Annotated in this window: 101 protein-coding genes (2 of these 101 cut by a window edge); 34 read left to right on the plus strand and 67 right to left on the minus strand. The window is 59.1% G+C overall.

What is annotated here, in order from left to right:
* The 6 genes from DFR37_RS04445 to DFR37_RS04470 all read right to left on the minus strand — a co-directional run.
* Positions 1–1,433, minus strand: the 5' portion of a protein-coding gene (locus DFR37_RS04445; protein WP_113932035.1) for an ABC transporter permease. 487 nt of this gene lie to the left of the window's left edge; 1,433 of the gene's 1,920 nt are visible here — the first part of the coding sequence; its start codon is at positions 1,431–1,433; its stop codon lies off the left edge, out of view.
* Positions 1,434–1,597: 164 nt separating this feature from the next.
* Complete coding sequence (locus DFR37_RS04450; RefSeq protein WP_113932036.1) at positions 1,598–2,812, minus strand: ABC transporter substrate-binding protein; 1,215 nt, start codon at positions 2,810–2,812, stop codon at positions 1,598–1,600.
* Positions 2,813–3,139: 327 nt separating this feature from the next.
* Complete coding sequence (locus DFR37_RS04455) at positions 3,140–4,198, minus strand: XdhC family protein (protein WP_113932037.1); 1,059 nt, start codon at positions 4,196–4,198, stop codon at positions 3,140–3,142.
* Positions 4,199–4,215: 17 nt separating this feature from the next.
* Positions 4,216–5,022, minus strand: coding sequence for a class I SAM-dependent methyltransferase (locus DFR37_RS04460; RefSeq protein WP_113932038.1), 807 nt, complete (start codon positions 5,020–5,022; stop codon positions 4,216–4,218).
* Between the two features lie 41 nt (positions 5,023–5,063).
* The gene (cphA, locus tag DFR37_RS04465; RefSeq protein ID WP_113932409.1) at positions 5,064–7,637 is read right to left on the minus strand and encodes a cyanophycin synthetase; all 2,574 of its coding nucleotides are present in this window, start codon (positions 7,635–7,637) and stop codon (positions 5,064–5,066) included.
* 71 nt (positions 7,638–7,708) lie between these two features.
* A complete protein-coding gene (locus tag DFR37_RS04470) occupies positions 7,709–9,922 on the minus strand; it encodes a cyanophycin synthetase (RefSeq protein ID WP_113932039.1) in 2,214 nt (737 codons plus the stop codon).
* Positions 9,923–10,173: 251 nt separating this feature from the next.
* Between DFR37_RS04470 and DFR37_RS04475 the strand changes: the two genes are divergently transcribed.
* A complete protein-coding gene (locus DFR37_RS04475; protein ID WP_113932040.1) occupies positions 10,174–12,447 on the plus strand; it encodes a cyanophycin metabolism-associated ABC transporter in 2,274 nt (757 codons plus the stop codon).
* Positions 12,444–12,911 (plus strand): cyanophycin metabolism-associated DUF1854 family protein, encoded by a 468-nt coding sequence (locus DFR37_RS04480; protein WP_113932041.1) that lies wholly within the window; start codon positions 12,444–12,446, stop codon positions 12,909–12,911. Before DFR37_RS04475 ends, DFR37_RS04480 begins: the two co-directional genes overlap by 4 nt.
* 32 nt (positions 12,912–12,943) lie before the next feature.
* On the opposite strand, the gene DFR37_RS04485 is transcribed toward DFR37_RS04480, so the two are convergent.
* Entirely contained in the window at positions 12,944–13,981 is a 1,038-nt protein-coding gene (locus DFR37_RS04485; RefSeq protein ID WP_113932042.1) for an aromatic ring-hydroxylating dioxygenase subunit alpha, read from the minus strand.
* Positions 13,982–14,182: 201 nt separating this feature from the next.
* On the opposite strand from DFR37_RS04485, the gene DFR37_RS04490 reads away from it, so the two are divergent.
* Positions 14,183–15,103, plus strand: coding sequence for a LysR family transcriptional regulator (locus tag DFR37_RS04490; RefSeq protein WP_113932043.1), 921 nt, complete (start codon positions 14,183–14,185; stop codon positions 15,101–15,103).
* A 41-nt stretch (positions 15,104–15,144) separates the two neighbouring features.
* Here the strand turns inward: DFR37_RS04490 and DFR37_RS04495 are convergent, their stop codons facing one another.
* The 3 genes from DFR37_RS04495 to DFR37_RS04505 all read right to left on the minus strand — a co-directional run bounded on the left by DFR37_RS04495 (position 15,145) and on the right by DFR37_RS04505 (position 18,908).
* Positions 15,145–16,323 (minus strand): ABC transporter substrate-binding protein, encoded by a 1,179-nt coding sequence (locus tag DFR37_RS04495; protein ID WP_113932044.1) that lies wholly within the window; start codon positions 16,321–16,323, stop codon positions 15,145–15,147.
* Positions 16,324–16,573: 250 nt separating this feature from the next.
* A complete protein-coding gene (locus tag DFR37_RS04500) occupies positions 16,574–17,752 on the minus strand; it encodes an ABC transporter substrate-binding protein (protein ID WP_113932045.1) in 1,179 nt (392 codons plus the stop codon).
* 196 nt (positions 17,753–17,948) lie between these two features.
* Positions 17,949–18,908 (minus strand): LysR family transcriptional regulator, encoded by a 960-nt coding sequence (locus DFR37_RS04505; protein WP_113932046.1) that lies wholly within the window; start codon positions 18,906–18,908, stop codon positions 17,949–17,951.
* Positions 18,909–19,014: 106 nt separating this feature from the next.
* On the opposite strand from DFR37_RS04505, the gene DFR37_RS04510 reads away from it, so the two are divergent.
* The 3 genes from DFR37_RS04510 to DFR37_RS04520 all read left to right on the plus strand — a co-directional run bounded on the left by DFR37_RS04510 (position 19,015) and on the right by DFR37_RS04520 (position 22,976).
* Positions 19,015–20,274: a flavin-dependent oxidoreductase gene (locus DFR37_RS04510; protein ID WP_113932047.1), complete on the plus strand. Its 1,260-nt coding sequence runs from the start codon at positions 19,015–19,017 to the stop codon at positions 20,272–20,274.
* 78 nt (positions 20,275–20,352) lie between these two features.
* Positions 20,353–21,816 (plus strand): aldehyde dehydrogenase family protein, encoded by a 1,464-nt coding sequence (locus DFR37_RS04515; protein ID WP_218951384.1) that lies wholly within the window; start codon positions 20,353–20,355, stop codon positions 21,814–21,816.
* Positions 21,817–21,872: 56 nt separating this feature from the next.
* Positions 21,873–22,976 (plus strand): NAD(P)-dependent alcohol dehydrogenase, encoded by a 1,104-nt coding sequence (locus DFR37_RS04520; RefSeq protein ID WP_113932048.1) that lies wholly within the window; start codon positions 21,873–21,875, stop codon positions 22,974–22,976.
* Here DFR37_RS04520 and DFR37_RS04525 read toward each other — a convergent pair.
* Both DFR37_RS04525 and DFR37_RS04530 read right to left on the minus strand, forming a co-directional pair.
* Complete coding sequence (locus tag DFR37_RS04525) at positions 22,971–23,807, minus strand: IclR family transcriptional regulator domain-containing protein (protein ID WP_113932049.1); 837 nt, start codon at positions 23,805–23,807, stop codon at positions 22,971–22,973. The genes DFR37_RS04520 and DFR37_RS04525 overlap by 6 nt on opposite strands.
* 86 nt (positions 23,808–23,893) lie before the next feature.
* Complete coding sequence (locus DFR37_RS04530) at positions 23,894–25,066, minus strand: ABC transporter substrate-binding protein (protein WP_113932050.1); 1,173 nt, start codon at positions 25,064–25,066, stop codon at positions 23,894–23,896.
* A 297-nt stretch (positions 25,067–25,363) separates the two neighbouring features.
* Here DFR37_RS04530 and DFR37_RS04535 point away from each other — a divergent pair, with 297 nt between their 5' ends.
* The 3 genes from DFR37_RS04535 to DFR37_RS04545 are packed head-to-tail and all read left to right on the plus strand — an operon-like array spanning position 25,364 to position 28,073.
* Positions 25,364–26,620 (plus strand): aromatic ring-hydroxylating dioxygenase subunit alpha, encoded by a 1,257-nt coding sequence (locus tag DFR37_RS04535; protein WP_113932051.1) that lies wholly within the window; start codon positions 25,364–25,366, stop codon positions 26,618–26,620.
* A 1-nt stretch (position 26,621) separates the two neighbouring features.
* The gene (locus DFR37_RS04540; protein WP_113932052.1) at positions 26,622–27,092 is read left to right on the plus strand and encodes an aromatic-ring-hydroxylating dioxygenase subunit beta; all 471 of its coding nucleotides are present in this window, start codon (positions 26,622–26,624) and stop codon (positions 27,090–27,092) included.
* A gap of 9 nt (positions 27,093–27,101) precedes the next feature.
* A complete protein-coding gene (locus DFR37_RS04545; RefSeq protein WP_346724847.1) occupies positions 27,102–28,073 on the plus strand; it encodes a PdxA family dehydrogenase in 972 nt (323 codons plus the stop codon).
* Here DFR37_RS04545 and DFR37_RS04550 read toward each other — a convergent pair.
* Positions 28,070–29,224, minus strand: coding sequence for a hypothetical protein (locus DFR37_RS04550; RefSeq protein ID WP_113932054.1), 1,155 nt, complete (start codon positions 29,222–29,224; stop codon positions 28,070–28,072). The two genes, DFR37_RS04545 and DFR37_RS04550, sit on opposite strands and share 4 nt — an antisense overlap.
* Before the next feature lie 460 nt (positions 29,225–29,684).
* The gene (locus tag DFR37_RS04555) at positions 29,685–30,266 is read right to left on the minus strand and encodes an amino acid synthesis family protein (RefSeq protein ID WP_113932055.1); all 582 of its coding nucleotides are present in this window, start codon (positions 30,264–30,266) and stop codon (positions 29,685–29,687) included.
* 261 nt (positions 30,267–30,527) lie between these two features.
* Here DFR37_RS04555 and DFR37_RS04560 point away from each other — a divergent pair, with 261 nt between their 5' ends.
* The 3 genes from DFR37_RS04560 (at position 30,528) to DFR37_RS04570 (ending at position 33,637) form a co-directional block, all read left to right on the plus strand.
* Positions 30,528–31,376: a fumarylacetoacetate hydrolase family protein gene (locus DFR37_RS04560; RefSeq protein ID WP_113932056.1), complete on the plus strand. Its 849-nt coding sequence runs from the start codon at positions 30,528–30,530 to the stop codon at positions 31,374–31,376.
* Between the two features lie 92 nt (positions 31,377–31,468).
* Positions 31,469–33,058: a bifunctional 3-(3-hydroxy-phenyl)propionate/3-hydroxycinnamic acid hydroxylase gene (locus DFR37_RS04565; protein WP_113932057.1), complete on the plus strand. Its 1,590-nt coding sequence runs from the start codon at positions 31,469–31,471 to the stop codon at positions 33,056–33,058.
* An 18-nt stretch (positions 33,059–33,076) separates the two neighbouring features.
* Positions 33,077–33,637, plus strand: coding sequence for a cupin domain-containing protein (locus DFR37_RS04570; RefSeq protein ID WP_113932058.1), 561 nt, complete (start codon positions 33,077–33,079; stop codon positions 33,635–33,637).
* Positions 33,638–33,700: 63 nt separating this feature from the next.
* Here DFR37_RS04570 and DFR37_RS04575 read toward each other — a convergent pair whose 3' ends face one another.
* From DFR37_RS04575 to DFR37_RS04610, 8 genes are all read right to left on the minus strand, one after another.
* On the minus strand, positions 33,701–34,408 hold the full coding sequence (locus tag DFR37_RS04575) for an ABC transporter ATP-binding protein (protein WP_113932059.1): 708 nt from the start codon (positions 34,406–34,408) through the stop codon (positions 33,701–33,703).
* Positions 34,401–35,132, minus strand: coding sequence for an ABC transporter ATP-binding protein (locus DFR37_RS04580; RefSeq protein WP_113932060.1), 732 nt, complete (start codon positions 35,130–35,132; stop codon positions 34,401–34,403). Before DFR37_RS04580 ends, DFR37_RS04575 begins: the two co-directional genes overlap by 8 nt.
* Positions 35,125–36,042 (minus strand): branched-chain amino acid ABC transporter permease, encoded by a 918-nt coding sequence (locus DFR37_RS04585; RefSeq protein ID WP_211317211.1) that lies wholly within the window; start codon positions 36,040–36,042, stop codon positions 35,125–35,127. Before DFR37_RS04585 ends, DFR37_RS04580 begins: the two co-directional genes overlap by 8 nt.
* Positions 36,039–36,914 (minus strand): branched-chain amino acid ABC transporter permease, encoded by an 876-nt coding sequence (locus DFR37_RS04590; protein WP_113932061.1) that lies wholly within the window; start codon positions 36,912–36,914, stop codon positions 36,039–36,041. The genes DFR37_RS04585 and DFR37_RS04590 overlap by 4 nt, the downstream gene beginning before the upstream one ends.
* A 12-nt stretch (positions 36,915–36,926) precedes the next feature.
* Positions 36,927–38,147: an amino acid ABC transporter substrate-binding protein gene (locus DFR37_RS04595; protein ID WP_113932062.1), complete on the minus strand. Its 1,221-nt coding sequence runs from the start codon at positions 38,145–38,147 to the stop codon at positions 36,927–36,929.
* Positions 38,148–38,168: 21 nt separating this feature from the next.
* Positions 38,169–39,287, minus strand: coding sequence for an alcohol dehydrogenase catalytic domain-containing protein (locus tag DFR37_RS04600; protein ID WP_113932063.1), 1,119 nt, complete (start codon positions 39,285–39,287; stop codon positions 38,169–38,171).
* Between the two features lie 88 nt (positions 39,288–39,375).
* Complete coding sequence (locus DFR37_RS04605) at positions 39,376–39,915, minus strand: VOC family protein (RefSeq protein ID WP_346724848.1); 540 nt, start codon at positions 39,913–39,915, stop codon at positions 39,376–39,378.
* Positions 39,916–39,923: 8 nt separating this feature from the next.
* Complete coding sequence (locus DFR37_RS04610) at positions 39,924–40,784, minus strand: fumarylacetoacetate hydrolase family protein (protein WP_113932065.1); 861 nt, start codon at positions 40,782–40,784, stop codon at positions 39,924–39,926.
* Between the two features lie 213 nt (positions 40,785–40,997).
* Between DFR37_RS04610 and DFR37_RS04615 the strand changes: the two genes are divergently transcribed.
* Both DFR37_RS04615 and DFR37_RS04620 read left to right on the plus strand, forming a co-directional pair.
* Positions 40,998–41,711, plus strand: a complete 714-nt coding sequence (locus DFR37_RS04615) for a GntR family transcriptional regulator (RefSeq protein ID WP_113932066.1) — start codon at positions 40,998–41,000, stop codon at positions 41,709–41,711.
* A 142-nt stretch (positions 41,712–41,853) separates the two neighbouring features.
* Entirely contained in the window at positions 41,854–42,900 is a 1,047-nt protein-coding gene (locus DFR37_RS04620; RefSeq protein ID WP_242341708.1) for an aromatic ring-hydroxylating oxygenase subunit alpha, read from the plus strand.
* A 96-nt stretch (positions 42,901–42,996) separates the two neighbouring features.
* Here DFR37_RS04620 and DFR37_RS04625 read toward each other — a convergent pair whose 3' ends face one another.
* Positions 42,997–43,305 carry a high-potential iron-sulfur protein gene (locus DFR37_RS04625; protein WP_113932068.1) on the minus strand — a complete coding sequence of 103 codons (309 nt, stop codon included), beginning with the start codon at positions 43,303–43,305 and terminating at the stop codon, positions 42,997–42,999.
* Positions 43,306–43,731: 426 nt separating this feature from the next.
* Between DFR37_RS04625 and DFR37_RS04630 the strand changes: the two genes are divergently transcribed.
* Positions 43,732–44,436: a GntR family transcriptional regulator gene (locus DFR37_RS04630; RefSeq protein ID WP_170139829.1), complete on the plus strand. Its 705-nt coding sequence runs from the start codon at positions 43,732–43,734 to the stop codon at positions 44,434–44,436.
* A gap of 79 nt (positions 44,437–44,515) precedes the next feature.
* Here DFR37_RS04630 and DFR37_RS04635 read toward each other — a convergent pair whose 3' ends face one another.
* The 9 genes from DFR37_RS04635 to DFR37_RS04675 all read right to left on the minus strand — a co-directional run bounded on the left by DFR37_RS04635 (position 44,516) and on the right by DFR37_RS04675 (position 54,663).
* Entirely contained in the window at positions 44,516–46,354 is a 1,839-nt protein-coding gene (locus tag DFR37_RS04635; RefSeq protein ID WP_113932070.1) for a dipeptide ABC transporter ATP-binding protein, read from the minus strand.
* A gap of 17 nt (positions 46,355–46,371) precedes the next feature.
* Entirely contained in the window at positions 46,372–47,274 is a 903-nt protein-coding gene (locus DFR37_RS04640; protein ID WP_113932071.1) for an ABC transporter permease, read from the minus strand.
* Positions 47,274–48,290, minus strand: a complete 1,017-nt coding sequence (locus DFR37_RS04645) for an ABC transporter permease (protein WP_242341709.1) — start codon at positions 48,288–48,290, stop codon at positions 47,274–47,276. The genes DFR37_RS04640 and DFR37_RS04645 overlap by 1 nt, the downstream gene beginning before the upstream one ends.
* 46 nt (positions 48,291–48,336) lie before the next feature.
* Positions 48,337–49,893, minus strand: a complete 1,557-nt coding sequence (locus DFR37_RS04650; protein ID WP_113932072.1) for an ABC transporter substrate-binding protein — start codon at positions 49,891–49,893, stop codon at positions 48,337–48,339.
* A 64-nt stretch (positions 49,894–49,957) separates the two neighbouring features.
* Positions 49,958–51,052, minus strand: coding sequence for an LLM class flavin-dependent oxidoreductase (locus DFR37_RS04655; RefSeq protein WP_113932073.1), 1,095 nt, complete (start codon positions 51,050–51,052; stop codon positions 49,958–49,960).
* 78 nt (positions 51,053–51,130) lie between these two features.
* On the minus strand, positions 51,131–51,838 hold the full coding sequence (locus tag DFR37_RS04660; protein ID WP_113932074.1) for an ethyl tert-butyl ether degradation protein EthD: 708 nt from the start codon (positions 51,836–51,838) through the stop codon (positions 51,131–51,133).
* A 137-nt stretch (positions 51,839–51,975) separates the two neighbouring features.
* Complete coding sequence (locus DFR37_RS04665) at positions 51,976–53,376, minus strand: FAD-binding oxidoreductase (protein ID WP_113932075.1); 1,401 nt, start codon at positions 53,374–53,376, stop codon at positions 51,976–51,978.
* Between the two features lie 35 nt (positions 53,377–53,411).
* Positions 53,412–54,152, minus strand: coding sequence for an HpcH/HpaI aldolase family protein (locus DFR37_RS04670; RefSeq protein ID WP_113932076.1), 741 nt, complete (start codon positions 54,150–54,152; stop codon positions 53,412–53,414).
* Positions 54,153–54,225: 73 nt separating this feature from the next.
* Positions 54,226–54,663, minus strand: coding sequence for a hypothetical protein (locus DFR37_RS04675; RefSeq protein ID WP_113932077.1), 438 nt, complete (start codon positions 54,661–54,663; stop codon positions 54,226–54,228).
* Positions 54,664–54,916: 253 nt separating this feature from the next.
* Between DFR37_RS04675 and DFR37_RS04680 the strand changes: the two genes are divergently transcribed.
* The 3 genes from DFR37_RS04680 to DFR37_RS04690 all read left to right on the plus strand — a co-directional run bounded on the left by DFR37_RS04680 (position 54,917) and on the right by DFR37_RS04690 (position 57,891).
* Positions 54,917–55,912, plus strand: coding sequence for an MDR family NADP-dependent oxidoreductase (locus DFR37_RS04680; RefSeq protein ID WP_147251586.1), 996 nt, complete (start codon positions 54,917–54,919; stop codon positions 55,910–55,912).
* Between the two features lie 132 nt (positions 55,913–56,044).
* Complete coding sequence (locus tag DFR37_RS04685; RefSeq protein ID WP_113932079.1) at positions 56,045–57,103, plus strand: ketopantoate reductase family protein; 1,059 nt, start codon at positions 56,045–56,047, stop codon at positions 57,101–57,103.
* Complete coding sequence (locus DFR37_RS04690; RefSeq protein WP_242341710.1) at positions 57,100–57,891, plus strand: class II aldolase/adducin family protein; 792 nt, start codon at positions 57,100–57,102, stop codon at positions 57,889–57,891. Before DFR37_RS04685 ends, DFR37_RS04690 begins: the two co-directional genes overlap by 4 nt.
* Here DFR37_RS04690 and DFR37_RS04695 read toward each other — a convergent pair.
* The 4 genes from DFR37_RS04695 to DFR37_RS04710 are packed head-to-tail and all read right to left on the minus strand — an operon-like array spanning position 57,881 to position 62,510.
* Positions 57,881–58,621 (minus strand): ABC transporter ATP-binding protein, encoded by a 741-nt coding sequence (locus DFR37_RS04695; protein ID WP_113932080.1) that lies wholly within the window; start codon positions 58,619–58,621, stop codon positions 57,881–57,883. The two genes, DFR37_RS04690 and DFR37_RS04695, sit on opposite strands and share 11 nt — an antisense overlap.
* The gene (locus DFR37_RS04700) at positions 58,614–60,428 is read right to left on the minus strand and encodes a branched-chain amino acid ABC transporter ATP-binding protein/permease (RefSeq protein ID WP_113932081.1); all 1,815 of its coding nucleotides are present in this window, start codon (positions 60,426–60,428) and stop codon (positions 58,614–58,616) included. Before DFR37_RS04700 ends, DFR37_RS04695 begins: the two co-directional genes overlap by 8 nt.
* On the minus strand, positions 60,425–61,288 hold the full coding sequence (locus tag DFR37_RS04705; protein ID WP_113932082.1) for a branched-chain amino acid ABC transporter permease: 864 nt from the start codon (positions 61,286–61,288) through the stop codon (positions 60,425–60,427). Before DFR37_RS04705 ends, DFR37_RS04700 begins: the two co-directional genes overlap by 4 nt.
* Positions 61,289–61,301: 13 nt before the next feature.
* Entirely contained in the window at positions 61,302–62,510 is a 1,209-nt protein-coding gene (locus DFR37_RS04710) for an amino acid ABC transporter substrate-binding protein (RefSeq protein ID WP_113932083.1), read from the minus strand.
* A 312-nt stretch (positions 62,511–62,822) separates the two neighbouring features.
* Between DFR37_RS04710 and DFR37_RS04715 the strand changes: the two genes are divergently transcribed.
* Positions 62,823–63,410, plus strand: coding sequence for a P-loop nucleotide/nucleoside kinase family protein (locus DFR37_RS04715; RefSeq protein WP_113932084.1), 588 nt, complete (start codon positions 62,823–62,825; stop codon positions 63,408–63,410).
* 23 nt (positions 63,411–63,433) lie between these two features.
* Here the strand turns inward: DFR37_RS04715 and DFR37_RS04720 are convergent, their stop codons facing one another.
* Together DFR37_RS04720 and DFR37_RS04725 are read right to left on the minus strand one after the other, a co-directional pair.
* Positions 63,434–64,435, minus strand: coding sequence for an aldo/keto reductase (locus DFR37_RS04720; RefSeq protein ID WP_113932414.1), 1,002 nt, complete (start codon positions 64,433–64,435; stop codon positions 63,434–63,436).
* A gap of 90 nt (positions 64,436–64,525) precedes the next feature.
* Entirely contained in the window at positions 64,526–65,401 is an 876-nt protein-coding gene (locus DFR37_RS04725; RefSeq protein WP_113932085.1) for an alpha/beta hydrolase, read from the minus strand.
* A 109-nt stretch (positions 65,402–65,510) separates the two neighbouring features.
* On the opposite strand from DFR37_RS04725, the gene DFR37_RS04730 reads away from it, so the two are divergent.
* Together DFR37_RS04730 and DFR37_RS04735 are read left to right on the plus strand one after the other, a co-directional pair.
* Positions 65,511–66,029: an NADPH-dependent FMN reductase gene (locus DFR37_RS04730; RefSeq protein WP_113932415.1), complete on the plus strand. Its 519-nt coding sequence runs from the start codon at positions 65,511–65,513 to the stop codon at positions 66,027–66,029.
* A 180-nt stretch (positions 66,030–66,209) separates the two neighbouring features.
* Positions 66,210–67,385 carry an ABC transporter substrate-binding protein gene (locus DFR37_RS04735; protein ID WP_113932086.1) on the plus strand — a complete coding sequence of 392 codons (1,176 nt, stop codon included), beginning with the start codon at positions 66,210–66,212 and terminating at the stop codon, positions 67,383–67,385.
* 83 nt (positions 67,386–67,468) lie between these two features.
* Here the strand turns inward: DFR37_RS04735 and DFR37_RS04740 are convergent, their stop codons facing one another.
* Genes DFR37_RS04740 through DFR37_RS04750 form a run of 3 tightly spaced genes read right to left on the minus strand, consistent with a single transcriptional unit; the run spans position 67,469 to position 73,357 of the window.
* Positions 67,469–68,944: an efflux transporter outer membrane subunit gene (locus tag DFR37_RS04740; protein ID WP_113932087.1), complete on the minus strand. Its 1,476-nt coding sequence runs from the start codon at positions 68,942–68,944 to the stop codon at positions 67,469–67,471.
* A complete protein-coding gene (locus tag DFR37_RS04745) occupies positions 68,941–72,123 on the minus strand; it encodes an efflux RND transporter permease subunit (RefSeq protein ID WP_113932416.1) in 3,183 nt (1,060 codons plus the stop codon). The genes DFR37_RS04740 and DFR37_RS04745 overlap by 4 nt, the downstream gene beginning before the upstream one ends.
* A 19-nt stretch (positions 72,124–72,142) precedes the next feature.
* Positions 72,143–73,357 carry an efflux RND transporter periplasmic adaptor subunit gene (locus tag DFR37_RS04750; RefSeq protein WP_113932088.1) on the minus strand — a complete coding sequence of 405 codons (1,215 nt, stop codon included), beginning with the start codon at positions 73,355–73,357 and terminating at the stop codon, positions 72,143–72,145.
* Positions 73,358–73,590: 233 nt separating this feature from the next.
* On the opposite strand from DFR37_RS04750, the gene DFR37_RS04755 reads away from it, so the two are divergent.
* Positions 73,591–74,610, plus strand: a complete 1,020-nt coding sequence (locus tag DFR37_RS04755) for a LysR family transcriptional regulator (RefSeq protein WP_113932089.1) — start codon at positions 73,591–73,593, stop codon at positions 74,608–74,610.
* A gap of 78 nt (positions 74,611–74,688) precedes the next feature.
* On the opposite strand, the gene DFR37_RS04760 is transcribed toward DFR37_RS04755, so the two are convergent.
* Entirely contained in the window at positions 74,689–75,462 is a 774-nt protein-coding gene (locus tag DFR37_RS04760; RefSeq protein WP_113932090.1) for an AraC family transcriptional regulator, read from the minus strand.
* A 127-nt stretch (positions 75,463–75,589) separates the two neighbouring features.
* Between DFR37_RS04760 and DFR37_RS04765 the strand changes: the two genes are divergently transcribed.
* A complete protein-coding gene (locus DFR37_RS04765) occupies positions 75,590–76,819 on the plus strand; it encodes an MFS transporter (RefSeq protein WP_113932091.1) in 1,230 nt (409 codons plus the stop codon).
* Positions 76,820–76,922: 103 nt separating this feature from the next.
* The gene (locus DFR37_RS04770) at positions 76,923–78,242 is read left to right on the plus strand and encodes a malonyl-CoA decarboxylase domain-containing protein (RefSeq protein WP_113932092.1); all 1,320 of its coding nucleotides are present in this window, start codon (positions 76,923–76,925) and stop codon (positions 78,240–78,242) included.
* Between the two features lie 100 nt (positions 78,243–78,342).
* Here DFR37_RS04770 and hmpA read toward each other — a convergent pair whose 3' ends face one another.
* The 3 genes from hmpA to DFR37_RS04785 all read right to left on the minus strand — a co-directional run bounded on the left by hmpA (position 78,343) and on the right by DFR37_RS04785 (position 81,725).
* A complete protein-coding gene (hmpA, locus tag DFR37_RS04775) occupies positions 78,343–79,548 on the minus strand; it encodes an NO-inducible flavohemoprotein (RefSeq protein WP_113932093.1) in 1,206 nt (401 codons plus the stop codon).
* A 368-nt stretch (positions 79,549–79,916) separates the two neighbouring features.
* Entirely contained in the window at positions 79,917–80,405 is a 489-nt protein-coding gene (gene ssb / locus DFR37_RS04780) for a single-stranded DNA-binding protein (protein ID WP_113932094.1), read from the minus strand.
* 81 nt (positions 80,406–80,486) lie between these two features.
* The gene (locus DFR37_RS04785) at positions 80,487–81,725 is read right to left on the minus strand and encodes an MFS transporter (protein WP_113932095.1); all 1,239 of its coding nucleotides are present in this window, start codon (positions 81,723–81,725) and stop codon (positions 80,487–80,489) included.
* 101 nt (positions 81,726–81,826) lie between these two features.
* Here DFR37_RS04785 and uvrA point away from each other — a divergent pair, with 101 nt between their 5' ends.
* Positions 81,827–84,673, plus strand: coding sequence for an excinuclease ABC subunit UvrA (gene uvrA / locus DFR37_RS04790; protein WP_113932096.1), 2,847 nt, complete (start codon positions 81,827–81,829; stop codon positions 84,671–84,673).
* Between the two features lie 79 nt (positions 84,674–84,752).
* Here the strand turns inward: uvrA and DFR37_RS04795 are convergent, their stop codons facing one another.
* Complete coding sequence (locus DFR37_RS04795) at positions 84,753–85,940, minus strand: ABC transporter substrate-binding protein (RefSeq protein WP_113932097.1); 1,188 nt, start codon at positions 85,938–85,940, stop codon at positions 84,753–84,755.
* Positions 85,941–86,259: 319 nt separating this feature from the next.
* Here DFR37_RS04795 and DFR37_RS04800 point away from each other — a divergent pair, with 319 nt between their 5' ends.
* Positions 86,260–87,138, plus strand: a complete 879-nt coding sequence (locus DFR37_RS04800; RefSeq protein WP_170139830.1) for an MBL fold metallo-hydrolase — start codon at positions 86,260–86,262, stop codon at positions 87,136–87,138.
* 62 nt (positions 87,139–87,200) lie between these two features.
* Positions 87,201–88,232 (plus strand): aromatic ring-hydroxylating dioxygenase subunit alpha, encoded by a 1,032-nt coding sequence (locus DFR37_RS04805; protein ID WP_170139831.1) that lies wholly within the window; start codon positions 87,201–87,203, stop codon positions 88,230–88,232.
* Between the two features lie 53 nt (positions 88,233–88,285).
* Here DFR37_RS04805 and DFR37_RS04810 read toward each other — a convergent pair whose 3' ends face one another.
* Positions 88,286–88,915, minus strand: a complete 630-nt coding sequence (locus DFR37_RS04810) for a cysteine hydrolase family protein (RefSeq protein WP_170139832.1) — start codon at positions 88,913–88,915, stop codon at positions 88,286–88,288.
* Positions 88,912–89,457, minus strand: a complete 546-nt coding sequence (locus tag DFR37_RS04815) for a 3-hydroxyanthranilate 3,4-dioxygenase (RefSeq protein WP_113932101.1) — start codon at positions 89,455–89,457, stop codon at positions 88,912–88,914. The genes DFR37_RS04810 and DFR37_RS04815 overlap by 4 nt, the downstream gene beginning before the upstream one ends.
* A 124-nt stretch (positions 89,458–89,581) precedes the next feature.
* On the opposite strand from DFR37_RS04815, the gene DFR37_RS04820 reads away from it, so the two are divergent.
* Positions 89,582–90,829, plus strand: a complete 1,248-nt coding sequence (locus tag DFR37_RS04820) for a LysR family transcriptional regulator (protein ID WP_242341712.1) — start codon at positions 89,582–89,584, stop codon at positions 90,827–90,829.
* On the opposite strand, the gene DFR37_RS04825 is transcribed toward DFR37_RS04820, so the two are convergent.
* The 3 genes from DFR37_RS04825 to DFR37_RS04835 are packed head-to-tail and all read right to left on the minus strand — an operon-like array spanning position 90,816 to position 93,646.
* Positions 90,816–91,943: a deoxyguanosinetriphosphate triphosphohydrolase gene (locus tag DFR37_RS04825; RefSeq protein ID WP_113932102.1), complete on the minus strand. Its 1,128-nt coding sequence runs from the start codon at positions 91,941–91,943 to the stop codon at positions 90,816–90,818. The two genes, DFR37_RS04820 and DFR37_RS04825, sit on opposite strands and share 14 nt — an antisense overlap.
* A gap of 9 nt (positions 91,944–91,952) precedes the next feature.
* Positions 91,953–93,038 carry a 3-dehydroquinate synthase gene (aroB, locus tag DFR37_RS04830; RefSeq protein WP_113932103.1) on the minus strand — a complete coding sequence of 362 codons (1,086 nt, stop codon included), beginning with the start codon at positions 93,036–93,038 and terminating at the stop codon, positions 91,953–91,955.
* Positions 93,035–93,646 (minus strand): shikimate kinase, encoded by a 612-nt coding sequence (locus DFR37_RS04835; RefSeq protein WP_170139833.1) that lies wholly within the window; start codon positions 93,644–93,646, stop codon positions 93,035–93,037. Before DFR37_RS04835 ends, aroB begins: the two co-directional genes overlap by 4 nt.
* A gap of 115 nt (positions 93,647–93,761) precedes the next feature.
* Here DFR37_RS04835 and DFR37_RS04840 point away from each other — a divergent pair, with 115 nt between their 5' ends.
* Positions 93,762–96,200, plus strand: a complete 2,439-nt coding sequence (locus DFR37_RS04840) for a penicillin-binding protein 1A (RefSeq protein WP_113932104.1) — start codon at positions 93,762–93,764, stop codon at positions 96,198–96,200.
* A gap of 104 nt (positions 96,201–96,304) precedes the next feature.
* Here the strand turns inward: DFR37_RS04840 and cyaY are convergent, their stop codons facing one another.
* A complete protein-coding gene (gene cyaY / locus DFR37_RS04845; protein ID WP_113932105.1) occupies positions 96,305–96,634 on the minus strand; it encodes an iron donor protein CyaY in 330 nt (109 codons plus the stop codon).
* A 68-nt stretch (positions 96,635–96,702) separates the two neighbouring features.
* Between cyaY and lptM the strand changes: the two genes are divergently transcribed.
* From lptM to DFR37_RS04860, 3 genes are all read left to right on the plus strand, one after another.
* Positions 96,703–96,888, plus strand: a complete 186-nt coding sequence (gene lptM, locus DFR37_RS23525) for an LPS translocon maturation chaperone LptM (RefSeq protein WP_211317212.1) — start codon at positions 96,703–96,705, stop codon at positions 96,886–96,888.
* An 86-nt stretch (positions 96,889–96,974) separates the two neighbouring features.
* Positions 96,975–98,240 carry a diaminopimelate decarboxylase gene (gene lysA, locus DFR37_RS04855; protein WP_113932107.1) on the plus strand — a complete coding sequence of 422 codons (1,266 nt, stop codon included), beginning with the start codon at positions 96,975–96,977 and terminating at the stop codon, positions 98,238–98,240.
* 316 nt (positions 98,241–98,556) lie between these two features.
* Positions 98,557–100,740, plus strand: coding sequence for a GGDEF domain-containing phosphodiesterase (locus DFR37_RS04860; RefSeq protein WP_113932108.1), 2,184 nt, complete (start codon positions 98,557–98,559; stop codon positions 100,738–100,740).
* Between the two features lie 299 nt (positions 100,741–101,039).
* On the opposite strand, the gene ccsB is transcribed toward DFR37_RS04860, so the two are convergent.
* The 3 genes from ccsB to DFR37_RS04875 all read right to left on the minus strand — a co-directional run bounded on the left by ccsB (position 101,040) and on the right by DFR37_RS04875 (position 105,231).
* Positions 101,040–102,392 carry a c-type cytochrome biogenesis protein CcsB gene (ccsB, locus tag DFR37_RS04865; RefSeq protein WP_113932109.1) on the minus strand — a complete coding sequence of 451 codons (1,353 nt, stop codon included), beginning with the start codon at positions 102,390–102,392 and terminating at the stop codon, positions 101,040–101,042.
* A gap of 11 nt (positions 102,393–102,403) precedes the next feature.
* Complete coding sequence (locus DFR37_RS04870) at positions 102,404–104,374, minus strand: cytochrome c biogenesis protein ResB (RefSeq protein WP_113932419.1); 1,971 nt, start codon at positions 104,372–104,374, stop codon at positions 102,404–102,406.
* 155 nt (positions 104,375–104,529) lie between these two features.
* Positions 104,530–105,231, minus strand: a complete 702-nt coding sequence (locus tag DFR37_RS04875) for a c-type cytochrome (RefSeq protein ID WP_170139834.1) — start codon at positions 105,229–105,231, stop codon at positions 104,530–104,532.
* A gap of 235 nt (positions 105,232–105,466) precedes the next feature.
* Between DFR37_RS04875 and yihA the strand changes: the two genes are divergently transcribed.
* Positions 105,467–106,090, plus strand: coding sequence for a ribosome biogenesis GTP-binding protein YihA/YsxC (gene yihA / locus DFR37_RS04880; RefSeq protein ID WP_113932110.1), 624 nt, complete (start codon positions 105,467–105,469; stop codon positions 106,088–106,090).
* Positions 106,087–107,103, plus strand: coding sequence for a porphobilinogen synthase (gene hemB / locus DFR37_RS04885; protein ID WP_113932111.1), 1,017 nt, complete (start codon positions 106,087–106,089; stop codon positions 107,101–107,103). Before yihA ends, hemB begins: the two co-directional genes overlap by 4 nt.
* A 72-nt stretch (positions 107,104–107,175) precedes the next feature.
* Here hemB and dsbD read toward each other — a convergent pair whose 3' ends face one another.
* The 12 genes from dsbD to rpmD all read right to left on the minus strand — a co-directional run.
* A complete protein-coding gene (gene dsbD / locus DFR37_RS04890) occupies positions 107,176–109,104 on the minus strand; it encodes a protein-disulfide reductase DsbD (protein ID WP_113932421.1) in 1,929 nt (642 codons plus the stop codon).
* 92 nt (positions 109,105–109,196) lie between these two features.
* Positions 109,197–109,523 (minus strand): divalent-cation tolerance protein CutA, encoded by a 327-nt coding sequence (gene cutA, locus DFR37_RS04895; protein WP_113932112.1) that lies wholly within the window; start codon positions 109,521–109,523, stop codon positions 109,197–109,199.
* Positions 109,524–109,961: 438 nt separating this feature from the next.
* Positions 109,962–110,348 carry a 50S ribosomal protein L17 gene (gene rplQ / locus DFR37_RS04900; protein WP_113932113.1) on the minus strand — a complete coding sequence of 129 codons (387 nt, stop codon included), beginning with the start codon at positions 110,346–110,348 and terminating at the stop codon, positions 109,962–109,964.
* 141 nt (positions 110,349–110,489) lie between these two features.
* Positions 110,490–111,482, minus strand: coding sequence for a DNA-directed RNA polymerase subunit alpha (locus DFR37_RS04905; protein WP_113932114.1), 993 nt, complete (start codon positions 111,480–111,482; stop codon positions 110,490–110,492).
* Positions 111,483–111,638: 156 nt separating this feature from the next.
* The gene (rpsD, locus tag DFR37_RS04910) at positions 111,639–112,262 is read right to left on the minus strand and encodes a 30S ribosomal protein S4 (protein ID WP_113932115.1); all 624 of its coding nucleotides are present in this window, start codon (positions 112,260–112,262) and stop codon (positions 111,639–111,641) included.
* A gap of 12 nt (positions 112,263–112,274) precedes the next feature.
* Positions 112,275–112,676, minus strand: coding sequence for a 30S ribosomal protein S11 (rpsK, locus tag DFR37_RS04915; RefSeq protein ID WP_113932116.1), 402 nt, complete (start codon positions 112,674–112,676; stop codon positions 112,275–112,277).
* A 14-nt stretch (positions 112,677–112,690) separates the two neighbouring features.
* Positions 112,691–113,056: a 30S ribosomal protein S13 gene (rpsM, locus tag DFR37_RS04920; RefSeq protein ID WP_113932117.1), complete on the minus strand. Its 366-nt coding sequence runs from the start codon at positions 113,054–113,056 to the stop codon at positions 112,691–112,693.
* A gap of 36 nt (positions 113,057–113,092) precedes the next feature.
* A complete protein-coding gene (gene rpmJ, locus DFR37_RS04925; protein ID WP_003805360.1) occupies positions 113,093–113,206 on the minus strand; it encodes a 50S ribosomal protein L36 in 114 nt (37 codons plus the stop codon).
* 32 nt (positions 113,207–113,238) lie between these two features.
* The gene (infA, locus tag DFR37_RS04930) at positions 113,239–113,457 is read right to left on the minus strand and encodes a translation initiation factor IF-1 (RefSeq protein WP_009523889.1); all 219 of its coding nucleotides are present in this window, start codon (positions 113,455–113,457) and stop codon (positions 113,239–113,241) included.
* Positions 113,458–113,468: 11 nt separating this feature from the next.
* Positions 113,469–114,794, minus strand: coding sequence for a preprotein translocase subunit SecY (gene secY, locus DFR37_RS04935; protein WP_113932118.1), 1,326 nt, complete (start codon positions 114,792–114,794; stop codon positions 113,469–113,471).
* 12 nt (positions 114,795–114,806) lie between these two features.
* Positions 114,807–115,247, minus strand: coding sequence for a 50S ribosomal protein L15 (rplO, locus tag DFR37_RS04940; RefSeq protein WP_113932119.1), 441 nt, complete (start codon positions 115,245–115,247; stop codon positions 114,807–114,809).
* 11 nt (positions 115,248–115,258) lie between these two features.
* A protein-coding gene (gene rpmD / locus DFR37_RS04945) for a 50S ribosomal protein L30 (RefSeq protein ID WP_113932120.1) crosses the window boundary here: on the minus strand, positions 115,259–115,343 show its 3' end. Its footprint extends 104 nt past the window's final position; only the last 85 of its 189 coding nucleotides appear in the window; the start codon falls outside the window, past its right edge; it ends in the stop codon at positions 115,259–115,261.

Here is a 115,343-nt window from a genome sequence, read left to right on the forward strand (position 1 = left end):
GCAAGCGTCAAATAGTAGTAGGTGGTTTTATCGGACAACCAGGCCGACGGCCAGACGCCGGTGAGGCCGTTGCTGCCGCCCGTGAAGTCGTCCCATTGGTAGACAATGGCCCAGGTGATCTGCGCCACCGCCAAAGTAAGCATGGCCAGATACACGCCCGAAAGCCGCACACAGAACCAGCCGTAGACCAAGGCCCCCACGCCGGCAATAAGCGGCGCCGCGATAAGCGTGAGCTCCATCGGCATGCCCATGGTTTTTACCAGCAATGCCGCGGCGTAGGCGCCCAGGCCGAAGTACGCGGCATGGCCGAACGAGTGCATGCCGCCGGGCCCCATGATGAAATGCAGGCTGACGGCAAACAGCACGGCCACCAGCAAGTCAATAAGCAGGACGGTGACATACGGCGCCTGCACGGTAAACGAAGGCACGGCAATCAAGGCCAGCACCAACGCCGCTGCGCCCAGCTTGAACAGCTTGCTGGACGGCCGCAAGGGCTCTTCGCCATCGCCCGCCGAATGCCCGGGCGCCTGCGGCCGCCCGAACAAGCCCCAGGGGCGCACAATAAGCACGACAGCCATGACCAGGAACTCGACCACCAGCGTCAGCTTGGTGAACGAAATATCAAAGCCGAAGATATCAACGACGCCCAGCCACACGCACACCGCCTTGAGCTCGGCGATAAGCAAAGCCGCCACGTACGCCCCGGTAATGGAACCCATGCCGCCCACCACCACAATGACGAATGCGGCGCCAATGATATGGATGTCCATTTCCAGATTGGCCGGTTCGCGCGGCAATTGCAGCGCACCGCCCAATGCGGCCAAGAATGCGCCCAAGACGAAGACAGCGGTAAACAGCCAGGCCTGATTGATGCCCAGCGCGCTGACCATGCCGCGGTCTTGCGTTGCGGCGCGCACCAGCGTGCCCCAGTGCGTTTTAGTCAACAAGAGCCACAGCAAAGCCAGCACGATCGGACCGATGATAATAAGGAAAATATCGTAGGTGGGGAATTGCCGGCCCAGGATTTCGATGGCGCCCTCAAGGCCCGGCGCCCTGGGGCCAAGCAGCTCTTCGGGGCCCCAGTACCACAGCACAGCGTCGCGAAGCACCAGCGCCACCGCAAAGGTGGCCAGAAGCTGGAATAATTCAGGCGCATGGTAAATGCGCCGCAAAAGGAATATTTCGATCAGGGCGCCAAGAATGCCCACCGCTACCGCCGCCAGGCCAATGGCCGGCCAGAATCCAAGGCTGTTCTCCAGCACCAGGACCAGCGAGTAGGCAACGTAAATGCCCACCATATAGAACGAACCGTGGGCGAAGTTGACGATGCGCGTCACCCCGAAGATCAGCGACAGGCCGGCCGCCACCAGAAACAGCGATGATGCGCCGGCCAAGCCGTTAAGAAGCTGAACAATAAAACCTGATAAATCCATAGCACCCGCCGCTGTTTAATCCAACAAGGGCCTGCAATACAGGCCCTTTATATGCTCTGCTGTTATTTCCATATCAACCGCGCACTTTGCCGGCACAGCTGCCGCACAAAGATAATGTGAAGAACTCCGGCCAAAGGCCGGAGGTCCTTGATCTGGAAATGGAATCAATCCACTTTACGTAGTTTCTTGATCTCTTCATCGCTGGGTTGCAGCTTGGTCCCATCGATGTACTCGCCTTCAGGCATGGCGCCCTTGCCGTCCTTGACGGCAAGCCGGCCTACATGGATGCCCCATGTGGACTGGTTGTCCTGTTCGCGGAAATGCATCTTGCCGAACGGGGTTTCGAAGTCCAGGCCCTTGAATGCCGCGATCATGGCTTCTGTGTCGGTCGAACCCGCTTTGGCAATGCCGGCCGCCAGGGCCTTGACTGTGGCATAGCCAATGACCGAGTTCAGGCGTGGGTAGTCGTTGTATTTTTTCTCGTAGGCTTCGATAAAAGCTTTATGCTCGGGGATGTCGATGCTGCGGTATGGGTAGCCAGTAACGAACCAGCCTTCGGGCGCATCGCCGCGCAGCGGGTCAAGGTATTCCGGCTCGCCGGTCAGAAGACTGACGACTTCGCGGTTCTTGAACAGGCCGCGGGTTTTTCCTTCGCGGGCGAACTTGGTCAGGTCGGGCCCGAACAGCACGTTGAAAATGGCATCGGGCTTGGCGTCTTCAAGCGACTGCACGACCGGGCCGGCATCCAGCTTGCCGAAAGGCGTTGCCTGTTCGGCCACAAATTCCACGTCGGGTTGCAGCTTGGTCAGTTCGGCTTTGAACGCAGCCACAGCGGCCTGGCCGTATTCGTAGTTGGGGTAAATAAGCGCCCAGCGCTTTTTATTCATTTTTGCGGCGGCCGGCGCAACCGACGCGGCCAGTGCATGCGTGCCGGCGCGCAGACGGTAGGTATAGCGGTTGCCGTTCTGCCAGACTACTTTGTCGCTAAGCGGGCCGGAGGCCAGGAAGAAAACCTTGCGCTGCTTGGCGAAGTCGGTAACGGCCAGGCCCACGTGCGAAAGTGTCACGCCGGTAAGCACGTCGATTTTCTCGCGCGAAATGAGCTCTTCGGCAATACGCACGGCATCGCCCGCGTTGGCGTTATCGTCGCGGAAAATGGTTTCAAGCTTTTTGCCCAGCACACCGCCCGCGGCATTGATTTGCTCTTGTGCCAGTTCCCAGCCCTTTTTGTAGGGCCCCAGATTGGCGGGCAATGCCTTATAGCTATTGATTTCGCCAATAAGGATGGTGTCTTTTTTTTGTGCCAATGCTGTATTGGCGCAAAGCCCCATTCCCGCGACCATCGCTGCCGCAATAGTCATATTCTTTAAAAATTTCATGCATTGACTCCTGGCTTTATGATTGGTCTACGTCCCTGGACGCCGGCCTTTCAGATAAGTGCCGGCCTTTATACCGCACTTGGTAAAATGTAGCCAGCACTACAATAACGTGTAGTAAGCACTAAACTCAAAAAAATATTAAGGGAAAATACATCTATGCGCAATGTGGGTTCTCCCCACTTTCGCGAGTTTCGGGCCCGCCAAGATGTAACGCCTTGAGACATAAAATGGCGGCAAACAGCGCCACATCGGCTTTTTCGCTGTTACAGCCACAGCAAAAAAAGAAAACTCAGTACTTACCCTGACTGAAAGCTGAATGACAACGGATCAAATCGCGCAAAACTGATCCGCCCCGGATGATGGGATACCGGTCTTGTTTTTGGCTTGCGCCACTTCCATGTCGCGCGGCAGGACCACACCGTTTTTAACCGCCAATACCTCGGCCATGATGCTTACCGCAATTTCGGGCGGCGTCTTGCTGCCTATATAATAAATGCCGATAGGCCCGCGCAAACGGGCCAATGATTCTTCGGTCTGGTCGAAATATTCGATAAGGCGCTCGCGGCGCAGGGCGTTATTGCTGCGCGAGCCGATGGCGCCCACGTAGAACGCCTCGGTTTCCAGGGCTTCGAGCAACGCCAGGTCGTCCAGCTTGGGGTCGTGGGTCAAGGTAACGATGCATGTGCGCCGGTCGGCCCGGAAGCCGCGCACCACGTCGTCGGGCATCTCGGAAACCAGCTCGACGCCCGGAACCGACCAGCTGCCGCGGTATTCTTCGCGCGGATCGCACACCGTAACCAAAAAGCCGTTGAACATGGCCATGGTGGACAGGTATTCGGCCAATTGGCCCGCGCCGATAAGCAGCATGCGGTACTCCGGCCCAAAGGTATTGACCAGCTCTGTTTCGGAAACGTGCAGGTCCGAGGGCTGTTCCGCCGGCTGCAGCCGGGCTTTACCATCGGACAGGCGCACGATGCGCTGCATCAGCTTGCCCGCCTCGAGCGCGGTCACCAATTGCGCAAGGTCGTGGCCGTCCGGATCGTATTCAAGCAGCAATTCCAGGGTGCCGCCGCAAGGCAGCCCGAATTGATGGGCTTCGTCTGCCTTGATGCCGTATTTCAAGAAGCCCGGCGCGCCCATCGGCATGTCGGGATGGTTGCCGCCTTCATCGGCATAGGCTTGCGAATAGCGATAGATAAGGTCGTCTTCGATGCAGCCGCCCGAAATCGAACCCACTACAGTGCCGTCTTCGCGTAGCGCCATGATGGAACCGATGGGCCGGGGCGATGAGCCCCAGGTGCGCACGACGGTGGCCAGCAGAGCCCGCTTGCCGGCCAGGCGCCAATCGCGCAAAGCCCGCAACACGACAAGATCCAGATTTTCCATGATGGTCTACCAAAAACTCAGGGTTTCACAAACTTCAGGGTCATGCGGTCGCTTTCGCCGATGGCCTGGTACTTGGCGCGGTCCTGATCTTTATTGCGATAGGTGGGCGGCAATGCCCACACGCCGTTGGGGTGGTCCGCCGTATCTTTGGGATTGGCGTTGATTTCCGACTTGGCCGCCAATTTGAACCCCGCCTTTTCAGCCAGCCCGATGACGTAGCTTTCGTGCATATAGCCTGTGCTGGCACTTGCATCCTGCGGCTTGTCGGCCGGCAGGCGGTGTTCGACCACGCCCAGCACGCCGCCTTTTTTCAGGCTGTCGTAGGCGCTTTTGAAAAGCTTGTTCATATTGGCTTCGCCGTCCGGAATCCAGTTATGGATATTGCGGAAGGTCAGAACCATATCGACGCTGGCCGGCTTTGCATAGCTTAAATGCTGGGGCGGCTCGAAGACGGCGACTTCGACCTTGTCGAACAACGGGGGGTTGGCCGCCAGCTTGGCGCGAAAATTATTGGCATAGCGGCGCAGGTTGTCCTTGGGGGAGTCGGGCGAATACGAGCCCGCTATGTACTTGCCGTGATCGCGCAAATAAGGCGCCAGGATTTCCGTATACCAGCCGCCCCCCGGGGAAAGCTCCACCACGGTCATGGTGGGCTGGATTCCAAAGAATGACAGGGTTTCGTAGGGGTGGCGCGCCGCGTCGCGCTGGACATTGGCCGGGGTACGCTGGCTGCTGGCAATGGCCGCTTTAAGCGCGTCGTCGGCATGGGCCGGGCCGCCAATCAAGCCAAGGGCCACGACCGCGGCCAGCATAAGGTGTTTCATTCTTGTCTCCTGGGTGCACAGCGCACCCGTTTAACAAGATTCTAGCCCTGTGCCACTTTCTTGGCGATATGTTCCAGCGCCGCCTCGACCTGGTCGATAAGAACCAGGCACAAATCGCCTTCGTTCAAGCGCTCGAGCGCGGTATCGATAGCCCGGAATTCGCCACGGATTTCCTGGATATGGGTGGTGCGGCCGGCATTGACCAGGCCTTGCTGCAGCAAGGCCAGTACTTCGCCGTCGGCCCGGCCGCGCTGGCACATGTCTTCGTACAGAATCACGTCGTCGAAGGCTTCGCCCAGGATTTCCGTCTGGCGGCGAATATCAATGTCGCGCCGGTCTCCGGCGCCGCTGATCACGACGCTGCGCCGCTTGGACGGCATGCCGTCCACGGCCCCCACCAGGGCCAGGATGGCATCTGGATTATGGCCATAGTCGGCGATAAGGGTGGCGCCCCGGTACGAAAACATATTGAAGCGGCCCGGAGCCGTGCTGGCATCGCTGACGAATGAAGTCAGGCCGGCCCGCAATACAGCGGTATCCACGCCCAGCGCCCAGCCCGCCGCAACCGCCGCCATGGCGTTTTCGACCTGGAAGGCGATGGTGCCGCCGTTGGTCAGCGGAATGTCCTTCAGTGCAAAACGCTGCTCGTTGCCGCCTTCGGCCAGCACAATGAATCCGTCTTCCACGAAAACCACGCGCCGCCCCTGGGCGCGATGCGTCGCCAGTATGGGATGGCTGCGATCGCTGGCAAAGAATGTTACCGCGCCGGGACAGTTCTCGGCCATGGCCGCCACGAATGGGTCGGCCGCATTAAGCACCGCCGTGCCGTCGGGCGCAACGTTTTCGACGATGACCCGCTTGACGATGGCCAGGTCCTCGACCGTACTGATGTAGTTAAGCCCCAGGTGGTCGCCCATGCCGACGTTGGTGACCACCGCCACGTTGCAGCGGTCGAACCCCAGGCCCTCGCGCAAAATACCGCCGCGGGCGGTCTCGAACACACCGGCGTCCACATCCGGATGCATAAGCACATTGCGCGCGCTGCGCGGGCCGCTGCAATCGCCGGTATCGATACAGCGGCCATTCACGTAGACGCCGTCGGAATTGGTCATGCCTACGCGCAGGCCGGAGCCGGCCAGGATATGGGCGATCAACCGTGTCGTGGTGGTCTTGCCGTTGGTGCCGGCGATGGCCACGACAGGTATGCGGCCGTTTTCGCCTTCAGGGAACATATTGGCGATAATCGCTTCGCCGACGGCCCGGCCCTTGCCGAACGAAGGACTCAAGTGCATGCGCAAGCCCGGCGCGGCATTGACTTCGACAATGCAGCCGCCTTGCTGGTCCAGCGGCTGGAAAACGCTTTCGCTGACCAGGTCGATACCGCAAATATCCAGCCCCACCATTTGCGCCGCGGCTACCGCCACAGCCGCCAGTTCGGGATGCACGTGATCGGTAATGTCGGTGGCGGTGCCGCCGGTGCTTAAGTTGGCATTGTTGCGCAGCGCCACCAGCACGCCCTTTGCGGGGATGGAGCTGGCGTCGTAGCCTTGCTTGGCCATCGTCGCCACGGCAATGTCGTCGTGGATCCGTATTTTGGTCAGCGACGTGCCATGCCCCTCGCCGCGGGCGGGGTCGGCATTGATGGCCTGCACCAGTTCGGCAATGCTAAGTTGCCCGTCGCCGATGACCTGTGGCGGATCGCGCCGCGCGGCGGCCACAAGCTTGTCGCCAACCACCAGAAGACGAAAGTCATGGCCGGGGAAATAGCGCTCGACGATGACTTCGGAACAAATAGTGCTTGCCACTTCGAAAGCGGCCACTACTTGGTCGCGTCCTTGCAAATTGACGGCCACACCCTTGCCCTGGTTGCCGTCACGCGGCTTGACGACGACCGCTCCGCCAATTTCCTGGGCCACTTCCCAGGCTTCTTCGGCGGTGGTTACGCTGCGCCCGTCCGGCACAGGAACGCCCGCCGCGTTCAGCAGCATTTTGGTCAGGTCTTTATCTTGTGCGATGGACTCGGCAATGGCGCTGGTGCAATCGGTTTCGGCAGCTTGTATGCGCCGCTGCCGGCTGCCCCAGCCAAACTGCACCAGGCTGCCGTGCGTAAGCCGGCGATACGGGATGGCACGGCTGACCGCGGCCTGCACGATGGCCCCGGTACTGGGCCCAAGGCGCACATCTTCGTTCAGTTCGCGCAGGCGCGCCAAGGCCCCGGCCAGGTCGAACGGCGTATCGTCGATGGCGGCGCGGCACAGGTCCTGCGCCAGATCGAACGCCAGGCGGCCCACGTCTTCTTCGCTGTATTCAACAATGACCTGGTACACGCCTTCTTCGACCGTAAGCGAGCTGCGACTGAACGAGACCGCGCAGCCCGCCTGGGACTGCAGGCTCAGCGCCGCGCAACTCAGCGCGTGCGCCAGCGAATAGCTCTGTTCATTGTTCATCGGCCGCAACAGGTCCAGCTCGGGGAAACGGGCGCGCAGCCTGGTTTCGAACCCTTCCATCGCGTCGATGGCACGCTCCACCCCAGTGCACGACACAATGGCTTCAATTGAAGTCCGCCGACTCCAGAGATTGGGGCCGCGTAAAGCCCTTACACGTGATACTTCCATGAACTGCGCTTCCTTATTGCCTGTGTAGCCCGGCCATGCCAACCGCATTGCCGGAGACTGCCAATGATGTTCTATACCGAAATTTCAAGTGCCGGAGCGCTGTTGTCGGGCATGGCTTCGACACCGACCGTGCTCAGGCCGAAAGTTTCTATGCCGGTACACATGCGTTCGGGGTCGATGCCCAGGGCCCAGCCGGCGGCAACCGCCGCCAGCACATTTTGTATTTGCTCGGGCCGCTGCGCGCCCTGGGTCAGCGGCACGGCAGCCAGGGTGGTAAGTATTTGCTCGCTGCTGCCGTGCGCCAGCACGATGGCGCCGGCACGCGCAAACACCGCACGCTGTCCGGCCGACCGGTGCGCCGCAATGACGGCCGAGTCGCCGTTCATGCCGAAAAACACCACGCTGCCGTCGCACAACGGCGCCATGGCGGCAACGCGCTCGTCGTCGGCATTGAGCACGGCAGTGCCTTCGCGCAAGACAACGTCGACCTGTGTACGGAACACCGTGGCCAGCCGGTCGGCGTCGTCAATATAGTATTCGGGCAGGATATCGGCCGGATCCAGGTTGGTGACGATGCCCACCAGGCAGCGGTCGTACGCCAGGCCTTCGGTAAGAATGACGCGGCTGCTGTTTTCAATGACGCCGGCCTGAACCGCGCGGTTCAGCAGCACGCGCTGCCCTTGCTCCCAATTGGCGCAATCTTTTTTCTCTACATGGCGCCGGGCAAAGAAAAGCCCGTCGCTGCATGCCAGGCCGGTGTACAGGCCGTTGATCTGCAGCAGTCGCGTGACAATGTTCGCCACGGTCGTCTTGCCGCGGCTGCCGGTCACGCCCACCAAGGGAATACGGCCGTTCTGACCCGGAGGAAACAGGTGCTCGACTATGGCTTGCCCTACGGGGCGCGGCTTGCCCTGGGCGGGCTTGATATGCATAAGCAGCCCAGGCCCGGCATTGACTTCAACGATGGCGCCGCCCTGTTCTTGCAGGGGGCGGGAAATATCGGTAGCCACCAGATCCACGCCCGCTATGTCCAGGCCCACGACGCGCGCGGCCAATGTGACGTCGGCGGCGACATCGGGATGGACCAGGTCGGTGACGTCCAGCGACACATTGCCACTGCGCTGGATGATGACGGTCTTGCCCTGCGGCGGAATCGAATCCGCGCCAAACCCCTGGCGGCTGATTTCCAGGCGGGCCGCCGAGTCCAGGCGTATGAAGTTAAGCGGATGATCCTCGTCGCGCCCCCGGCGCGGGTCGGAATTGATCTGGCTTTCGATGAGTTCTTCGATAGTGGACGTCCCGTCGCCCACCACAGAGGCTATTTCGCCGCGCGCAGCCGCCACCAGGCGATTGCCAACGACCAGCAGACGGTGCTCGTCGCCCTGGATAAAGCGTTCGACCACCACGCCGCTGCCTTCGTCCACGGCAACGCCGAAAGCGGTCTCGATCTCGGCCTGGGTCGTCAGGTTGGTAAAGACGCCGCGTCCGTGATTGCCGTCCATGGGCTTGATTACCACCGGCAAGCCGATGGATTGCGCCGCCTCCCAGGCCTGTTCCGCCGTTTCCACCAATTCGCCTTCAGGAACTGGAACGCCGCAGGCTTGCAGCAGGGTTTTCGTCAAATCCTTGTCGCGCGATACGCCTTCGGCGATAGCGCTGGTACGGTCGGTTTCAGCGGTCCAGATGCGGCGCTGCGCGGCGCCGTAGCCGAACTGGACCAGATTGGCTTCGCTTAGGCGTATGGTGGCAATATCACGGTCGTCGGCGGCATCGACAATGCAGTCCGTACTGGGTCCAAGGCGCAACGACTCGGTCAGGTCGCGCAATTCGTCCACGGTTGCCTGCACGTCGTAGGGCCGGTCTTCCATGGCCGCCATGACGAGGTCGCGGGCCGCATACAAGGCGGCGCGGGTCACGGGCTCGTACCAGGCGCGCACTATGACCTTGTAGACTCCGCGATCACGCGTCTCGCGCGCGCGCCCAAGGCCGCCCGGCAATCCGGCCAGGCCCTGCAATTCAAGGGTTACATGTTCCAGAATGTGGGCGGGCCAAGTTCCGTCGCGTAAACGTTGTAAAAAACCACCACGTTCGCCCACGCTGCACCGATGCTCCACCAAACCGGGCAGCCAGGCCGCAAGCCGTTCGCCGAAGCCGGGAATCAGGTTGGACGGAAAATCCTCCAGGTCCCCGATATCGACCCAGGCCTCGATAATTGGCCGGTAAGCCCAGATGCTTGGCCCGCGCAGGGACAACATCTTGATAAATTCAATGTGTTTTTTGCTCATCTTCAGATGAAAGGATTTAGCGGGGAATAGGGGGGGAGCACGGCTCAGTTGAACAGTGTCAGCAAGAAAGGGAAGCGGAAATCGACAGATGCATTTGCCAGGCGCTACCAAAGAGAAGAGAATTGCGAAGCTAGCCGCAAAAAAATCAAATTAAACTCCTAGCTTGTCGACAAAGCAAGAACTATTCGTATGACCCTTTATCCTGACAAGCTCCTGACTGTTTCTGTACCGCAAAACGCCGCCTTCCACCCATGAACACCGAAGTTAATAAGGCGGACCCCGCCTTGGGCGAGATCCCAGCTGACTGGCTTTTAGCGCTAAAACAACATTTGGCCGAAGAAGAGCGCGTCCTTGCCTGGCTTGAACTCGACCTGGATAGCCAATTGCGCTATTCCCGGGGCTTGCTGGTGGTTACCGACAGCCGCCTGCTGGCCAAGGCATCGGCCGACTCGGACTGGGAAGAATGGGCCTACAGCCCCGGACTGGCGCTGAACCAGTACGATCATGCCGGCGTGGGCACCCTGGAACTGCAAAACGCGCAAGAACGCCTGATGCGCTGGCGCCATACCCTGGGCCGCAACCCCGCCGCGCTGCGGCTGATAGCCCAGTTCGAGCGCCAATGCGCCATAGCACTGGGCGGGCAAGCCCACGCCGAGGCCAGCCCGGACGACAGCCCCGAGGACGAGGGCAAGATAGCCGCCCCGCCCTCAACCTGGGCCCTGTTGCGCCTGTGGCGATTTGCGCGGCCTTACCGGCTGCAACTGCTGACAGGCTTCGTGCTGACGCTGGTGTCGACCGGCGCGGCACTGGTTGCTCCCTACTTGACCATGCCGCTGATGGACGATGTGCTGATTCCGTTCCAGAACGGCAATCCCATCGACTGGCACCTGGTGCGCCTGTATCTGGGGGCCTTGTTGTTTTCGTCCCTGCTGGCCTGGGCCCTGGGCTGGGGCCGCACCTACATCCTGGCCCGCGTCAGCGAACGCATAGGCGCCGACCTGCGTACCGCCACCTACCAGCACCTGCAAACGCTGTCCCTGCAATACTTCGGCGGCAAGCGCACCGGCGACCTGATTTCCCGCATCGGGTCCGAGTCCGACCGCATTTGCGTGTTCCTGTCGCTGCATCTGCTGGATTTCGCCACCGATGTGCTGATGATAGCCATGACCGCCATCATTCTGATTTCCATCAACCCATGGCTGGCCGTCGTTACCCTGCTTCCCCTGCCCTTCATTATCTGGCTGATCCACCTGGTGCGCGACCGCCTGCGCCATGGCTTCGAGCGCGCCGACCGCATCTGGTCGGAATTGACCAATGTGCTGGCCGACACCATTCCCGGCATCCGCGTCGTCAAGGCCTTTGCGCAAGAGCGCCGCGAGGTCCGGCGCTTTCGCGAAGCCAATAACCGCAACCTGGCCGTCAACGACCGCGTCAACGCCGTCTGGTCGCTGTTCTCGCCCACGGTCACGTTCCTGACCGAAGTCGGCCTGCTGGTGGTGTGGGGCTTCGGCATCTGGCTGGTCTCGCGCGACCAGATCACCGTCGGGGTGCTGACTGCGTTCCTGACCTATATCAGCCGATTCTACATACGGCTGGACTCCATGAGCCGCATTGTGTCTTTCACACAGAAGGCGGCGGCCGGAGCCAAGCGTATTTTCGACATTCTGGACCATGTATCCAGCGTGCCCGAACCCGCCCATCCCGTGCACCTTAGCCAAGTAAAGGGCGGCATCCAGCTGCGCAATATTGGCTTTCGCTACGGCAACCGGGCGGTCATACGCGGCATCGACCTGGACATCGCGCCGGGCGAGATGATAGGCTTGGTTGGGCACAGCGGGTCGGGCAAAAGCACGCTGGTGAACCTTATCTGCCGCTTCTATGACGTCACGGAAGGTTCTATCCGCATCGACGGCGTCGACATACGCAACCTGCCGGTGTCCGAGTACCGCAGCAACATCGGCCTGGTACTGCAAGAGCCCTTTTTGTTTTTCGGCACCATTGCCGAAAACATCGCCTACGGCAAACCCGACGCAAGCAACAAGGAAATCATTGCGGCGGCCCGCGCAGCCAATGCCCATGAGTTCATTCTGCGACTGCCCCACGGCTATGATTCGCTGGTGGGAGAGCGCGGCCAGGCCTTGTCGGGCGGCGAGCGCCAGCGCATTTCGATTGCGCGCGCCTTGCTGATAAACCCGCGTATCCTGATACTGGACGAAGCCACTTCGTCGGTAGACACCACCACCGAAAAGGAAATCCAGAAGGCACTGGACAACCTGACGCGCGGACGCACCACCATTTCCATCGCCCACCGCCTAAGCACCCTGCACCAGGCCGACCGACTGGTCGTCCTGGACCGCGGCAAGATTGTGGAAGTCGGCCGGCACGAAGATTTGCTGGCCAGAAATGGCGCCTATTCGCGCCTATACCAGGCGCAGGCGCGCGGCGAAAGTCCGGCCTCCAGCGGCGAAGACTGGGACGACGACGGCAGCGACCAGCACCCTGTTAACAAGGCTGACCAACCATGACGCGACTGAACCTGCGCCTGCGGCGCGACACCTTCGGGCGGCTGCTGCTCAGTACCGACGAATATGGCGAAGTGCCCGTCGTGCCGGTACGCAGCTTTCCTATCTCGGCCCCCAAAGAAGGTCTGGCGCTGATAGGACCGGACGGCACGGAAATGGTCTGGATAGACGGGCCCGACGACCTGGCGCCGGAGACCCTGCAGTTGCTTCAAGAAGAACTGGCAAGCCGCGAATTCACCCCCGAGATCCAGCGCATCTTAAGCGTTTCCAGCTTCGCCACGCCCAGCCACTGGCAAGTCGAAACCGACCGCGGCCGCACCGAATTGGTGCTGAAAGGCGAAGAGGACATCCGCCGCCTGTCGCCCACCACCCTGCTTATCGCCGACTACAGCGGCGTGCATTTTCTGATTCGCGACGTGTCCAGGCTGGACAAGCCCAGCAAGAAGCTGCTGGATCATTTTTTGTAGGGGTTTGCACGCCCCTACAACCAGGCAAGCAATCAGGCAGATAGTGTTTCGTGCGTAATCAAGTCGTCGATGACGCGACGCATTTGTACCCTGCCCCTGTCGTGGACGATAGACACCAGATCGTCTTCGCCGGTTTCATCCAGGCAGCGCTGCTGAGCTTCAATCACGGCCTGATCCTCGCGGAATGCCTTGGAGACATCGTCGTACAGGTCTTGTGTAGCCTGCGGATCGTCTTGGCGGTAGCCATTGGAAACGCACCAGAAATACAGGCAGGTGCTTTCGGTTTCTGGGGTCACGCCGTGAAATACCCTTAACGAGAACCCGCCTTCGCGACTGCCGCCTTCCTCGAAGGCGCCCTGCCCCACGTCCACGGCACCGCTCCACTGTATGACGTTGCCCGGAGGAAGGAATTCAAATTCCTGCCAGCGATCGACCTTGCCATTGAACTTTACGCCGTTGGCGTATGTGGGAGGCGGATTGCAGTTGGGCATCCAGCGCGTAATTTTGACGCCTTGCTCTGTTTTCTTGGCATCCATCTTGGCATTGACGTGCGTATCGGGATCGCCCCCAATCGTTGTTTTGTGCACATAGCCCAAGTGGCTTAAATCCATCAGATTATCAACCAGCAGCTTGTAGTTTGACTTGATGTGATAGAAGCCGTGCTTATGCGGCCAGTTCTTGTAATCGTTGTTATACGGATAGTCCACAATCTTTGACACATCCGCCTTCTCGGCATCGCCCATCCAGATCCAGATGAATTCATCCTTCTCTACCAGGGGGTAGCTAGTAACGCGGGCACTGGCTGGAATCTTTTCTTGGCCGGGAATCGACACGCAAGCGCCGGCTGCATCAAATACCATGCCGTGATAGCCGCACTCCAGGCCGCCGCCCACCACCGTGCCCAGCGACAACGGCGCGCCCCGATGACAGCAGCGGTCGGCCAACGCCCCTACCACTCCATCTTTATTGCGGAACAACACGATAGCCTCGTTGCAAATACGACGTGCCAGTGGCTGCTCGCCGACCTCTTTCGCCCAGCCCGCTATATACCAAATATTGCGAATAAACATGATTGACATCTCCTTGAAAGTCACTATGTGTTTGCGGCTATTGAAGGAAGGCCGCGCTGGCCGACATGTAGCGAATCTCCAACCAAAGCGCTTGCCGGCCAAACTTTAAACAGTAGGAGAAGTATGGAATCCGGGCTATTATCAGTCAATCAAATCAATAAATACTTCAGATCTAATTATTAAATAATTAGGAAGAGATTCATGAATTTGGACAACCTGGACATCACGACGTTGCGGGTCTTCGACACGCTGATACGTACAAAACACGTTACCAACACAGGGATGGAACTGGGGCTCAGCCAGCCAAGCGTAAGCTTTGCGCTGAATAAGCTGCGAACGCTGACCAACGACACCCTATTCGTGCGCACTTCACAAGGCATGGAACCAACCCCCCGCGCGATGAAAATGTCGGAATCCATACGGCTAATCCTGAATGTCATGGAAACGGAGGTATTCAGCCAAAACACGTTCGACCCGCTGCACAGCGAGCGCAGCTTTACGCTTTGCATGTCCGACATCGGTGAAATTGTTTTTTTGCCGCAACTGATAAAGCTATTGGATCGCGCAGCGCCGCAGGTCTCCATAAGAACCGTGTCCCTGCCGCCCAACGAACTTGAAAACGCGCTGATGTCCGGGGATGTCGACCTAGCGCTGGGCTATTACCCGGATCTGACCAAAGCCAATTTTTTTCAGCAATTGCTGTTCAGCGACACGTTTGTCTGCATGATGCGCAAAGATCACAAACTGGCCGGCCGCAAACTCACCATGGATGCTTTCGAAGCGGCATCGCACATCGTTGTCCGGGCCGAAGGCCGAAGTGAAGAAATATTCGAGCGCTTCCTGGAGCAGCGCAAATTGCAACGCAGGGTCAAGCTTGTCATTCCACATTTCATGAGTATTCCGCACCTGCTGCTGGGTACCGACCTTATCGTGACCGTACCCCACTCGTGCGCCGTGTCGGTCGTGCGCTCGGGCCCGTTGACCATGCAGACTCTGCCGATGAAGTCTCCCAAGTTCGAACTGAAGCAGCACTGGCACGCGCGTTACCATCGCGACGAAACCAGCCGCTGGCTAAGGAAAATCGTACACGAGGCATTCTCGGCGCTATTTCTGCCGCAGTGAAACTCGAACGAACCCCACGCCTCCCGCACCACAAAAGCGGTTTACTTGCCCGGATCTTTCATATCGGCAAACTGCGCGAACTCGACATTCTGCAATTTTCCGTCTACGCGCTCGACCTTGCGGATATATTCGGTCTGAATCACATCGCGGGTTTCTGGATCGATGGTGACCGGACCGCGTGGGCTATCGATATGCATTCCTTTGATGATGCTCATCGCCTTGTCGCCGTCAATAACGCCATTCAGTTTTCTGGCCACCTGATAAATAACATCCATCCCATCGTAGCCGCCCACCGTCATGAAATTGGCTCTGCCTTCGCGGGGATTCGCCTGGGCATAGGCCTGCAGGAATTTCTTGTTCTCGGGCGAGTCGTGCGCAGTAGAATAATGGAACGCCGTAATAACTCCTAAGGCTTCGTCGCCCATGGAGGGCAGCACGTGTTCATCGGTAAGGCCGCCCGGGCCGATGACTTTGATCCCTTCCGCCGCCAGGCCCCGGGACTGATAGCTCTTCATAAAGCTGATGCTTTGCTCGCCGGCCGGCACGAACACAAAAACCGCATCCGGTTTCAAGTCGTGAATACGCAGCATGAACGGCGCGAAGTCCGGGTTGTTCAAAGGCACGCGTATAGAGTCAATGATCTTGCCGCCGCCTTCCGTATATACCTTCTTGAAGGCCGCTTCGGAATCAATGCCCGGCCCATAGTCCGACACCAGGGACACCACCTTTTTCATGTCCGACTTAAGCGCCCAAAGGCCGGTAGCGGCAGAGCCTTGCGCCGTCGTCATTGATACCCGCGCTATGTAGTCGGATTTCTGCACAATGGCCGACGTCGAGGCATTCATCACCAATAGCGGCGTTTTCGACTCTTGGGCGATTGACGCCGACGCCATTGCTTCGGGTGTCAAGCCGTAGCCGACGAGAAAATCCACCTTCTCGCGCGTAACAAGCTCCTGAGAATCCCGCCTGGCGACTTCAGGGCCGGCACCGCCTGTATCCCGACGGATAATTTCAATTTTCTTTCCGGCGACCTCGTCACCATTAAGCAACATGTATGCTTTCATACCGGCGTACATCTGTGTGCCGTAACTTGCGAAAGGACCGGTAAACGAGGCCACCAGCCCAATCTTGAGCGTATCGGCAGCCCGTGCCACCGAGACTGCGGCAAAACCGATAGCCGTCATCGCCAGGGTCCGAAAAATAAGTCTGCGTAATTGCATCTTCATATCTCCGTTGATTTTATTGACCAAGCTTGCTCGGCACATCCCGGGCGAAGGACGATCCCATCACTTATTAGATAACGATGCAAAACATAATAGAAATTTAGATATGTTATTAACTGAAAACATATGCTTACTAATTATCCGCCGTGCCGCGGTAAATTCGGCACGCTCGACGCAGCTGCCATAAAAAACACTCCTGCATTCCATCGTGCAGGAGTGTTTGTGTTGAAACGGCTTCAATGACTGTTTATTTACCCGGATCCTTCACTTCGGGAAATTTTTCGAACTCGACGTTCTGCAATTTGCCGTTGACGCGCTCGACCTTGCGAACGTATTCGGTCTGGATCACGTCGCGTGTTTCGGGATCGATGGTGACAGGGCCGCGCGGACTATTGATGCGCATGCCTTTCAGAACCTCCATAGCTTTATCGCCGTCCATTTTGCCGTTCAGCTTTTTGACGACTTGATAAATAGCGTCCATCCCGTCATAGCCGCCCACCGCCATGAAATTGGGATCGCCGGCCTTTGGATTTTCTTTGGCGTAAGCTTCCAGGAACTTCTTGTTCTCCGGGGAGTCGTGCGCGGTGGAATAATGAAATGCCGTGATCACGCCCAAGGCCTCGTCGCCCATGGACTGCAAGACATGGTCGTCCGAAATGTCGCCCGGGCCTATAACCTTGACGCCTTGCTTATCCAGACCGCGGCTCTTGTAGCTTTTCATGAAACTGATGCTTTGCTCGCCGGCCGGCACGAAGACAAAAACGGCATCCGGCGCAAGATCCTTGATGCGCAACATGAAAGGCGCAAAGTCAGGCGCATTCAATGGGGTGCGTATCGACTCCGCAATCTTTCCCCCGCCGGCGGTAAACGTCTTGACGAACGCCTTCTCCGCGTCGATGCCCGGGCCATAGTCCGCCACCACTGTGACAACGTTCTTGATTCCGGACTGTGCCGCCCAGCGGCCTATAACGCTGGAGCCCTGCGCTGTCGTAAGGGAAACGCGGGCTATATACTTGGACTGATTCACGATGGATGACGTTGCCGCATTCATGATGATCATGGGTGTTTTTGACTTTTCGGCGATCGCTGCCGACGACATCGCTTCCGGTGTCAGGCCATAGCCGGCCAGGAAGTCCACATGATCCCGGGTGACAAGCTCCTGCGACAAGCGCCGGGCAATTTCGGGCCCCGAGCCGCCTGTATCCTTGCGAATGATTTCGATTTTCTTGCCGGCGACTTCATCGCCATTGAGCAGCATATAGGCCTTGATACCCGCATACATTTGGGTGCCATATGCCGCGAAAGGCCCTGTGAAAGGGGCCACCAAGCCCACCTTGATCGTATCGGCGGCCTGTGCCGCCGACGTAAGCGCCAGACTGACCGCAGCCGCCACCGCTGCCCGGCTAAGTATTTTGCGTAATTGCATTGTCTAATCTCCGTTGGTTTTATCGAGCCGTCGTGCGCAACTTGTAATTCGCGCACGACAAACTTCAACGGTCATTAGATAATGCATTGGAACATAATAGAAGTTTAAATATATTATCAACTGATAATTATTATTTATTATTTGCCCTTGCGTGACCTGTGGGGCCTGCAACCCGTATGGGATTCAGGCGCCGGGATCAAGCATGCGAACTGACTTCACTTGGGACGGCGGCAATAAACGCCGCAGTAAAATCGTCCATGGTAGCGGCGATAGCCCGTCCGCGCTTCGTTATTCTGTAGAAGTTCAGGCGTGCTGTCGGGTCCGCAAGCATGGCGGCCTGCACGCCATGGCGTCTGCATGCGGCAATGGCATAAGATGGAACGATGGCCGTGCCCATGCCGGCCGAAACCATGGCGATCAACGTTTCAAAATTATTGAAGGTGGGCCGATCCTCGTGCCCGCGGCCGATGCCCGAAAGGTGACCTTCGATCCATTGCTGAATCTTGTTTTCCAGCGGCAGGCTGATAAGCGGCGTTTCCATCAGCGCTGACCAGGAAACGGTGTTGGCCGGCATCTTCTGCATATCGCCGCCGGCTTGCCGCCGGGTTTTTCCACTGGCCTGTGGCCCCGCCTGCACGCCCCCTTGTATCCACATTAATTGATATTCGAACAAGGGGACAAGCTCAATGCCGGCTGTCGGCGTGAAGAACGCTCCCAGGCCGAAATCCAGTTCACCGGCATCAACCAGCGCCTGCACTTGCTGCGGGTCAGTATCGACCACTTTGACTTTGACCTCGGGATGTTTTGCGCGAAACAATTGCCAGGCCTGCGGCAGCACATTCGAAGAAACCAGCGGCGTAACTCCCACATGCAGGACTTGCCTGGCTTTGTTGGTCATTTCACCCAACTGCTCGGCGGACGCTTCCAGTTCAGCAACCATACGAGTTGCCACCGGCAGGAATTGTTCGCCCGCCGTCGTCAACGTAACAATGCGCGTCGTGCGATCGAACAAGCGGCAATTAAGCTGGGCCTCGAGCTCGCGCATCATGATGCTTAAGCCCGCCTGCGTCACATGCATTTTTTCAGCCGCGCGGGTGAAGTTGCCAAGACGGGCAACTTGCAAAAACGCCTTGATCTGACGAAATGAGACATTCATAATGGTTATTTATTAATTCATTTCATATTCAAACTTCCATAATACTTTCAAATCCTATGTAATGGGTACAAGACTCAACCTGCACCCTCTACAGCGGAAACGAATCATGAAAGAACAATGCGAAGTGCTTATCGTCGGCGCCGGCATCGGCGGGCTTACCCTTGCCCTGAGCCTGCATCAGGCCGGCATTTCCTGCCGCATCTACGAAGCGGTCGAAACCATTAAGCCGCTGGGCGCAGGCATCAACGTACTGCCGCACGCCGTGCGCGTGCTGGACGGCCTGGGGCTGACCGAAGCCCTGACAGCAACCGCTGTCACCACCAAAGAGTCCATCTTCTTCAACAAGTTCGGGCAATTCGTGCTTAGCGAACCGGCGGGACTTGCCGCCGGATACGACTGGCCGCAGTTTTCCATCCACCGCGGAGACCTGCAGCACATACTACTGCAAGCCGTACAAGAACGCCTTGGAAATGACTCCATTCAGTTTGGCCATCGATGCACGGGCGCTACGCAAACCGAGGCCGGCATCACCGCCAGCTTTGAAGGCGCCGACGGCGATACAACGTCGGTCCAGGCCTCCATTCTTGTAGCGTGCGATGGCATTCATTCTGCCATACGCAAGCAGCTTTACCCGAACGAAGGCGCTCCCCGCTACTCGGGCGTGAATATGTGGCGCGGCACGACGCCAATGAAGCCTTTTCTTTCAGGCGCGAGCATGGTCCGCGCGGGGTGGCTTTCGGTCGGCAAGATGGTCATTTACCCGATCCGGGATAATATCGACGCCCAAGGCAACCAGCTTATCAATTGGGTGGCTGAAATAGAATCGGCCCGCCCGGCCCAGCGCGACTGGAACGGCCTGGGCCGCCTGGATGACTTCTTTCCCGCTTTTGCGGACTGGCATTTCGACTGGCTTGATATTGCCGCAATGATCCAGCAAACCGAGACCATACTTGAATACCCCATGGTAGATCAGGACCCGTTGCCGCAATGGAGCTTTGGCCGCATTACTTTGCTGGGCGATGCCGCCCACCCCATGGTGCCCCGCGGGTCCAACGGAGCGGGCCAGGCCATACTCGACGCCCCTTGCCTGGTGGAACAACTGAAGCGCTTCGGCCTTAACGCCCAGGCGCTGGCCGAATACGATCGCATCCGGGTCAAGGCCACTGGCGACGTGGTCCTTATGAATCGCATAGCGCCGCCCGACACTATACTGAAAGAGGTACATGAAAGGACCCACGGCAAGCCGTTCGACAATCTTGACGACATCATCAGCCGGGAGGACCTGCTGGAGATATCGAACAAGTACAAGAGCGTAGCCGGCTTCAAGGTCGAAGACTTGCGCAAAGCCGCCGCCAAGCCTGTGTAGCGCCGACAGCAAGCCGCTGTGCGCACGTAACGGGCGGCAAGCTGGTCACCCGAAAACTGAAATTTTTAGGCATGTGAAATGACGACGACAACCATTACAACCGCAAAGCACTACATCGATGGCCGCTGGACTGCGGCCGTAAACGAGCCTGGCCAAATCGGCGAAACACTGAATCCGGCCACGTCTGAAGTGGCTGCCCGTTTTTGCGAAGGCACGATTGCCGAAGGCCAGGCGGCGGTGGCAGCCGCCAAGAAAGCATTTGCGCAAACCCCATGGCGCCACAGCGCCCGTGTGCGCGCGGACGTGCTGCTGGATTTCGCGGCGCGCCTTGAAGCGAAAAAGGAACTGATCGCGGACTGGCTGGTTACTGTCAACGGCAAGCTTCGGCGCGAAGCCTTGGGCGAGATCATGGCCGGGGTTTCCGAGCTGAAATATTACGCCGGCCTTGCACGCAATCTGTTCGGCCGCATCCTGGAAATCGAGCCGGGCCGCTATTCCTCACTGGACCGCGAGCCCGCCGGCGTGGCTGCCATCATCCTTCCCTGGAATGCGCCTGTCACCCTGCTTGTCCGTTCGCTGGCGCCCGCCCTGGCCGCGGGCTGCAGCGTTGTCATCAAGCCCGCCCATCAGACTTCCGTTGTACACAACCTGGTCATGGAGTGCCTGGTGAACGACGAGCGCGTTCCGCCCGGAATAGTCAACTCCGTCATCGAATCCGGCGCCGACGTCGCACGCTACCTGACCGAGTCGCCCGATGTCGACGTCCTGAGCTTTACCGGATCCAGCCACGTAGGCAAGCTGATCGCCCAAGGCGCGGCATCCAGCTTGAAGCGGCTGTCGCTGGAACTGGGCGGCAAGGCGCCCGCCATCGTCTTCGATGATTGCGACATGGAAAAAACAATAGCCGGTATCGTCGGCGGCGGCATGGTCATGGCCGGCCAGCAATGTACCTGCGTTGCGCGGGTACTCGTAGCCGAATCGATCTATGAGCAATTCAGCCAGCGGCTGGTCCAGGCGCTCAAAGACCTGAACGTCGGCTTCGGCGACGATCCCCAGTCGCAAATGGGATGCCTGATAGACATGCGCAGCCGCGACCGTATCGCCGCACTGGTAGAAAAAGCAGAACGCCAGGAAAAGGTGCTGCTCAAAGGGGAAATCCCCCTGGGGCCGCTGGCCAAGGGCGCGTTCATCCGCCCCAGCCTGATCGAAGTGGAGGACCTGAATTCCGAATACATCCAGGACGAGCTGTTTGGCCCGTTGCTGGTGATCGAACGCTTCAGCGATGAAGCCCAGGCCATCGAGCGCGGCAATGCAACCCGATACAGCCTTGCCGCCAGCGTGTGGACACAGGACGGAATACGCGCTCGCCGCGTCGCATCGCAATTGAAATTTGGAACGGTTTGGCGCAATGCACACAATAGGCTTTTTCCGGAAGTGGAAACGGGCGGCTACGGCGACAGCGGCTACGGCAAACTGCACGGACTGGAAGGCATGAACGATTTCATGCAAACCAAGCATTTTTATTTTGACGTGAACGACTGAAGCTTGCGCATCGAAACTCATTGCCACCCACCCGCCCAGCGAGAACAGAAATGACCATGCAGGTGCAAGCAGCGGTATGCCGGACAACCGGCGCGCCCCTATCCATCGAAAGCCTTCAACTGGGCGAGCCGCGGGACGACGAGGTCCTTGTGCGCGTTGTCGCCACAGGAGTCTGCCATACCGATATCGGCATGCGTGAATCGCCAACCCGCGTGCCCAAGCCCATAGTCCTGGGGCATGAAGGCGCCGGCATTGTCGAAAAAACCGGCGGGTCCGTGCGCAAATTGCGGCCAGGCGATCATGTGGTCATGACCTTCAATACTTGCGGACATTGCTCCAGTTGCTATCAAGGCCACACCGCTTACTGCAGTCAGCTTGGCCGCTTGAATTTCGCAGGGCAGCGCGACGACGGCACCACCGCCTTCTCTGGCTCCGATACCGGCGTCCACAGCCATTTTTTCGGGCAGTCGTCGTTTGCGACCTATGCAATATGTTCCCAGCGCAACGCCATTCCAGTGCGCAAAGACATCCCGCTTGAAATCCTGGGGCCCTTGGGCTGCGGAATTCAGACCGGGGCCGGTGCTGTTCTGAACTCCTTGAACGTCAGGCCAGGCGCCAGCCTCGGCGTCTTCGGTGCCGGCTCGGTAGGACTTGCGGCCATCATGGCCGCCCGTCTTGCCGGAGCCTCGGTCATTATCGCCGTGGATACGCAGCCTTCCCGCCTGGATATCGCCATTGAGCTGGGGGCAACGCACGTTATCAATGCCGCCCAGGAAGATACATTTTCCCGCATTCAAGCCATTGCGGGCCATGGGCTGGATTTTGCCCTGGACACAACAGGCAATCTCCATGTCATTCGCCAAGCGGTCGAGCACTTGGGCGTACGCGGCGTGTGCGGGCTGATCAACACGGCCAAAGGCGCCGACGCCAGCGTCAATATTCTGAATATGGTGCTCGGCGGAAAATCAGTAAAAGGCATACACCAGGGCGACAGCAACCCCGATACCTTCATCCCGCAGTTGATCGAGCACTACGCGCAAGGCCGCTTTCCGTTCGATCGCCTCATCCAGTTTTACGCGCTGGCCGACATCAATGCGGCCATGGCCGACATGGAAAGCGGGCAAACCATCAAACCCGTAATCCGCATGCCTGCACTATAAAATCGACGCCAGCATTGCGCGGGCCTGTTCCAGTTCGGGAAGCAGGTTTTCGATCATGTTTTCCAGCGTGCGGCGCGATGTGGCGCTGACGATGCTTAGCGAGCCGCAAACCATGCCGCTGCCGTTTGTTATCGGCACGGCCAAAGAGCGGATGCCAAGCTCCAGTTCTTCGTTGCTTACGGCATAGCCGCGCTTGCGAACCTCGTCCAGCATGGCCGTCAAGACGGGCAGCTCTACCCGCGTGTGCGGCGTCAGTGGACGGCGCGCCATCCGCTGCAAGCGCAACAAGGCTTCCTGCTCGGGCAGGCTCGAGAGCAGAACCCGGCCGGTGGCCGCGCAATAAGCGGGCAAGCGGGATCCCAGCCCCAGGCCATTGGAAAGGCTGCGCCGGGTCGCCGCGCGGGCGACGAAAACCACGTCGGTTCCGTCCAGCACGGCGAATGAGGTCGACTCGCGCGTTCTTTCGCTGATGGCCTCCAGCGTGGGCTGCACCACGCGGGCCAGGGATGTAGAGGTCAAATACGCATGCCCCAGGCGCAGGACCCTGGGAGCCAGCTGGAACAGCTTGCCATCGTAATCGACATATCCCAGCCGCTGCAGCGTCAACAAAGAGCGCCGTGCCGAGGCCCGGGAATGGCCGGTTATGGCTGCCGCTTCGCTCAAGGTCATGGCCTTGTTCGCAATGCCAAAGGCTTCGATGATCAGCAAGCCTTTTTCCAGGCCCGCCACATATTCTTTTTCTTCTTTGGTCCGTCCGGGCACGGCGCTTGTGCCTGCGGGCGGCGCAGCGGTTGCGCTGGTGGCGCTGCTTCGTTCGTCTGTATTTGCCATGAAGACATTATAAATAAGGCGCCCGACGAGAACGGCGGCGCGGGCGCCGCACCGCTACGTTCGGAACGCCGCGGCAGCATTGCCGGCTATTTGCCCGGGTCCTTTACGTTGTCGTAGTGCGCAATTTCCACGACTGAATTCTTGCCGTCGGCACGCTTGATCGAACCTATATAGATCGTCTGCACAATGTCGCGGGTTTCCGGGTCGATGCTGATGGGGCCGCGCGGGCTTTCCAGCTTCAGGCCTTTCAGGACAGCCATTGCCTTGTCACCGTCCAGTTTGCCATTCAGTTGTTTTGCCACGGCATAAATTGCCGCCATCCCGTCGTAGCCGGCTACGGAATATGGGGCGGGAAGCTCTTTGTCGTCGGCCACCTGCTCATAGGCTTTCAGGAACCTTTGATTTTCGGGCGTATCCCGCCCTTCCAGATATTGGGTAGAGATGAACACATTCGTGGCCGATTCGCCCAACGCCTGCATGACTTCATTGGGCAATTCGCTGACCAGCAGAACCTTGACGCCATCCCGCCCCAGCCCACGCTCTTGAAATGCTTTCATGAATGCGGTGATCTGGTCGCCTCCGGGGACAAAAACAAACACGGCGTCGGGCTTGGCATCCTGGATACGATGCACGAAAGGAGCCAGGTCGGGGCTATTCAAGGGAACCTGCACACTGCCGACGATCTTTCCGCCGTCGGCAACAAAAGTCTTTTCGAATCCCGCCTTGGCATCAAGGCCGGGCGCGTAGTCCGAGACAATGGAAAACACTTTCTTGAAGCCGTGCTCGGCGGCCCAGGTCCCCATGGGGGCGGCTATTTGCTGCAAGGTAAACGATACGCGGGCAATATACGGCGACTTCTCAGTAATGCTTGATGCGGCCGCATTCATGACGATCATTGGCTTCTTGGCCTTGGTTGCCAAGGGCGCCGCCGCCATCGCTTCCGGCGTAAAGCCGAAGCCGGCCAAGAAGTCGACTTTGTCGCGAGTCAACAGCTCTTGGGCAAGGCGTTTGGAGATCTCGGGCACCGGGCCGGTTGTATCGCGCACGATGACTTCCACCTTCTTGCCCGCCACGGTGTCGCCGTGCACTTGCATGTACGCCTCGATGCCGTTCTGGATACGGCGACCGTAGTCGGCCATGGTGCCGGAAAACGGTGCTATCACGCCAACCTTTATCGTGCCTTGCGCGTGCGCCATCGTCCCGGCCGCTCCCACCGCGATAGCGGCGGCGGCAATTGCCATAGCTTTACCTAAATTCATGCTTGTCTCCTGGTTTGCGGGAGCCCGCGCCATTGCGCCTGCAAGCCCCAGCCTATGCCTGTGGCGGCCGCATTATTGCGGGAAGCACCTGGGATGCAGTCTGCCCGCGCCATACACAAAGTTTAGGTAGCGCCCCTTTTCAGTGTCAACGGAATCGGACAATAAGTACGCAAAGCGAACAGTTCGCCTTGCGCACATAACGGCCGATTTTTTGACTTGGGGCCTTGCAGCTACCTAAAATTTATCCATGCCTTATGCCGCAATTCACACTTCAATCCGTTCAAGACAGGCGCAGAAATGACAAGCGATACAGCACGCGACACCAGCGTAATGTCCGTCCCGAAATGGGAGGGCGATATTACGCAAATCCCGTATTGGGTTTATCAGGACGAAGATGTTCGAGCGCAGGAGCAGGAAAAGATCTACCAGGGCCCAACCTGGAACTACCTTTGCCTGGAAGCCGAGATTCCCAACAGTGGCGACTTCCGCACGACGTTCGTCGGGAAAATGCCTGTGGTCGTCACCCGCAATGCAAGCGGCGGAATCCATGCGTTTGAAAACCGCTGCGCCCACCGCGGCGCGCTGATTGCGCTTGAAGACGGCGGCAACACGCCTAGCTTCACGTGTGTGTACCACGCCTGGAACTACGACCTGGCCGGCACGCTGAAAGGTGTGGCTTTTCAAAGGGGCATCAAGGGCAAGGGCGGCATGCCCGATACTTTTTCCAAAGAAGCCCTGGGGCCGAAGAAGCTGCATATTGCAACATTCCACGGCTTGGTATTCGGCAGCCTGGATGACGATGTTCCCGCTATTGAAGATTATCTGGGCAAGGATATTGCCGCGCGCATTGAACGCGTGCTTTGCAAGCCGGTGAAGGTCATTGGGCGGTTCAAGCAGATGCTGCCCAATAACTGGAAGCTGTATTTCGAAAACGTAAAAGACAGTTATCACGCAAGCCTGCTGCACGTGTTCTTTACCACCTTCCGTCTTAACCGGCTGTCGCAAAAAGGCGGCGTCATCGTCAGCGAAACCGGGGCGCACCACGTCAGCTACTCCATGGTCGACCCCAAAGAGGCCAAGAGCGCGGAGTACGACAGCGAAAAGCTGCGCACCGATAAAGGCGACTACCGCCTGGCCGACCCCAGCTTGCTGGACGGTGTGGATGAATTCGGCGACGGCATTACCTTGCAGATACTTTCGGTCTTTCCGGGATTCGTCCTGCAGCAAATCCAGAACAGCCTGGCGTTGCGCCAAATACTGCCTAAGGGACAGGAAAGCACCGAGCTTAACTGGACTTATATCGGCTTTGAAGACGACACGCCGGAAATGGACACCATGCGATTGAAGCAGGCCAATCTTATCGGCCCTTCCGGCTTCGTTTCCATGGAGGACGGCGCGGTGGGCAGTTTCGTACAACGGGGCATCCGCTGCGCCGGTTCGGAATACAGCGTCGTACAGATGGGCGGCAGCGGCATTGCCAGCGCCGACTACCGCGCAACCGAAACCTCGGTGCGCGGATTCTGGCACGCCTACCGCAGCCACATGGGGTTTTAATATGACGACAAGCATCTACGAACGGCTGAACAAACTGAATGCGGCGTATGCCTCCTGCATCGATGAGGACAAGCTGGAATCGTGGCCGGCGTTCTTTACCGATCATTGCCTGTACAAGATCACCACCGCCGAGAACTACGAAAGCAATCTGCCCGCCGGAATAATCTACGCCGACAGCAAGGGCATGCTGGCCGACCGGGTCAGCGCGCTGCGCGAAGCCAACGTATATGAACGCCAGCGCTATCGCCATATTATCGGCACGCCCCTGATTACCTCGAACACCCCGGAGGCCACGCGGGCCGAAACCCCGTTTCTGGTTACGCGGATCATGCGCGGCGGAAAAATGGACCTGTTTGCTACCGGCAAGTACGTTGACCAGATTGTTGCGCACAACGAAGAACAGAAACTGGAGAAGCGCATAGTGGTGTGCGACAGCATCAGCTTCGACACGCTGCTGGCTATCCCGCTCTAGCCGATGAATATGGCCAGCCAAAGCAGAATTGCCGTTGCCATTGGCGACCCAAACGGCATAGGACCGGAGATAGCCGTCAAGGCCGCGGCCCGTTTCGCCGGCACAGACTTGCGGCCCGTGCTGGTCGGCGATGCGTACATCATCGAACATTACGCCCGGCGCCATGCAACGGGCCTGCCGCTTGCCCCATTGGGGCGAGAAAAACCCGCCGGACTGGTCTACGTGGATGTCAACGCGCTTGATGAAACGGATTTCCATCCTGGACAACTGCTGCCGGCAACCGGCCGGGCCACCGTGGCGTACGCAAGCCGCGCGGTACGCCTGTCGCTGGATGGGCAGGTTGATGCCGTCGTCGGGTGCCCGCACTCGGAAACCGCCATCAATGCCGCCGGCATTGAGTTTTCGGGATACCCCGGCCTTATCGCCCAGCTTACCAATACGCCTCGGGACGAAGTCTTCCTGATGCTAGTAGCGGCGGGTCTGCATATTGCGCACGTAACGCTGCATGAAAGCGTGCGGGACGCACTGCAGCGCCTTACGCCCGAACTGGTCGTCAACGCCGCATTGGCGGCCGTCAAAGCCGAACAGCGCCTGGGTAACGAACGCCCCGCCCTGGCCGTTTTTGGGATCAATCCGCATGCGGGGGAAGACGGCCTGTTCGGCGACGATGATGCCCGCATTACCGAACCCGCAGTGGCGCAATTGCGCAAACTGGGGTTGAACGTCGATGGACCGACGGGGGCCGACCTTTTGCTAGGGCAGCGCAAGCACGATGTCTACCTTGCCATGTTTCACGACCAGGGCCACATCCCCATTAAACTGCTTAGTCCGTTACGGTCCAGCGCCCTGACCATCGGGACACCCATATTGTTTTCCAGCGTTGGCCATGGTTGCGCTGCCGATATTGCCGGCCAAGGCGTGGCCGACCCCATCTCGGTAATAGAGACGCTTGCCCTGTTGCACAACGCCAAGAAGAGCTAAGCCGCGCCGCCGTCCGGCAGGAAAATCTCAGAGGTGCCGGGCCGCACCCAGCGCACATGTTCGCGAGTGGTGTCGATGCAGCCGCCGTTTACGTACACGCCGCCGGGTTCGCGCAGCCGCAGCATCTGTTCCAGGATGCGGCTGACTTGCTGCGGGTCGGCAAGGGACTGGCGCACGCGATCGTCGACGATGTTGTCGTCGACCTGCAGCTTGCCGTTTTTACCCATATAGGTGGCATGGCGCCAATGGTATAGCTCGACGCATTTGGTCGTAAGGGTGAAAGGTTCGTCGCGCTTCCAGAAGTTGGTGAACAGGCCGCCGCCCAAGTACATTACCCACGAGCCCTCGTACCCTTCGGCATTGGACGAGGCTTCGTCGGGGTTGCGGAACCACAGGCGGTCTCCGGGTACGTAATAGCGCAAGGGCAGCGGCTCGTTCATGGAGCCGTATTCTTTCAGGAACACGTCGTGGAACTGGCCCGACATGATGGCCCGGGTTTCCCATTGGCGCTGCAACTGGCCCAGCAATTTAGGGTTGGAACGCGCGAGCTCTTGCGCAAGCCCCAGCAAAATGACGTATTCGGTGGCCCTGTAGCAGGAAAACGAATACAGCTTGCCGCTGCGGTCGGGCTGGGTGGCGGCTTCGAGCGCGGCAATAAGCGGTTTGCCGGGCAGCAGCGTAAAGCCGGTTGCCTCGGCATATTGCCAGTATTCGGTGGGCCGCTCGGCCTCTTCGGTGTCGAAGGCCAGCGCCGTTTTACGCGCGTTAAGCACAATATTGCGCCGTACCCGGACGGCGGATTCAAGTTCGTCGACGTTGGGGTAGGCAAATGCCACCGGTCCAAGCAGCATGGAAAGGAGAATTTCGCGGTCGAGATCGTCGGGCTTGCCAAGGGTATCGAGCCCAAGCTTATGGGCCAATTGCGTGGTGTCGCACTGGGGAGTCCAGTCGTGGGCAAAGGCTTCGCTTAAACGAAAGCGTATCAGTTGCCCGCCGGGCCCGCCATGCCTTGTTGTAACCACGTAGGGGTCCAGCCCCAATCCTTGCAAGTAATTCAGCCCGCTTTCTTGCACAGCGCTCAGCCGAGAGGTCTTGCCGGGAATTTCGATCCCGCCCACGCCAAGCTGAATTGGGTGAATTGCTTCCGTCATAATGAATTACTCGTGAAAAGAATGGCGACGGGAAAAAAGAGAGAACTGCCTTCCCGATAAATCACAGCATACCGGGATTTTCCTTACAGAATAATTATGGAATGCCCGAAGGGTGCCCCCACGCTTCACCGCTACGCGGCTCGCTGTCCGCATCGCGGCTTGCAAGCCGCTCCGATTCGACAGGCACAGGGCAGTCCGCAGGGACTGCCCTATGTCCGGTCTCATCCCCCGAGGGGGCGCTTTTTGCCTTGGGGCGGCCCGGCGGCAAAAAAAGGCCCCCACGCTTCACCGCTACGCGGCTCGCTGTCCGCATCGCGGCTTGCAAGCCGCTCCGATTCGACAGGCACAGGGCAGTCCGCAGGGACTGCCCTGTGTCCGGTCTCATCCCCCGAGGGGGCGCTTTTTGCCTTGGGGCGGCCCGGCGGCAAAAATACCCCCTGCTTCACAACGAGGGGATGCCTTAGCGTAAACCGTCGTTGCCGACCACGTCTTTTTCAGCCAGGCCGCCTACGCGGGCATGAATGCGTCCGCCTGTCGCCATGGCCAGGCCGAACACGATTTCATTGCGCCGGGGGCCGTCCCAGATGGTCATTTCGGCCGCGCCGAAGTGGCTGCGAACGTAGGCCGCATGCAAGTGCGAAAGCGGAATGATAAGCCGCGTGCCCAGCGTTCCGATGCTCTTGGCCGAAGGCACTATCGCCTTGGGCTCGCCCAGCAGTTCGCGCATGGCCCAACCGCCGGCCTCGTGCCATACGGCGCCATGTTCGAGTTCACCGTCTTCGCCAACCAGCGCCGCCTTGCCGTAGGCCTGCACGGCCTGGGCACCGCCCAGCGCCGCCACCGCGCGTGTGGCAAGCTCCATTCCCAACGCGCGCAGTTCGGCCATGAAGGGCAGCAAGTCTGGCTCGTACCGCCCCGCAAACGGATTCTTGACAACGGCGCTGGACACCGCCACGCGCAACGGCTTGTCCAGCCGCGGGCCGCCCTCGTGCCAACTTTCTTCTAGATCGAGCTTGTATTTGCGTACTTCGACGAGCGACATGGTATCTCCTGAATGTGTCAGCCGGCGGCCCATGGCTTGCGCGCGGGAGCCGCCGGAATTTATACGGTATTGGCCTGGACTTGAACCACTGTGGTGCAAGCCATGCTTGAATCGAAAAAGATCGCGAACAAAACAGTATACAAATTATTGCTCACAACCTTTCATGCAAATAAATTTATTTTATGCATAAAAAGAATTATACTCGTAGCACTCGCATGAGAAAACCAGCGCTTCCGCATCCGCCTCTATTTGGAAAAAACCATGAAATTGATTTCTTACCAACACGCAGGAAAAGCACGCTTTGGTGCAGTCGTCAACGATGAAGTCGTCGAACTGAGCGGCCGTCTGGCTGCACCCGATTTGGCCGCGCTCATATCCGACGCCGGGCAGCTTGAACAAGCCAGGGCCATCGCGGCCCAAGGCGTGTCCGACTACAAACTGGCCCAGGTCGACCTGGATCCAGTCATTCCACAACCGCGCAAAGTCGTATGCGTAGGCATCAACTACGTCAAGCATGCCGAAGAGGCCGGGCGCAAGGTCGGCGAATACCCCGTCATTTTCCAGCGCTACTCTGAAACCGTGCTGGCCCACGGCAAGCCGCTGCTGCGGCCCAAGGTTTCGACGCATTTCGACTTCGAAGCGGAACTGGCTGTCGTCATCGGCAAGGGCGGCTCGCACATCGACGCGGCCAACGCCATGGAACACGTTGCTGGCTACACCTGCTTCAATGACGCCAGCGTGCGCGACTGGCAGTTCCATACTCACCAATACGGCATGGGCAAGAATTTTCGCGCCACCGGCGCCGTCGGCCCGTGGCTGGTTACCGCCGACGAAATCCCCGACTACCGCAAGCTGAGCATTCAAGGGGTGTTGAACGGAAAGATCATGCAAGAAGGCAAGCTGTCGGAACTGGCCTTCGATATTCCGGCGCTTATTGCCTATATTTCGCAGGCCTTGCCTTGGCATCCCGGCGACATCCTTGCCACGGGCACGCCCAGCGGCATCGGCTTCAAGCGTACGCCTCCCGTCTTCCTGAAAGACGGCGACACCTACGATGTCGTCATTCCGGGCGTAGGCACCTTGTCCAACCCGGTGGCGGACGAAGCCTGACGGCGCGCAGCACCCATAATAAATAAAAAGCACAGAATGCACGGCGCAACAATGCGGCGGCATTCCTGCGCTACCCAATCCAAGGAGACACTATGGATTTCGATTTGGCCATCGTTGGCCTGGGACCGGTGGGCGCCGTGGCGGCCAACCTTGCCGGGCAACAAGGCTTGAAAGTGCTGGCTGTCGACAAGCTGGCGCAAATCTACGACAAGCCGCGCGCCTTCGGCCTGGACCATGAGATCATGCGCGTATTCGGCAATATCGGCATAGCCGGCGATATTGCCAAGCACATCATGCCTTACCGTCCCAGCGAATACCACACGTCTGGCGCGCGCGTCCTTAAGCGTATCGTTGCAGCCAGCCCGCCTTTCCCTCTTGGCTGGGAAGCCAATTATGTCTTTTCCCAACCGGCCATCGAAGCCGCGTTGCGGCAAAAAGCCCAGTCCAATCCCAATATCCAGGTCGAGCTGGCCACGACCGTTCTGGATACCGTACGCATGGAAGGCGGGCATGAGCTTCATCTACGTGCCGCTTCGGGCGAAGAACGCCGCATTACCGCGCGCTATGTGCTGGCATGCGACGGCGGCTCCAGCCCATTGCGGGCCAAGCTGGGCCTGGAAATGGAAGACCTTCTGTTCGACGAACCCTGGCTGGTGGTGGATGTGCTGGTCGATCCGAACGCGGTCGATCGGCTGCCGGCCACCAATATCCAGTACTGCGAAACCGAAAGGCCCTGCACTTATGTCGTAGGGCCGGGCCGCCACCGGCGGTGGGAGTTCATGATCAACCCGGGCGAAGCGCCTGACGAACTGGCACAGCCGCAGGCGGTTGAAAAGCTGATGGCCCGCTGGCTGGCCCCGCATGAATATGAGTTCTGGCGCGCTTCGGCTTATCGCTTCCATGCCTTGGTGTTGCGGCGCTGGCGCGCCGACAATATTTTCTTTATGGGCGACGCCGCCCACATGACGCCGCCTTTCATGGCCCAGGGAATGTGCCAGGGCATACGCGACGCGGCCAACCTCATCTGGAAACTTGCCCTGGTCAATAAAGGCCATGCCCCCGACAGCCTTTTGAATTCTTACGAACAAGAGCGGATTCCGCATGTGCGCCACACCACGCTGGTTGCCAAAGAGCTTGGCCGCGTGATCTGCGAAAGGGATCCGGCCAAAGCCGCGCTGCGCGACGAGCGCATGCTTGCCGAGATGGAAAGAAATCCCGCGCCCACAATACGCCAGTCGCTTATTCCAGGCCTGTCCTGCGGGTTTGTCGCCGCAGCCGGCCAGGCCAGCGCCCAAGGCGACCTGTTCCCGCAACCCATGGTCAGCAATCGCAATGGCCAAGCCGGCTTGCTGGACGAGGTTACCGGCATGTCTTTCCGGCTGGTCGTCGCGCATGACGCCGATTGCTCTTCATGGCAACAGGCGGCCAGCCATTGGCAACGCCAAGTGGGCATACCCTTGGTCCTGATCAGGCTGGCCGAGGGCCAGAACCCGTCTGATCTACAGCACGACTTTGATGTTCTGGAAAGCGACGGCGTCTTGAAGAAATGGATGGCGGACCGCGAATGCAAAGTCGTGCTGGTACGCCCCGATCACTATGTATACGGCGCGTGCGCCACCTTCGCGCAGGGCACGGATTTATTACACCATCTACAACAACACCTGGCCACAACCACGGCTTGAACCAAAGGAGCAACCTCAATGACAAGCACAACTGCCCCAAAATCCATCCGCCGCGTTGTCGTCGGCAGCAAAGACGGGGTGCCCACGGTACTTAGCGACGCCAGCTCGGTTCGAACCTTCGAACACCTGCCGACATTTTCGAACACACTGATCTGGACGACGCCTTCCGTTCCCAAGGTCGGCCCGCACCAGCTTGCGGCGGACCCGGTACCGTCCAATACCAATTTCCTGCCGCCCCCGGGCGGCACCAGCTTCATGATAGTGACCTTCCCGCCCGAGGCGCAAATGGCCGATCCCTCTTTCGATGGTGCAAGCTTTGGCGCGGAGGTCGCCGCAAAAGTACCGGGGCTGGCGCAAACCTTCGAGCGCGAAGATCCCACCATGCACACCACCGATACAGTGGACTATGGCGTTGTGCTTGAAGGCGAAATCTGGCTGGACCTGGGCGGCGAAGAGGTTCACCTGAAGCAGCACGATGTTGTCGTCCAGAACGGCGCCCGGCACGGCTGGCGCAACAAAAGCAACAATCCGGTCATGATGCTGTTCGTGCTGATAGGCGCGCAGCGCCAGGCCAGCTAAACCAGGCCGCACATTGCGGTACTGCGCAACACCACCGCCGTTGAGCAGCACCGCAAATAAAGCCTAGCCGCCCAAGTACGCCTTGCGCACGGCTTCGTCATTCAGCAAGGCGGCCGCGCTGTTGGTTCCTACAATGCGGCCCTGCTCCAGCAGATAGCCGCGGTCGGATAATTGCAAGCTGCGGCGCGCATTCTGTTCGACCAGCAAAATCGTGACATCGGCCTTGCGGACCTGCTCCAGCGCCTTGAACAGCTCGGACACCATCAAGGGCGAAAGACCCAGCGAAGGCTCGTCCAGCAGCAGCACGTCGGGCGCGGACATGAGGGCGCGGCCTATGGCCACCATTTGCTGCTCGCCCCCGCTCATGGTGCGCACCGCTTGCGACAGGCGTTCGCGCAGCTTGGGGAACAACTGCAGCACTCGTTCAAGGTTGTTGCGCTCTTGCGGCCGCGCCCGCTTGGGGTAAGCGCCCATGAACAGGTTCTCGCGCACGGTCAGTTCGCCGAACACCCCGCGCCCTTCGGGCACCAGGGCAATTCCGGCTTCGACCCGCTCGAAATCCTTCAGGCCCGAAAGAGGCTGGCCGTTCAGGACTATGCCGGCATCCTGCGAGACCTGCATCAAGCCTGAAATGCTGCGCAGCAAAGTGGATTTTCCCGCGCCGTTGGCGCCCAGCACACTGACGACCTCGCCTTTGGCCACATGCAGCGAAACGCCGTCCAGCGCCTTGTGCATGCCGTACCAGGCACTAAGCCCGTTGATCTCAAGCATGGTCGTCTCCGAGGTAGGCGCGCACCACTTCGAGGTCGGACAACACATGGGCCGGCGTGCCATAGGAAATGGGCGCACCGGCCGTCATGACAACGCAATGGTCGCAAAGCGAGCGCACCGCTTCAAGGACATGTTCAACCATAAGTATGGAAATATCTTCATCTTTAAGCGAACGCACCAGGGCGATGGCATCGATCAGTTCGGTGGGGTTGAGCCCCGCCAGCCATTCGTCCAGCAGCAAGACCTTGGGCCGGCCCGCCAGGGCTCGGGCAAGCTCTACTTTTTTCTGGTCCATGTAGGCAAGCTGGCCGGCTTCTTTGCCTGCATAGCCCGACAGCCCGACTCTTTCGAGCAGAGCGTCGGCCTGGCGCGCCGCCTCGCGGCCGAACAGCCGGCCATTGGTGAAGGCCATGCCGGCCACAACGTTTTCGCGCACCGTCATGGTATTGAACAGGCGGACCAGCTGAAAGGTGCGGCCCACACCATGATGGGTAATGCGGTAAGCGGGCGAACCGGCGAACTCGTGGCCATTGATTTTTACCGAACCGGAGTCAGGCGCCAGCACACCGCTTATAAGATTCAAGGCGGTGGTCTTGCCGGAACCATTCGGACCCAGCAAGCCCACGATTTCGCGCGGCCGGATCTGAAGCGACAGGCCGTCCACGGCCTTCAGGCCGCCGAAACGGCGCGACAATCCTTGCACGTCAAGCAGAACGTTACTCACGGCCCCTCCTTAGCCTCTTGGGCACGGCCAGGAATCCGCCAGGCAGCAAATAGACGACAAACAAGAAGATGGCTCCCAGCACCAGGCTGAATTGGTCGGGAAAATACTTGGAAATGATTTCGAATGCCAGCACCATGGGCACAACCCCAAGCACGGGCCCGAAATACATGGCTATGCCGCCCAACAGCGCCATCACGACCACCTGGAACGAAACCAGGGAGTTGAAGGCGATAGAGGGTTCTATATAGGTCCAGCGCGGCGCCACAATGGCACCGACCACCGCCATGACCATGGATGTGGCGACAAAGACAATGAGCTTTACCGCCACCGTGTTGATGCCGCAATTGCGGGCGGCGGTTTCGTCCTCGCCGATAAGGCGCAGCGCAAAGCCCAGGCGGGAACGCGCCAGCCAGGCTCCCAGCACCCACACCACGGCAAGCAGCGCCAACAATTGCCAGTAGATTTGCGCGGGCGTGACCTCCAGGAATATGTAGCGCCCGACCGAACCCTGGATGGTGGATTCGTACCAGGTAACCAGTTGGCGGATCATCTCGGCCACGCCGAAGGTGAAGATGACGAAGTACATGCCCGACAGGCGCAGCGTGCACACGCCGATGACCAGCGCAAGAAGGCCGCCGGCCAGGGCCGCAGCCACCAGCAAGACCGGCCAGGGCAAGACTTCGGACCATGCCGCCACGGCATAGCAGCCCACGCCGAAGAACGCAGCCGTAGCCAGAGAAACCAGGCGTGTCGTGCCGCAAAAAATGCCCCACACCGTTGCCAGGTTGGCGTACAGCAGCAGGTTGATCATGAACGAAGTGGTGTAGTCGTTGCCCAGCTGCGGCGCGAACGCCAGAACCGCCAGCAAGACCAAAGAGACCACCGTGAAGAGGATTTGGCGTTGATTCACCGCGCCACCCTCCCGAAAAGGCCAGCCGGCTTGAAGATGAGCACAAGCAGGAAGATGGCGTAATTGGCCGCCAGGGTCAGGCCCGGATCGACATACGCCGAGACGAAGCTTTCGACGACGCCCAACAGCAAGGCCGCTACAACGCAACCGGCAAAATTGCCGACGCCGCCCATGATGACCACGATCAGCGCTTTCATGGTGAACAGCACGCCCATGGTGGCGTTGAAGGTAGAGAACATACTGATAAGCACGCCTGCCATGGCCACCAGCGCCGTTCCCAGCGCAAAGCCGAGCATGGCAATGCTGATGACGTTGATGCCCACCAGCGGCGCCGCCGCCGGATTGACCGCCACGGCGCGCAGCGCCGTACCGACCCGCGTGCGCGTAAGCAGCAGGTACAGCAGCCCGCTAAGCACGACGGCCACGCCCAGCACCAGAAGGCGATTGGCCGCTATGGTCGTACCCAGGAAGTCGATGGGCACCGACAGAAAGGAATAACTGAGGTAGTTGCCGCCGAACAAGGCCAGCATGATGCCTTGAATGACAAACAGCAGCCCGAACGTGGAAAGAATGCTGTCGGCCTCGAGTTCGTCGCGGCTGCGCGCGCGGCGCACCAGCGGCAAAAAGGCATAACGGTACAGCACGGCGCCCAGGGCCGCGGCAATGGGCGCGAGCAGTACCGTGGAAATTAGCGGGGAAATCCCCATGCGGGTAAACAGGACCAGCGCAGCCAGCGCGGCGGCAATCAGCATCTCGCCATAGGCAAGATTGAGAATGCGCGCCACGCCATACTGCAGGTTGAGGCCCAGCGCAACCAGCGCATAGGCCCCACCCAAGGTCAGCCCGAAGATCAGGGCATCGGTGATGGGCATAAAGACTCCGGCTCAGGCCTTCCAGACAGGTTTTGCAATAACCGGCTTTACGCCTTCCTGGTTTGGAGCCACGCCGTGGAATACGCCGCCCTGCCACTGGCCCACCAGCCAGCTGCCCGTCATGATGTGGTTCTTGAAGGTAAGCGGGCCGGTTATCGTGTCGAAGGTCGTGGAGTTCAGTACCTTGATGATGGCCGGACGGTCGACCTTGCCGACTTTTTCGATGGACTGCTGCAATGCCTGCAAGCCCGAATAGCACAGCGCGCTGACCCAATGGTCGGGCAAGGTGCCGGTAAGCGCTTTGTGGCGCGCGGTGTAGTCGGTGATTGCCTGCGAATGCGGATTCCATCCGCCAGGTCCCATCACGCCTTCGATGGCGTCGCCGAACTTGGCGGGATAAATCGCCAAGGCCGTGCCTACGCCGGCATAGAACACTTTAGGATTGAAGCCGCGCACCCGAGCCGCGTCGGTCAGGGCGAAGGTATCGGGCGGATAGCTGAATGCCAGGAAGACATCGGGGTTCTTCTGCTGTGCGGCAGCAATGATGGGGGTCAGGTCTTGCGTGGCAATCGGATAACCAGCGTCGTAGACGATCTCGAATTTTTCCTTGGCCAAGGCGGCACGCGCAGCTTTGGAGAGCTCCAGGCCGAACTGGTCGGTAACGTTGACCACCGCGACCTTGTTGCCGATTTTTCCGGCCGTGCGCAAGTCTTTCAGCACCCCGACAATGGCTTCGCCGTACGGAGTTGCCGGCTGCAGCAGCGAAAAAATGTTGTCCCAGCGCTTGACCAATTCAGGCATGCGGTCGGTAATAAAGCTGGGTGCAATCATGGGGAAGTTGCCCCGATGAAAGGCCGGCGCCACAGCCATGTTCATGCCCGTGCCCCAAGGCGGCAGCAGGAAGTCCACCTTGTCCTGGCTGACCAGGCGATCGACCGCCCTGACCAGTTCTTCGGACTGGCTGCGATCGTCGTACTCGACGACTTCGATGGGCAGCTTTTTACCGCCCATGTTTATGCCGCCGGCCTTGTTGACGTCGTCAACCCACAGGCGGTAGTTTGGAATCTGCGAAGCGTTGGCGCCGCCCGTGAAAGGCCCTGTCTTGGAAATGGCCCAGCCCACCTTGATGGACTTGCGTTCGGCCTGGGCGCGTACGACGGCCGGGGCCGCCGCCATGGCGGCAACAGCGCCCGCTGTGCGGACAAAATTTCGTCTAGTTATGCGAACTGTCATGCATGTCTCCTTGATATTTTTTTAAGGGTTTATAACGTAATTGCTAAAACCACCATTCCGGTTTTCTATGCCCGAAATTGCTTCGTTGACCTGATCCAGCGGGAACCCGACCTGCTCGAAAACAGACATATCCAAAAGGCCCGATGCCGCCATGTCGGCCATGTCTTGCCCCTCGCCAGAGGTGAACCAGCAAGAGCCTATCATGGATTGTTGCAAATCCATCATGGTGTGCAGGTCAAGCGGCACGCCCCCTGCTGTTGCGCCAATATCCACCGCTTTTCCGCCATGCTTGAGGGCGCGCATGCTGGCCAGCAAGGTGTCGTGGCCGGCTCCCGGGCCCAGGCAGTCGACGTAAACGTCGACTCCGGCCCCGTCCGTAAGCCGCTGGATCCACGCGTCGATGGGCTCGCCGTCGTTCAGGGACTTGACCTCAATGCGGTTTGGAGCAAGCGCCTTCACACGATTAAGCAGTTCCATGTTGCGGGCCGTGCCGAAAATGCGTGTGGCGCCCATGGCCAGGCCGAACAGGGCGCCGCCTATGCCCAACGTGCCGCTTATGCCATTGACCAGCAGCGTCGTGCCCGGCCGTACACCGCCCTTGCGCAAACCCGCATAAGCCGTGCCCAGGTAACCGAAGCGGGCCGCCTGGTCGTAGCTTACGCTGTCGGGCAATCCCACCAGCGAGTACTGGGGCGCCGTCATGTATTCGCCCAGGCCGCCGTACGGATAGTCTTCGAACATCTTCATGGACTTGTCGGAAAAACCGAAATAGCCGTTGAAGGTCCAGTATTCGCAATTGGTATGGCGGCCGTCGCGGCACGCACGGCAACCGCCGCAATACCGGCCCGGATTCACGTATACGCGGTCGCCCGGCTTCCAGGCATGGACCTGCGAGCCCACCGCCACGATCTCGCCGGCCGGGTCCAACCCGAAAATAGCCGGCAGCGGGGGCAGCGGCCTTTCGGGAAACCATGTGGTCCAGTTGCTGAGGATATTGCCCAGGTTCGGCACAATACCGCAGGATTTCACGCGCACCAGTACGTCGTTCGAGCCGGGCTCGGGCATTGGGACTTGCTCGATTTTCATGGCCTCGCCGACGGCGTGCATACGGGCGGCTTTCATGGTCTTGGGTAACGACATCTTGTCTCCTTCTTTGTACGGGCTTGGGGCATGGCCCCGTTTTTGAATTGTTTATACCGGGGCTGGACCTTGGCCGACCAGCTGGAGTTCAGTCATGCCGGAACCGCGCCTGGCGATCGGACTCCAGCATGAAGCCGGGATCGGCCCGAACCTTTTTCTCGGTTTCGGCCCAGATCTGCTCGTCAGGCAGGTCGATATCCAAGACATCGCCATGCGGCTGGGGCACATACCAGGGGGTATCCAGATAGACCTCCACGGTGTTGCCTTCGGGGTCGTGAAAATAAATGGACAAGGCATTGCCGTGGTTCAGTCCGCGCATCTTGGTAGCCCCGTGCTGCAGCGCTGCGCTGCGAACAGCGCGCAGTTCGTCCAGCGAGCCAACCTTGAACGACAATTGCATTACGGTGCTGAAGGTGCAGTCGGCCGGACGATTTTCTGCCAGCACAAGCTGGTGATGCATGTCGGGCCGGCTGCTAAGAAAGACCAGGCGAAAATCAAAGGTAATGCCCGGCCCCTGGTCGTTGACCTTCATGTTGAAGACGTTCGTATAGAACTTTGTCATTAGCCCGGCATCGAATACCGAAATGCCGAAATGCGATAACTCAGGAGTAAAACCAGCAGCCATCATGGAATCCTTTATTTCTGGGCTTCGATGCGATTGCGCAACAAGCCCAAAGCTTCGATCTCGACTTCAACCACGTCGCCCGGCTTCATGTACATAGGGGGCTTGCGGCTGAACCCAACGCCGCCCGGCGTACCGGTAACGATTACGTCGCCGGGCGCCAGCGTGAAAATAGTCGATGCGTAATTGATAAGGCGCGGGATCGAGAAGATCATGTAGCTGCTGTTGCTGGACTGCACGACCTGCCCGTTCAAGCGGGTTTCAAGCTTGAGTGCGCGCGTGGGGTCGATTTCGTCGGCGGTTACCATGTAGGGGCCAAAGGCGCCGGTGCCTTCAAAGTTCTTGCCCGAGGCAATTTGCTTGGCATGGAACTGCCATTCGCGAACGCTGGCGTCGTTGTAGATGGAATAGCCGGCCACATGGTCGTAGACGTCTTGTTCAGCAATGTCGCGCCCGCCCTTGCCGATGATCACGGCAATTTCGCCTTCCCAGTCCAGGCTTTCAGAGACACGAGGACGGATAATGGGCTGGTCATGGCCCACTTGCGACCGCCACACCCTTAAAAAGATTGGCGGAAACTCGGAAAGTTCGCGCTGCATGCCCATGGCCAGCACCTCTTGGTGGTGGTCCATGTAATTGCGCACCGCGCAGACGATTTTTTCGGGACGGGTAATAACGGGCAGATACACCAGGCCGTCCAGCGGAAGGTCCGCGGCCTTGCCGGCGACGATTTCATCGCGCCGCGCATAGTCGTCGCTGGCGATGAACTCTGCCAGGCTTGCGTACGATGTAACCTTGCCAAGATCGACAACGCCGTCGCCTACGACAACGCCCCATGTCTCGATGCCATCGCGCAGGAAAGATAAAAGTTTCACGAGAATATCCCTTTGTGTCTATGCAAACAAAAAACCGATGGGCCAGAACGCCATCAAAAAGTGTTTATTGTCGAATTTTATGCATGAAACTTAATTTTGGGCACAGGGGTTTATACTGACGCCATTGAACGACATTTATGCCATCAAATATTTGTTCGTAATTTAAACTCTTACCTTCGCCACTTTTACAGGACGGCTTTGCCGACGACAGCAATGGCAACCGACAACACAACGACCTTTCCGCTTACCGAGCAGGCATATCGCACGCTGCGCAAAGCCATTGTGCAATGCGAATTCGCGCCCGACGAGCGGCTGCGCGTCGATGACCTTAGCTCGCGCTATGGCTACAGCAGTAGCCCGGTACGCGAAGCGCTGGCGCGCCTGGTAGAGCAGGGCCTGGTGCGCTCGATCGAGAACCGCGGCTTCCGAGTGGCGTCGATTTCCGTGGAAGGCATCACCGACCTGACGCGTGTGCGCCTGCTTATCGAAACCGAAGCGCTGCGCGACGCCATGCAGGTCGGCGATGACGCCTGGGAAGAAAGAGTCGTGGCCGCAGCCCACAGCCTGCGGCTTGCTGAACAAAGGCTGGGTGAAGGCCCGATAGCCCTGGATGAAACCTGGTCGGAACGGCATCGCGCCTTTCACCTTGCCATCTATTCCGCTTGCAGTTCGCAATTGCTGCTTAACCTGATCGAACAGTTATTCGACAATGCCGAACGCTACAGGCGCTACTCGGCCCGCTTTCGCACGGCCAGCCGCAAAAAAAGCCAGGAACATCAATTAATAATGAAAGCCGCCCTGAAACGCGACGAAAAGGCGGCCCTCGGCCTGATCAAGCGGCACATTATCGAAACCGAGAAAAACGTAATCGACAGCGTCAAAACCATGCACGCCCAGGACCTGGCCCAGGCCAACGCCTCGCGATAAAGCGCATAGTACAAACCCTGCTACATAAAAACTACTTTTATGCATGAAATAAATCAACAAATAAATGTAGCTTTTCATGTAGGCGGTTCAATTCAAAATACTGAACAGCGGTATGGCAAGGCCCATGCCCAGGAGGAGTGCGATGTCGTATTTGAAAAACGCGTGGTATGTAGCAGCCCTTTCCAGTGAAGTAAACGACGCAGACTTATTTCACCGCAAGATCTTCAATACATCCGTCCTGATTTACCGCAAGCAAAATGGCGAAGCCGTTGCCTTGCGAGACCGATGTCCACACCGCTTCGCCCCCTTGCATCTTGGCAAACGAGACGGCGACGAAGTCGTTTGCCACTACCATGCCTTGCGCTTCGACTGCTCCGGCAAATGCACGCATAACCCGCATGGCGAAGGCAATATCCCCAAAGCGGCTCAAGTAAAGAGCTACCCACTTCTGGAAAAACATGGCTTTCTCTGGATATGGATGGGCGAACAAGCCGCCGACCCGGGTCTGCTTCCCGACTACAGCCCGCTTGACGACGGGCCGCCCACGGGCATCGGCTATGCCTACATGCACATGAATGCCAACTATCAGTTGATCATCGACAACGTCATGGATCTTAGCCACATAGACCATGTGCATGGGGAAGCCATTACAACCCGCGGCCAGCTGTCGCCTATCGTTCCCAAGATCCAGGAAACCGAACGTTCCGTTTTTGCGCGCTGGGAATGGAAGCAAACGCCCCCCATCCTGGTGTTGTCTGGCTTCCTGCCAAAGCCCACTGAAGAAGCGCGGCACTTTTTTGATGTTACCTGGATGCCGCCCGCCAACATCCAACTGTCGGTCGGCGGCGCGCAGGGCGACACCCCGTTCGAGCAAGGCGTAGGCGCATACGATCTGCATCTGGCCACGCCGGAAACCGACGGCAGCACGCATTACTTCTTTGCCACGCGACGCAATCACCTGGTGGACGATGCCAATTTCAACGACATGAAGCTGAATGCAATGCGCGACGCCTTCGTCAACGAAGACGGCCCCATCCTGCTGGGCGTACAGGAAGAAATGGAAGACCAGGACTTCTTCGAAATGAAGCCCGTACTGCTGTCCAATGACATTGCTTCCGTCAAAGTGCGCAGGCTGCTGCAAAGCCTTATCGCCAAGGAAAATGGAGTCCTGGCAGAAAAGGCCGCATAACCGCAGTTCGCAGGCACGGCAAAAAAAGAGCCGCGGCGAAAACCGTCGGCTCTTTCTTTTTGAGAATTCCGGCTGAAGACCGGTTTCTTTACGCTTTTAGGCCTTCTTCACATAGCCGTTGCACCAGCCATGTTTCGAGACCTCTTTGCCGGCAAACAGCGGACAGCCGCCCCAATCGGCGGTGCCGCCCTGATAGAACTGGCAATTGCCGCAGTCTTCGCCGGCCGTATATTTTGGAAATTTGGCTTTATCGACTTTGGTCGCATCGTGGCGATAGCCCAGCGCGACGGCGGCGGGGTCGCTTTCGTCCAGCTTTGCCGCCTGTGCGAACCCGCGCTGCGACATGGCCAGCGACGAGGCCGCGCCTATGCTTGCTATCAGGAATGTGCGTCGAGACGATTTCATGGTGACTCCTTAAGTGTGAGGCCGGCATTGTGTATATGCCAAGCCAAAACGGGTTGCGTTGTGCAACTCATGAAATGGCGGCCAGTGCCCATAACACTTGAAAAGTAGCGCAAATGCGGCGCCAACCGTCGTATGAAAACGCGAATTCCCGTAGCCGCAAAGGCGCTGTACCGGCTTCTTTGCGGAACGAGTTCGTGGTAACCAACATGGTACTGCACATCGGGGAATTAAGGCGGCTTGCCAAGCTGCCTTTGAAGCGCAAGTAGACAATTTCTACCGCAAGCTGCAATCTTTGGATGATTCGGGCCGGTCTATGAAAATAGTAAAGGGCCGTGCATGACTTGCCTTGGATACTGGACGCCGCATCCGAAACGACCTAACATTCTATTGAATTCTGAATGCAAATGGACGGCGGCCACCATCGCAATGAAACCCACAGAAAAAAGCGCCACCAAGCAACCGCGGCGCACCCCGTTAAAAAACTACACTCTTAGCGAAACCATTTTCCAAGAGCTGCGCAACCGTTTGCAACGTGGCGAAATCGGCGCCGAAGACCGTGTGCTGGATTACGAGATCGCACAGGAATACAACTGCACCCGCATGCCCGTGCGCCAGGCCTTGCTTCGCCTGGCCAGCGAAGGTTATCTTATGGGCACGACCCGCGGCTTTACCCTGCCCACGCTGACAACACAAGACATCGAAGAAGTTTTCGAAATGCGCCGGCTGCTTGAACCGCACGCGGCATCCAGCGTCATCGGCCTTTTAAGCGAAGAGCAGCATATGGCCTTGACTCTTGCCTACCATAAGGCCCGGCGCGCTGCCGAAAAGCACGACGCGCAAATGATGATCGATGCCAACGTCGCGTTTCGTTCAATATGGGTGGGCGCGGTACAAAACAAGCGCCTGCGCGACACTATCCAGCGCTTTGCCGATCATGCCCAGATTGTGCGCTCGACCACGCTGTCCCACCCGCCCACGCAACAAATCGTCGCCAACGGCTTGAAGCAAATCCTGGACGGTTTCCTGGCCAGAAGCGGCGAGAACGTTTATAAAGCCATGCAAGAGTTCGTCCAGCATGCGCAGCAACAATATTTCCTGCTGGCCAAAGCCAGCGCCGCGCGCTCGGCCTAGTCGCTTTCGCGGCACGGCACGGCCGGCAAGCCCGCGCGATTCGTCCGTCAGGCCGGCACGCCAGCCATGCGCGGCGCGCCTACAACGCCACAGGCCAGGGCCTGCTGGGGTCGCCGCTGGGCACGGCGGCAAGCAGGCGGCGCGTGTACTCGTGCTGCGGCCGCTCGAACACCTCGTTCACCGCCCCTTGCTCGACAGCCTGCCCTTTGTACATCACGACAACGCGCTGGCAAAGGTATCTGACCACCGCCAGGTCGTGTGAAATCAACACCACCGCAATCCCATAGCGGCCGGCAAGCTCTTTGAGCAAATTCAGTATCTGCGCCTGCACCGACATATCCAGGCCCGACACGATTTCGTCGGCCACCAGCAGCTTGGGCGCCAGGAATACGCCCCGGCCAATATTGACGCGCTGCTTCTGCCCGCCCGACATTTCGGACGGATAGCGGCCAAGCATGCTGACGGGCAAGCGCACGTCGTCCATCAGCTTGCGGACTTTGGCATCCAGCTGCGCGGCTGCCTGCTGGCGGGCCGGCCTGGGCAAGGCCTCGATGCCTTGCGTCAGCAAGCGAAATACTGACCGGCGCGGATTCAGCGCGGAATGCGGGTCCTGAAAAATAATCTGCACAGTGCGGCGCAGTTGCTCCAATTCCTTGCCGTGGGCTCCGATCACCGAAATGCCGTCAACGTCGATGCTGCCTTCACTTTGGTCCTGCATGCCGACGATGGCGCGGGCAATCGAGCTTTTTCCGCTGCCGCTTTCGCCCACGATACCGACGCATTCGCCGCGATGAACGTCGAACGAGACATTGTCCAAAGCCTTGTTTGCATTGCCACGCCAAGAGAAAAGCCGGCCGCTGGAGTGATAGGTCAACGACAGGCCGCGCACGCTGAGCAAAGGTTTTTCATGGTCGCCGGCCGCGGCGTCCGGCAGCGGCGATTGCTCAAGGCTACGGCTTGCTTCACCAGGTTTGATACAACGCACGGCACGCCCGGGCTCGTCCTCCTGCAATGGTATGCGGCCCGCGCCGCAACGAGGTTCGCTTATTCCGCAGCGGGCCTGGAAGCGGCAGCCAGCCAGCGGCGCAAGGTCGGCCAGGCCTGGCATGAAGCCCTCTAGCGTCGGCAGGCGCCGCAATTGCCCCGCCAGCCGCGGCGTAGAACTGTTGAGCGAATGCGTATAAGGGTGCAGCGGGCGCGCCAGCATCGCAGCTGCCGCGCCGCTTTCGGCCACTTCGCCGGCATACAGCACGACAAGCTCGTCGCATACGTGCGAAGCCATGACCAGGTCGTGCGTGATCAGGATGATGGACGTGCCATGTACTTTCTGCTGGCGCGCCAGTATACGCATGACATTGGACTGCGTAATGACGTCCAGGGCTGTGGTGGGCTCATCCGCCACAATGACCGCCGGCTTGGCGGCAAAAGCCATGGCAATCAGAACCCTTTGGCATTGGCCACCCGACAACTGATGCGGATAACGCTGGACGATGTCTTCAGGTTGGGGCAATTCCATTTCCGCCAGCCGCCGCAGCATCTCGGCCTGCCGCTGCGACGCCGGCATGCCGATGATTTCAAGCTGCTCGAGAAAAGACTGCGCAATCGTCATCAACGGATTCAAGGCCGTCAAAGGCTCCTGCGGAATAAAGACTATTTTTCGGCCCAGCAGCGCGGCATGCTCGGCCGGCGACATGGCGGTCAATTCGGCATCGCCCAGGAATATACGCCCTTGCGTAATCCGGAAGCCGTCGGGGACGAGCCCGGCAATAAGGCGGCCCACCATGCTTTTGCCGGCGCCCGACTCGCCCACCAGGCCCAATATCCTGCCTTGCGGCACAGTAAAGCTGATATCGCGCAATAGGTCGACCTGGCCCGTGGGCCGCTGTGCCGACAAAGAAACATTTTCGAATCGAATCATCGTGGATCCTGTTAATTCTAGTCTTTGGCCCGATCCCGCAGCGCCGGGTCAAGCGACTCGCGCAAGCCGTCGCCCAAGGTGTTGCAGCCAAGAACCATCAGGAAAATACAAAATACCGGGGTCAGCATGCCCCAGGGCGCCTCGTGCAGGTAGTTTCTGGAATCGGCGATCATCACGCCCCAGGCAACCGTATCGGCCGGTACCGACAAACCAACAAAGCTGAGGATGGCCTCGACAATGACCGCCACGCCCATTTCCAGCGTAAACAACGTGATGATGAGAGGCGCAACCGCCGGCAGGATTTCGCTGAGCATGGTCTTCAAGTGGCCGAAACCCAGCAGCCTTGCGGCAACCACATATTGGCGGCGCCTGACCACAATGACGTCCGAGCGCACGACCCGGCAGAATCGCGTCCAGTCGACCAAAACAATAGCCAGGATGACGTTGAACACCCCGGTGCCCAGTCCCACCATCAGCACCAGCGCGAGCACCACCGGCGGAAACGACATCCAAAGGTCGACGACATAGCCGATGATGCGGTCCACCCAGCCGCCGAAGTAGCCGGCCAGCATGGCCATGAGTACGCCGACCAGCATCGCCCCCGTGGCGGCCGACACGGCGACAATAATGGCGACCCGAGTTCCGTATATGGCGCGCGACAAAATGCACTGACCCAGCCCGTCGGTCCCTAGAGGAAAGCTGGCGTTGCCGCCGCTGGCCCACATGGGCGGCAACAGCATGTTCAGAAGATCTTGCTCGTTGGGGTTATGCGGCGCAAGCCACGGCGCGGCGCATGCTGCAAAAAGGGCAAGCAGGACAATGAACAAGCCCACCCATGTCTTGAACGATATCGTGCCAATACGCTGCCAGGCGCTGCGCCTGGCCCCAACGTTGCGGGGGACGACGGATTCCGCTTGCATCAGTGTTCTCTTAGCAAAGGATTGAGTACGACATACAGGGCATCCACCACTGCATTAATGAGTACCATCAATACCCCAAAGACGATCGCCACCCCTTGTATCAAGGGCAGGTCATTGCTTTTTACAGCGCCAACCATCAGACTGCCGATTCCGGGGAACGAAAAAATAATTTCAATAAGCAGCGCCGAGCCGAACAAAAAGCCGAACTGCACGCCTATCATGGTGATAGTCGGCAAGAGTGCGTTTTTCTGTATATAGCGCAACAAAATCCGTCGCCGGGGCACACCCCGCAACCTCGCCACCAAGACAAAAGGCTCTTTCGAGGCTTCAATCAGGGAAGAGCGCAAAACCCGCACCACCAACGGACAAAATCCCAAAGCCAAGGCGCAGGCCGGCAGCACCATATGCGTCAAGGCATCGCGAAATGCCGCTGTGTCATGCAGCAGCAGGGTGTCGACCAACATGAAGCCGGTTATCACCGGCAGATGAAGGCTTGGACTGACTTGCCCGCTAAAGGGCAAAACGGGAAAAAACACGCCAAACAGTGCGATGAACAGCAAGCCCCACAGAAAAGCGGGAATGGACTGCATGACCACAACAATGGTGTCGGGCACAAACCCCAGGCGCTTTCCATACTGGGAAAAGGCGAATAGCGCCAATGGAAAACTGATTATCAAAGCCAGAAGCAAGCCAACGACCACGAGCTCCAAGGTAACCGGCAAAGCTCTGAGTATGAGCCCGACAACAGGTTGCTGAAACAAGTATGAGCGGCCCAGGTCCCCGCCCAAAGCCTTTTCAAGCCAAATATAAAACTGGGTGTAAAGAGGCTGGTCCAGGCCCAACGCCGCGCGTAAGGCATCGGCTTCCGCCCGCGTTGCCGAGGGTGGAAGCATCATTGCCAATGGGTCCGAGGGTATTGCCCTCAGGACCACAAAGACCACCAGCGACAACAACAGCACGATCGGTATTCCTGCAAGCAGGCGTTGCAGCAATATCGTCAAAGGCATTCGAAGCATATCGAAGTCTCAGTCGGTTAACACGGCCCCAAGAGGCCCCCACAGACTACTTCTGCCAAGAATACAGCCTAGGGGAAACATAGCCATTCCCCTGCAACTCTACATTAAGCGTGGAGTCGTGGGCAATAGTGGCAACCCCTTGCAACAAGGGAATGACCCAGGATTTTTCAGACGCCTCTTTCAACAGAGCCTGATAACCGGCAATCCGTTTTTTCTCATCGGTTTCACTGAACAGCGCATCGATACGTCCTCCTATGCTCTCGTCGCGCCACATCGAAAAACGCAGGCGCGGATCCAGAATGCGGCCTGCGCCGTTGTCGGGGTCGCCGGTGGCATTGGCCCAGTTGTACAGCTGAAGGCCCGTGATTTTCTGGTTGTGGCTTAGCTCCATGACCTTGGCGGCCGTCGTTTCCTCGACGGTTGCGTCAATGCCAACCTTCTTCCACATGGAGGCCAGCACGCGCGCCATGTCGTAGTCGTTCGGAAACGCGCCGTTGGTGGTCAGCAAACGGATCTTGACCGGGTTCTTGACGCTGTATCCTTCTTTGGCCAGCAAGGCAATGGCCTCTTTTGTATCGTAGGGGAATGCATAGTCGTCGATATAGGCGGGCGTGCCCTTGGTGGCCACAATGGACAATACCGGTGCCTTGCCCGCATACAAGGCCTTGGACAAGGCTTGCTTGTCGATGGACAGATGCAAGGCCTTGCGGACGTTGTCGTTATCGAAGGGCTTCACATAGCTGGGCACCTTGATCATGTACATGGCAGAAATCGGGTAGATCTCGCTGGTAATGCCCGGAGTTTTGCTGAGGCGCTCGGTTTCGCGAATGGGAATATCAGTTGCCAGGCTGGCACGCTTGGACTCGACCAGCGCAACACGGGACGAAGCTTCGGGCGTGAACAGGAACACCACGTTCTTGACCGCGGGCTTCTTGCCCCAATAACCGTCGTAGGCTTCCAGCACCAGGCGCGAACCGCGCTGATACTGAACAATGCGGTAAGGGCCGGCGCCAATTGGTTTTTCCAGGAAGCCGTCCATGCCCACCTTCTTTATATAGGCTTTGGGCAGAATGAATGCGGCAAGAAAACCAAGGAAGATCGGCGCGGTGGGCGTTGGCTTTTTATAGACCAGCACCGCCTGCGTCGGCGAACTGATTTCGACATCTGTCAATGTCGGAAACATGCCGCGGATGGCCAGCTTGGGGTTTTCGGCGGGATGCTCCAGCAAACTCCACTTCACATCTTCCATGGTCATTTTGCTGCCATCATGGAAAGTAATGCCATCGTGCAGCGTAATCGCCAGGCGCTGCTTTTTGTCGTCCAGCCACTTCCACTCGGTTATCTGCATCGGCCCAAGCTTCAAATCCTTGGTATAGCGCAGGGGCGAATCGAAAACCGTGGCATAAATGGACTGCGCGATCGGCAAGGTCAGCGCCGTTGGGTCCCAGGACGGCACATCGCTGGGATACGAAATGACCAGCGTGTCTTTGCCCTCGGCGCCTTGGGCAAGCAGATCGCGCATGGGCCACATCGAAGCCGCCAAAGCTGCAGCGGCCCCGCTGACCATGAACGACCTGCGATCAATTTTAATTTTTTCCTGCATACCACCCTCCGCAACTCAGTTAGGTTTCCTTCATGCGACGGCCTCGCCGCGATCGGGAAACTGCTTAGGAAGAACGTATACCCGCCTGCTCCAGCAAAGGCAGCACCCGCTCGCAAAAAAAAGGCAGCTCTTTCGAATAATTCACAAACGTCAACGCGCAGCCCTCGAACCCGGCCTTGTGCATGCTTACCAACTCTGCGGCAATCTGCTCCGGAGTGCCCACCAAGGGATAGGTGCCCGTACCCGCGGCAAAGCGCTGGCGATATAAACGATACGCGCTTTCATCATGGCTGCGGCTAAAGGCCTGCTTTTGGCGCATCATGTAGTCGACAGCGCCAGTATCTTCCTGGTCAACCGAATAGTGGCGGTAATAGTCCCGGGCCTCTTGCTCTGTTTCGCGGCAAACCACATGGGCCACGGTATAGACGCCTATATCGCGCCCCGCGGTTGCGGCGCGCTGCTCTATGTCGGCAATCTGCGCCTTGCCGGCCTCGATGTCGGTAAACGTCGTGAACAGGAAGTCGCAGTGGCGCGCCGCAAAATCGCGCCCCGGGGGGCCGAAGGCCGCGTTCATGGTTACCGGCCTGGGCCGCTGCACAGACGTCGGACTGGTCACCGCATTTTTAAGCTGGTAGTACTGGCCTTCGAAATTGATCGGTGCATCCGAGTTGTACAGCCTGAACAGCAAGTCGGCCCACTCCGCCGCCTGGTCGTACGGGCGCTCGACCAGCTTGCCGCCAAACATGGCGAATTCGTCGGGATTCCAGCCGCAGACGATGTTCAGGCCGGCGCGGCCATGGCTGATATGGTCGACAGTAGCCAGGGCCTTGGCTGCATACAGCGGATGGACCAAAGGCACATGCACGGTCATGAACAGGGCAATCCGCTCGGTGGCGGCCGCCAGTCCCGCCGCAAACGTAAACGTCTCGAATGAGTGTTCGCGCGCCTTGGTCTCGCCTCCGAAGCCCTTCCAGCGTGCAATCGGAAGAATGAAATCGAAGCCGGCGCGGTCGGCAATCTGCGCAGCCTCCAGGACGTCATCCCAGGCCGCTGTCCAGCGCTCGGGCACTTTGGACAGCGCCGAACCGCCATCGGCGTTGGTTGAAAAGGTTCCCAGTTTGAAGGTGCCCGGCTTCAACATTGGATTTATAGAACTCATGGCTGCATCCCTTCTTGATATGCTGCATTCAATCTCTTGACCGCTAACCAAAACCGCGTTTTTGAAACATGCGGCCGACTAGCCGCTGAACACCAGATCTGTACGCATGGGATTATGTGTACTGCTTAGCCCGATCTGGGGCAGTGCAAGATAATCGGCGCGCATTTCGGCACGCAGGGGCGACTGCAACGCCGCAAGCAAACCATCGGGACTATCGAAAACAACTTTGTTGCGTTGAATGGCATTGGCGCGCGGCACAGCCAGTTCGCTCAGCCAGTCAACTTGCGTATAGACTTGAACCTCGCGTATGCCAGGCATGCGCGCCATCAATGGGACATGGCTTTTCATGTACTCGGACAACCACAAGTCGTGGGCCTGCCCCGCCCCGTAATAGGCAACCAAATACGTACATGCTGTAGTGGGCGCACCCTGCACAGAGTTGCCGGCCTGGCCTTCGACCGCGAAAGACCGGGCCACCATGGCCTGCTGGCTCTTGGCCTTCGGCGCGAGCACGGCGCCAAGGCTGTCTATCACGGCGGCAAGTTCGCCATGCGGCAGGCTGGCAGCTTCCAGGCTGGACAGATCGTTAAAAAAGAACTGGAGCACGTATTCGCAGCCGCCTTCAGGCTGATTGCTGAAAAAGGGATCTTCAACCCGGCACGGCTGGTGCAGCAGAACCTTGCTTAGGCCCTGAATGCGCGGCAGCCATCGACTCCATTGTTCCGCAGGAGCTACAAATGTTTCGAGCCGAGTGTTCAACGAATACGTTATGAACAACGAAATCACGTCTCCTCCTTTTCAGCCTTGTGCATATAAATCCAACACAAAACAAGTCTATTTATTGAATTCAGTTTAGGTTTCAAGCACTGGCTAGTCAATCAGAATATGAGGCAATCCACACGAATATTTGCTGATCGCCCCTCTCAATAACGATCCGGCAAAACCTTGCCCCGATTCAGAATATCGTGGGGATCCAATGCCAGCTTTATCGCGCGCATGGCGTCAAGATCGGACGCGCTGCGCGTAAGGCCCAACACATTCCGTTTCTTCAAGCCTATCCCGTGCTCGGCCGACACCGAACCGTTGTACTCATTGACCAGGCCGTACACCAGGGCCTCTACCTGTTCAACCGTTTCAGCCGCGGCGCCGGGAACATCGACAATCAGATGCAGATTCCCATCGCCCAGGTGGCCATAGACCAGCACTGTGCAGCCGGGCCAGCGCGCGCCGAGCCCGGCGGCACAATCTTGCGCGGCCTGGCCTATGTCCCGAATTGAAAAACTCACATCGAATGCAATCAGCTTGGGCATCAGGACCGGAAATTCGGCCGGGGCATCGCGTACGCTCCAGAAATCCAGCGCGTCGCGCTGCGTCGTGGCGACGGCGGCGTCTTCTATGACGCCTGTCTCCAGGCACTCTTGCAGAAGGCGTTCGAAATCGGCCTGTTGCCTTTCGGGTTCTGTCCCCATGCTTTCCAGAAGCACGTAATAATTATGTTGGGCGGGCAGCGGCGGCTTAAGGCCGGATATATTGGCCAGGACATAGTTGTAATAGCCCGGCCACATGACTTCAAACGCCGACACCCCCGAGGCAAGCCTTTGCTGGGCCGTGCACAGCAGCGCAGTCACCGAGTCATAATCCGCCAGGCCGCAACAAGCCGTTGCCACGGCGGCCGGCTGCGGACGCAAACGCAACACGGCGCGTGTAATGATCCCAAGCGTTCCCTCGCTGCCGATAAGCAGATTCTTCAGGTCAAAGCCCGTATTGTTCTTCACCATTTTGCGCAGGCCGCCGATAATGCGGCCATCGGCCAATACCGCTTCAAGGTCAAGTACTTGTTCGCGCACCATGCCGTACTTGATAACCCGATTGCCGCCAGCGTTGCTGCCCAGATTTCCACCGATCGTGCAGGAACCTCGCGCCCCCAGGTCCAGCGGAAACATCATGCCGATTGCAGCGGCCCGCTCTTGCACCGTTTGCAAGATTGCCCCCGCTTGCACTGTCATCGTTCCTGAGACTTCATCGATCTCTTCAATAACATTCATCCGCTCCAGGCTTAGCGCAATATCGTGCTCTTGTGTACATGCCGCGCCAGCCAGGCCGCTGAGTCCGCCCTGCACAACCACCGGCTGGCGATATTCATGGCAAATCGCCAGCGCCTGCGACACCTGCTGCGTCGTGCGAGGACACAGCACAGCCAAGGGTTGGGCCGCCGGCACGCCGCTCCAGTCCGCGTTGCGGCGATAGGCAATCCGCTCGCCAAACTGCACGACGTCTTCGCCGAGGGCATCCAACAAAGCTTCCAGTACGGTGTTGCAGGCCATGAAACTCCTTGAATAGAAGCTGAGCGCGAATTGCTTTATTTAGCGTGAATGCCGTGGGTCGCCTGCTTGAAGCCCGTTGCCGCCACGTCGAAGTCGCTGGCGCTGACAGCGATACGGTAGCCTTTGGCGAAGGATTCGCGCGCGGCCTGGGCCGAGCCGGTATAAAGTCCGCAAGGGATGTCTTGGGCCCGAGCGGCCCGCAAGACCCGCAGGCAGTCCTGCTCGAGCACCGACGGATCCCCCGGCCCGCGCGATAACGCGAGGTCGCCGGTGCCGATAAAAATGTAGTCAAGGCCCGGGACCGCGGCAATGGCCTCGGCGTTTTCGACGCCTGTCACGGTTTCAATCATTATGCCCACGGCTACCTCGCCGCCTTTTTGCAGCATGTCGTCCACGCCGCCCAACAAAGGCCGCACACCGCCGGCTGAGCGGGTCCCGGCCGGCGGATAGCGGCTGGACATTACGGCAAGCTCCGCCTCGCGCGCTGTCTCGACCATTGGCACGAGTACGGAGGACGCACCGCAGTCCAGGGACAGCGAAATTTGGTAGGGCGTGTTTTCGGCGCAGCGCGCGATGACCGGGACGCGGCCGCCGGCAATTCCCACAGCGGCTTCCAGGCTGCCGCGTTCCCACAGCCCATGCTGTAAATCAAGCACTATGGCGGCAGGGCCCGCGTGCGCCGCCACCTCGGCCAGCGCGGCGCTGCCCATCGACAGCCAGATAAAATCTATCGGCGCACCGCTGGCCAATACCGGCTTGAAAGAAGTAAAGGTCATGCGGCTTCCGTTGCAAAGAAATGGGGCGATTTGCGGCCGTCTTCAAGGACGGGACTGTTGCTGTGGGCGGAGGTCAAGACTCGGCCTGGCGCTCGAGCAGGCCGCGGATAAGATACATTTCGGCCTCGTGCACGGTAGACATCTGCTGCCAGGCCGCATCGTCCTGGGTTGCCAGGCGCCAGGTCAACAGCGAGATCACGCATTTGTCGTCGCCATGCTGCAAGAGGCCGCCCGGGATAACGCGCGACATATTGCGAAACTGCATGCGGTCGGGCGCGCGCCCAACGTCGTAGTCCACCTGCAAGCGCTCGCGGTCCACATGCAGGCGCACAAAAGTTTCGCGCCCGTCGAATACGGATGTCCCGACGAACAGGCCGGGCTCTGCTTCGCGGCGCTGCCAACTGCCCCAGGCCCACTGCCCTTGCTTCACACCGTCGGCCATCAGCTCGAAAGCCTGGATTGCCGGAACCTGCACCAGAATACTGCTGGAATGACAATGCGGATCGATCATTTGCCCCTACCTTGCCCAGTGGAAAGCCCGCCCGCGCAGCGGCGGCCGACCTTGCCCGTAGCGCCTTCTGTGATTATATTTATACGCTTGCGCAAAAACTGAATTCAGAATAATGTTATTGACGTTTATCCGGCATGTCAATCGGCAAAACGGCTCGCTAAAAAACCCATAAACAGGTGAAATACCGTTATTGCCTTTGTTGACCGTGCTTGCCGCCCCGCATGGCCGATACTTACCCAACCAGACCATCATCATGACTACAGAAACCCGGAATTTCGAACTGCGCCTGAAGCAACGCCCCGGCAGCGATGTCTCGCCAGACGATTTCACTTTGGGCGACAGCCCGATTGAAGCGCCGCAAGCGGGACAAGTCCTTGTCAAGGTGGAATGGCTGTCCATGGACACCTATCTGTACGAACGCACCATAGGCGATGCCATGGGGCCGGCTATTCCCCTTGGAAGCCGCATGCCGGGCCGTGCCTTGGGGACGGTGGTATCCGGCGGCCTGCCCGCCGGTACGCTGGTCTCCGGAGACTTCGGCTGGCAAAAATATGCAACAGTGGACGCTTCCGCCGCCACTGCGCTGGAGCGCAACGCGGCCCCGGACACCTGGTATTTATCCGCCCTGGGCGCACCGGGCCTGACGGCGTGGCTGGCCTTGCACAAAGTGCTCAAGCCCGCCGCAGGAAAAACGCTGCTGGTGTCGGGCGCGGCCGGAACGGTGGGATCGCTGGTGGGACAACTGGCTCGCGAACTCGGTTTGAATGTCATCGGCATCGCCGGCGGCGCCGAGCGATGCAAGTGGCTTATGCAGCATGGCTACCAGGCAGTCATCGACCGCAAGACCGTCACGGACTGGAAGCAGGCCATGCTGGCGGCCGCCCCCAACGGCATCGACTTCTATTACGACAACGCGGGCGGAAGAATCCTTGAAGCGGCGGTGCAGGCCATCGCACCGGGCGGGCGCATTGTCCTATGCGGGCACAGCGGCGAATACACCAGCCCCACCGCAAAACTCACCGCCACCGACTTGCTGTACAAAGGCCTTACCCTGCATGGTTTCCGGGTTTGGGACTTTACCGCGCAATTCAAAGAAGCCCGCGCGGCGCTGCTGGACCTCATCATCCAGAAAAAGCTGCACATGGAAGAAACCATTCATCACGGGCTCGCCAGCGCTCCTGCGGCAATGGACGCCATGCTTAACGGCAACGGTTTAGGCAAGCACCTGGTAAAAGTGCACGAAGATTAAAATGGCAGGCCTGCATGCCTCTGTGCTAGAGTTGAATCGAAGCCTGCGCAAACAACCGTACCGCGTCCAGCGCGCAAGGCAGCCGGCAATGCCCGCTTGCGCCGCGCGCGGACGCCTGAAGATGTCCTTACTATGAACGCCTCTGTCCAAGCTCGCGACGAAAGTCCGCCCGCCCCTACTTTGCATCCCTCGTTGCGCATCGGCATTGCGGGGGCCGGGGCCATTGGCTGTACGCTGGCGGCAACATTGGCGCACGCGGGGCAGGCGGTGCATTTGCTGGCCCGCGGCGCAAACCTGCAAGCCATCCAGCGCAACGGCATCCAGCTTACCCGTGCCCAAGATATCATCCAGGCTTCTGTAGCCGCGTCGGCCAGCGCACACGAGCTGGGCGTGCAAGACGTTCTATTCCTGTGCACCAAAGCCCAGGACCTTGCCGGGCTACTGCCTGCGCTGGCCCCCATGATCGGGCCGCAAACCTGCGTCGTGCCCTTGGTCAACGGCGTACCGTGGTGGTATTTTCAGGGCATACCCGACCATTTTTCCGGCCGCGCCATCGAAGCCGTAGACCCTGGCGGAGCATTGCTGAGCGCTCTTCCCTCCGAACAAATCCTGGGCGCCGTGGTATTTATCACGGCCGAACGCCTTGGACCCGGTGCGGTCGAATCGCGCAACCCCATGCTACTGGTTCTGGGCGAGCTCGACCATACCGAGACCCCCAGATTGCAGCGCATTGCCGCTGCGCTGACGGCGGCCGGGCTCCCCACCCGCAGCAGTCCCCGCATTCGCGATCCGCTTTGGACCAAAATAATTGCCAACCTGGCGTCCAACCCGCTTTCGGTCATTAGCGGCGCGACGCTGCAAGCGCTGTTCAGCGACCCGCGCCTGCTGCCTGTCGTGCGCAAAATACTGGTCGAAGCCATGGCCCTGTCCGCAGCCTACGGGGCCCGCCTGGAGTTCGACCCTGAAACCTTTATTGCGCAGGCCGCCGCCATGGGCCCGACACGCACTTCCATGCTGCAAGACTCGCTGCAAGGCCACCCCCTTGAACTGGCCGCCATCGGCGACTCGCTACTCGAGCTGGCCCGCCTGCGGCAAATCCCCATGCCAATAACCCAGGACATCATCGCCCTGACTCACTTTCGCGACGAGGCAACACGCGCCGCCAATGCCCTTAACGGAGACAAAAAATGAATGCTTTGACCACACCGCAAGTCCAGATGAAACAACCCGTCGTGCGTCCCGCACACTGCAGCGAAGAAGAATGGCAGTTGCGCTGCGACCTGGCCGAGTGCTACCACCTGATCGACTACATGGGCTGGAGCGAAACCATTTTCAACCATATCTCGGCGCGCCTGCCCGGCCCCGTCCATCAATACCTGGTCAATCCTTTCGGCCTGAACTACATTGAAATCACGCCGGCCAATTTGCTGAAGGTCGACCTGAACGGGCAAAAGGTAGAGCCCTCGCCCTACGACGCCAACCCCGCAAGCTTTGCGCTGCATGGCGCCTTGCACGAAGCGCGCGATGACATCCGCTGCATCATCCACACCCATACAACGCCTATTTCGGCGGTAGTGCAAAAGCGCAAGGGCTTCGACAACAACAACTTCTACGGCGCTCAGCTGTATGGCCGCGTGGGCTATCACACCTTCGAAGGCATTACGCTGTACGACGACGAAAAGCCGCGCATGGTCGCCAGCCTGGGCCAAAAGCACATTCTGGTCTTGCGCAACCACGGCATTGCGGTGGCCGAAGGCAGTATTGCCAAAGCCATATTCCTGCTATGGACCACGCAGCGGGCCGCCGAAGTCCAGTGCGCCGCGGCCGCCCTGCCCGGCGAAGACAACCCCTTGCCCGAAGCCGTGCAGCAAAAATGTACCGAGCAAACCGAAATGCTGATCCGCGAAAGCGATTTCGCCAATCAGTTTTTCAATGGCATGGTACGCAGGATGCACGCCGCGCGCGGCCCTAGCTGGTAATTGCCTCGGGCTGGCTTTCGTCTGCGCCCAGCCCCAGATATGCGCGCCGCAAATGCGGCTGCGCCAGCAGTTCGTCCGGAGTGCCGGTAGCAACTATCCGGCCTTCCTCCAGGACGGCGGCATTCTGGGCCACCTGCAAAGCCATCGTGACATTTTGCTCGACCAGCAAAACCGTCATGCCTTCGGCGTGAATGTCGCTGATCACCTTGAACATATCCAGCACGATGCTGGGCGCCAATCCTAACGAAGGCTCGTCCAGCAACATAAGCCTGGGCAGGGCCATCAAGGCCCGGCCTATGGCCACCATTTGCTGCTGGCCGCCCGAAAGCGAACCGGCGGGATGGTCGAGCTTGGGCACCAGCGCCGGGAACAAGGCGCAAACCCGTTCAAGCGATGCGGCGCGCGCAATGCGGGCCCTGGCTGTATAACTGCCCAGTTCCAGGTTTTCACGCACGCTCATGCTAGTGAACAGGCGGCGCCCCTCGGGCACCAGCGCAATGCCATGATCGCAAAAGCGATGCGGCGCCAGCTTGGTCAAGTCCTTGCCGTCAAACAGGAGCTTGCCGCCGCTGACGCGATTCAGGCCGGCAATAGCATTGATAAGCGTGGTCTTGCCCGCGCTGTTGGGGCCCACCACGCACAGCAGCTCGCCGCTGTTTACCGTTAACGAAACATCCCACAATGCCGTGGCTGCGCCGTAAGCAACGCGAAGAGACTGGACTTCAAGCATGAGCGCGGATTCCAATGGGCGGGACAGAGGGCGCGGCATGCGCGGCGGCGGGCTTGCCCAGATACGTGGCAACGACGTCGGGCCGGGCCATGACTTCGGCGGGCAGCCCTTCGGCCAGCACCGTGCCCTGGTTGAAGACAACAATACGGTCGCACAGCGCCATGACGGCGCGCATGACGTGCTCAACGAACAATATGGTCGTGCCTTGGGCGCGTATGCGCTGGATCAGCGCCACCGCTTCGTCGATTTCAGAAGGCGTCAGGCCCGACAGGACTTCGTCCAGCATCAACAACTGGGGATGGGCCGCCAGGGCCCGCGCAAACTCCAGGAACTTGCGCTGATGCAGGTTAAGGTCTTCGGGCAGCGCAAAAGCGCGGTCGGCCAGGCCGGTGAACTCAAGCCAATGCCAGGCGTCGTGCTCGGCCCGGCGGCGCTCTTGCTGGCGGGCGCCGAACATGGCCGGCAAAGCCACGTTTTCAAGCACCGTCAAGTGCGCAAAGGGCCGGGGAATCTGATAGGTACGGGAAATGCCGCTGCCCGCAATACGATGCGCGCCTATGCCGGAAATCCGGCGACCCTCGAATGTCATGGTACCGGCCGTCAAGGGAAAGTGGCCGCTGGCAACGTTGATGAATGTGGACTTGCCAGAGCCATTCGGCCCCAGCAAACCCAGGATTTCGCCGCGCCGCACGTCCAGGTCGACATCGTTCAAGGCCTTTACCCCCTGAAACGATTTGCAGATACCGCGCGCAGACAACAGAATTTCGCTGTCCGCGCCAGGCGCCGGCCGGCCGCCCGCCGGCTCAGGCAATACGCCGCCGTTGGAATCTGCCGCCAGGGTGTCTTTGGGCCGTGCCCGGGCGGCATCCGGCTTGCGCACGAACTTCTTCAGGATTCCGCCCAAGATGCCGTCGGGCATGAACAGAATTACGCAAATAAGTATGACGCCCATGGCAACCTTGCCCAGCACGGCGCTGTCGCCGGCGGTAAAGCTGTACAACAGAATGGTAATTACCGTGGCGCCGACGGTCGGCCCGGCCCAGTGGCGGGTGCCGCCCAGCACGCTCATCAAGATCACGGTCAAAGGCAACAGCACAGTAAAGATATCGCCGGTTGTCACATACGACACGAACAGGGCGTGGATGCCCCCAACAACCCCCGCCAGCGCGCATGACAATGCAAAGGCGACAACTTTATAGCGGAAGGTCGGCACGCCCAGGACTTCTGCCACATCCTCGTCGTCGTGAATGGCAAACAGACCGGTGCCAAAGCGCGCGTAATAAATAAGCAATGCAATGACTACCGTCAACAACGCGGCGGCCAAAGCCAGGTAGTAAAACGTCGTCGATGCCGAGGGGCCGATTTCCGGCACAGGCACCGCGCTAAGATAGACGCCGGGCCCGCCGTCGATAGGCGTATTAAGCACGATAGTGGCCACCACGAAGGTGGCGGCCAGGGTAAGCAGCGCAAAGAGTTCGCCGCGTACGGCCTTGACGCGAAAAGACACCACGCCCAGCACTGCGCCGAACAAAGCCGCCATGGCGGCCGCCGCCGGCAATGTCCACAAGAAAGGAATATCGAACCCACTGCTCAAGACCGCAGTGGTGTACATGCCTATGCCGAAGAACGCGCCATGCCCGAACGAAAAATAGCCCGAATAGCCGGAAAGCAAATTCCAGGACGTCGACAGCGCGATCCAATGAAAAATCAAATACAGGACAGACAGGTAAAAGGCGGGCAGGCCCACATAAGGGACAAGAACCAGCCCCATCGCCGCGATAGCCACCAACAACAGGGATTTCTTCATGCCTGGATTCTCTCGGGTCGAACGAGCAACACGATAATGAGTAAAGAGAACGAAACCAGCGGCGCCCACGAAGGCGACACAACCGCCATGGTTACCGCTTCGCTGATGCCGATGATGCAGCCCGCAATAATGGGCCCCATGGGCCGGCCAAGGCCGCCAAGCATGACGCAGGCAAAGACCACGCCTATCCAGCTGTAGATCTGGGATGGCGCCAGCGTGTAGCCCAGGGCAATGCAAACGCCGGCAATGCCGGCCAGCGAGGCATTGAGCCCCGAAAGCAATAACCCCAAAGCCTGCTGGTTGATGCCGAACGCGGCCGCAATAGGCCCGTCTTCAGCTGCCGCACGAATGGCTTTGCCGATATCGGAGCGGCGCAATACCTGCCAGATAATGAGCGAAATGCTAAGGCTCAAACCCAGTGTAATGAGTTCCGGTAGCGGTAGATACACTGTGCCGATCTGCAATTTATGCTCGGCATAGGTGGATTCCAGGCGCCGGTAATCCGCCGTCCAGATCCATTGCAGCATGGCCTCGATAATAATGGTCAAACCAAAAGTGACCAGCAAGGAATTGAACGGCGTCATCCGAAAACGCGTTATGACCCAATGTACGGCCATGCCCACGACAAAAAAGACCGGGATGATCATAAGCAGCGTCAACAAAGGGTCGATGCCGCCATAGGTGGAAAACTGATAGGTAAGGTATGCGCCAAGAAAGGCCAGTGCAAAGTGCGCCAGATTGATCTGGCGCAGCATACCCCAAGACAAACTTAAACCAAGCCCTAGCAAACCATACAACGCACCTGTAAAAATCCCTGCCAGAATAGATTGAATCAGTAATGTAGAGCTTGGAAAGTTCATGTAATCGTCACGCTTAGAAGGTTCGTAGCTTGGCACCCGGAGCAGCCCAATTGGCGGGCCATACCGTTAACCATTTCCCTTCTTGTACCTGCTTGATCTTGCTCAGGTCGTTGCCAAAGTTGCCCGGCCCGTCGAAACGCAACTGGCCTTGAATGGTGTCGACCGTGTGGGTCTTGAGCCAGTCGGACAGTACTTTGTCGTCGAGCGACTTGGTGGCTGTAACCGCCGCCTCGATGATTTGCCATGCCGAGAACGACGCGGCCGCCTGTGTATCGACCGCCGTGTCCGGCATATTGGCCTGCTTGGCGCGCGCGGCATACTCTTTGACGAATTGGGCGGCAATAGGGTTATCGGTAAACGGCGCGTGCGATTCGAAAATGGTTACCGACATGGCGTTATTCGCCTCGGGCGACTTCAACATCGGGCCGGACGCGGGGTACAGGTAGAAATGATTGCGCGGGGCGTAATCGATTTTCTTCATGGCATCGAGCAACTGGTTGCCTTCCAGGCCCAGCCCGCCAACCCAGATGAGATCAGGGTTGGCCTCTTTGATGCGGCCGGCAATAGGGCCGAAGTCGCGGTTGCCGAAGTCCCACTCCAAGAACAGTACCTCTTTGATACCGCGCTTTTTAAAGACATCGCGCGCGCCGATGGAAACGAAATGCACCGACGGAAACTTGCTGGTGACGACCGCCACGGTTTTAGGCATGTGGGGCGTTGCCGCCATGGCGTCCAGCAGCAGGTTGGGGGTTGAAGTCTCGGGGGTAGGGCCGAACGACCATGCGGGAAACTGGCGCTCGTATTTGGCCAGCTTCGGAATACCAAAGGTATGGTGCACAAGCATCTTCTCGTGCCGCTGGGCCACGCCCATGGCGGAAAGAATATTGCCTGTTGCGTAAGGGCCGATAAGAAGATCGACTTTATCGGAGGTGATCAGCTGTTCGTACAAGGTACGTGCAATGTCGGGCTTGGACTGGTCGTCTTTCAGGTCCCACTCGACCGGCCGGCCCAACAAGCCGCCGCGCTTATTCAAGTCTTCAATATAGATTTCACCGGTCAACTTGTGAACCAGCCCCGTAGCCGCCAAGGGTCCTGTAAGCGCCAGCGTGCCGCCGATGCGGATGGGCTGGCCCTTGGACTGGGCCAGCGCGGTTCCCTGCACCAACATACCTGCACCGGCCGCACCCATTGCAGCAACGAATGCTCGTCGATCTATAGCCATGAAACTTCTCCTGAGTTTTTTAAAACTTGAGTCGAAAATCGGGCGACAAAATACGCGAATGCGCATGTCGCTTTATTCAGGGCGCAGAGCGTCCAGGTAAAAACGGGTGCTACGGAAAGGCCAATTCAAGGCCGGCGTTGCGCCGGCCAGCAAGTTGTCCCCAAGGCGTCCGCCTAGTGCCGGCCGATGGCCACAACAAGGCAAGACTATGTACTATTGTTAAAAAAACATATATTTGTAATGAAGTATATATAGAACGTCCTAAAAAAAAATCAGGGTTTCCATGCATACTAGACGCCTCCCAGGAGCCACATGAGCCGACCTATCGCACTATTTATTCTGGGCCACGCGGGCACGGGCAAGTCGTTCTTGACGGACTATTTTGTTAAACAACAACGGCTTGAACGCCAGTGCTGGTGTGTCATGGACAAGGACGCCGTGGCCGAGAACTGGACCGGCCCTTTGCTGCACGCGCTGGGGCAAAACCCCAACGACAGGGATAGCCCGTTCTTCAAGGAACATGTGCGCGACCTGCAATACCTGAGCACGCTGCGCATTGCCAGGGATCAGCTCGACATTGGCCTTAATGTGGTTCTGCCAGGCCCCTGGAACCGGGAACTGGCCTCGTCGGCCTTGTTTTCAACCGGCAAACTGGGGTTTCCGGCCGCCGCGCGCCTGTGCCATGTCTGGCTGGAGCTGCCTCAGGCCGTGCGCAAAGAGCGCATTATCAAGCGGGGCGATATACGCGACCAATGGAAGCTGGACCACTGGGATGCCTACTTCGGCGCCCTGAAGCGCCCGCCCGCCGTCGAGGGCGGCCGCGTGCCAACCCTGGACGCCAGCCTGCCTATTGCGGAACAGGCGCGAATGCTGGAAGAGCTTGTGAAGAACTCAAGCTAAAAGACCGAAGCCTTGAAGCGCGGTCAAAACCGTTCCGTATCGACCTCGCTTTCGCTTTGTTCGGTATAGCGGTTGCCAACCACGGTCCGTTGATTGATCAGGGCGTCCAAGCGCGCCAGAACGTCGTCATCGAGCAATACGCCGGCGGCGCCCAAGTCGTCTTTCAGGTGGGCTTCGCTGGTTGTGCCGGGAATGGGAATAATATCGTCGCCCTGATGCAGCAGCCAGGCCAGGGCCAGTTGCGCGGGGGTGCAGCCTACTTCTTGGGCAATGTCGTTGTAGGCCGGCATCAACTTCAGGTTGGCGGCATAGTTTTCAGGAGAAAAGCGCGGCATGGCCCGGCGAATGTCCTGGGCATGCAAGCTGCCCAGGTCGCTGAACCCGCACAAGAAGCCGCGCGCGACGGGGCTGAAGGCGACAAAAGCAACGCCCAATTCGCGGCAGGCATCCAGCACGGCAATTTCCGGGTTGCGCGTCCATAGCGAATATTCGGTCTGCAAAGCAGCAATCGGATGGACGGCGTGCGCGCGGCGCAAAGTAGCTGCGGAAACTTCCGACAAGCCAATGCTGCGGATCTTGCCTTCGCGCACCAGGTCGCTCAAGGCGCCGACGCTGTCTTCGATCGGCACCTGCTTGTCCCAGCGATGCAAATAATATAAGTCGATGACATCGGTTTGAAGCCGCCGCAAACTGTCTTCGCAAGTAGCTTTAATGGTTGCCGGCCGCCCGTCGATAACCCGCACTTGCTTGCCGTTGCCTGCCACGTCCACACCTTGCATGCCGCATTTGCTCGCCAGCGTGAACCGGCTGCGCTGCGACGCCAGAGCCTTTCCGACCAAGGTTTCGCTTGCGCCAAACCCGTAAAGCGCGGCCGTATCGAACAAGGTCACGCCCGAGTCCAAGGCCGTGCGCAATACCCGCAGCGCCTGCTCTTCGGACACCGGCGCGCCATAGGCGTGACAAAAATTCATACAGCCCAGCCCAATGGCCGAAACAGAAAAGGAACCCAGTTGCCGCTGTTGCATCGCCATAGTCTTTGCGCCTTATATCTATTGGTTCGTAATTCGCGGCCTCATTATAAAAGCCGCAGCCATCGAAGGGACAACCGCGTTATGTCATGCATGAATCATCTCGAACGTTGCCTTGGCAAGGTCGCTGCGCGGGTCGTGCAGTTCGCAGAGCAGATCGAAATGATTGCATTGCGGCGTGTCGACGCGCCGCACCGCAAGTCCCTGGGCGCGGCACGCCGCTTCATAAGCCGAGGTCTGGTTCTTGAAACCGTCGGTCTCCAGGCCGCCTACCGCCAGCACCACAGGCGTATCGGCCGGTGGCAGCTGAAACAGCGGACTGAGCCGCCGCGCCTGCTCGGGATGCAGTTGCAGCCACTCGTTGACGTTGATGCCGCACAAGGGCTGAAGGTCGTACAGGCCGCTAAGGCTCAGCATGCCTTTGATTACATTGTCCGGCAAACTGAACCTTTCCTGCCAACCGGACGCGGCCAGCATGGCCGCCAGGTGGCCGCCGGCGGAGCTGCCGCCCACATAGATACGGCCTGGGTCGACGCCGTACAGGCCCGCATTGCGGTATAGCCAGGCCAGTGCACTGCGCATTTCGCGTACGGTTTCCCCCAAAGTAGCCTCGGGCAAGAGGGTGTATTCAAGAGTGCAAACAGCAATGCCGGCATCGGTGAACGCCTTGGCCATTATTGGCGCGTCTTCCTTGGTTTGCGCGCGCCAGTAGCCGCCATGTATAAAAACAAACAAGGGCGCCGGCTGCCGCTCCAATGTCACGGGGAACAGGTCCAGTCGATTTGCCACGCCCTGCCCGTAGCGCAAATCGCAAATCCCCGGGCACTGGCTTTTTACCTCTATGGCAAGCCGGGCGTACTCGGCCACGCAGGCGTCGAAATCGGGCACCGAAGCGCGGGCGTTGTATTGCGTTGCGCGCTCTTCCACGCTGGAAAAATTCAGATCAAAATTGTCTTCAGCCATTTGCTATCCGTTTACTTGTGTTCAAACCCCATTGCAACATGCAGTCCACGCCTTATGCTGCTGCGCTAACATAATGTTCGCACATTCGGCCGCCTTTAAAGGAATCAGCATGTCCACTATCGTTGTCGTCGGAAATCCCAAACCCGCATCGAAGACGGCTCACGCAGCCACGCTGTTGGCCTCGGCGCTTACCGGGCGTGAGCCCGATGCCGTGATCGACGTCATCACCCTGGGAGCCGGTTTGTTGGCCTGGGAAGACCCCGATGTGGCCAAGGCGGTCCGGCTGGCAGCCAGCGCAGAGCTTGTCATTGTGGCAAGCCCGACCTACAAGGCCACCTACACCGGCCTGCTCAAGCTGTTTCTGGACCAGTTCGCCACTGCCGAGGGCCTGCGCGGCACGGTGGCCGTGCCCCTGATGCTTGGGGGCGGCCCCGCCCATGCGCTGGCTCCCGAAGTGTTCTTGAAGCCGCTGCTGGTCGAACTGGGCGCCACCTGCCCAGCCCCCGGCCTTTTTTTGTCGGACAAAACATTCGAGGACGGTGTGCAGATCCGGAAATATGCCGATGACTGGGGCCCGGTCCTGCTGAATGCGGCGGCCGGGTGGCGGGACCAGGCACATAAAGCATAAGCGCCCGGGCGCTATGGAATGCAACGGTCAGATGGCCGCGCCCAAGCGCGGCCATTTTGATATACGTGTTTACTCTTGTTGCCGTTTTTATAAAAAATAATAACCTTTCGAGAATCATAAGGATCACACAATACAGGCATCCGGGAAAACACGAAGTCCCGTTGCCCGCAAGGAGAACACATGCTTCGAAAAACAGTATTAAGCGCCGCGGCCATGGCGTTGATCGGCTTCAATGCCGGCGCCGGCGCGCAAGAACCCCTGAAAATAGGCTTCATCACGACCTTGTCCACCCCTGCCGGCTATATCGGTGAAGACGCACGCGACGCCTTCAACCTAGCCATCAAGCAGGGCGGCGGCAAATTGGGCGGCGTACCTATTCAACTCATCGTCGAAGACGACGGCCTCAAGCCCGGCTCGGGCAAGCAGTCGGCCGACAAAATGCTGCAGGACGGCGTAAAGCTGTTCAGCGGAATCAACTTTTCCAACGTGCTGACGGCGGTGGCCCCCACCGTGTTGCAGCATGGGGCGTTTTACGTCAGCACGAACCCGGGGCCTTCGCCCTTTGCCGGCGCCAAGTGCAACAAGAATTATTTTGTGGCCTCGTTCGAGAACACCGCCATGCATGCGGCCGCTGGTGTGGCAGTCGACCAATTGGGCTATAAGCGCGTAGCGCTGGTGGCGCCCAATTACCAGGCAGGCCGCGAAGCCCTGGAAGGATTCAAACGTACTTATAAAGGCACCGTCGCCGCAGAGCTCTACACCAAGCTGGATCAATCCGACTTCTCGGTCGAACTGGCCAGGCTGCGCGAACTGGCACCCGATGCCATCTACGAATTCGAACCCGGCGGCGCAGGAATCAATTTCGCCAAGCAGTACGCCAACTCGGGCCTAAGCAAGACCATACCCGTCGTTCTGCCGGTATTTTCCATGGACCTGCGGATGATAAAAGCTACAGGCTCCGCCGCCGAAGGCCTGTACACCGTGGCCTTGTGGTCGCCCGAACTGGACAACCCGCAAAACCATGCCTTCGTCAAAGCCTTCAAAGAAGCTTACGGACGGGTGCCTACCCATTATGCGGCCCTGGCCTATGACACGGCCAACTTGATCGCGTCCGGCCTGCATGCCGTCAACGGAGACATCTCCCGCGCCGACGATTTCCGCGCGGCATTGTATAAGGCAGACTTCAAATCGGTGCGGGGCAATTTCAAGTTCAACACCAATCATCATCCTATCCAGGACTACTACCTGATGCAGATCAAGCGCAACGCCCAAGGAGAACTCACCCCCATGGTCGTGCGAAAAGTACTTAGCGAGGCCAAAGACACCTTTGCCGCCGAATGCCCGCTCAAGCCCTGATCCATCCATTCCGCCTTCATCGCCGGCAAGGGCGCCCCGCGATACAGCGCGGCTCTTGCCAGGCGGATTGAAGTCTGAAAGCGTCATAGCGTAGCGGCTCGGTCCCAGCCTCCGCCAATAGCGCGTACCAGGTCAACAGCCACCCGGGCGCGCTCGCCGTCAAGCAGCACGGCGGCGCGCCGCTGCTGCAGGACCATCCGGTCCGCGTCGATCACGTCCAGATAGCTGACCGACCCTTCCCGATATTGAAATTGCGATAAGCGAGCGGCTCGTGCCGCCGACTCGACAGCGGCATCCTGGACCTGGCCTTGCTCGCCCAGGATGCGCAAGCTGGACAAACCGTCCTCCACTTCGCGAAAGGCATTCAGCACTGTCTGCCGATACAAGGCAACGTCTTCTTCGTATTTGGCACGGGCGCGATCCAACCCGGCCTGACGCTGGCCGCCGTCGAAAATCGGCAGCGACATCATCGCGCCCACCAAAGGTCCCAGCAAAAAAGCTCGGCTGGACCACTGGAACAAGTCTCCCAACTGGGACGATTCATATCCCAGGGCCCCGGTGATGTTCAGGCGCGGGAAGAAAGCCGCATGTGCCGCCCCAATGCGGGCATTGGCCGCCGCCATGGCCCGTTCGGCAGCGGCAATATCGGGCCGGCGCTCCAGCAAGGACGAGGGCAGGCCAGCCGGAATTCCCACAGCAATACGTTGCAAGTTACGCGCGTCCAAGGAAAATCCGGAAGGCGGCTCTCCCAGCAAGATCGCCAGCGCATGCTCGGCCACGGCGCGCTGGCGCGCAATGCCCAAGGACTCGGACTGGGCCGCGGCCAGTTCCGACTTGGCGCGCGCGACATCAAGTTCGCCGATATCACCCTCGGCATAACGCCTTTGCACGAGCTCCAGCGCTTTTTGGCGCAATTCGACCGTGCTGCGATACAAGGCTTGTTCGGTATCCAGCCTGCGCACCAAAAAATATCCTTGCGCCACATCGGCCTGCAAGGCCAGCTGCACCGAGCGCAGCAGTGCCTCACTTTGCTGCGCGTCCGCGTCGGCGGCGTCCACAGTGGATGCCACCCGCCCGAATAAGTCCGCCTCATAGGAAACGCCCGCCTGCGCCCGCCAAAGCGTCGTGGGCGAGTTGGGTGCATCCGCCGGCAAACCCTGCGATGCGTTCGACGCACGCTGGCGGGTCGGGCCGAAAGCAGCCTCGACCTGCGGCAACTGCATCGCCTGCGTGCCCCGCTGCAGGGCACGTGCCTGTTTTACCCGGGCGGCCGCGGCCTTCAGGTCCTGATTGGCTGCCAGGGCGCGTTCTTCCAGTGCGTCCAGATCCGCATCCGCGAATATCGCCCACCATTTGCCGCGGGCAACCGCATCGGCGGGCTGCGCCGCCTTCCAGCGCTGCGCATCCTCGGGCGACAGAAAGGCTTCCTTGAACGCACTGGGGGCATCCACCGACGGCGGACGATAGGCCGGCCCGACTGAACAGCCGGCCAACGCCAGCAACAGCATACTGGCCACGAAATAAGGCCGTATCGATTTAATCATTGCAATATTCCTCATTCGGTGTGGGCGGCAAGCGCAGAAATTTCATTGGCCGGCGCGGAATGCAGGCGCTTGCGCCCCAGCGAACGCAACAGCACGTAGAACACCGGCGTCAGGAACAAGCCGAACAAGGTCACGCCCAGCATGCCGAAGAACACGGCAATGCCCATGGCATGACGCATTTCCGACCCTGCCCCCACCGAAGTCACCAAAGGCACAACCCCCATGATGAAAGCGATCGACGTCATCAGAATAGGCCGCAGGCGCAAGCGGCTTGCCTCGATGGCGGCTTGCACGGTGGCAACGCCGCGCAGCTCCAGCTCGCGAGCGAATTCCACGATCAAGATGGCGTTCTTGCATGCCAGGCCCACCAGCACCATCAGTCCGATCTGCGTAAAGATATTGTTGTCGCCCCGGGTCAGCCATACCCCAAACAGCGCGGCCAGAATACCCATGGGCACAATAAGAATGACAGCCAATGGCAGGGTCAGGCTCTCGTACAACGCCGCCAGAACAAGAAAGACCAGCAGCACGCTAATAGGAAATATCCAGATTCCCGCATTGCCCGCCAATATCTGCTGGTAAGTCAGGTCGGTCCATTCGAACTTGACGCCGCGCGGCAAAGTTTCCGCAGCAATGCGCTCGGCCGCGGCCTGCGCCTGCCCCGAAGAGTATCCGGGCGCCGGCCCGCTATTGATGTCCGCGGCGGTGAAGCCGTTATAGCGAACTACCATTTCAGGGCCGTAAGTCGGCGTTACTTTGACCAGCGACGACAAGGGCACCATGTCGCCGGCGCCATTGCGGGTCTTCAATTGAAGAATATCCTCGGGCCGCGCACGATATGGCGCATCCGCTTGCGCCCTTACCTGGTACACGCGCCCGAAGCGATTGAAGTCATTGACATACAGCGAGCCCAGATATATTTGCATCGTCTCGAAAACATCCGTCACCGGCACACCCAGTTGCTTGGCCTTGATCCGGTCCAGGTCTACGTCAAGCTGCGGCACATTGATCTGGTAGCTGGAAAACGACGGACCCAGTTCCGGAGCCTTGCGGGCCTGCTCAAGGAAGTCCTGCGCGGCGGCATTCAAGCCGGCATAACCGATAGAGCCGCGATCTTCCAACTGCAGCTTGAAGCCGCCAACGGTGCCCAGGCCCATGACGGGCGGCGGTGGAAACACGGCAATATACGAGTCCTTGATCCCGGCATACTGCTGGTTCAGGGCCGCTGCAATGCTGTCTGCCGACAATGCCTTGTCGCGCCGTTGCTCGAACGGCGCAAGCGTCGCGAAGACAATGCCCGCGCTGGAGCTGTTGGTAAATCCATTGATGGACAGCCCCGGGAACGCAAGCGCGTGTTCGACACCTGGCTGCTTGAGCGCGATGTCGCTCATGCGCCGGATTACCGCTTCGGTGCGATCCAGCGAAGCGCCATTGGGCAACTGCGCGAAACCGATCAAATATTGCTTGTCCTGCGCCGGCACGAAGCCGCCAGGCACAATGTAGGACACGCCCGCGGTCAGGGCCAGCAGGACCAGGTATACGCCCATGAACGCCGCCTTGCGGCCCACCACACCCGACACCCCTTTGGCATAGCGGACCGAAGCGCTGCCAAACATTCTGTTGAACCATGCGAAGAAGCCGCCAAAGAAACGATTCATGACACGGGTAAGCCAGTCGGGGCTTTGGTCATGGCCCTTTAGCAATAGCGCAGCCAGCGCGGGCGACAACGTCAGTGAATTGAATGCCGAGATCACCGTGGAAATGGCAATCGTCATGGCAAACTGCTTGAAGAACTGGCCGCTGAGTCCTGTCATGAAGGCCAGCGGCACAAACACGGCGACCAGCGTCAACGCAATGGCGACAATAGGACCGCTGACTTCCCGCATGGCCCGGTAGGTTGCTTCACGCGCAGACAGGCCCTCGGCAATATTGCGCTCGACGTTCTCGACCACGACAATGGCATCGTCCACCACAATCCCTATGGCCAGCACCAGCCCAAACAGAGACAAGGCGTTGATCGTGTAGCCGAAAGCCAGCATCAGCGCGAACGTCCCCACTATCGATACCGGCACCGCCAATAAGGGAATGATCGACGCGCGCCACGTCTGCAAAAACACAATGACCACCAGCACGACCAGCGCAATGGCTTCCAGCAAGGTCATTACCACCGCCTTGATGCTGGAACGCACGAATTGCGTGGGGTCGTAGACAATGCTGCTTTTCACGGACGGCGGAAAATCGGCCGATAGCTCCTTCATGGCGGCCCGCACATTGTCCGACACCGCCAGGGCGTTGGCGCCCGGCGACTGCATAATCGCCAGGCCCACGGCAGGCTTGTTGTCCAGCAAAGAGCGCAGGCCGTATTCAGCCGACGCCAATTCAACGCGCGCAACATCGCCCAGGCGCGTCACAGCGCCGTCCGCGGATGTCTTGAGAATAATGTCGGAAAATTCCGCTTCGGTGTGCAAGCGGCCGTGCGCATTGACAGACAGTTGCATGGGCACGCCGGGCAGGCTGGGCGATGCGCCGATGACGCCCGCCGCCACCTGGACGTTCTGTTCCCGTATAGCCTGGATGACGTCGTTGGCCGTCAAGCCGCGCTGGGCGATTTTCTGGGGGTTTAGCCAGATGCGCATGGAGTAGTCGCCCGACCCCCACAGCTGCACCTCGCCCACGCCAGGAATGCGCGCCAGCCTGTCCTTGACATTAAGCACGGCGTAGTTGCGCAGGTAGGTAATGTCGTAGCGATCGTCGGGCGAAATCAGGTGCACGACCATGGTCAGGGTTGGCGAACTCTTGACCGTCGTCACACCCAGCCGCTGCACGTCCTCGGGCAGGCGCGGCAACGCCTGGGCCACGCGGTTCTGCACCAACTGCTGCGCCTTGTCGGGGTCGGTACCCAGGTGGAAGTTGACAGTGATAGCCAGGTTGCCGTCGCTGTTTGCCTGCGACTGCATATACATCATGTTTTCCACGCCGTTGATGGACTCCTCCAAGGGCGCGGCTACCGTCTCGGCGATGACCTTGGGGTTGGCCCCCGGATACTGGGCGCGCACAACCACCGACGGCGGAACGACTTCAGGATATTCGGAAATCGGCAGCTGGAACAGCGCCAGGGCGCCGGCCAGCAAGATAAGCACCGACAGCACACCGGCAAATATGGGCCTGTCGATAAAGAACTTGGAAATATTCATAAGAATCCAGAAGGAACGATCAGGAGTTGTCTGCGGCGTTTGCGCCATGCACGCCGGCTTCAGACACGGCAAGATGCGGCTCCGACGAAACCGGCACCGTCTTGGGCGTTACCAGGTCGCCCGGGCGGATCCGCTGCAGCCCATTGACGACTATGCGTTCGCCCGCCTTCAGGCCGGTTTCCACCACCCTCCAGCCCTCCTCGCCCGAGCCCAGGCGCACTTCGCGATAAGCGGTCTTGTTGTGCTCGTCCACGACGACCACAAACCGCTTGTCCTGGTCCGTGCCTATGGCTTTCTCGTCGACCAGCACTTTTGCACTAGGCGCCCCGCCGCCCAGCCGGATCCGCGCATACAGGCCCGGTACCAGAGCGCCATCGGCGTTGTCGAAAACCGCTCTGAGCCGGATCGTCCCCGAAGAAGTGTCGAGCCGATTATCAATGGAGGCGATGCGGCCATGGCGCGGGTAGCCGCTTTCATTGGCCAGCCCCAGCAAAATCGGGATCTGGGTTTTGGCCTGGCCGCGGGCCGGGCTGACAAACTTCAGGAAGCTTTGCTCGTCGATATCGAACGAGGCGTACATATTCGAGACCGAAACCAGCGACGTCAAAGGCGCCGAGCCGGCGCCGGCCGCCACGACATTGCCCACCGTGACTTCCGCGCGCGACACCCGGCCCGAAATGGGCGCGATGATCTGCGTATGCTCCAGGTCCAGGTTGGCTGCTTCCAATACCGCCTTGGCAGCCTGCAAATCCGCAGCGGCAACGTTGGAGGCGTTTCGCTTTTCTTCATAATCGCGCTTCGCAATAGCGTTATCGGCCAACAAGCGCCTGCCCCGGGCCATGTCCGCCGCCGTGTACACCACGCGTGCCTGCGCAGCCGCCAGTTGGGCTTTGGCCCGGTCCACCGCCGCCTGGTAAGGCCGTGGATCTATCGTAAACAGCAGGTCGCCCTTTTTGACCAGGCTGCCGTCGGCAAAATGCACGGCCGTAAGCGTGCCGGAAACCAAAGGCCGGATCTCTACACGATCCACCGCCTCAAGGCGGCCAGAGTACTCATGCCAGTCCGTAACGGTACGGCTCTGAACCGTCGCCACGTCGACGGCCGTGGCCAGACTGGGCGCGGTCGCGGCAACAGCCTGACTGGAGCCCACGCCGGCATGCCAAGCGGCAAAGCCGCCGGCGACAAAAGCTATGGCGAGCACCGCCATAGCGTATCGATTACGCAGTAAAAACATGATGATCCTTGAGATTAGCGTTCTTGGCGCATACGGCTCGAGTGGACAAAACCTGCATCGAGCCGATTTACAACGCTCACACCGTATGAATTGCGGAGAAGTAGGAGTATTATTTATTGTTTATAGAAACCGATAAATACAAAGTTTTTAACAACACTATTCGCGCAACCTGAACAATCATTCGAGGTTGCCGTGTCCGTGTTTCGTTATCACTACTTCGTTCGGAGCCCACAATGGACCGCTTCCAGGCAATGCAAGTCTTCACCCGCGTGGTCGACGCCAACAGCTTTACGCTGGCCGCCGACAGCCTGGGCCTTCCACGGGCTACCGTCACGACCACCATTCAAAACCTGGAACGCCAGTTGCGGGTGCGGCTGCTTAACCGCACGACGCGGCGCCTTAGCCTGACGCCCGACGGCGCGTCGTACTACGAAAGCTGCGTCCGCATACTTGCAGATGTGGAGGACGCCGAAGCTTCTTTCCACGATGTGGGGCGGGGGCCGCGGGGACGCTTGCGCATCGACACGCTTCCTTCGCTGGGGCGCCTGATACTTGTGCCCGCGTTGTGCGATTTCCATACGCGCTATCCCGATATCGAACTTGCGATAGGCATGAGCGACCGGATGGTCGACATGGTGCAGGAAGCCGTTGACTGCGTGATACGCGTCGGCGAGCTGCGCGACTCGAGCATGGTGGCCAAGCGCATCGGAACCTACGAAAGCGTTACCTGCGCCGCCCCCGCCTACCTCGACCGCTACGGCGCACCGGCCTGCGTTGCCGACCTGCAAGAGCATCGGGCCGTGCATTATTTTTCTGGGCGCGCCGGCCGGAACATCGACTGGAGCTTCCTGGTTGATGGCGAAGCCGTCGATATCGCCATGAAAGGCGACATTTCGGTCAACGACTCCGAGGCCTACATCAAATGCGGCCTGGAAGGCTTCGGCATAATCCAACCCGGCCGATACATGGTCGAACCCCACCTTAAATCCGGCGCCCTGCGCGAGGTGCTGACGCAATGGACGCCACCGCCCATGCCCATCTCCGTCGTCTATCTGCATAACCGGCATCTGTCGCCCAAAGTACGGGTGTTCGTCGATTGGATAAGCGCGCTGTTCCAGGATTGCCCGCTGCTGGGCAAATACGCCGGCACAGAGGGCTTCCATGAATGCAAGTTCGGAAAGCAGGAAGAAAAGCCACGCCCCGGCACCCGCAGCCTACCAGCGCAGGAAGGCATGGTGGAAACCGCCTTCTGAATCACGGTGGCGCGGCAAGGTTCCCGCGCGTTTCCATACACGCAAGCCCGCCGCGCCCGGCCTGGCAAAGCCACGGCTTCAGTTGCGCATATACAGATTCGGCGGCCGCCCGGTGGCCTTTTTGAACATGGTCGAGAACGACGATGGGCTTTCATAGCCCATGTCCAGCGCCACGGTGGTCACGCTGTCGCCAAGCGACAAGCGCGCCATGGCGGCAAGCACACAGGCTTGCTGCCGCCAATTCACAAAGCTTATTCCGGTGCCTGCCACAAAGCGGCGATAAAAAGTACGTTCGCTGATGTGCAGCCGCCTGGCCCAGTCCGCCGGCGTGGAAGCCAGCGTTGGCGCCTTGAAGAACGCCTGGCACAGCGCGGCCAACTGCTCGTCGCGCGGCATGGGCAAGTGCAAGGGCACGACACGCTGAACAACCGTTTCGTGCAACAGCATTTTCATCAGTTGCCCATCGCGCGCATGCTCGTCATACCGCGCAGGAACAAGCATTGCTGCGTCGATCAGCTCTTTCAGCAGCGGCGACACTTCCACAACCTGGCAGCGCGACGGAGGCTGGCTTATCGCCCCGGCCCTGAAATACAGGCTGTGCGTAGTTACATTAATGGTGCGCAACTGATGCGGCACATTCGCCGGAATCCATGCCGCAAAGCCCGGCGGCACAATCCATGCGCCAAACTGCGTTTCCAGCTGCATTGTTCCGGTCTTCACATGCAGCAGCTGAATCCGCTGATGCGAGTGTGTCTCGACCACGTACCCGTCGGGATACACCGAGGATAGCGCCAGGACATCGCGATCGGCGTTGTCGATCAGGTCAAGGCGTCGTTGCGTAGGCACGGGCATGGCTGGATTCCGCTGATACAAATGAATGGCCGAAATTCGATGATGGTTGTCCTATATTCTAAAGACAGTCAGCCCCGTCTTGCTTATATTGACACAACCATAGTCTTACAATAGTGATCAACACACCATGAATGAAGCAACCATCCCGGCAGCTTCGGCTGCCCCGCATAAAGACAAGTCGTCGTCCGGCGTCGCGTACCGGGTATTGACTGCCATCAGCGTTTCGCACCTGCTGAACGACATGATGCAGTCCGTGCTGATTGCACTATACCCGGTGCTGAAGGGCAACTTCGACCTGACTTTTACGCAGATTGGCTTCATCACCCTGGCGTTTCAGTTCTCTGCTTCGCTGCCGCAGCCCCTGATCGGACACTTCACCGACAAGCGCCCCAAGCCCTATTCCCTGCCCATCGGAATGAGCTTTACCTTCTTTGGCCTTATCCTGTTGTCGCAAGCCTGGAACTTCACCAGCATCATCATTGCCGCCTCGCTGATCGGCATGGGGTCTTCCGTGTTTCACCCCGAATCCTCGCGCGTGGCGCGCTTGGCCTCCGCGGGCCAGCACGGTCTGGCGCAGTCCATCTTCCAGGTAGGCGGAAACCTTGGCTCTTCCCTGGGTCCCCTGCTGGCCGCCCTGATCATCGTGCCGCTGGGACAAGGCAGCGTAGCGTGGTTTTCGCTTGGAGCCCTGCTGGCCATTGCCATCCTGTACCGGGTAAGCCGCTGGTATTCGTATAACCTGACAAGCAGCCGCGGACATGCCACCCTGGCAAAAAGCGAGACCGGCCTTACCCGCCGGCAAACCGGAGGCGCGCTCAGCGTGCTGCTGGTCCTGGTGTTTTCCAAGTACTTCTATCTTGCCAGCCTGACCAGCTACCTTACTTTCTATTTGATACACCGCTTCGGCACCTCCATCCAGAACGCCCAGTATTGCCTTTTTGTCTTCCTTTTCGCTGTGGCCCTGGGCACGGTGGTGGGTGGGCCTGTCGGCGACCGTATCGGACGCAAGCGCGTCATCTGGGGATCCATTCTTGGCGCAGCACCTTTCGCATTGATGCTGCCTTATGTAAACTTCACATGGACCATGGTTCTGGTTTTCGTCATTGGCATCATCATTGCATCGGCCTTTTCCGCTATCCTGGTTTATGCTCAAGAACTGGTGCCAGGCAGAACCGGTACCATTTCAGGATTGTTCTTTGGCCTGGCATTCGGCATGGCCGGCATCGGCGCCGCTGCGCTAGGAAAACTGGCTGATATCACGAGCATAGAGTTCGTCTATCATGTATGTGCCTTCCTGCCCTTGCTCGGTGTCACCGCATTCTTGCTGCCCAACGAGGGAAAACGCTTTCATTCGTGACCGCGCGGTACCAGCGGCCATGAACGGCTCCCTCCGGAAGAACAAGGCTTGCGCTTGAGCCCGTGGCAGACAGCCACAACCTTGATTGCCTAGGAGATGTTTGATGACCCCCAACCCGCGCGCCGTTACGCCCACGGCAGTTGTCGCCGCCCCCGAAAAAATCGGCGACAGTCTCAAGCAGCACGCCGCCGAAGGTCAAGAATCACGCAAAGGATTGATGGCACGCCTGGGAAGCTGGTGGGAGCGCGAGCGCTCCCCCGGCAGTGCCGAAATAAAGGCTTTATATACGGCGCGCTTGACCGATGTCGCGGCCAACCGCACGGCAAAGCAATGGTGTGCGCAGTATCTGGCCGCCGACGGCAAAGCGCGGCGCGCCTTGCTGGCCCAACTGGTCCAGGCCGGCGCAGACCTGGAACCACGCGCCGATCTCGGGCTACGGCTGCTGCGCCGCCTGAACGTGCAAACAGACAGTCTGCAATTCATGGTCGAGCTGCGCGCCGACATGCTGCACTGGCGCAACCAGGTGGCCGGCCTGGCCGTGCTCGAGCACGAACTGGAAAGCCTGCTTTCGAACTGGTTCGATGTGGGCATGCTCGAACTCAAGCCCATTACCTGGGACTCGCCCGCCTCCTTGCTGGAAAAGCTCATCCAGTACGAAGCCGTGCACGAGATCCATTCCTGGGACGAGCTCAAGCACCGGGTGGCCCACAACCGGCGCTGCTACGCCTTTTTCCACCCGCGCATGAGCGACGTACCGCTCATCTTCGTCGAGGTTGCCTTTGCCCACCAGATGGCCGGCAATGTACAAGTCCTGCTCGACCCCAAGACCCCGGCCGAAGACCTGGACAAAGCCCGCTGGGCCATCTTCTATTCCATCTCCAACACGCAGCCGGGCCTGCGCGGCATCAGCTTCGGCAATTTCCTGCTCAAGCGCGTAATAGAAGAAGTTCTGCGCGAAATGCCGCGCCTGAAGTCCTTTGCCACCCTGTCGCCCATTCCCGGATTTACCGATTGGCTTAAAAAGCAGGACCGGCAAACGCTGCAAGCCATTCTGCACGATCGCTCCGAAGCCAAGGCCGTCGGCACCGAAGACCACGCCGGCGCGTTGTGGGCAGCCAAGCTTCAAAAGGCGGCTGTCGGCCAGGCATCCGAGCTGGTCCAGCGGGCGGGGCTGAAGCTGGCCGCACATTACCTGACCGCCATCAAGAACGGCCATCCCCTTGATCCCGTGGCGCGTTTTCATCTTGGCAACGGCGCACGCATAGAACGCGTCAACTGGGCCGCCGACAATTCGCCCAAAGGCCTGGAACAATCGTGCGCCATCATGGCCAACTACCTGTACGACCTGAACGAACTGGACCAGAACCTGGTGCAACTGGCCGCGGGCAAGCCCAGCGTTGGGCGAAACTTTAAGCGGCTGTAAGGCGACTGAAAAGCAAGCATCGGCGAGACTCCCTACCCTGCGCGCTGCCAGTCCAGCGCCCAGCTTACCACTTGGAAGATGGGCGCCAACCGCGACAGGCTTACTGCAATGTATCAAGCAGGTCGGGGCCGAAGACCTCGCGGTAAATGCGGGCCGGCGGCACGCCCTTGGCAACGAGAGCAATCCATTGGGCCTGCATGAAAGGTACGGGTCCGCACATATAGACCTTGGTGTCGGCATAAGACCATTCAGGCAAGGCTTCAATTTGCATGCGGCCTTCCTGCACATCCGCCAGAACCTTGTATTCGTCGCTCAGGATCTCGTAGAAGGTGACGACTTCAAGTGCCTGCATCGTTTCAAGCGCACGGGCCAGATCCTGGCGGTGGGCGTGATATTCAGGGCTGCGGGCGGCATGGGCAAAGATCACCTTGCGACCGGGATTGACGTCGGCAATACGGTTCAGCGCAGAAATCATGGGGGTAATGCCCACACCTGCCGAAAGCAGAACAATCGGCTCGTCGCTTTCAGTATCGGGCGTGAAGTCACCGAAAGGCGGCGTCACCTGCAGGATATCGCCAGCCTTCACGTTGTCGTGCAGCCAGTTGGAAACCACACCCGCCGGCGTTTCGGCGCCCGGTGCTTCGCGCTTGACCGAAATGCGCACCTGGTTGTTGCCCGGCGAGTCGGACAGACTGTATTGACGCAATTGACGCTGGCCGGTGGGCAGCACCACCGCCACGCTGACATACTGGCCCGGCACAAACGAGCGCAGGGTTGAATCATCTGCACTGGTCAGCACAAAAGAGCGCACTTCGCTGCTTTCGTCATTAACCGACAGCACGCGCATTTCGCGCATGTAGCCGGGCTCCATGTCCGCGGACTCATACAGCTTTCGCTCTTCGGCAATGAACGCGTCGGCCAGCATACCGTAAGCCTCGCCCCATGCCGAAAGCAGTTCGGGCGAAGCCGCATCGCCCAATGTTTGCTGGATCGCACCCAGCAAATGGCGGCCCACAATGGGATAGTGTTGGGCCGTAATGCCCACCGATGCGTGCTTGTGAACAATGCGGCTGACCACCGGCGCCAGCACATCCGGGTTGTCGATATTGGCGGCATAGGCAAACACCGCGGCTGCCAGCGACTGCTGTTGAGCGCCGTTGGCCTGGTTCCCCATGTTGAAGATGTTCGTCAGCTCTGGGTGCTCTTCGAACATGTTCTTGTAGAACGTACGGGTGATGGTAACCCCGTGCTCGCGCAGGACGGGAACGCTGGCGTCAATATAGGGACGCGCTTCGACTGACAACATGCTTACTCCAATTGATATATACAAAATGTATCTTTTGAGAAAAAATCATGGGCTCCAGTAAAAGCCGCAGTACTACGGCCCTACTGGAACCCGCTTAAGGCTATTAGGAATCCTTTGACTCCACCAACAAACCGGTCCGCCCTTGGAAGGCTGCACGGCAGTGGATGGCTTAATCATATCAATTAAATATATCTTTAAGCCAGACAAGAGAACGCATTTTTTGACGTAAATCAAAGAATGGCACCGTAGTGGCCAGGGAGCAGTTAAGTAGAAACACAACCACACCACCAAAATAAATGTAAACAAGAAAAAAGCTCACATCCATGGAGGCTGTGAGCTCGCTATTTACATTTAACTAAAAGGACGCTCTAGAACGGAATATCGTCGTCCATATCGGCCAGGTTAGCGGCTGGAGACGCCTGGGGGGCGGCCGGGCGGGGCTGGGCGGGACGCTGTTGCGTACGTTGCTGCTGCGGGGCCGAGCTGTAATCGCCGCCGCCCATGGAAGCGTCGCCGCCTTCGCGGCCGCCCAGCATTTGCATTTGGTCGGCCACGATTTCCGTACTGAAACGGTCGGCGTTGGTCTCTTTGTCTTGCCATTTACGAGTTTTAAGGCGGCCTTCGACATAGACCGAGCGGCCTTTTTTAAGGTATTCGCCGGCGATTTCGGCCAGGCGGTTATAGAACACCACCCGGTGCCATTCGGTTTCTTCGCGTTTTTCGCCGGAGGCTTTGTCTTTCCATTGCGATGTGGTGGCAATGGAAACGTTGCAAATGGCGGCGCCGTCAGGGCTGTAGCGAACTTCGGGGTCCCTTCCCAGGTTGCCGACGAGGATGACTTTGTTGACTGAGGCCATGGTGGTATTCCTAAACTTTAAAAATTTATGATGCTGACATTATCGTCGATAAAGACGATATTGATAGTGTATATCGCAGTTCTACGCGGGATTATTCTGCCCTGCCTGAAAGCCGCGAGCCGTCAGGAACCAGACAAATGCCAGCGCTGCCGCCGCCAGAAACACTTTGGACGCGCCATGTGAAACCAGCAGCCCGCCGACCACGCCGCCGGCAAAAACGCCCAGCGATTGGGCCGTATTGTAGAACCCCAGGGCCAGGCCCTTGTATGCGGGGGGCGCAACGCGCGACACCAGCGAGGGCTGCAGCGCCTCGAGAATGTTAAATGCAATGAAAAACCCCACAAACAAGGCCACCGTAGCCATGAACCCGTCGCTGGCCAGCGGGAAAAGCGCCAAAACCACCACCAGGCCGGCCACGGCAACCTCCAGGGCCACCTTATGGGCGCGCCGCGTTTCGGTATAAAACACGGCGGGGACCATTAAAACAAACGATAACAAAATAACCGGTAAATAAATTTCCCATAGGCGCGCGGAATCGTAACCGCCCAGGCGTGCCAGCAGGCCCGGCGCCACGATAAAAATCGCCATCAGAATGAAGTGCAGGCAGAACACGCCGAAATTCAAACGTAGCAAATCGGTATGGGCCAGCACATCGCGGGCGGTAGCCTGAACAATGGGCGCCTCGCCGCGCGGCACGTCCGGAACCACAAAAGCCGCTATCAGCAAACAAACAAAGCCCAGCAAGCTGATGGCCCAAAACAGTCCGGACAAGCCGAATTCGCCAACCAGCAAGGGCGAAAGCACCAAGGAAACGGCAAATGAAAGCCCGATGGAACCGCCCACCATGGCCATGGCGCGTGTGCGCACTTCGGGCCGGGTCGCGTCCGCCACCCAGGCGGTAATAGCCGCCGACACGGCTCCGACCCCCTGAACGACCCGCCCCGCAATGATCCAGTTGATGTCGTTGGCCAAAGCGCAAATGACGCCGCCAATGATGAACAGCACCATGCCCAGCACAATAATGGGCCGGCGCCCGTAGCGGTCGGAGGCCATTCCCAGGGGAATTTGCATAATGGCCTGCGTCAGGCCGTAGGCGCCCAGGGCCAGCCCCACCTTGGCCGCATCGTTGCCGCCCGGAATTGACAGCGCCGCCACGGCGAAAATGGGCGTAAGCAGAAACAGGCCCAGCATGCGCGAGGCAAACAATAAAGCCAGGGCAATGCTGGACTTGCGCTCTACAGGCGTCAGTCTTAGCTTGGCCCGGCCGGGGTCCTTGCCGTCCGGGCTGCTGATATCGCGGGTCGCGTTGAAATTGCTCATGGAGGAAGCCTTACATATTAATTAGCTCGTGCCATTACGCACGGAACGGCGCTGCGCGCTATAGTAGCAAGTTAGCCTTTGAAAGACCTGAAAAGAACCTGATGGACGCGATTCGCATCCGGGGCGCCCGTACGCACAACCTTAAAAACATTTCCGTCGACCTGCCGCGCCACAAGCTCGTCGTGGTAACAGGGCTGTCCGGCTCGGGGAAATCGTCGTTGGCTTTCGACACCTTGTATGCCGAAGGCCAGCGCCGCTATGTAGAAAGCTTGTCGGCCTACGCGCGCCAATTCCTGCAATTAATGGACAAGCCGGATGTCGACCTTATTGAAGGCCTGTCGCCGGCTATTTCGATCGAACAAAAGTCGGCCGGGCATAATCCACGTTCTACCGTAGGCACGATTACCGAAATTCACGATTATTTGCGCTTATTGTACGCGCGCGTCGGCACGCCCTATTGCCCCGACCACGGCCTACCGCTGCAGGCGCAAAGCGTCAGCCAGATGGTCGACAAAGTCATGGCGTTCGCCCCCGACACGCGCCTGGCCATCCTTGCGCCGATTGCGCGGGCGCGCAAGGGCAGCTTCGAAGACGAATGCGCCAGCTTGCAGGCACAAGGTTTCGTGCGGCTGCGGGTAAACGGCGAAATGGTCGAAATCGACCGCCTGGGCCCCCTGAAGAAAACCGAAAAACACGATTTCGACGTCGTCGTCGACCGTTTGCGCGTCAAGCCCGAAAGCCAGCAACGCCTGGCCGAAAGCTTCGAGACCGCCATCAAGCTGGCCGATGGCCGGGCAATTGCGCTGAACATGGATACCGGAGACGAACAGGCCTTCTCCAGCCATTACGCCTGCCCAATTTGCCAACACAGCCTGACTGAACTGGAACCGCGCCTGTTCAGCTTCAACAATCCGGTGGGAGCCTGCCCAAGCTGCGACGGCCTGGGCCACGTGGACTTCTTCGATCCCAAGCGGGTCGTTGCCTTTCCCGAGCTTAGCCTGGCCAGCGGCGCCGTCAGCGGCTGGGACCGGCGCAATGCGTTCACGCATACGCTGCTTACCAGCCTGGCGGCACACTACCATTTTGAAATCGAGACGCCCTTCGAGGAATTAAGCGAAGAGGTGCAAAATCGCGTGCTTTACGGCTCGGGAGAAGAAGAAATTCCCTTCCTGTACCTGAACGAAAAAGGGCGCAGCACCGTCAAGACCCACCCGTTCGAAGGCATCATCCCCAATCTTGAGCGGCGCTGGCGCGAGACCGATTCCAGCGCTGTGCGCGAAGAACTGGGCAAGTACCGCCATACAAAAACCTGTCCGGCCTGCGAAGGCTCGCGCCTGCGCATCGAAGCGCGCAACGTCTTGATCGGCAACGAGCCCGGTCCTGCACAACGGCGCGGGCGCGCCATCTACGAAGTCGAAGCGCTTTCTTTGGCCGCCTGCCTGGCCTGGTTCCAGGAGCTTGAACTGAGCGGCGCCAAGAAAGAGATTGCCGACCGCATCGTGCGCGAAATCGAAGCCCGCCTGCAATTTCTGAATAATGTCGGCCTGAACTACCTTTCGCTGGATCGCAGCGCCGACACTATTTCCGGCGGAGAAGCCCAGCGCATCAGGCTGGCCAGCCAGATAGGCTCGGGCCTGACCGGCGTCATGTACGTCCTGGACGAGCCCTCCATCGGCCTGCACCAGCGCGACAACGACCGCCTTATCCAGACCCTGCAGCATCTGCGCGACCTGGGAAACAGCGTCATCGTGGTCGAGCACGACGAAGACATGATCCGCTGCGCCGACTTCATCGTCGACATGGGCCCCGGCGCCGGCGAACACGGCGGAAGCGTCGTCGCCCAGGGCACGCCGCAAGAGCTGGCTCTCAATCCCGATTCGCTGACAGGCCAGTACCTGACCGGCGCCAGACGCATTGCCATTCCCGAGCGCCGGCCGGTAACGCCCGAGCAGCCCTGGCTGCGCCTTAATGGCGCCACCGGCAACAACCTGAAATCCGTGAACCTGGCCATCCCCGCCGGGCGGCTGGTCTGCATTACCGGCGTGTCCGGTTCGGGCAAGTCCACCCTGGTCAATGACACCCTGGCCACCGCGGTGGCGCATGAGCTGCACCGCGCCCAGACCGAACCCGCTCCTTTCGCGTCCCTGGAAGGCCTGTCGAACTTCGACAAGATCATCAACGTAGACCAAAGCCCCATCGGCCGAACCCCGCGAAGCAATCCTGCCACCTATACCGGGATGTTCACGCCCATACGCGAACTGTTCGCCGGCGTGCCCGACTCGCGCACACGCGGCTACGACCCCGGCCGCTTTTCGTTCAACGTAAAAGGCGGGCGCTGCGAAGCCTGCCAAGGCGACGGCGTCGTCAAGGTGGAAATGCATTTCCTGCCCGACATGTACGTGCCCTGCGACGTATGCGGCGGCAAACGCTACAACCGCGAAACCCTGGAAATCCGCTACCGCGGCCGCAACATCAGCGAGGTGCTGGACCTGACCGTCGAACAGGCCCTGACTTATTTCGAGCCCGTGCCCTCAGTGGCCCGCAAGCTCAAGACTCTGATGGATGTCGGCCTGTCGTACATACGCCTGGGCCAAAGCGCCACAACGCTTTCAGGCGGCGAAGCCCAGCGCGTCAAGCTTTCGCTTGAACTCTCCAAGCGCAGTACCGGCCGCACCCTTTATATCCTGGACGAACCCACCACCGGCCTGCACTTCCAGGACATATCGCTATTGCTTGAAGTACTGCGCCAATTGGTCGACGCCGGCAACACCGTAGTGATCATCGAGCACAACCTGGACGTCATCAAGACCGCGGACTGGGTCGTCGACATGGGCCCGGAGGGCGGCAACGGCGGCGGAGAGATCGTGGCCCAGGGCACGCCCGAAGACATAGCCGCCTGCCCTGAAAGCTATACCGGCCGGTACCTGAAGCCGTTGCTTGGCGCATAGCAAGCCGGCGAACGCGCCGCAGCCCGGCCATACACCGGCGAAAGCCATATGCCTGGCATAGCCCGCCGGGCAATACGGCTTACGCCGCCGGGTCCTTCACGTTGGGAACGGTAATAAATTCCACGTTATAGATTTGGCCTTTTACCTTCTCTGCGCGCCGGATATAGACATTTTGGATAATGTCGCGCGTTTCCGGGTCGATGCTGATGGGTCCGCGCGGACTTTCCCAGTTCATGCCTTTCATGGCGGCCAGCAATTGATCGCCGCTGGCGTTCGGACCCGCCTTTTTCAGGGCAGCATAAATAAGATGCATTCCATCGTAACCGCCCACCGACATTAAGTTGGGACGCATCTTGTGACCAGGCATTTTCTCGAATGCCGCCACATAGGCCCGGTTTTCCGGCGAATCGTGCGCGGCCGAATAGGGCTGCGAAGTCACGACTCCCAGAGCCTCGTCGCCCATGCTCGGAAGCAAGTCGTCGTCCAGCACGTCGCCTGCGCCAATAAGCTGAATGCCCGCCTCGGCCAGCCCTTTCTCCTTGAACTGCTTCATAAGCCCAATACCGGGGCCTGACGGCAGAAATACAAACACCACATCTGGCTTGGCGTCGCGCACCCGCTGCAGAAATGGCGCGAAATCGGGGTTTTGCAACGGGACACGAATACTTTCAAGCACTTTGCCGCCGCCGTCGGTAAAGTGCTTGACGAAGAACTTCTCGGCGTCATGTCCCGGGCCGTAATCGCTGATCAAGGTAATAGCGCTCTTGATCTTGGGATTCTTGGCGGCCCAGTCGGCCAGCGGAGTGGTTATTTGAGGCAGAGTCTGGGACGTGCGGACAATATAGGGCGACTTCTTGATGACCGATGAAGTAGACGCTCCCATGACCACCATGGGCACCTTGGCTTGTGTCGCGACCGGTGCGGCTGCGAAAGCCAGGGGAGTCAATCCGAAACCCGCAAGAATATTGACTTTGTCCTGGACGACCATTTCCTGGGCAATACGCTTGGTGTTTTCGGGCTGCAAGCCGCCATCGTCCCGGACAATGACTTCAATCTTGCGCCCATCGACCGTATCGCCGTGCTGCTGCATATACAGCTGGACAGCGGCATTCATTTGTTTGCCTGTGGAAGCGAAGGGACCGGTCATCGGAACGATAAGTCCGATTTTGAATGGCTCGGCGGCAGCAGGCGCCGCCACGGCGTATGTCGCCACAGCAGATGTCGCCAGGCAGGCCACAGCAAGGGCGGCCCTGATAGTGCGTTTCATTGTATCTCCTTGAGGTCGGCATATTGGCTGCATAAGCCGACGGTTTACGTCCCTGGCAAGTACGGTAAGTGCCCGCCCGGAATGTTGTAGTAATTGTTATGGTGTCTCGGAGTTTTCTATTCTTGCCTCAATCCATGGGCGCGTCGACACCAAAATACTTTTAAGGGTATCTAAAAAGCTTATAACGGCCCGGCATGGCATTCGACTACGGCGCAAACAGTGGCACACTTGCCCAAAGGACTCAGTTCATTCGGAATATAGGGCAGATCAGATGATTAAAAGCAGGCTCGATATAAACCAATGCGGACATGGACTCCGTTTGGGCAGCGCCGAAATAACCCGGGTGCAGGACTATCATGGTCCCGGCTTCAAAAGCACATTCATGTTTCCGGACTTCAAGCCGGAAATGTGGCAAGAACAACAGGACTGGCTGATTCCAAGGTTCTACGATCCGGCCGAGGACCGCATACAAACCAGCATCCACAGCTGGCTGGTCCGCACCGACCGCCACACCATACTTATCGACAGCTGCATCGGCAATCATAAGCACCGGCCGATCAACCCCCGCTTCGACATGCGCAATGAACCGTGGATCGAACGCCTCGCCGCCGCCGGCGCAAGCCCTGAAGACATCGATTTCGTAATGTGCACGCACCTGCACTCGGACCATGTGGGCTGGAATACCCGGCTGGAAAACGGCAAGTGGGTGCCGACATTTCCCAATGCCAAGTACATATTCACCCGTAGCGAGTTCGAACGCTGGGACGAGCGCCGACCAGACCACGTACCTCGCGAGTCCGAGGCCTTCGTGTTCGCCGACAGCGTCCTGCCGGTTGCCGAAGCCGGGCAAATGATTCTCGTGGAAGACGGCTATACCGTCGACGATTTGCTGACCGTCGAGTCGGCACCAGGGCATACGCCGGGGCACGTCAAGATCCGGCTGAAAACAGCCGGCCACCAGGCAATGTTCTGTGGCGATGTGATTCACCATCCCATCCAGCTGCCTTACCCCGAAGTGTGGTCGGTCTTCGACGACGATCCCGTGAAGGCCTTCCAGACCCGTCTTGGCGTCCTGCAAGACTGCGCAAACAACGGCATTATGCTGCTGCCGACGCACTTTGCAGATCCGTTCGTTTGCCTGGTCAAGCCGAACCCCAGCCGCCCGCAGCCGTCATTTCTTCCGTCCTGGCACTTATGACGGCCATGCCTGGCCTGGTGCACGGCAGGCCGGTATATCGGATCATACAAAGGAGACCAAGAATGTCGATTTACATCAGAAACGCGTGGTATGTCGCGGCATGGGCCAGCGAGGTCAACCACGAACTGTTCAAGCGCACTATTCTGGGCGAGCCCATAGTTCTTTATCGCAAGAACGACGGCACGCCCGTCGCGCTGATTGATCGGTGCGCCCACAAGCTGCTGCCCCTTTCAATGGGGCGCTTGGTGGGCGATTACGTTCAGTGCGGCTATCATGGCCTGGAATATGATTGCAGCGGAGCATGTGTTCGCGTACCGGGGCAGGAGCGCATTCCCGCTACGGCCAAAGTACGCAGCTTTCCACTGGTAGAGCGCTATAACGCCATCTGGATCTGGATGGGCGATCCGGCCAGGGCGGACCCTGCCGCAATCCACGAAGTCCGAAAGATCAATGAACCCGGCTGGGCTGTCATCGACGGCGGCTATCAATTGCATGGCGGCGACTATCTGAATATCGCCGAGAACCTTCAAGACCCGGCGCATACCACTTATGTGCACTTGCGCACTATTGGCAATCCCGCAACCAGCGATGTTCCGGTCAAGGTCGAACAAGGGCCCGATTATCTCGTCACCTACCGCTGGTCCAATAACGTTCCGCCGCCGCCCATCGATAAAAGGAATGGCGATTTCAAAGGACTGGTCGACCGTTGTCAGTACTACCACTATTTCCTGCCCTGTGTCTCGCGGGTGGATGTTGTTACGATGGACGCCGGCCAAGAGCATACCGAAGAGAATATGGACAAAGGCCTGCGTCTATACGGATACAAGTTCCTCACCCCCGAAACCGAGACCACAACGCATTTCTTCTGGATGCAGGTACGCAATTTCGGAGTGGATGACAGCAAGATGCAGGCCGAACAGTTTGCCAGCCTTGATCAGACTTTCGCCGAGGACAATGTAATCGTCACCGCCGTGCAGCGCGAGCAAACCGCAACCGGCACACGTCAACAAACGTGGCTATCCATTGATGCAGGACCGTCACGCGTCAGGAAAATGCTGGAAGACATGGCGGCAGCCGAACAGACTGCCACATGACAACCAACTGCCGGGCGTGGCGCCATCACTTCATATGATTGGCGCCATGCCGGCTATGCCGCCACCCGGCGCGAAAGCAGCGCGGCCACCAACGCCGAAGGGACTACAGCGCCGATATTGTTGCGCACGGTCGCCAGAGTTCCCTCATGGCCAACGCGGCTGTTGCTGCCGACACAGTCTTCGGCAACCACAATGTTGTATCCGCGAAAGAACCCTTCGCGCAATGTCGAATCGACGCAAACATTGGTCGCAACACCCGTGATCGCTAGCGTCTTGATACCGTGGGTATGCAAGAACTCGTCCAGTCCGGTGTCGTAAAAGCCGCTGAAGCTATGCTTGTTCACCACCATATCGTCCGGCTTCGGCTCGATTCCGTAGGGCGCCGCCCCCCATGTGCCCTCCAGGCAGCAACCTTCTTCACCGCGCTTGACGATGTATGGATCGGTCAGGTATTTAAAGTCGTAGATAGAGTAAATCCACACCACCGGCACACCGGCCTCGCGGACGCTGTCTATCAGGGTTTGTATATTGGCGGCGATAGCCGGCGCAAAGCCGACATCATAGCCCCGCCGCTCATGCAGATAGCCGCCTTCGGCGCAGAAGTCGTTCTGCATGTCGATGACCAGAAGTGCGGTATGTTCGGCTTGAAGCTGCTCTTCAAGGGTTCGCAGAATGCCGCTCATGCCTGGGCCGCCCATTGCTCAGGTACAGGCATGACGGTATGGCACTTATCGCAGGTGCGGAACTCTTCCGATCCGTAAAAATTATCGTAGGCGCGCGAGACCGGGTCGGCCTTGTAGTCATCGACGGTATAGCGCTCTTCATGCAGGAAGTGATCGCAGTTCGGGCAGAACCAATGGAAGCGGTCGATCTCGCCAGGCATACGGGCCCGCTCGATTACCAACTGAAAAGAGTCGGGTGCAAAACGCGGAGAGTGCGGCACCAAAGGAGGCTGAAACAGGCAGGAGCCTTCGGGGACAAACGCCACTTTCTCCTCGCCCTCAGGAGTCCGGTAATGCAAATTCAAATCCCCTTTAAGGGAGTACTGGACTTCATAACTGGGGTTGACGTGGAATTCGCTACGGTATTCGCGTCCGCGCGCGACAAAGGCCAGCGAATCGGGCGTCAGCCACAACTGCCGCGTCCTCTTTCCCGACTCGAGCAAAGAATGCATAATCTCTTCAAGATCAAGATTGGGCATAACAAAATTTGGGGTAACAATCATGGTATTTCTCCTGGAGTCGGCTCATATAGCGCCGCCGCTACGATAAATACATTCTTGCATGTGTCCCGGGGCTTCTGCCATCTAAAACGCTTTTAACGATACCGAAAAACCTTATGAGATCTCTGTGAAGTCCAGTACTTCGGAACCCATCGTCCCGCATACCAAACATCTAAGAGTCTTCGACGCGGTCTGCCGCCTGGGCAGCATGGCCAAGGCGGCAGACGAACTAAGGCGTGCGCAGTCAGCCGTCCAGAATTCGATTCAACAGCTGGAGGACGCCCTGGGCGTCAAGCTGTTCGAAAGGACCACGCGGGGCATGCTTCCCACCAGCGCGGGCAAAGTGCTGTCACGCAGGGTGGAGTTCGCATTTGCTGAAATGCAGACGGCCCGAACGGCCTTGAAGGAAATTTATGAGGACAGCGGGCTTCAGCCGCGCAATGCTCCCGTTTTTTCGCTGGCGGTCAACGAACGTCGGCTCGCGGTGCTGGTCGCCTTCTCCGAACACAAGCATATGGGCGCCGTCGCCAACCGGATGAACATCTCGCAGCCGGCGGTAAGCATGGCTTTGCGCGATATGGAGCTCAGTACCGGGCTTGCTCTTTTCGATCGCTCCACGTCAATCGTCCGGCTGACGTCCGTCGGAGAGCTGCTGGTGGCGCATCTTAAGCGGGCTTTGACCCAGCTGCGCCTGGCGGCAGCAGAGATCGCCGCCATGAATGGCGTCATGGAAGGCCGCATAACAATCGGCGCACTCCCTTTCGGACGGCCTTACATCCTGCCCACGGCCATTGCCAGCCTGCATAAAAGGCACCCTCAGCTTTGTTTTACCACCGTGGAGGGACCGTTCGAAACCCTGACTCATGGCCTATGGTGCGGCGACATCGATCTTGTACTGGGCGCTCTGCGCCCCGTCGGGCAATATGCCGACCTGGTCCGCGAAGATCTATTCAGCGACCGCATGGTCATCATTGCACGAGCCAACCACCCGCTAAGCCTGAATAGCCATCTGGGTGCGGACGACCTGCTCAATGCCGATTGGATACTGCCCAAGCGCCACACGCCCACGCGCGAAGTCCTGAAAACGGCTTTCGGAACCCTGGGCATGCGCCAACCTCACGTGGCCGTCGAATCATCGGACCTTTCAATGATCCGTGGGCTACTGCTTAACAGCGATATGATTACCGCAGCCTCCCGGCATCTGTTCCAACCAGAAATCAACGCCGGGGCGCTCGTGATCCTTCCAATAGATCTGCCCGAAACAGATCGCCCCATTGGCATTCTGCGACGCACACAAGACCACTCTGCGCCAGGCGCACAACTGCTTATAGAAGAAATCAGGGCAATGGGATTGATGCCCATCAATCCATGCTGAACAACATCCGGTGCTCTCGAATCGCATACCGATCCGTCATCCCCGCAATGTAGTCGGCAATGGCCCGCGCCTGCGCCGTCTCGTCCTTGCGCCGGTATTCGTCCTGCAGCAGCCTTGGCTCGTTCATGAACGCAACAAACAGCTCGCGCACAATGCGGCGTGCCTTTGTGGTCATGCGGATCACACGGTAATGCCGATATAAATTCGTCAGCAAGAAGCTTTTCAGAGCGTCAGCCTGCGCTCGCATGGAGGCCGAAAACGCCGCCAGCGGCGGTGCCGCCCGCACGGCGTCCGCATCTTGCGGGTCGCGCTCGCGAATATTGGCCAGCGTCGTTTGCGTCAGGTCAACTACCAGGGTGTTGATCATTGCCCGTATCGTTTCCGAAATGGCGCGGCGGCGTTCAAGATTGGGATACCTGCGCATGACTTGGGAGTAATGCGTGGAAAAAATCTCCAGCATCTGCAATTGCTCGATCGTGATCAAGCCCGAACGCAGGCCGTCGTCGATATCGTGGTTGTTGTAGGCGATCTCGTCCGCCAGGTTGGCGATCTGCGCCTCGAGCGAAGGCTGGGTACGATCCAGAAAACGCTGGCCTACCTCACCCAACTTGCGGGCATGCGAAACCGAACAATGCTTCAGGATGCCTTCGCGGGTTTCAAAGCACAGATTCAGGCCATTGAATGCGGCATAGCGCTCTTCAAGCTCATCGACAACACGCAGGCTTTGCAGATTATGTTCGAAGCCGCCTGCAGAAGGCATGAGTTCATGCATGCATGCGTTAAGCTCGTCCTGGCCCGCATGGCCGAAAGGCGTGTGGCCCAGGTCATGGGCCAGCGAAATGGCTTCGGTCAGGTCTTCATGCAGGCCCAGATTGCGCGCCAGCGTGCGCGCTATTTGCGCCACCTCGATGCTGTGCGTAAGCCGCGTGCGGAACAGGTCGCCCTCGTGGTTGATGAACACTTGCGTTTTATATTCGAGCAGGCGAAACGCATTGCAATGAATGATACGGTCGCGATCGCGCTGGAACTGGCTGCGATTGGCCGGAGGCGCCTCGGGATGAAGCCGTCCCCGGGACTGCGCAGGGTTGCAGGCATACGGCGCCAACTCGGTCATGCCTTCTGCCTAAAGTACGGGCACAGCAGTACTGTGCAGGACTTGGCGCAGCACATCAAGCGGTGCCGACTGGAAAACCGCCTTGCCTATTTCGGGCAGCAGAATAAAGCGCAAGGTCCCGCCTTCGGTTTTTTTATCGACCTGCATCAGCTCGATCCAATGATCGGTACCCAGGTTGGGCGGCGTAACCGGACAACCGATGGCATGCACCAGGTCGCGCACGCGCGCAACGCCAAGCTCGTCCAGTCCCGCCACCTTGGCCGACAACTCGGCCGCCTGGGCCATGCCGCAGCCCACGGCCTCACCATGCAGCCAGTGTCCGTAACCCAGGCCGGCCTCGATGGCATGGCCAAAAGTGTGGCCGAAATTCAAAATGGCGCGCAGTCCGGATTCGCGTTCATCCTGCGACACCACATAGGCCTTGAGCTCGCACGAACGCTTGATCGCATAAGCCACGGCATCATGGTCCAGCGCCCGCAGCGCCGCCACATTCTGTTCGCACCAATCGAAGAATGGCGCATCGATAATGCAACCGTACTTGATGACCTCGGCCAAGCCAGCGCTGACTTCGCGCGACGGCAAGGTCCTGAGCACGTCGGGATCGATTTCGACCGCAATAGGCTGATAGAAGGCGCCGATCATATTCTTGCCCAGCGGATGATTGACCGCCGTCTTGCCGCCCACCGATGAATCCACCTGCGCCAGCAGCGTGGTGGGAACCTGCACGAACCGGACTCCGCGCATATAGCAAGAGGCGGCAAAGCCGACCATATCGCCGATGACGCCGCCGCCCAGCGCAACCAATACCGTCTTGCGGTCACAACGGCTTTGTAACAAACCATCAAAAATCAAATTGAGCGTCTGCCAGTCTTTATAGGCTTCGCCATCGGGCAGTTCAATATAAACAAGCCGCTTTCCGGTCTTGGCCAGGGCCCGCTTGGCGCGGTCCGCGTAAAGCGCCGCAACCGTGGGGTTGCTGACCAGAGCAATCGATGTTGCGTCGTCAGGAATGCTTTGCTCCAGGCTGTCGAGCCTGCCTGCCGCAATATGTATGGGGTAGCTTCCCCCGGGGGTTTCGACGTTGACCGTGTTCATGAAGAAATCTCGTAATTCTGCAATAGCGAAATAAGGGCGCGCACCGCCTGGGATACGGGCATGCTTCCCGTGTCGAAGACCAGGCCGGCGACCTCATCGTACAACGGTTCGCGCTGGCGCAGCAGGTCCAGCAGGCGGCCGCGGGGGTCTTCGGTTTGAAGCAGCGGACGGTTGCGGTCGCGCGCCACGCGCTTGTAGAGCTCGTCGCCGCTGGCGCGCAGATACACGACCACACCGCGCTCTTTAAGATAGCGGCGGTTTTCGGGCGCCAATACCGCGCCGCCGCCCGTAGCCAGTACAATACCAGGACAGCGCGAATATTCGTCCAGCAAAGATGTTTCGCGGCGCCGGAAGCCGGCTTCGCCTTCTATCTCGAATATCGTGGCAACGCGAACTCCGCAGCGGTCCTGCAATGCAAGGTCCAGATCGACGAATTCGCGTCCCAGCGACCGGGCCAAATGACGGCCTATCGTCGTTTTACCCGCGCCCATCATTCCAACCAGAAAAATCGGGTTGTCATAAGGCAGCGGCGTCGCAGCAGGCGCATCGGCACCCGAAGGGTCGCTGGATTGCGCCGGTACGGCGTCAAAACGTAAAGATCCATTCATTTGTGTATTATCCCACTTGCAACCCAACGATAGACTTCGCCCTGGCATTAATTTGTTACATAATCCCACTGCGCAAACGGCAGTCTAATTCGAGTTGGACTTAAAATCGCCCCCAATGAGTTCCTCTACTAATTCCTCGCAAAATTCCTCCCCGCCAACGCGTTCGTGGCTTGGGCGATTCATCGTGAAGGCCGTTGTCTTCGCAGCCGGCCTGGGCTTGTGCGGCGCTTTGCTGGGAGCGCTTGCGCTGGCCCTGGCGTGGCCCAACCTGCCCGACCTGACCGCCCTGACGGACTACCGTCCGCGTGTGCCGCTGCGCATCTACTCGGCCGACAAAGTGCTTATCGGCGAATTCGGCGAAGAGCGGCGCAACGTCTTAAGCTTCAATGAAATCCCCGACGTCATGAAGTCGGCCATTTTATCAGCCGAGGACGATCGTTTTTATCAGCATGGCGGTATCGACTGGCTGGGCGTTGCACGCGCCATGGTCGCCAACGTCGTCAACATGTCCAAGACGCAGGGCGCCAGCACCATCACCATGCAGGTGGCGCGCAACTTTTATCTCAGTTCCGAAAAAACCTATACCCGAAAGTTCTACGAACTTTTGCTGACCTTCAAGATTGAATCCACGCTTTCGAAAGACCAGATCCTTGATCTATACATGAATCAGATCTATCTGGGACACCGGGCGTACGGCTTTGCCGCGGCGTCCCGCACTTATTTCGGCAAGCCCCTGGCTGAAATCACCCCCGCCGAAGCCGCCATGCTGGCCGGCATACCCAAAGCCCCGTCACGCTTCAATCCTATCGCCAACATGCCGCGCGCCAAGGCCCGCCAAGGCTATGTGCTGGCCCGCATGCGCGACCTGGGCTACCTGACCGACGCCGAATACAAACAGGCCGTCGAACAGCCCATAGTGCTGAAATCCGCGCTCGGTACGCCGGCTGGCGGCTATGCCATCCACGGCGAATACGTTGCCGACCTGGCCCGCCAACTGCTTTACGGGGTGTACCAGGACAACGTGTATTCGCGCGGCTTCAACATCTACACCACGATCAACGCAGGCGAGCAGGAAGCCGCCTACAACGCCGTTCGCGAGGGCGTGCTGGACTATACGCGGCGCGCGCCCTACCCCGGCCCCGAAGACACTATCGACCTTCCCCAGGGCACCGAGCAAGACCCCGGCAAGCTGGACGCAGTGCTGGATTCCCTGCAAGACAAATACACAGACAGCGACGACCTGCTGGTCGGCCTGGTCCTCTCGGCCAGCCCGGACAAAGTCGTGGTCGCCCGCAGTGCGCAGGAAATCATCGAGATCACCAACAAGAATGCGCTCAAGGTCATAGCGCGCGCCCTGGTCAAGAACGCCAAGGCAGACGTCAAGATCCAGCGCGGCTCCATCGTGTACGTTCGCAAGAACGGCGACTACTGGGAAATCCTCAATAAGCCCACCGTGCAGGCAGCCCTCGTATCGGTCCGGCCCCAGGACGGCGCCATTCAGGCCATGGTGGGCGGCTTCAGCTACGGCGACGATCAATTCAACCGCGTTACCGCCGCGTGGCGTCAGCCGGGTTCGTCGTTCAAGCCGTTCATCTACGCCTCGACACTGGAACGAGGCCTTACGCCCGCCACCCAGGTTTCCGACGAGCCCTTCGTGCTGACCGCCGCGCAAACCGGTTCCAAGGCCTGGACGCCCAAGAACTACGGCAGCACCTACGAGCCCATGCTGACCATGCGCCAAGGCCTGTACAAGTCCAAGAACATGGTGTCGATCCGCCTGATGCAAGCAGTCGGGCCCAAGTACGTGCAAGACTACATCACCCGCTTCGGCTTTGACCGCGCGCGCAACCCGGCTGTCCTGCCTTTGGCCCTGGGCGCCGGATCCGTCACACCCCTGCAAATGGCCGGAGCCTATTCGGTCTTCGCCAATGGCGGTTATCGCGTTCCGCCCTACCTTATCGACCGCATTACCGATAGCAGCGGCAAGGTGCTCATGCAGGCCAAGCCGGTCATTGCCGGCGATGCGGCGGCGCGCGTCATCGACCCCCGCACCGTCTATGTCATGAACGACATGCTGCGCGGCGTCGCAACCTTCGGTACCGGCGCGCGCGTGCACCGCGAACTCAAACGCGACGATATCGGCGGCAAAACCGGTACGACCAACGACTCGCACGATGCCTGGTTTGCGGGATTTACACCAAAATTGGTCAGTATCGCCTGGATGGGCTACGACCAGCCGCGCTCGTTGGGCTCACGCGAAACCGGCGGCGGCGCCGCACTGCCGATCTGGCTGGACTTCATGCGCTACGCCCTGAAGGGACAACCGCAGACGCCGCCAGGCCCCATACCGGCCGGACTGGAAAAAGTCGACGGCGACTTTTACTTCTCGGAATTCCCTCCGGGCCAGGCGGTTGCCCGGGTCGGCCTGCCCACGCCCGGCGAAGAGTCCAATGCAGCGCCTCCTTCGGACGCGATCAACGATTTGGTCAACCAGCTAAGCAGCGGCAACGACACCAACGGCACGCCGGCGCAAACGCAGCGGGTTCAATTCTGACCCGCGGCTGCCTGAAGCAAAACTCGAAACGCCGCGCCCAGCGCGGCGTTTCTCGCCTTGGCTTGGCGCACTATTTTGAATGCGCGAACCCAGCAAGCAAGACCCTAGATCATGACGTTGATCGGCTGGCCGGTTGCCTCGGAGCAAATCTGCGACAAAGCCTCGGCCAAGGCCGGGCCGCCACGCGTGTCTTTCCAAATCTGGCCGTCGAACCGGTAATGAAAGCCGCCGCTGGGAGCCGCCACCCACATTTCACGCATGGGCGCCTGGCTGTTGACGACAATGTGAATTGCATCGTCGAATATCAACGTCAGGACATTACCGCTGCGATTGGCCTCGATATCCAGATCGTACAAAGCCTCCCAGTCATCCGACTGGCTTTCCAGGCTATCGAGTATGGCTTCGCTGCGCGCCAAGAATTCAGTTTCGTTCATAATTCTCATTAATCCAAATTTGGAGTTTCACCATGCAAGCGCTCCGTACCGCAACAAACGCTCGATCCATGAGCCGTATTGTAGCCAGCCTGGCCCTGTTGACGTCACTAAGCGCCTGCGGCTTCAAAGGCCCTTTGTACATGCCGCCTCCTGCGCCGCCCGACGCTTCATTGACCACGCCGCCAACGCCAAAGGCTGCGCCCGAGCAAGCCGCGCCAGCCGCCGCACCCGCGGCGACTTCGTCAATAAAATAGACCCTCTTGGTACCATGTTCCGGCCACGCGCTTTCAAGCAGCGCGGCGGCGACCCTGAACCTTCATAAAAATACCTGCTATCGATCATGACTGTTGCCCCTCATTTCGACTTCAAGAACGGCATACTTCACGCCGAGAACGTGCCCTTGCCCACACTGGCCGAGAAATTCGGCACGCCCTTGTACGTTTATTCGCGCCAGGCTTTGCGCGACGCCTGGGAAGCCTACCGGGTAGCGGCGCAAGGGCGCGACGTGCTGGTGTGCTTCGGCATGAAAGCCAATTCCAATCTGGCGGTGCTGAACGAGTTCAAGAACCTGGGCAGCGGCTTCGACATTGTCTCGGGCGGCGAACTGGCCCGTGTGCTTGCCGTGGGCGGCGACCCCGGCAAAGTCGTGTTCTCCGGCGTCGGCAAGCAGGCCTGGGAAATGCAAGCCGCCCTGAAGGCGGGCGTCAAATGCTTTAACGTCGAGTCCGAAGCCGAGCTTGAACAATTGAACCTTGTCGCGGAACGGATGGGCGTAATCGCCCCCGTATCGCTACGGGTCAATCCCGATGTCGATGCCCAGACCCATCCTTATATTTCCACCGGCCTGAAAGAAAACAAATTCGGAATTGCCATTGAAGAGGCACCGCGCATCTATCAACAGGCGGCGCAGTTCAAGAACCTGAATATCGTTGGCGTCGACTGCCATATCGGTTCGCAAATTACCGAAGTCGCCCCCTACCTGGACGCCCTGGACAAGCTGATGCTGCTTATCGAGACCCTGGCCGGCCTGGGCATCCAGCTGAAACATCTGGACCTTGGCGGCGGCATCGGCATTCGCTATACCGACGAAACCCTGCTCACGCCCACAACGCTGCTGGACCACGTCTTCAAGCGCCTTGAGGCACGCAAGCTGGACTACCTGCAAATCGTGCTCGAGCCGGGACGTTCCCTGGTGGGCAACGCAGGCATACTGCTGACCAAAGTCGAATATCTGAAACATGCCGAAGCCAAGAACTTCGCCATTGTCGACGCCGCCATGAATGACTTGATCCGGCCAACCCTATACGACGCCTGGCACAGCGTGGAACAAGTCTGCCCGGCCGGCCATGCCGAGGTACGCGACTACGATATTGTCGGCCCCATCTGCGAAAGCGGGGACTGGCTGGCTCGCGAGCGCCAGTTTGCCCTGACGCAAGGCGAACTGCTGGCCATCATGTCGGCCGGAGCCTATGCCTTTACCATGTCCAGCCAATACAACACTCGGCCGCGCGCGGCCGAAATCATGGTCGACGCCGACCGCTATCAGGTCGTTCGCCCACGCGAATCGCTGGAAAGCCTGTTCGCCAGCGAAACCACTATGCCTTAAGGGTCCCCCAGCCGGGATTTCCTAGACCGGATGCAGGATGGCAAACTGCGTCCTGCGGCGCCATACTGCCTTAATAAACCAAGTCCGCCATCACAGATAAATAAAGTAACAATTTATTGACAATTGGCGGTATATTGAGCGGGTTGGCCGAACAGGTATTTAAATTTGAAGGCATCCGCGAACTAGCCGGCTGGCACCGGCACAAACGCGGCCCCGCTCACAACCGCCTTATCAAACGCAGCTCTAATCCATGACAGTCAACGTACATGTCTTCTGCTTTGTCCAACCTGCGGCCTATACGCGGCGACGATAAGTCATGAAGACTCCCTGGGCGGCGGCGCTATCTTCGCCAGTGGCACGAGCTTTGATCCGGCTGCCTGGCCGCTGCGTACACATATTCGTGTTTTTCGTTTTACCGGTCCTGGTTCTTGTTTTACCGGTGGTCGGCCTGCTGGGCAACTCCGCGCCACGCAGCGACCCCGGGTCGTTCCACGCAATCTATATGCTGGAAGGCGGCGTCCTTACCCTGTCTCTTACCCTGGTGCTGTTTGCCACAATAAGCCGCAGGTGGCTGTATGTTTTGTTTGCCGGCTGGCTTATCGGCAACCTGCGCATCACGGCGTTGTCTATGGGCTGGGACCTGCAATGGCTGGGGCAAGACTTACCCGCAGAATCGTTGCTGCTTATACGCAAGCTGACCTGCGCCATTTATTATCTTCTGACCTTCGCGCTGTTCATCGAGCTGTTCAATAACAGCCTGGTCCGTTTGCAGCGGCCCTGGCTGCTTCGGGCGGGCATGCTGCCCGGACTGGTTCTGCTGCTGGCAGCTCCGTTTCTGGATTACGCGCAGTTCACCGAGCTGATGTGGTGGATGGCCACGATCGGCAGCATGATAGCCATCGTCATCATCGGCCACCTTCTGACCGTGGCTTATTCCAGCGACATACTGCTGTACAGCGCGGCGATGCTCATCGTCATAGCCGCCGGCGCAGGCGTGCTCGACAGCCTGGACGCCGTGTTCGACCTGAACTTTTTCAGCAGCGCCTATATTCACATCATGGCTACCGCGATCTCCAGCGCCTTGATCGCGCTGGTCATCACAGAGAACGACCGCGCCGCCCGCACCAAGGCCATCAATGCGCTGGTCACTCTGTCCGAGCGAGACCCTCTGACCGACACACTGAACCAGCGCGGCATCGAGAAACACACCCAGGCCGCCCTGAATGCCTTAAGACGCGGCGAGCCTTTCGCACTTTGCTATGTAGACCTGGCTTCGCTTAAAACCATCAACGATATCTACGGATATACAGCGGGCGACGATGTCCTGAAACAGGCTTGCGCGCGTATCAACGCCAAGCTTGGCGGCAATCACTACCTTGGGCGTATTGGGGGTTCAGAGCTGGTACTACTGCTGCGCAACACCTCGATCAACGAGGCGCACAGCCTTGCGCACTCCAATATGGAAGACCTGCAGACGCCGCCGTTCCATATTGGTTCGCGCGCCTTGCAGTTAAAAACGTCCATGGGACTGGTCGAGATTGCCAACCCGCAACTGGCCTCGGGCGATGCCATTCTGGCGGCGGCGCGCGCCTGCCGCATGGCGCGGCGCGGCAAACCCAACCAAATTGCCGTGCACGAGTACGCAGACCAGGCTCTGGACGAACAAAGCCAGGAACTGCAGCTGCTGCGCGAATTCAGTTCGGGATTTTCACCCCAAAACATATTCCTGGCCATGCAGCCCATTTTGTCGCTGCGCGATCCGCTCCATGCCTTCGATTTCGAAATTTTGCTGCGCATGCGCGACGCCAGCGGCAAGCTGATTCCGACCAGCACGGTCATCGCCGCCGCGGAAGAGGTCGGTGTCGTCACCTTGCTGGACAGATGGATAGTCCAGACTTCGCTGGAATGGCTGCACCAGCATCAAGCCAACCTGGCCAACACCCGGTTTGTTTGCATGAACCTGAACGGCATGTCGCTGAACGACCCGGTGTTCATCAATGATTTCTTCCAGCTGCTGCGCAGATACCGGCACGTCGCGCGCTTGCTGTGCATAGAAATCACCGAAAGCATTGCGCTCAAAGATATGGACAATATCCAGGAATTCATTGCGCAGCTGCACAGCCTGGGGGTGCGCGTGGCGCTGGACGATTTCGGTGCGGGATACACCTCGTTTTCCTACCTGAAGCGGCTGCCGGCGGACATGCTGAAGATAGACGGGTCGTTCATACAAAGCATGATGGCGGGGCCGGCGGATATCGCCATCGTGGAAGCGATCGTAGCTTTGGCGCGCAATCTTGGCATGAAAAGCATCGCCGAATGGGTCGAGGACAGCACCACACTGGAAACGCTGGCCAAACTCGGCGTCGATTATGTACAGGGCCATACCATCGCCTATCCGCAATCGCCCGAAGCCTTGACGCAGTCTCGTTGCAGCGCCGACTTCATCGAAGATGCGGCCACCAAGGCGTTCGTACTTGAACACCTGGCGGGAGGAAAGTAGACGGCAAAGAATGCCCCCACGCTGCGCCGCTATTGCGGCTTGCTGCCCCCCGAGGGGGCGCCTTTTGCCTTGGGGCGGCCCGGCGGCAAAAGAATGCCCCCACGCTGCGCCGCTAACGCGGCTTGCTGCCCCCCGAGGGGGCGCCTTTTGCCTTGGGGCGGCCCGGCGGCAAAAGAATGCCCCCACGCTGCGCCGCTAACGCGGCTTGCTGCCCCCCGAGGGGGCGCCTTTTGCCTTGGGGCGGCCCGGCGGCAAAAGAATGCCCCCACGCTGCGCCGCTATTGCGGCTTGCTGCCCTTTTACAGTTCTCCGTATGAATGAAGGCCGGAGAGGAACATGTTTACGCCCAGGAAGGCGAAGCTGGTTACCAGCAGCCCGCCCAGGGCCCAATAGGCTGCCATGGGGCCGCGCAGGCCTTTCATCAGGCGCATGTGCAGCCAGGCTGCGTAATTAAGCCATACGATCAGCGCCCAGGTTTCCTTGGGGTCCCACTGCCAATACGTGCCCCAGGCATCGGCTGCCCACAAGGCGCCCAGAATGGTTGCCACCGTGAAAAAGGCAAAGCCGACGGCAATGGCCCGGTACATGATGTCGTCGAGAATTTCCAGCGAAGGCAGCTTGCGCGAAATGGGGCCACGAAACGCCAGAATGGCGCCCACGACAATCGCCCCCACGCCAAAGTACAGCATCCAGGTCATGGACACTTCGCGCGAGCCGAAAATAAATGGCTCGGCGCACAGCACCGCGCCCAGCACAAACAGCGGAACCAGGCGGCCCCAGGACCGGGTTTCGCCATGCTCTTTGATCAGATAGGCAAAGCCCACCATGGCCGCCAGCGAAAAGGTACCGTAGCCGATGAAGTTGGCCGGCACGTGGATTTTCATCCACCAGCTTTTCAGGGCCGGCACCAAGGGTTGAATTTGAAATGCGTCGCGCGTGAACGAATACCAAAGCAAAAAGATAACGGCCGATGTAACCACCATCAGCACAAAACCGCCCAGCGCGCGGGTGGCGTAACGCCGCTCGTAATACAAATAGAACAGCGCGGTGATCAGGGAAAACAGCACGAAGACTTCATACAGATTGCTGACCGGAATATGACCGATGTCCGGGCCCAGCAAATGGCCTTCGCGCCAGCGCACCAGCAGTCCGGTAACCCCCGCGTATACCGCGCCCCAGGTCAGGGCCGTGCCCAGCCAGGCCGCCGTCTTGCTGACGAACCCGACCCAATAGCACACAGTGGCCAAGGCAAACAAAGCGCACATCCACAGGATGGCCGACTGGGAGGAAAACAGGTACTTAAGGAAAAATACGCTTTCAGCGCGCGTAATATCGCCCTGTCCCAACCCGCCTCCGTTGCTGTATAGCCAAATGGCGAACAGGGCGCTCAGGCCGCTAAGCACCATCAGGGTGCGCAAAGGACGCCACAGCCATGCCATCCAGCTGAAGCCGGCAACAGCGCCGCAGAGGATTACTTTTTCGTAATAGTCCATGCTGCTGCCAAAAACCGACAGCGCATAGCCGGCTCCCGCGGCCAGAATCAAAAAGAACCCGATGTCCGTCCAGTCAGGACGGCCGCGATGGCCACGCGCATCGCCGCTTGAGACCATGGCACCCTGCCATGCCGGAGACTTCAATGTAGTGTCGGACATGCTAAACCTCGTTACGTAGACAGACGCTTGAAAGCGTCTTTAAAGCGCTCGAATTCGTGATTGAAATCCAAGGTGCGCCGTTGTGATGTCATGGCGGCCAGCATTTCGCTGCCCTGCGCCGTTGGCCGGATCCAGACCCAGACCCGGCGATCGCGTATGTAGAACATCGAGAATACGCCTATTACCAAAAATATACAGCCCAGATACACCGAGTTCTTGCCCGGGCTGCGCGCTACCTGGAACACGCTGGCCTGCACTTGCTGGAAGTTCTTGAGGGACAAGAACACCGGTGCGGGGTAGTCGGGCAGGTTGGCCAGGGCCAGCAGCGCCAGTTGGGTCCAGCGGCCGGCATCCGCCCCGGCTTCGTTCAACGGCGCCCAGCCGTGCCGGGCGCGGTCGATATCGCGCAGCTCGGCCAGCGACAATTGGATCATGGGCACGGCAAACCCCAGCACTCTCTCGCGCTCGGCTGCCGGCACCTTGGAAACGATGGCATTAAAGCCGCCGGCCGCAAAGGACTCGAGGGCGCCTTCAGCTGCTTTCTGCAGCAAAGGACGCTGCCCCTCGTCGTTGGCATTGGCCTGCGCAAAGCGCGCAGCCGCCTGCGCCCGCAAGGACGGGTCATTCAGCGCCGCGCGCAGGCTCATGAATTCGGCCACCGAATGATTGGCATCGGCCGGGATGCGTATATAGCGGTAGGGTTCAGATGCGGACTGGCGCACGCCAGCCAGGAACACCTGGGCGCCGTCCAACGTCATGGGCAGCATGTAATTGGTGAATTCATGCGCCTGGCCGTCGCGGCCCACGATGCGATACTGCACGCTGGGACCGACATTGCGCAGATGCTCGTTCTTGGCACCGGCCGCGCTGCCGGTGACCGAGGCGACATGTTCGAATACATCTTTGGCCTGGGGCTCTTGCCCGCCGTCCAGGTTCTCGACGTTGATCACCCGCAAGCCGGTCAGGTCGATCTGTACATTCGAGGCATCGGCCAACTGGGGAATCTTGGCAGGCTGCCCGACCACCCCATCGACTTCAAACGTCTTTTCAGCAGAGCCCGCCAGGGGATAAGCCAGCAGTTGCAGCTTGCTGCCGCCATCGTCGAAGCTGGACTGATATACCGTTACGCCTTTATAGCGCAAAGGCTCGTTGACTTCGATAACCTGGCTGAACGTTTTGCCGGTCTCATGGTCGGTGACGTCGACATCGCTCTTGAAGCTGCTGGGCATGCCGGTTGAATAGTATTGAATGTCGAATTTATTCAGCTTGATGGAAAACGGCAGGGGCTGAACCAGCACGCCGTCGTCGACGCTGACGATGGCACTGGCGCTTTGGCTGCCGTCGGGAATCAGCATATTGGCACGAAAGCTGGGGTTGGCCGCCGGCAGCCGGCCCGACTCGGGCACATCGGCAATAAGCATGTTCTGGGTAATGGGCTGTTTGCCGCCCAGCCATACCTGGGCGCGCACCAGCAATTCGCTGTCGAGCAGGCCGCCGACGCAGATAATCACAATCGCGGTATGGGCGAAAATGTAACCCAGGCGATTGGCGCTGCCTTTTTTCGCCGCCAGCAACATGCCTTCGCCGTCAACACGCAGCTTCCATTTATAGCCCTGCCCGCCCAGCCAGCCCTTAATGCGCTCAACAGCGGCTTCAGGGGCCAGCGGGCTGACGACTTCAACCCGATGGTGAAAGGCGCGCAGGCTGCTGCCGCGGACATATTCACGAAACGAGCGCGCATCGCGCATCATTTTCGGTGCATTGCGCAATACGCAAATACTGGTCGAGGCGACCAGAAATGCCATGATCAGCAAAAACCACCAACTGTTATAAATATGCCAAATGTTGAACTTGTCGAACAAGGCAAACCAGAACGGCCCGAACTGGTCCACGTAGGTATTGGAGGCCTGGTTCTGCGGCAACACCGTACCTATCAGACTGGCCACGCAAATAAACATGAGCAGACTGACCGCAAAACGCATCGAGCCGAGCAGCTCGAAGAGATCGGAGCCGGCACGACGAAGAACAGAAGTTTGGTTCACAATTTCATTCGCAAAAAAAAAGGGGGTACCGCATTCGGCTCCCCCCTTTGCTTTACCGCATTAGCGCAGGGCGTGCCCGCGCACTATTTTTTTTATTACCGCAAGCCCGCTGCGTAATCGGCAACCGCGGCGATGTCGGAGTCGCTCATGCGGTCGGCGATGTCGTGCATCATGGCGTTGTTGGCCCGCTCGCCGCTGCGGAACAGCTTCAATTGCTCGGCGATATAGGCTGGGAACTGGCCGGACAAGCGGGGGAACTCGCCAGGCAGGCCCGCGCCATTGGCCGAATGGCAGGCAGCACAGGCGGGCACATTGCGCTCGGCGATGCCGCCGCGCCAGATCTTCTGGCCGCGTAGCATGGTTGCTTCGTTGCTGGCCGTAGCGGCCTTTTCGCTGTCAAGTTTTTGATGCGACAAGTACAAGGCAACGTTCTGGATGTCTTCGGGGGTAAGCGCCGCCGCAAACGCGGTCATTACCGTGTTGGCTCCGCCGGCACCGCGGCGCGCCGGAACAGCGGTGCCGTCGGCGGAGCGGAAATCGTGCAATTGCTTGGCCAGGTATTCATGAGGCTGCGCCGCCAGATTCGGGTTGGCGGGGATAGTGCTGTTGCCCGCCGCGCCATGGCAACTGGCACAGGCCAGAATGCCGCGCGCCGCATCGCCATTGGCAAAAAGCTGTTCGCCTTTCTTTGCATCGGGTTTCGCCGCTGCGGCGTCGGCCGCATAGCTGGCGCTAGCCAAGGTGGAACCCAGCAGCACGCCGCTGGCAACTAAAATACTGGAAAGCACACGCTTCATGAAGACCTCGACCGATCGTTATTCTTAATGTGGGGCTCCGGCAAGCCAGGAATGCCTCCAACACATGCTTTTCGTTGCGCTTTTCCGTTGTTTTTTCGTTGGACAACGACGCAAATAAAAAGCAGCAACAGTTTCAAACCCCTAATTATACAATAGCGTATAAACAAGGACAGTTCGAACCGCACTTTACCGGCCAGGTGTCCTTTCATCGCTCCAACCCCACCAGGTATATCCCTTGTCCATTCTGCATCGCGCCTCCTTTACCACCTCCGCCGCCAGGCTCGACCAGTTGCCGCCGCCCACGACGGCCGAGGTTTGCTTCGTCGGCCGTTCCAACTGCGGCAAGTCGTCGGCCATCAACGTACTGACCAACCAGCGGCGCCTGGCGTTTTCCAGCAAAACGCCAGGCCGTACCCGGCTTATCAATATGTTCGGCATACCAGACCCCCTGGACCCGCAAGCGGCGCTGGGCTATCTGGTCGACCTGCCCGGCTACGGCTATGCGGCCATAGCCAAAGAGGCCCGCGAAGAATGGGCCGAGGTGCTGGGCGGCTATCTGCGCAGCCGCGAGTCGCTGGCCGGCGTCGTGCTGCTTATCGACATCCGGCGCGGCGTCACCGACCTGGACCGGCGCCTTGCGAACTGGCTTGCGCCCACGCAAATCCCCGTTCTGGTCCTGCTTACCAAGGCCGACAAGCTGCCCTATGGCCAGCGCACCAAAGCGGTATTCGCAGTTAGAAAAGAACTGGCCGAAATCGGGGCGCTGAACGCCATTCCCTTTTCCGCTACGCAGCGCATCGGTATCGAAGATGCAGCCGCCCATATTGAAAACTGGATTTCTCCAAAGGTAGTTCCATGACTTCATTTATCGTTAATGCCGATTTCCCGGCTTCCCGGCCCCGCCGCAACCGGCGCGACAACTTCTCGCGCCGCCTGGTGCGCGAGAACGTACTGACCGCCAACGACCTGATCTACCCGGTATTCGTCATGGAAGGAACGGGAATCCAAGAGCCTGTGCCGTCCATGCCCGGCGTCGTGCGCTACTCGCTCGACACCCTGCTTGTCGCGGCCGAAGAGTGCGTGGCCCTGAATATTCCAGTACTGGCCTTGTTTCCGGTCATCGACGCCAGCCTGAAAACGCCCGACGGCAACGAAGCCGCTAACCCTGAAGGCTTGATTCCCCGCGTTGTCGCCGCGCTCAAGCAGCGCTTTCCCGAACTGGGCGTACTGACCGATGTGGCGCTGGACCCCTACACCAGCCACGGCCAGGACGGCGTGCTCGACAGCGAAGGCTACGTACTGAATGAACCGACCGTCGAGGTTCTTGTACGCCAGGCGCTGGTGCAGGCCCAGGCCGGCGTGGACATCGTCGCGCCCAGCGACATGATGGACGGGCGCATCGGCGCCGTGCGCAGCGCGCTTGAAGCCGAGCGGCATATATACACCCGCATCATGGCTTATTCGGCAAAATACGCCAGCGCCTTTTACGGACCTTTTCGCGATGCGGTGGGCTCGGCTGTCAATTTGGGCAAATCGAACAAATTCACCTACCAAATGGATCCGGCCAATCGCAACGAAGCCCTGCGCGAAGTCGCCGCCGACATCCGCGAAGGCGCGGACATGGTCATGGTGAAACCTGGCATGCCTTACCTGGATATTTTGCGCGACGTAAAGAGCGCGTTCGGAATGCCAACCTACGCCTATCAAGTCAGCGGCGAATACGCCATGATCAAAGCGGCGGCGGCCAATGGCTGGCTGGACCACGACAAGGTCATGATGGAGTCCTTGCTGGCCTTCAAGCGTGCCGGAGCGGACGGTATCCTGACATACTTTGCCGTTGCGGCCGCCAAGCTGCTGAAAGAGCAAGGCTAAAGCCAAAACCCGACTTGGCCTGGGCTATCGAAACCGGCGCCTTGCCGGTTTTGGCTTATTCGGGCAGTGGAATCAAGCCGGCGGCCCAGCCAGCACCTGCTGCAGCACCGCTCCGAAATCGCGTGCGTTCTTGAAGCCGATTACCCGGCGGTTCTCCAACTGCCGGCCATTGGAATCAAAGAACATGATGCCGGGCGGCCCAAATAGCTTGAATCGCTTCAGCAGCGCCTGGTCCTCGGGCGTATTCTTCGTTACATCGGCCTGCACCAGGGTCATCTGCGCCATCTGGGCGGCAACCGCGGGGTCGCTGAAGGTGAAGCGCTCCATCTCAATGCAGGATACGCACCAGTCGGCATAGAAATCCAGCATCACCGGCCTGGTGGCCGAGGCCAGCAAGGCGTCCAGTTCCTGAACCGAGCGCACCTGCGTAAACTGCGTTTTACCCGCTGGCACCGCGCTTGCGCCGGCAACCAGTCCGGATGAAGCAAAGGGCGCCAAAGGACGCAAGACATCGCGCCCGCCCGCGGCAAGGCCAATAACCTGCAGCGCCGCCGCCAGCGCCAGCATCAAGCCCAATGTGCGCCAAACGGCCATGGCCAATTGCCGGGCCGACGATGCCTGGCTCTGCACTTGCGCCCAGGAACCGAAGGCGCCCATCAGCACCGCGGCGCACAAAGCCAGCAAAGCCCAGCCGATTATGGTCACCGCGGCGGGCAATATGGGACTGACCATCCACCATGCCGTTGCCAGCAGCAACATGCCGAACACGCGCTTGACGCCTTCCATCCACGGTCCCGCCTTGGGCAGCAAGGCACCGGAACTGGCTCCCAGTATCAAGAGCAGCAGACCTTGGCCCCAGGCCATGGCGAACAAGGCACTGCCGCCAAGAACCACATCGCCGGTTTGCGAAATAAACAGCAGCACACCGGCCAGCGGCGCGGCCACGCATGGCCCCACAATCAGTGCCGACAGCATGCCCATCAGGAAGGCGCCGCCAAACCGGCCGCCTGGAATCCTGGCCATTTTGTCGTTCAGCGCGGATTGCACGCCCACTGGTGCCTGCAAGGTGAAGACATCGAACATGGACAAGGCCAGCAAGGCCAGCAGCACCGCAAAGATGCTCAGCACCAAGGGCGTCTGCAACCATGCGGCAAGACTGGCGCCTGCCAGCCCTGCGACAACGCCCAGCACCGTGTACACCACCGACACGCCCAGCACATACACCGCGGCCAGTGCAAGCCCACGGCCGCGCGAGGCGACGCTGCGCTGGCGCGCGTCGCCCGCCACCACGGCCAGCACGATAGGAGCCATGGGCAGCACGCAGGGCGTAAAAGTGAGCAGCACTCCCAAGAGCAGGCATAGCCCCACCACCTGCAGCCAGCCGGCATCCGCAAAAAAGGAAGCCAGGCCCATATCGTCCATTGCCAACACACCCTGGGGCTGGGCGGGACTCGCAACCGCCTGCTGCGCCGACTCATCTCTTGGCACCGGCACGCTGGCCACCACGCCCTGACCGCTTAACTGGTAGCCCTGCGGCGCCGGAGTCAACTTGACCTGCGTCGTCATGGGCGGGTAGCACAAGCCGGCGTCGGCACAACCCTGGCCGGTGATGGAAAGCGTCTGCGGCAGCGCCGCACCGGCCGCCAGCGGTACCGACACCGTGACCTGCTGGTGATAGACCTCCATGTCCTTCCCGAATGTGGGGTCGTGCTTGACCGTACCGCGCGGGTACACCGGCTGCCCCAGCTTGGAACTGTCCGGCGCCAATGCAAACTCGAACCGCTCGCGATACATGTAATAGCCGGGGGCGATCTTGAAATGGATGTCGACCCGGTCGGGTGCTGCCATCGCGGCCGAAAACACGAAGGCGACTTTGGGATCCAGGAACTCGTCTTCAGCCTTTGCAGTTCCCGCCTGCAGCAACGCAATCGCCAACAAGACGGCAACAAGCAGCACCCGAATCAAACGCGACCAAAACGCTGAGACAGGATCGAATTGCATGAATCGTGTTCTTGCCGATTGCGTGCCCACGCCACCAGCGGCCAAATCTGACATTACTACTTTCCTTTATATATTGACGGCCACTGCACCGCCTATTGCGGCGCGGTTTGCGCGCGAACCCAGTCCAGGTAGCTTTGCAATCCGCCTATAACCGGCACCACCAGGACTTCAGGCACGCTGTATGGGTGCAGTTGCACCAAGCGTTCGGTCAGCGCCTGCACACGATCCTGCGTGGTTTTCATTGCCAGGGGGATTTCTTCAGACCCTTCGAGCTGTCCTTCCCACATGTACATGGACAAGCTCGGCGCACCTAAGTTCACGCAGGCGGCCAATCCTTCTTCGACAAGCACATGCGCAATGCGTTTAGCCAGTAACGCGTCGGGTGCATTGCTTAATACCACTACGACATTGTGCGCCATCACACCGCCTGAAAGATTGAAAGCAGGGCTATTTTACCGGCTCGAGAGGAAAGGCCCCACACCACACCGCTGCAAGGCGGTTTTAGCTCGCCGAATTTTGTGAAGTTGGAGCAAGCCGCGCCGGACGCTGTTTTCGGGATTCAAGCGAGCGGCTGTTTGACCGCGACGTTTACGAACACCCGGGGGGTGTTCGTTCGCGGGAGTTTCGCGAGCGCCCGAAAACAGCGATCGGCGCGGGAAGCCACGGCGCAGCCGGGGCCGCAGCGACCTGAGCAAAATTCGGCGAGCTAAAACCGCAGTTAAAGAACCCAAAAGCCAATCAATAACAAGCTGCCCCCCCCCCCCCAAAAGAGCAGACCCATTATATTTGGTCAGCGGCGGCTCCAGAATAAAAAACGCGCCGAAGCGCGTTTCTCTTTTGCTGCTACCGCCGGCTGATTATTCAGCGCTGTCGGCTTCTTCTACTTCGGGGCGGTCGACCAGTTCCATGAAGGCCATGGGGGCGTTGTCGCCCTGGCGAAAGCCCATTTTCAGGACACGGGTGTAGCCGCCGTTGCGCTCTTTGTAGCGCGGGCCGATTTCGGCGAACAGCTTGAGCACGGCTTCACGATCGCGCAGACGGGCAAATGCCAGGCGCTTGTTGGCCAGCGTGTCTTCTTTGCCCAAGGTGATGAGGGGCTCGATGACGCGGCGCAACTCTTTGGCTTTGGGCAACGTGGTTTTGATGGCTTCGTGAGTAATCAACGACACGGCCATGTTGCGGAACATGGCAAGACGATGACTGCTGGTGCGGTTTAGTTTACGCAGACCACTACGGTGACGCATGATATATCCTTTGAATCTTGATAACGGCTAATCGAGCGGACCCGCCTAGCCATCGGTTAACCGGCTCTTCTATCAGCTTGCGCTGCGGGCCGGATGAAAAAAGAACGAAACTTTAGCACAACGGCCAAAGCTTCGCATACATTACGGACGCTCTAAACCAACAGGCGGCCAGTTTTCGAGCTTCATGCCCAAAGTCAGACCACGTGCGGCAAGGACTTCCTTGATTTCGTTAAGCGACTTGCGGCCGAGGTTCGGAGTCTTGAGCAACTCGTTTTCGGTGCGCTGGATAAAATCGCCGATGTAATAGATGTTTTCGGCCTTGAGGCAGTTGGCCGAGCGCACCGTAAGTTCCAGGTCGTCGACCGGACGCAAAAGCACGGGGTCGATTTGCTGTTGGGCACGGGCGGGAACACTGCCGTCGTAGGCTTCGCCGGCGCCTTCAAGTGCGGCAAAGACAGAGATCTGGTCCATCAGAATGCGGGCCGACTGGCGAACCGCCTCTTCGGGCGAAATCACGCCGTTGGTTTCGATGTCGAGGATCAGCTTGTCCAGGTCAGTGCGCTGTTCCACACGGGCGCTTTGCACGGCATAGCTGACGCGGCGCACGGGGCTGAACGAAGCATCCAGAACAATACGGCCAATGGTATGGGCGCGATCGTCGGTCAAGGCGCGCACGTTGCCGGGCACATAGCCGCGACCCTCCTCTACCTTGATATGCATTTCAAGCTTGCCCGCATCGGTAAGATTGGCAATGACGTGGTCGGGATTGATGATCTCGACATCGTGCGGCAGCTCGATATCGCTGGCCAGCACAACGCCCTGGCCTTGCTTGCGCAGCACCAGAGTGACTTCTTCGCGGTTATGCAGCTTGAAAACCACGCCCTTGAGGTTCATGAGAACGTCAACTACATCTTCGCGCACGCCGGCAATGGTGGAGTACTCGTGCACCACGCCAGTCATCTGGACTTCAGTGGGCGCGTAGCCGGTCATCGACGAAAGCAAAATGCGGCGCAGCGCATTGCCCAGGGTGTGGCCAAAGCCACGCTCGAAAGGCTCCATCACGACACGTGCGTGATTTTTGCTGACGGGTTCGACTTCAATAGAACGGGGTTTCAAAAAACCTTGAGACGACATGTATGTTCCTTTTCAATACCCTCGGCTCGTTACACCGATAAGGCTGACGGACAATCCGGGCTGATGCCGGAGAATGGACCACAACAGCCCACGTTTACGCCAAAAGCGGTAAACGTGGGCTGTGCGACTTTGCTGCTTTGCCGAACTGGCGGCAAATTAGCGGGAGTACAACTCGACAACCATCGACTCGTTGACGTCGCGGGCGACATCAGCACGATCGGGAACCTGCTTGAACGTGCCCGTCAGCTTGCTGGCGTCGACTTCAACCCACTGGGGGAAGCCCTGGCCGGAAGCCAGATCCAAGGATTCACGAATACGCAGTTGCGCCTTGGACTTTTCGCGGATGGAAACCACGTCGCCGGCCTTAACAAGCATGGAGGCGATGTCGGCAGTGCGGCCGTTGATTTCGATCGAGCGGTGGTTGACCAACTGACGCGCTTCAGCGCGGGTCGAACCGAAACCCATACGGTAGACGACGTTGTCCAGGCGCGATTCCAGCAATTGAATCAGGGTCTCGCCTGTGTTGCCACGGCGACGCTCAGCTTCAAAGAAATACTTGCGGAATTGCTTTTCCAGAACGCCGTACATGCGTTTGAGCTTCTGCTTCTCGCGCAGCTGCAGGCCGTAGTCGGACGTACGCGCACCGGAAGTGCGGCCGTGCTGACCAGGCTTGGATTCGATTTTGCATTTCGAATCGAGCGAGCGGCGAGCGCTCTTGAGAAACAGATCGGTACCCTCGCGGCGCGAGAGCTTGCATTTTGGTCCAATATAACGTGCCATTGTGCTTTTTCCTTAAATACGACGGCGCTTAGGCGGACGGCAACCGTTGTGCGGCACCGGCGTGATGTCGGCAATGCTGGAAATCTTGATTCCCAACGCATTCAATGCACGCACGGATGATTCGCGCCCGGGGCCTGGGCCCTTGATGCGAACTTCGAGTGTTTTGATGCCGTATTCCAAAGCAACGCGGCCAGCCGACTCTGCAGCAACCTGAGCCGCAAACGGAGTCGATTTACGCGAACCCTTGAAACCAGCACCACCCGACGTAGCCCAGGACAAAGCATTGCCCTGACGGTCGGTGATCGTGATGATCGTGTTGTTGAAGGACGCATGGACGTGCGCGATGCCGTCCGAAACGCTCTTCTTGATTTTCTTGCGTACGCGAGTCGCGCCGCTATTGGATGCTTTTGCCATCTTCTAGTCCTCGATTATTTCTTCAGGGAAGCAGCAGCGCGACGCGGGCCCTTGCGGGTGCGGGCGTTGGTACGGGTACGCTGACCACGTACAGGCAGGCCACGTTTGTGACGCATACCCCGATAAGTTCCCAGGTCGATCAGACGTTTGATCGACAGTTGTACTTCGCGACGCAAATCACCTTCGACGGTGAACGCATTGACGTTTTCACGAATGCGCTCGAGCTCGGCGTCAGTCAGATCTTTCACTTTCTTGGAGTACTCGATGCCCGAAACTTCGCAGATTTTGCGAGCGCGGGTGCGACCAATACCAAAAATAGCGGTAAGTCCGATTTCGGCGTGCTGATGCGGCGGAATGTTGATGCCAGCAATACGGGCCATGACTGTTCCTTGTTTAAATCTGGTGCGTTTCGGCGCTTAGCCTTGACGCTGCTTATGACGTGGGTCGGTGCAAATGACGCGTACCACGCCGTGACGTTTAATGATCTTGCAGTTGCGGCAAATCCGCTTTACCGATGCCATTACCTTCATGGTTAACTCCTAGTTTCCTTTAGCCGGGCCGCTCATTTGGAGCGGAATACAATTCTGGCACGCGACAGGTCGTAGGGCGTGAGCTCTACTGTGACCTTGTCACCCGGCAGAATCCGGATGTAATGCATGCGCATCTTGCCGGAAATGTGGCCAAGTACAACATGGCCATTTTCTAACTTGACGCGAAAAGTTGCGTTGGGAAGGTTCTCGAGAACCTCACCCTGCATTTGAATGACGTCGTCTTTAGCCATTTCTTTTCTTCTTACCGCGTAGGCAGCCCCACACCCTTGAAGTTAGCCTTCTTGAGCAGTGAGTCGTACTGATGAGACATCATGTAGGCTTGCGCCTGGGCCATGAAATCCATGGTCACCACCACGATAATCAACAACGATGTACCACCAAAGTAAAACGGAACATTCCAGCGCATATGCATAACTTCCGGCAATAGACAAACCAAGGTTATGTAGATGGCTCCGGCCAGGGTCAAGCGCATAAGGATCTTGTCGATATAGCGCGAGGTTTGTTCCCCCGGACGGATGCCTGGAATGAAAGCACCGCTTTTCTTCAGGTTGTCTGCGGTTTCGCGGCTGTTGAACACCAAGGCCGTATAGAAAAAGCAGAAGAAAATAATTGCAGCGGAATACAACGTAATATAAAGCGGTTGCCCCGGCGACAACGCGGCCGCCAAGTCGCCCAGCCAACGCATGCTGGGGTTATTGGAGAACCAGCTCGTGACCGTTGCCGGCAGCAAAATAATGGACGAAGCGAAAATGGGAGGAATGACACCCGACATGTTCAGCTTCAGGGGCAGATGCGAACTTTGCCCGCCATAAATCTTGTTGCCTACCTGACGTTTGGCGTAGTTGACCGTAATACGGCGCTGGCCGCGCTCGACAAACACCACGAAATACGTAACAGCAACCACCAGCACCAGAATGAACAGTGCCGACAGAATGGACATCGAATCGGTGCGCACCAGGTCCAGCATGCCCGACAAAGCGCTTGGCAGCCCGGCCACGATGCCGGCGAAAATCAGGATGGAAATACCGTTGCCTATTCCGCGCTCGGTGATTTGTTCGCCCAGCCACATGACGAACATGGTGCCGGTAAGCAAAGTTACCACTGTCGTGAAACGGAACAGCATGCCGGGGTCGATAACCAGACCAGGCTGCGATTCAAGTGCAACAGAAATGCCAACCGCCTGGATCAGCGCCAGAAACACCGTGCCGTAGCGGGTGTACTGCGTGATCTTGCGACGGCCCGATTCGCCTTCCTTCTTGATTGCCTCAAGGGTAGGCACCACCACCGCCATCAACTGCATGATGATGGATGCGGAAATGTACGGCATGATCCCCAGGGCGAACACCGAAAAACGCTCGAGTGCCCCGCCGGAGAACATGTTGAACAAGCCGAGAATGCCGCCCTGGTTTTGCCGAAACATATCGGCCAGTGCATCGGGGTTGATCCCCGGGACTGGAATATGCGTGCCCAACCGGTAGACGACCAGGGCGAGCACCAGGAACACGACGCGGCGTTTTAGATCGCCGTATCGGGAACCCGATTTACTCTGTGCCTGAGCTTTAGCCACCGTGACCCCTTATTACGCCAGTGTGCCGCCGGCAGCTTCAATCGCAGCGCGGGCGCCAGCCGTTGCCGTCAACCCTTTCAGGGTGACTTTGCGCGAAAGTTCGCCGGACTTGATGATCTTTGCGTAGCGTACTTGCTGGCCAACGACGCCCGATTGCTTGAGCACTTGTACGTCGATTTCGTCGACGGGCAAGGCCTGCAGTTCGGACAGGCGGACTTCAGCGTACAAATGCTGACCCCGGGGGGTGAAGCCACGCTTGGGCAGACGACGGTACAAAGGCATCTGGCCGCCCTCGAAGCCGACTTTATGAAAGCCGCCCGAACGCGATTTTTGACCTTTGTGACCACGACCAGCCGTTTTGCCCAGGCCGGAGCCTATGCCACGGCCGACGCGACGCTTGGCGTGCTTGCTGCCAGGAGCAGGAGCCAATGAATTTAATTGAGTTTCCGACATGCCGATTCCTTTTAGACTTCCGAAACGGTGACCAGATAATCCACTTTACGGATCATCCCACGCACTTCGGGAGTATCGACCAACACGCTGCTGCTG

Origin of the sequence: Eoetvoesiella caeni (assembly GCF_003315175.1) — a bacterium.
Classification (GTDB): domain Bacteria; phylum Pseudomonadota; class Gammaproteobacteria; order Burkholderiales; family Burkholderiaceae_B; genus Eoetvoesia; species Eoetvoesia caeni.

What these genes read in the sequence shown, in the direction of transcription:
- DFR37_RS04450 (WP_113932036.1), bottom strand. Translation starts at nt 2,812, where the DNA reads ATGAAATTTTTAAAGAATATGACTATTGCGGCAGCGATGGTCGCGGGA.
- DFR37_RS04455 (WP_113932037.1), bottom strand. Translation starts at nt 4,198, where the DNA reads ATGGAAAATCTGGATCTTGTCGTGTTGCGGGCTTTGCGCGATTGGCGC.
- DFR37_RS04460 (WP_113932038.1), bottom strand. Translation starts at nt 5,022, where the DNA reads ATGAAACACCTTATGCTGGCCGCGGTCGTGGCCCTTGGCTTGATTGGC.
- cphA (WP_113932409.1), bottom strand. Translation starts at nt 7,637, where the DNA reads ATGGAAGTATCACGTGTAAGGGCTTTACGCGGCCCCAATCTCTGGAGT.
- DFR37_RS04470 (WP_113932039.1), bottom strand. Translation starts at nt 9,922, where the DNA reads ATGAGCAAAAAACACATTGAATTTATCAAGATGTTGTCCCTGCGCGGG.
- DFR37_RS04475 (WP_113932040.1), top strand. Translation starts at nt 10,174, where the DNA reads ATGAACACCGAAGTTAATAAGGCGGACCCCGCCTTGGGCGAGATCCCA.
- DFR37_RS04480 (WP_113932041.1), top strand. Translation starts at nt 12,444, where the DNA reads ATGACGCGACTGAACCTGCGCCTGCGGCGCGACACCTTCGGGCGGCTG.
- DFR37_RS04485 (WP_113932042.1), bottom strand. Translation starts at nt 13,981, where the DNA reads ATGTTTATTCGCAATATTTGGTATATAGCGGGCTGGGCGAAAGAGGTC.
- DFR37_RS04490 (WP_113932043.1), top strand. Translation starts at nt 14,183, where the DNA reads ATGAATTTGGACAACCTGGACATCACGACGTTGCGGGTCTTCGACACG.
- DFR37_RS04495 (WP_113932044.1), bottom strand. Translation starts at nt 16,323, where the DNA reads ATGCAATTACGCAGACTTATTTTTCGGACCCTGGCGATGACGGCTATC.
- DFR37_RS04500 (WP_113932045.1), bottom strand. Translation starts at nt 17,752, where the DNA reads ATGCAATTACGCAAAATACTTAGCCGGGCAGCGGTGGCGGCTGCGGTC.
- DFR37_RS04505 (WP_113932046.1), bottom strand. Translation starts at nt 18,908, where the DNA reads ATGAATGTCTCATTTCGTCAGATCAAGGCGTTTTTGCAAGTTGCCCGT.
- DFR37_RS04510 (WP_113932047.1), top strand. Translation starts at nt 19,015, where the DNA reads ATGAAAGAACAATGCGAAGTGCTTATCGTCGGCGCCGGCATCGGCGGG.
- DFR37_RS04515 (WP_218951384.1), top strand. Translation starts at nt 20,353, where the DNA reads ATGACGACGACAACCATTACAACCGCAAAGCACTACATCGATGGCCGC.
- DFR37_RS04520 (WP_113932048.1), top strand. Translation starts at nt 21,873, where the DNA reads ATGCAGGTGCAAGCAGCGGTATGCCGGACAACCGGCGCGCCCCTATCC.
- DFR37_RS04525 (WP_113932049.1), bottom strand. Translation starts at nt 23,807, where the DNA reads ATGGCAAATACAGACGAACGAAGCAGCGCCACCAGCGCAACCGCTGCG.
- DFR37_RS04530 (WP_113932050.1), bottom strand. Translation starts at nt 25,066, where the DNA reads ATGAATTTAGGTAAAGCTATGGCAATTGCCGCCGCCGCTATCGCGGTG.
- DFR37_RS04535 (WP_113932051.1), top strand. Translation starts at nt 25,364, where the DNA reads ATGACAAGCGATACAGCACGCGACACCAGCGTAATGTCCGTCCCGAAA.
- DFR37_RS04540 (WP_113932052.1), top strand. Translation starts at nt 26,622, where the DNA reads ATGACGACAAGCATCTACGAACGGCTGAACAAACTGAATGCGGCGTAT.
- DFR37_RS04545 (WP_346724847.1), top strand. Translation starts at nt 27,102, where the DNA reads ATGGCCAGCCAAAGCAGAATTGCCGTTGCCATTGGCGACCCAAACGGC.
- DFR37_RS04550 (WP_113932054.1), bottom strand. Translation starts at nt 29,224, where the DNA reads ATGACGGAAGCAATTCACCCAATTCAGCTTGGCGTGGGCGGGATCGAA.
- DFR37_RS04555 (WP_113932055.1), bottom strand. Translation starts at nt 30,266, where the DNA reads ATGTCGCTCGTCGAAGTACGCAAATACAAGCTCGATCTAGAAGAAAGT.
- DFR37_RS04560 (WP_113932056.1), top strand. Translation starts at nt 30,528, where the DNA reads ATGAAATTGATTTCTTACCAACACGCAGGAAAAGCACGCTTTGGTGCA.
- DFR37_RS04565 (WP_113932057.1), top strand. Translation starts at nt 31,469, where the DNA reads ATGGATTTCGATTTGGCCATCGTTGGCCTGGGACCGGTGGGCGCCGTG.
- DFR37_RS04570 (WP_113932058.1), top strand. Translation starts at nt 33,077, where the DNA reads ATGACAAGCACAACTGCCCCAAAATCCATCCGCCGCGTTGTCGTCGGC.
- DFR37_RS04575 (WP_113932059.1), bottom strand. Translation starts at nt 34,408, where the DNA reads ATGCTTGAGATCAACGGGCTTAGTGCCTGGTACGGCATGCACAAGGCG.
- DFR37_RS04590 (WP_113932061.1), bottom strand. Translation starts at nt 36,914, where the DNA reads ATGCCCATCACCGATGCCCTGATCTTCGGGCTGACCTTGGGTGGGGCC.
- DFR37_RS04595 (WP_113932062.1), bottom strand. Translation starts at nt 38,147, where the DNA reads ATGACAGTTCGCATAACTAGACGAAATTTTGTCCGCACAGCGGGCGCT.
- DFR37_RS04600 (WP_113932063.1), bottom strand. Translation starts at nt 39,287, where the DNA reads ATGTCGTTACCCAAGACCATGAAAGCCGCCCGTATGCACGCCGTCGGC.
- DFR37_RS04605 (WP_346724848.1), bottom strand. Translation starts at nt 39,915, where the DNA reads ATGATGGCTGCTGGTTTTACTCCTGAGTTATCGCATTTCGGCATTTCG.
- DFR37_RS04615 (WP_113932066.1), top strand. Translation starts at nt 40,998, where the DNA reads ATGGCAACCGACAACACAACGACCTTTCCGCTTACCGAGCAGGCATAT.
- DFR37_RS04620 (WP_242341708.1), top strand. Translation starts at nt 41,854, where the DNA reads ATGTCGTATTTGAAAAACGCGTGGTATGTAGCAGCCCTTTCCAGTGAA.
- DFR37_RS04625 (WP_113932068.1), bottom strand. Translation starts at nt 43,305, where the DNA reads ATGAAATCGTCTCGACGCACATTCCTGATAGCAAGCATAGGCGCGGCC.
- DFR37_RS04630 (WP_170139829.1), top strand. Translation starts at nt 43,732, where the DNA reads ATGAAACCCACAGAAAAAAGCGCCACCAAGCAACCGCGGCGCACCCCG.
- DFR37_RS04635 (WP_113932070.1), bottom strand. Translation starts at nt 46,354, where the DNA reads ATGATTCGATTCGAAAATGTTTCTTTGTCGGCACAGCGGCCCACGGGC.
- DFR37_RS04640 (WP_113932071.1), bottom strand. Translation starts at nt 47,274, where the DNA reads ATGCAAGCGGAATCCGTCGTCCCCCGCAACGTTGGGGCCAGGCGCAGC.
- DFR37_RS04645 (WP_242341709.1), bottom strand. Translation starts at nt 48,290, where the DNA reads ATGCTTCGAATGCCTTTGACGATATTGCTGCAACGCCTGCTTGCAGGA.
- DFR37_RS04650 (WP_113932072.1), bottom strand. Translation starts at nt 49,893, where the DNA reads ATGCAGGAAAAAATTAAAATTGATCGCAGGTCGTTCATGGTCAGCGGG.
- DFR37_RS04655 (WP_113932073.1), bottom strand. Translation starts at nt 51,052, where the DNA reads ATGAGTTCTATAAATCCAATGTTGAAGCCGGGCACCTTCAAACTGGGA.
- DFR37_RS04665 (WP_113932075.1), bottom strand. Translation starts at nt 53,376, where the DNA reads ATGGCCTGCAACACCGTACTGGAAGCTTTGTTGGATGCCCTCGGCGAA.
- DFR37_RS04670 (WP_113932076.1), bottom strand. Translation starts at nt 54,152, where the DNA reads ATGACCTTTACTTCTTTCAAGCCGGTATTGGCCAGCGGTGCGCCGATA.
- DFR37_RS04675 (WP_113932077.1), bottom strand. Translation starts at nt 54,663, where the DNA reads ATGATCGATCCGCATTGTCATTCCAGCAGTATTCTGGTGCAGGTTCCG.
- DFR37_RS04680 (WP_147251586.1), top strand. Translation starts at nt 54,917, where the DNA reads ATGACTACAGAAACCCGGAATTTCGAACTGCGCCTGAAGCAACGCCCC.
- DFR37_RS04685 (WP_113932079.1), top strand. Translation starts at nt 56,045, where the DNA reads ATGAACGCCTCTGTCCAAGCTCGCGACGAAAGTCCGCCCGCCCCTACT.
- DFR37_RS04690 (WP_242341710.1), top strand. Translation starts at nt 57,100, where the DNA reads ATGAATGCTTTGACCACACCGCAAGTCCAGATGAAACAACCCGTCGTG.
- DFR37_RS04695 (WP_113932080.1), bottom strand. Translation starts at nt 58,621, where the DNA reads ATGCTTGAAGTCCAGTCTCTTCGCGTTGCTTACGGCGCAGCCACGGCA.
- DFR37_RS04700 (WP_113932081.1), bottom strand. Translation starts at nt 60,428, where the DNA reads ATGAAGAAATCCCTGTTGTTGGTGGCTATCGCGGCGATGGGGCTGGTT.
- DFR37_RS04705 (WP_113932082.1), bottom strand. Translation starts at nt 61,288, where the DNA reads ATGAACTTTCCAAGCTCTACATTACTGATTCAATCTATTCTGGCAGGG.
- DFR37_RS04710 (WP_113932083.1), bottom strand. Translation starts at nt 62,510, where the DNA reads ATGGCTATAGATCGACGAGCATTCGTTGCTGCAATGGGTGCGGCCGGT.
- DFR37_RS04715 (WP_113932084.1), top strand. Translation starts at nt 62,823, where the DNA reads ATGAGCCGACCTATCGCACTATTTATTCTGGGCCACGCGGGCACGGGC.
- DFR37_RS04720 (WP_113932414.1), bottom strand. Translation starts at nt 64,435, where the DNA reads ATGCAACAGCGGCAACTGGGTTCCTTTTCTGTTTCGGCCATTGGGCTG.
- DFR37_RS04725 (WP_113932085.1), bottom strand. Translation starts at nt 65,401, where the DNA reads ATGGCTGAAGACAATTTTGATCTGAATTTTTCCAGCGTGGAAGAGCGC.
- DFR37_RS04730 (WP_113932415.1), top strand. Translation starts at nt 65,511, where the DNA reads ATGTCCACTATCGTTGTCGTCGGAAATCCCAAACCCGCATCGAAGACG.
- DFR37_RS04735 (WP_113932086.1), top strand. Translation starts at nt 66,210, where the DNA reads ATGCTTCGAAAAACAGTATTAAGCGCCGCGGCCATGGCGTTGATCGGC.
- DFR37_RS04740 (WP_113932087.1), bottom strand. Translation starts at nt 68,944, where the DNA reads ATGAGGAATATTGCAATGATTAAATCGATACGGCCTTATTTCGTGGCC.
- DFR37_RS04745 (WP_113932416.1), bottom strand. Translation starts at nt 72,123, where the DNA reads ATGAATATTTCCAAGTTCTTTATCGACAGGCCCATATTTGCCGGTGTG.
- DFR37_RS04750 (WP_113932088.1), bottom strand. Translation starts at nt 73,357, where the DNA reads ATGTTTTTACTGCGTAATCGATACGCTATGGCGGTGCTCGCCATAGCT.
- DFR37_RS04755 (WP_113932089.1), top strand. Translation starts at nt 73,591, where the DNA reads ATGGACCGCTTCCAGGCAATGCAAGTCTTCACCCGCGTGGTCGACGCC.
- DFR37_RS04760 (WP_113932090.1), bottom strand. Translation starts at nt 75,462, where the DNA reads ATGCCCGTGCCTACGCAACGACGCCTTGACCTGATCGACAACGCCGAT.
- DFR37_RS04765 (WP_113932091.1), top strand. Translation starts at nt 75,590, where the DNA reads ATGAATGAAGCAACCATCCCGGCAGCTTCGGCTGCCCCGCATAAAGAC.
- DFR37_RS04770 (WP_113932092.1), top strand. Translation starts at nt 76,923, where the DNA reads ATGACCCCCAACCCGCGCGCCGTTACGCCCACGGCAGTTGTCGCCGCC.
- hmpA (WP_113932093.1), bottom strand. Translation starts at nt 79,548, where the DNA reads ATGTTGTCAGTCGAAGCGCGTCCCTATATTGACGCCAGCGTTCCCGTC.
- ssb (WP_113932094.1), bottom strand. Translation starts at nt 80,405, where the DNA reads ATGGCCTCAGTCAACAAAGTCATCCTCGTCGGCAACCTGGGAAGGGAC.
- DFR37_RS04785 (WP_113932095.1), bottom strand. Translation starts at nt 81,725, where the DNA reads ATGAGCAATTTCAACGCGACCCGCGATATCAGCAGCCCGGACGGCAAG.
- uvrA (WP_113932096.1), top strand. Translation starts at nt 81,827, where the DNA reads ATGGACGCGATTCGCATCCGGGGCGCCCGTACGCACAACCTTAAAAAC.
- DFR37_RS04795 (WP_113932097.1), bottom strand. Translation starts at nt 85,940, where the DNA reads ATGAAACGCACTATCAGGGCCGCCCTTGCTGTGGCCTGCCTGGCGACA.
- DFR37_RS04805 (WP_170139831.1), top strand. Translation starts at nt 87,201, where the DNA reads ATGTCGATTTACATCAGAAACGCGTGGTATGTCGCGGCATGGGCCAGC.
- DFR37_RS04810 (WP_170139832.1), bottom strand. Translation starts at nt 88,915, where the DNA reads ATGAGCGGCATTCTGCGAACCCTTGAAGAGCAGCTTCAAGCCGAACAT.
- DFR37_RS04815 (WP_113932101.1), bottom strand. Translation starts at nt 89,457, where the DNA reads ATGATTGTTACCCCAAATTTTGTTATGCCCAATCTTGATCTTGAAGAG.
- DFR37_RS04825 (WP_113932102.1), bottom strand. Translation starts at nt 91,943, where the DNA reads ATGACCGAGTTGGCGCCGTATGCCTGCAACCCTGCGCAGTCCCGGGGA.
- aroB (WP_113932103.1), bottom strand. Translation starts at nt 93,038, where the DNA reads ATGAACACGGTCAACGTCGAAACCCCCGGGGGAAGCTACCCCATACAT.
- DFR37_RS04835 (WP_170139833.1), bottom strand. Translation starts at nt 93,646, where the DNA reads ATGAATGGATCTTTACGTTTTGACGCCGTACCGGCGCAATCCAGCGAC.
- DFR37_RS04840 (WP_113932104.1), top strand. Translation starts at nt 93,762, where the DNA reads ATGAGTTCCTCTACTAATTCCTCGCAAAATTCCTCCCCGCCAACGCGT.
- cyaY (WP_113932105.1), bottom strand. Translation starts at nt 96,634, where the DNA reads ATGAACGAAACTGAATTCTTGGCGCGCAGCGAAGCCATACTCGATAGC.
- lptM (WP_211317212.1), top strand. Translation starts at nt 96,703, where the DNA reads ATGAGCCGTATTGTAGCCAGCCTGGCCCTGTTGACGTCACTAAGCGCC.
- lysA (WP_113932107.1), top strand. Translation starts at nt 96,975, where the DNA reads ATGACTGTTGCCCCTCATTTCGACTTCAAGAACGGCATACTTCACGCC.
- DFR37_RS04860 (WP_113932108.1), top strand. Translation starts at nt 98,557, where the DNA reads ATGAAGACTCCCTGGGCGGCGGCGCTATCTTCGCCAGTGGCACGAGCT.
- ccsB (WP_113932109.1), bottom strand. Translation starts at nt 102,392, where the DNA reads ATGTCCGACACTACATTGAAGTCTCCGGCATGGCAGGGTGCCATGGTC.
- DFR37_RS04870 (WP_113932419.1), bottom strand. Translation starts at nt 104,374, where the DNA reads ATGCGTTTTGCGGTCAGTCTGCTCATGTTTATTTGCGTGGCCAGTCTG.
- DFR37_RS04875 (WP_170139834.1), bottom strand. Translation starts at nt 105,231, where the DNA reads ATGAAGCGTGTGCTTTCCAGTATTTTAGTTGCCAGCGGCGTGCTGCTG.
- hemB (WP_113932111.1), top strand. Translation starts at nt 106,087, where the DNA reads ATGACTTCATTTATCGTTAATGCCGATTTCCCGGCTTCCCGGCCCCGC.
- dsbD (WP_113932421.1), bottom strand. Translation starts at nt 109,104, where the DNA reads ATGCAATTCGATCCTGTCTCAGCGTTTTGGTCGCGTTTGATTCGGGTG.
- cutA (WP_113932112.1), bottom strand. Translation starts at nt 109,523, where the DNA reads ATGGCGCACAATGTCGTAGTGGTATTAAGCAATGCACCCGACGCGTTA.
- rplQ (WP_113932113.1), bottom strand. Translation starts at nt 110,348, where the DNA reads ATGCGTCACCGTAGTGGTCTGCGTAAACTAAACCGCACCAGCAGTCAT.
- DFR37_RS04905 (WP_113932114.1), bottom strand. Translation starts at nt 111,482, where the DNA reads ATGTCGTCTCAAGGTTTTTTGAAACCCCGTTCTATTGAAGTCGAACCC.
- rpsD (WP_113932115.1), bottom strand. Translation starts at nt 112,262, where the DNA reads ATGGCACGTTATATTGGACCAAAATGCAAGCTCTCGCGCCGCGAGGGT.
- rpsK (WP_113932116.1), bottom strand. Translation starts at nt 112,676, where the DNA reads ATGGCAAAAGCATCCAATAGCGGCGCGACTCGCGTACGCAAGAAAATC.
- rpsM (WP_113932117.1), bottom strand. Translation starts at nt 113,056, where the DNA reads ATGGCCCGTATTGCTGGCATCAACATTCCGCCGCATCAGCACGCCGAA.
- rpmJ (WP_003805360.1), bottom strand. Translation starts at nt 113,206, where the DNA reads ATGAAGGTAATGGCATCGGTAAAGCGGATTTGCCGCAACTGCAAGATC.
- infA (WP_009523889.1), bottom strand. Translation starts at nt 113,457, where the DNA reads ATGGCTAAAGACGACGTCATTCAAATGCAGGGTGAGGTTCTCGAGAAC.
- rplO (WP_113932119.1), bottom strand. Translation starts at nt 115,247, where the DNA reads ATGTCGGAAACTCAATTAAATTCATTGGCTCCTGCTCCTGGCAGCAAG.